General features: G+C 51.0%; 101 protein-coding genes and 1 pseudogene. 50 read left to right on the top strand and 52 right to left on the bottom strand.

The genetic code is table 11. The annotated features are described in order from the left end of the window. Nucleotides 1-92: 92 nt before the first annotated feature. Nucleotides 93-335, bottom strand: a complete 243-nt coding sequence (locus tag D5398_RS07785; protein ID WP_120507099.1) for a DinI family protein — start codon at nt 333-335, stop codon at nt 93-95. 194 nt (nt 336-529) lie between these two features. Here D5398_RS07785 and D5398_RS07780 point away from each other — a divergent pair, with 194 nt between their 5' ends. Genes D5398_RS07780 through D5398_RS07765 form a run of 4 tightly spaced genes read left to right on the top strand, consistent with a single transcriptional unit; the run spans nt 530 to nt 4,070 of the window. Next, nucleotides 530-895 (top strand): copper resistance protein, encoded by a 366-nt coding sequence (locus tag D5398_RS07780; protein ID WP_120507098.1) that lies wholly within the window; start codon nt 530-532, stop codon nt 893-895. A gap of 52 nt (nt 896-947) precedes the next feature. Further along, nucleotides 948-2,993: a protein-disulfide reductase DsbD family protein gene (locus D5398_RS07775; RefSeq protein ID WP_120507097.1), complete on the top strand. Its 2,046-nt coding sequence runs from the start codon at nt 948-950 to the stop codon at nt 2,991-2,993. After that, nucleotides 2,993-3,577, top strand: coding sequence for a DsbA family protein (locus D5398_RS07770; RefSeq protein ID WP_120507096.1), 585 nt, complete (start codon nt 2,993-2,995; stop codon nt 3,575-3,577). The genes D5398_RS07775 and D5398_RS07770 overlap by 1 nt, the downstream gene beginning before the upstream one ends. Continuing rightward, nucleotides 3,564-4,070 carry a protein disulfide oxidoreductase gene (locus tag D5398_RS07765; protein ID WP_120507095.1) on the top strand — a complete coding sequence of 169 codons (507 nt, stop codon included), beginning with the start codon at nt 3,564-3,566 and terminating at the stop codon, nt 4,068-4,070. Before D5398_RS07770 ends, D5398_RS07765 begins: the two co-directional genes overlap by 14 nt. A 74-nt stretch (nt 4,071-4,144) precedes the next feature. Here D5398_RS07765 and yejM read toward each other — a convergent pair whose 3' ends face one another. Together yejM and D5398_RS07755 are read right to left on the bottom strand one after the other, a co-directional pair. Next, nucleotides 4,145-5,926, bottom strand: coding sequence for an LPS biosynthesis-modulating metalloenzyme YejM (gene yejM, locus D5398_RS07760; protein WP_120507094.1), 1,782 nt, complete (start codon nt 5,924-5,926; stop codon nt 4,145-4,147). A 24-nt stretch (nt 5,927-5,950) separates the two neighbouring features. Beyond that, nucleotides 5,951-6,178: a YejL family protein gene (locus D5398_RS07755; protein ID WP_015696497.1), complete on the bottom strand. Its 228-nt coding sequence runs from the start codon at nt 6,176-6,178 to the stop codon at nt 5,951-5,953. A 221-nt stretch (nt 6,179-6,399) separates the two neighbouring features. On the opposite strand from D5398_RS07755, the gene yejK reads away from it, so the two are divergent. After that, nucleotides 6,400-7,404: a nucleoid-associated protein YejK gene (yejK, locus tag D5398_RS07750; RefSeq protein ID WP_120507093.1), complete on the top strand. Its 1,005-nt coding sequence runs from the start codon at nt 6,400-6,402 to the stop codon at nt 7,402-7,404. 125 nt (nt 7,405-7,529) lie between these two features. Here yejK and rplY read toward each other — a convergent pair whose 3' ends face one another. Together rplY and radD are read right to left on the bottom strand one after the other, a co-directional pair. Beyond that, nucleotides 7,530-7,820 (bottom strand): 50S ribosomal protein L25, encoded by a 291-nt coding sequence (gene rplY, locus D5398_RS07745; protein WP_120507092.1) that lies wholly within the window; start codon nt 7,818-7,820, stop codon nt 7,530-7,532. A 150-nt stretch (nt 7,821-7,970) separates the two neighbouring features. Beyond that, nucleotides 7,971-9,734, bottom strand: coding sequence for a DNA repair helicase RadD (gene radD, locus D5398_RS07740; protein ID WP_120507435.1), 1,764 nt, complete (start codon nt 9,732-9,734; stop codon nt 7,971-7,973). A gap of 319 nt (nt 9,735-10,053) precedes the next feature. Here radD and rsuA point away from each other — a divergent pair, with 319 nt between their 5' ends. Further along, the gene (rsuA, locus tag D5398_RS07735; RefSeq protein WP_120507091.1) at nt 10,054-10,761 is read left to right on the top strand and encodes a 16S rRNA pseudouridine(516) synthase RsuA; all 708 of its coding nucleotides are present in this window, start codon (nt 10,054-10,056) and stop codon (nt 10,759-10,761) included. Between the two features lie 27 nt (nt 10,762-10,788). Then, the gene (locus D5398_RS07730; RefSeq protein ID WP_120507090.1) at nt 10,789-11,994 is read left to right on the top strand and encodes a Bcr/CflA family multidrug efflux MFS transporter; all 1,206 of its coding nucleotides are present in this window, start codon (nt 10,789-10,791) and stop codon (nt 11,992-11,994) included. 41 nt (nt 11,995-12,035) lie between these two features. Here the strand turns inward: D5398_RS07730 and D5398_RS07725 are convergent, their stop codons facing one another. Both D5398_RS07725 and D5398_RS07720 read right to left on the bottom strand, forming a co-directional pair. After that, nucleotides 12,036-13,388: an MFS transporter gene (locus D5398_RS07725; RefSeq protein ID WP_120507089.1), complete on the bottom strand. Its 1,353-nt coding sequence runs from the start codon at nt 13,386-13,388 to the stop codon at nt 12,036-12,038. A gap of 175 nt (nt 13,389-13,563) precedes the next feature. Next, entirely contained in the window at nt 13,564-14,547 is a 984-nt protein-coding gene (locus D5398_RS07720; protein WP_120507088.1) for a LacI family DNA-binding transcriptional regulator, read from the bottom strand. Between the two features lie 205 nt (nt 14,548-14,752). Here D5398_RS07720 and idnO point away from each other — a divergent pair, with 205 nt between their 5' ends. Both idnO and D5398_RS07710 read left to right on the top strand, forming a co-directional pair. Further along, entirely contained in the window at nt 14,753-15,517 is a 765-nt protein-coding gene (gene idnO, locus D5398_RS07715) for a gluconate 5-dehydrogenase (RefSeq protein WP_120507087.1), read from the top strand. A gap of 8 nt (nt 15,518-15,525) precedes the next feature. Next, entirely contained in the window at nt 15,526-16,269 is a 744-nt protein-coding gene (locus D5398_RS07710) for an SDR family oxidoreductase (protein WP_120507086.1), read from the top strand. A gap of 61 nt (nt 16,270-16,330) precedes the next feature. Here D5398_RS07710 and D5398_RS07705 read toward each other — a convergent pair whose 3' ends face one another. From D5398_RS07705 to D5398_RS07695, 3 genes are read right to left on the bottom strand one after another with little or no spacing between them, the layout of a single operon-like run. Then, nucleotides 16,331-17,743, bottom strand: a complete 1,413-nt coding sequence (locus D5398_RS07705) for a cytochrome c (protein ID WP_120507085.1) — start codon at nt 17,741-17,743, stop codon at nt 16,331-16,333. Continuing rightward, nucleotides 17,740-19,395, bottom strand: coding sequence for a GMC family oxidoreductase (locus D5398_RS07700; RefSeq protein ID WP_120507084.1), 1,656 nt, complete (start codon nt 19,393-19,395; stop codon nt 17,740-17,742). The genes D5398_RS07705 and D5398_RS07700 overlap by 4 nt, the downstream gene beginning before the upstream one ends. Further along, nucleotides 19,395-20,012, bottom strand: a complete 618-nt coding sequence (locus D5398_RS07695) for a sorbitol dehydrogenase family protein (protein ID WP_120507083.1) — start codon at nt 20,010-20,012, stop codon at nt 19,395-19,397. The genes D5398_RS07700 and D5398_RS07695 overlap by 1 nt, the downstream gene beginning before the upstream one ends. Before the next feature lie 680 nt (nt 20,013-20,692). Between D5398_RS07695 and D5398_RS07690 the strand changes: the two genes are divergently transcribed. Then, a complete protein-coding gene (locus tag D5398_RS07690) occupies nt 20,693-21,037 on the top strand; it encodes a YejG family protein (protein WP_120131312.1) in 345 nt (114 codons plus the stop codon). Nucleotides 21,038-21,091: 54 nt separating this feature from the next. On the opposite strand, the gene yejF is transcribed toward D5398_RS07690, so the two are convergent. The 8 genes from yejF to D5398_RS07650 all read right to left on the bottom strand — a co-directional run bounded on the left by yejF (nt 21,092) and on the right by D5398_RS07650 (nt 31,376). After that, a complete protein-coding gene (gene yejF / locus D5398_RS07685; protein ID WP_120507082.1) occupies nt 21,092-22,699 on the bottom strand; it encodes a microcin C ABC transporter ATP-binding protein YejF in 1,608 nt (535 codons plus the stop codon). A 1-nt stretch (nt 22,700) separates the two neighbouring features. Continuing rightward, nucleotides 22,701-23,744, bottom strand: coding sequence for an ABC transporter permease (locus D5398_RS07680; protein WP_120507081.1), 1,044 nt, complete (start codon nt 23,742-23,744; stop codon nt 22,701-22,703). Then, entirely contained in the window at nt 23,744-24,838 is a 1,095-nt protein-coding gene (yejB, locus tag D5398_RS07675) for a microcin C ABC transporter permease YejB (protein ID WP_120507080.1), read from the bottom strand. The genes D5398_RS07680 and yejB overlap by 1 nt, the downstream gene beginning before the upstream one ends. 10 nt (nt 24,839-24,848) lie before the next feature. After that, nucleotides 24,849-26,654, bottom strand: a complete 1,806-nt coding sequence (locus D5398_RS07670) for an extracellular solute-binding protein (RefSeq protein ID WP_120507079.1) — start codon at nt 26,652-26,654, stop codon at nt 24,849-24,851. Between the two features lie 220 nt (nt 26,655-26,874). After that, complete coding sequence (locus tag D5398_RS07665; RefSeq protein ID WP_244216727.1) at nt 26,875-28,458, bottom strand: cyclic di-GMP phosphodiesterase; 1,584 nt, start codon at nt 28,456-28,458, stop codon at nt 26,875-26,877. A gap of 166 nt (nt 28,459-28,624) precedes the next feature. Beyond that, nucleotides 28,625-29,200, bottom strand: a complete 576-nt coding sequence (gene mepS, locus D5398_RS07660) for a bifunctional murein DD-endopeptidase/murein LD-carboxypeptidase (RefSeq protein ID WP_120131317.1) — start codon at nt 29,198-29,200, stop codon at nt 28,625-28,627. A 427-nt stretch (nt 29,201-29,627) separates the two neighbouring features. Then, nucleotides 29,628-30,341, bottom strand: a complete 714-nt coding sequence (locus D5398_RS07655) for a phosphatase PAP2 family protein (RefSeq protein WP_120507078.1) — start codon at nt 30,339-30,341, stop codon at nt 29,628-29,630. Between the two features lie 60 nt (nt 30,342-30,401). Further along, nucleotides 30,402-31,376: a CobW family GTP-binding protein gene (locus D5398_RS07650; RefSeq protein WP_120507077.1), complete on the bottom strand. Its 975-nt coding sequence runs from the start codon at nt 31,374-31,376 to the stop codon at nt 30,402-30,404. Nucleotides 31,377-31,466: 90 nt separating this feature from the next. On the opposite strand from D5398_RS07650, the gene D5398_RS07645 reads away from it, so the two are divergent. After that, the gene (locus tag D5398_RS07645; RefSeq protein WP_244216726.1) at nt 31,467-31,898 is read left to right on the top strand and encodes a hypothetical protein; all 432 of its coding nucleotides are present in this window, start codon (nt 31,467-31,469) and stop codon (nt 31,896-31,898) included. Between the two features lie 250 nt (nt 31,899-32,148). After that, entirely contained in the window at nt 32,149-32,880 is a 732-nt protein-coding gene (locus D5398_RS07640) for an FCD domain-containing protein (protein WP_120507076.1), read from the top strand. A gap of 68 nt (nt 32,881-32,948) precedes the next feature. Here the strand turns inward: D5398_RS07640 and D5398_RS07635 are convergent, their stop codons facing one another. Together D5398_RS07635 and yeiP are read right to left on the bottom strand one after the other, a co-directional pair. Then, nucleotides 32,949-34,418, bottom strand: a complete 1,470-nt coding sequence (locus tag D5398_RS07635) for a mannitol dehydrogenase family protein (RefSeq protein WP_120507075.1) — start codon at nt 34,416-34,418, stop codon at nt 32,949-32,951. Nucleotides 34,419-34,697: 279 nt separating this feature from the next. After that, nucleotides 34,698-35,270, bottom strand: coding sequence for an elongation factor P-like protein YeiP (gene yeiP, locus D5398_RS07630; RefSeq protein ID WP_095922781.1), 573 nt, complete (start codon nt 35,268-35,270; stop codon nt 34,698-34,700). 244 nt (nt 35,271-35,514) lie between these two features. Here yeiP and D5398_RS07625 point away from each other — a divergent pair, with 244 nt between their 5' ends. Beyond that, nucleotides 35,515-35,769 (top strand): YkgJ family cysteine cluster protein, encoded by a 255-nt coding sequence (locus D5398_RS07625; protein WP_120507074.1) that lies wholly within the window; start codon nt 35,515-35,517, stop codon nt 35,767-35,769. Here D5398_RS07625 and D5398_RS07620 read toward each other — a convergent pair. Next, nucleotides 35,766-36,980 carry a sugar efflux transporter gene (locus D5398_RS07620; RefSeq protein ID WP_120507073.1) on the bottom strand — a complete coding sequence of 405 codons (1,215 nt, stop codon included), beginning with the start codon at nt 36,978-36,980 and terminating at the stop codon, nt 35,766-35,768. The genes D5398_RS07625 and D5398_RS07620 overlap by 4 nt on opposite strands. Nucleotides 36,981-37,441: 461 nt before the next feature. Here D5398_RS07620 and fruB point away from each other — a divergent pair, with 461 nt between their 5' ends. The 3 genes from fruB to fruA are packed head-to-tail and all read left to right on the top strand — an operon-like array spanning nt 37,442 to nt 41,217. Then, nucleotides 37,442-38,572, top strand: coding sequence for a fused PTS fructose transporter subunit IIA/HPr protein (gene fruB, locus D5398_RS07615; protein WP_120507072.1), 1,131 nt, complete (start codon nt 37,442-37,444; stop codon nt 38,570-38,572). Then, nucleotides 38,569-39,504, top strand: a complete 936-nt coding sequence (fruK, locus tag D5398_RS07610; protein ID WP_120507071.1) for a 1-phosphofructokinase — start codon at nt 38,569-38,571, stop codon at nt 39,502-39,504. The genes fruB and fruK overlap by 4 nt, the downstream gene beginning before the upstream one ends. A 15-nt stretch (nt 39,505-39,519) precedes the next feature. Further along, on the top strand, nt 39,520-41,217 hold the full coding sequence (fruA, locus tag D5398_RS07605; RefSeq protein ID WP_120507070.1) for a PTS fructose transporter subunit IIBC: 1,698 nt from the start codon (nt 39,520-39,522) through the stop codon (nt 41,215-41,217). An 88-nt stretch (nt 41,218-41,305) separates the two neighbouring features. On the opposite strand, the gene nfo is transcribed toward fruA, so the two are convergent. Next, complete coding sequence (nfo, locus tag D5398_RS07600) at nt 41,306-42,172, bottom strand: deoxyribonuclease IV (protein ID WP_120507069.1); 867 nt, start codon at nt 42,170-42,172, stop codon at nt 41,306-41,308. A 90-nt stretch (nt 42,173-42,262) separates the two neighbouring features. Further along, a complete protein-coding gene (locus tag D5398_RS07595; RefSeq protein WP_244216725.1) occupies nt 42,263-43,375 on the bottom strand; it encodes a YeiH family protein in 1,113 nt (370 codons plus the stop codon). Nucleotides 43,376-43,565: 190 nt separating this feature from the next. On the opposite strand from D5398_RS07595, the gene yieE reads away from it, so the two are divergent. The 4 genes from yieE (at nt 43,566) to D5398_RS07575 (ending at nt 48,196) form a co-directional block, all read left to right on the top strand. Continuing rightward, nucleotides 43,566-44,438 carry a DNA-binding transcriptional regulator YeiE gene (gene yieE, locus D5398_RS07590; protein WP_120507068.1) on the top strand — a complete coding sequence of 291 codons (873 nt, stop codon included), beginning with the start codon at nt 43,566-43,568 and terminating at the stop codon, nt 44,436-44,438. Between the two features lie 131 nt (nt 44,439-44,569). Further along, nucleotides 44,570-46,045: an amino acid permease gene (locus tag D5398_RS07585; protein ID WP_120507067.1), complete on the top strand. Its 1,476-nt coding sequence runs from the start codon at nt 44,570-44,572 to the stop codon at nt 46,043-46,045. Nucleotides 46,046-46,280: 235 nt separating this feature from the next. Beyond that, entirely contained in the window at nt 46,281-47,363 is a 1,083-nt protein-coding gene (locus D5398_RS07580) for a FecCD family ABC transporter permease (RefSeq protein WP_120507066.1), read from the top strand. Beyond that, nucleotides 47,363-48,196, top strand: a complete 834-nt coding sequence (locus D5398_RS07575; RefSeq protein WP_120507065.1) for an ABC transporter ATP-binding protein — start codon at nt 47,363-47,365, stop codon at nt 48,194-48,196. Before D5398_RS07580 ends, D5398_RS07575 begins: the two co-directional genes overlap by 1 nt. A gap of 560 nt (nt 48,197-48,756) precedes the next feature. Here the strand turns inward: D5398_RS07575 and D5398_RS07570 are convergent. Both D5398_RS07570 and ompC read right to left on the bottom strand, forming a co-directional pair. Next, nucleotides 48,757-49,563, bottom strand: a complete 807-nt coding sequence (locus D5398_RS07570) for a 5'-nucleotidase, lipoprotein e(P4) family (protein WP_120131330.1) — start codon at nt 49,561-49,563, stop codon at nt 48,757-48,759. A 214-nt stretch (nt 49,564-49,777) separates the two neighbouring features. Continuing rightward, on the bottom strand, nt 49,778-50,887 hold the full coding sequence (gene ompC / locus D5398_RS07565; RefSeq protein ID WP_120507064.1) for a porin OmpC: 1,110 nt from the start codon (nt 50,885-50,887) through the stop codon (nt 49,778-49,780). A 322-nt stretch (nt 50,888-51,209) separates the two neighbouring features. Here ompC and dinG point away from each other — a divergent pair, with 322 nt between their 5' ends. The 4 genes from dinG to D5398_RS07540 all read left to right on the top strand — a co-directional run bounded on the left by dinG (nt 51,210) and on the right by D5398_RS07540 (nt 56,871). Then, nucleotides 51,210-53,384 (top strand): ATP-dependent DNA helicase DinG, encoded by a 2,175-nt coding sequence (gene dinG, locus D5398_RS07555; RefSeq protein ID WP_120507062.1) that lies wholly within the window; start codon nt 51,210-51,212, stop codon nt 53,382-53,384. A 44-nt stretch (nt 53,385-53,428) separates the two neighbouring features. Continuing rightward, a complete protein-coding gene (ybiB, locus tag D5398_RS07550; protein WP_120507061.1) occupies nt 53,429-54,391 on the top strand; it encodes a DNA-binding protein YbiB in 963 nt (320 codons plus the stop codon). Between the two features lie 163 nt (nt 54,392-54,554). Further along, nucleotides 54,555-54,896 carry a zinc ribbon domain-containing protein YjdM gene (locus D5398_RS07545; RefSeq protein WP_120507060.1) on the top strand — a complete coding sequence of 114 codons (342 nt, stop codon included), beginning with the start codon at nt 54,555-54,557 and terminating at the stop codon, nt 54,894-54,896. A gap of 112 nt (nt 54,897-55,008) precedes the next feature. Continuing rightward, complete coding sequence (locus D5398_RS07540) at nt 55,009-56,871, top strand: M3 family metallopeptidase (protein WP_120507059.1); 1,863 nt, start codon at nt 55,009-55,011, stop codon at nt 56,869-56,871. Nucleotides 56,872-56,954: 83 nt separating this feature from the next. Here D5398_RS07540 and D5398_RS07535 read toward each other — a convergent pair whose 3' ends face one another. Beyond that, the gene (locus D5398_RS07535) at nt 56,955-57,584 is read right to left on the bottom strand and encodes a flavin reductase family protein (RefSeq protein ID WP_120507432.1); all 630 of its coding nucleotides are present in this window, start codon (nt 57,582-57,584) and stop codon (nt 56,955-56,957) included. Between the two features lie 206 nt (nt 57,585-57,790). Between D5398_RS07535 and rlmF the strand changes: the two genes are divergently transcribed. Next, complete coding sequence (gene rlmF / locus D5398_RS07530; protein WP_120507058.1) at nt 57,791-58,765, top strand: 23S rRNA (adenine(1618)-N(6))-methyltransferase RlmF; 975 nt, start codon at nt 57,791-57,793, stop codon at nt 58,763-58,765. A gap of 335 nt (nt 58,766-59,100) precedes the next feature. Beyond that, a complete protein-coding gene (locus D5398_RS07520; RefSeq protein ID WP_120507056.1) occupies nt 59,101-60,411 on the top strand; it encodes a methyl-accepting chemotaxis protein in 1,311 nt (436 codons plus the stop codon). A gap of 48 nt (nt 60,412-60,459) precedes the next feature. On the opposite strand, the gene ybiO is transcribed toward D5398_RS07520, so the two are convergent. From ybiO to D5398_RS07490, 5 genes are all read right to left on the bottom strand, one after another. Further along, nucleotides 60,460-62,658 carry a mechanosensitive channel protein gene (ybiO, locus tag D5398_RS07515; protein ID WP_244216724.1) on the bottom strand — a complete coding sequence of 733 codons (2,199 nt, stop codon included), beginning with the start codon at nt 62,656-62,658 and terminating at the stop codon, nt 60,460-60,462. 296 nt (nt 62,659-62,954) lie between these two features. Then, nucleotides 62,955-63,677 (bottom strand): glutamine ABC transporter ATP-binding protein GlnQ, encoded by a 723-nt coding sequence (gene glnQ, locus D5398_RS07510; protein WP_120507054.1) that lies wholly within the window; start codon nt 63,675-63,677, stop codon nt 62,955-62,957. Then, the gene (gene glnP, locus D5398_RS07505; protein ID WP_120131341.1) at nt 63,674-64,333 is read right to left on the bottom strand and encodes a glutamine ABC transporter permease GlnP; all 660 of its coding nucleotides are present in this window, start codon (nt 64,331-64,333) and stop codon (nt 63,674-63,676) included. Before glnP ends, glnQ begins: the two co-directional genes overlap by 4 nt. A gap of 110 nt (nt 64,334-64,443) precedes the next feature. Beyond that, nucleotides 64,444-65,187, bottom strand: coding sequence for a glutamine ABC transporter substrate-binding protein GlnH (gene glnH, locus D5398_RS07500; RefSeq protein ID WP_013574683.1), 744 nt, complete (start codon nt 65,185-65,187; stop codon nt 64,444-64,446). Nucleotides 65,188-65,588: 401 nt separating this feature from the next. Further along, nucleotides 65,589-65,855: a DksA/TraR family C4-type zinc finger protein gene (locus tag D5398_RS07490; protein WP_120507052.1), complete on the bottom strand. Its 267-nt coding sequence runs from the start codon at nt 65,853-65,855 to the stop codon at nt 65,589-65,591. Nucleotides 65,856-66,363: 508 nt separating this feature from the next. Here D5398_RS07490 and D5398_RS07485 point away from each other — a divergent pair. From D5398_RS07485 to D5398_RS07455, 7 genes are all read left to right on the top strand, one after another. Beyond that, nucleotides 66,364-67,350, top strand: a complete 987-nt coding sequence (locus D5398_RS07485; RefSeq protein WP_162940736.1) for a KpsF/GutQ family sugar-phosphate isomerase — start codon at nt 66,364-66,366, stop codon at nt 67,348-67,350. Nucleotides 67,351-67,545: 195 nt separating this feature from the next. Next, the gene (locus tag D5398_RS07480; protein ID WP_208645926.1) at nt 67,546-68,634 is read left to right on the top strand and encodes a capsule biosynthesis protein; all 1,089 of its coding nucleotides are present in this window, start codon (nt 67,546-67,548) and stop codon (nt 68,632-68,634) included. A 54-nt stretch (nt 68,635-68,688) separates the two neighbouring features. Beyond that, complete coding sequence (locus D5398_RS07475) at nt 68,689-70,365, top strand: polysaccharide biosynthesis/export family protein (protein ID WP_120507049.1); 1,677 nt, start codon at nt 68,689-68,691, stop codon at nt 70,363-70,365. Continuing rightward, entirely contained in the window at nt 70,365-72,404 is a 2,040-nt protein-coding gene (locus D5398_RS07470; protein ID WP_120507048.1) for a capsular polysaccharide biosynthesis protein, read from the top strand. The genes D5398_RS07475 and D5398_RS07470 overlap by 1 nt, the downstream gene beginning before the upstream one ends. Before the next feature lie 48 nt (nt 72,405-72,452). Then, complete coding sequence (locus tag D5398_RS07465) at nt 72,453-73,700, top strand: capsule biosynthesis protein (protein ID WP_120507047.1); 1,248 nt, start codon at nt 72,453-72,455, stop codon at nt 73,698-73,700. 42 nt (nt 73,701-73,742) lie between these two features. Next, a complete protein-coding gene (locus D5398_RS07460; RefSeq protein WP_120507046.1) occupies nt 73,743-74,840 on the top strand; it encodes a right-handed parallel beta-helix repeat-containing protein in 1,098 nt (365 codons plus the stop codon). A gap of 26 nt (nt 74,841-74,866) precedes the next feature. Then, nucleotides 74,867-76,561 carry a glycosyltransferase gene (locus D5398_RS07455; protein WP_120507045.1) on the top strand — a complete coding sequence of 565 codons (1,695 nt, stop codon included), beginning with the start codon at nt 74,867-74,869 and terminating at the stop codon, nt 76,559-76,561. A 32-nt stretch (nt 76,562-76,593) separates the two neighbouring features. Here D5398_RS07455 and D5398_RS07450 read toward each other — a convergent pair whose 3' ends face one another. The 12 genes from D5398_RS07450 to rhtA form a co-directional block, all read right to left on the bottom strand. Beyond that, entirely contained in the window at nt 76,594-77,733 is a 1,140-nt protein-coding gene (locus tag D5398_RS07450; protein ID WP_120507044.1) for an alpha/beta hydrolase, read from the bottom strand. A 16-nt stretch (nt 77,734-77,749) separates the two neighbouring features. Beyond that, nucleotides 77,750-78,658, bottom strand: coding sequence for an LbetaH domain-containing protein (locus D5398_RS07445; protein ID WP_120507043.1), 909 nt, complete (start codon nt 78,656-78,658; stop codon nt 77,750-77,752). Between the two features lie 38 nt (nt 78,659-78,696). Continuing rightward, a complete protein-coding gene (locus D5398_RS07440; protein ID WP_120507042.1) occupies nt 78,697-80,976 on the bottom strand; it encodes a capsular polysaccharide export protein, LipB/KpsS family in 2,280 nt (759 codons plus the stop codon). Further along, on the bottom strand, nt 80,977-82,110 hold the full coding sequence (locus tag D5398_RS07435) for a CDP-glycerol glycerophosphotransferase family protein (protein WP_120507041.1): 1,134 nt from the start codon (nt 82,108-82,110) through the stop codon (nt 80,977-80,979). It lies immediately after the preceding gene. Then, nucleotides 82,103-82,498: an FAD synthase family protein gene (locus D5398_RS07430; protein WP_120507040.1), complete on the bottom strand. Its 396-nt coding sequence runs from the start codon at nt 82,496-82,498 to the stop codon at nt 82,103-82,105. Before D5398_RS07430 ends, D5398_RS07435 begins: the two co-directional genes overlap by 8 nt. A 60-nt stretch (nt 82,499-82,558) precedes the next feature. Then, nucleotides 82,559-83,224, bottom strand: coding sequence for an ABC transporter ATP-binding protein (locus tag D5398_RS07425; protein WP_120507039.1), 666 nt, complete (start codon nt 83,222-83,224; stop codon nt 82,559-82,561). After that, entirely contained in the window at nt 83,221-83,997 is a 777-nt protein-coding gene (locus tag D5398_RS07420) for an ABC transporter permease (protein WP_120507038.1), read from the bottom strand. Before D5398_RS07420 ends, D5398_RS07425 begins: the two co-directional genes overlap by 4 nt. A gap of 649 nt (nt 83,998-84,646) precedes the next feature. Further along, a complete protein-coding gene (gene dps / locus D5398_RS07415; protein WP_120131355.1) occupies nt 84,647-85,150 on the bottom strand; it encodes a DNA starvation/stationary phase protection protein Dps in 504 nt (167 codons plus the stop codon). Nucleotides 85,151-85,567: 417 nt separating this feature from the next. Next, nucleotides 85,568-86,245, bottom strand: a complete 678-nt coding sequence (locus D5398_RS07410) for an anti-sigma factor (protein WP_120507037.1) — start codon at nt 86,243-86,245, stop codon at nt 85,568-85,570. Then, nucleotides 86,242-86,823, bottom strand: coding sequence for a sigma-70 family RNA polymerase sigma factor (locus D5398_RS07405; RefSeq protein ID WP_120507036.1), 582 nt, complete (start codon nt 86,821-86,823; stop codon nt 86,242-86,244). The genes D5398_RS07410 and D5398_RS07405 overlap by 4 nt, the downstream gene beginning before the upstream one ends. Before the next feature lie 64 nt (nt 86,824-86,887). Next, a complete protein-coding gene (locus tag D5398_RS07400) occupies nt 86,888-87,451 on the bottom strand; it encodes a fasciclin domain-containing protein (protein WP_120131358.1) in 564 nt (187 codons plus the stop codon). 202 nt (nt 87,452-87,653) lie between these two features. After that, entirely contained in the window at nt 87,654-88,637 is a 984-nt protein-coding gene (gene rhtA / locus D5398_RS07395) for a threonine/homoserine exporter RhtA (protein ID WP_120507035.1), read from the bottom strand. 411 nt (nt 88,638-89,048) lie between these two features. Between rhtA and ompX the strand changes: the two genes are divergently transcribed. Continuing rightward, nucleotides 89,049-89,579 carry an outer membrane protein OmpX gene (gene ompX / locus D5398_RS07390; RefSeq protein ID WP_120507431.1) on the top strand — a complete coding sequence of 177 codons (531 nt, stop codon included), beginning with the start codon at nt 89,049-89,051 and terminating at the stop codon, nt 89,577-89,579. A gap of 108 nt (nt 89,580-89,687) precedes the next feature. On the opposite strand, the gene D5398_RS07385 is transcribed toward ompX, so the two are convergent. From D5398_RS07385 to D5398_RS07375, 3 genes are read right to left on the bottom strand one after another with little or no spacing between them, the layout of a single operon-like run. Beyond that, nucleotides 89,688-90,452: a molybdopterin-dependent oxidoreductase gene (locus tag D5398_RS07385; protein WP_120507034.1), complete on the bottom strand. Its 765-nt coding sequence runs from the start codon at nt 90,450-90,452 to the stop codon at nt 89,688-89,690. Beyond that, a complete protein-coding gene (locus tag D5398_RS07380) occupies nt 90,445-91,086 on the bottom strand; it encodes a cytochrome b/b6 domain-containing protein (protein ID WP_120507033.1) in 642 nt (213 codons plus the stop codon). The genes D5398_RS07385 and D5398_RS07380 overlap by 8 nt, the downstream gene beginning before the upstream one ends. Nucleotides 91,087-91,113: 27 nt before the next feature. Beyond that, on the bottom strand, nt 91,114-91,737 hold the full coding sequence (locus D5398_RS07375) for a hypothetical protein (RefSeq protein ID WP_120507032.1): 624 nt from the start codon (nt 91,735-91,737) through the stop codon (nt 91,114-91,116). 213 nt (nt 91,738-91,950) lie between these two features. On the opposite strand from D5398_RS07375, the gene D5398_RS07370 reads away from it, so the two are divergent. The 5 genes from D5398_RS07370 (at nt 91,951) to D5398_RS07350 (ending at nt 98,136) form a co-directional block, all read left to right on the top strand. Further along, entirely contained in the window at nt 91,951-92,625 is a 675-nt protein-coding gene (locus D5398_RS07370) for a heavy metal response regulator transcription factor (RefSeq protein ID WP_120507031.1), read from the top strand. Then, nucleotides 92,618-94,054 (top strand): heavy metal sensor histidine kinase, encoded by a 1,437-nt coding sequence (locus D5398_RS07365; RefSeq protein WP_244216723.1) that lies wholly within the window; start codon nt 92,618-92,620, stop codon nt 94,052-94,054. Before D5398_RS07370 ends, D5398_RS07365 begins: the two co-directional genes overlap by 8 nt. Nucleotides 94,055-94,287: 233 nt before the next feature. After that, a complete protein-coding gene (gene eptB / locus D5398_RS07360; RefSeq protein ID WP_120507030.1) occupies nt 94,288-95,964 on the top strand; it encodes a kdo(2)-lipid A phosphoethanolamine 7''-transferase in 1,677 nt (558 codons plus the stop codon). 142 nt (nt 95,965-96,106) lie between these two features. After that, nucleotides 96,107-97,216, top strand: a complete 1,110-nt coding sequence (locus D5398_RS07355; RefSeq protein ID WP_120507029.1) for an endonuclease/exonuclease/phosphatase family protein — start codon at nt 96,107-96,109, stop codon at nt 97,214-97,216. Between the two features lie 5 nt (nt 97,217-97,221). Beyond that, nucleotides 97,222-98,136: a LysR substrate-binding domain-containing protein gene (locus D5398_RS07350; protein ID WP_120507028.1), complete on the top strand. Its 915-nt coding sequence runs from the start codon at nt 97,222-97,224 to the stop codon at nt 98,134-98,136. Nucleotides 98,137-98,171: 35 nt separating this feature from the next. On the opposite strand, the gene leuD is transcribed toward D5398_RS07350, so the two are convergent. Both leuD and leuC read right to left on the bottom strand, forming a co-directional pair. Continuing rightward, complete coding sequence (gene leuD, locus D5398_RS07345; protein ID WP_120507027.1) at nt 98,172-98,780, bottom strand: 3-isopropylmalate dehydratase small subunit; 609 nt, start codon at nt 98,778-98,780, stop codon at nt 98,172-98,174. A 10-nt stretch (nt 98,781-98,790) separates the two neighbouring features. After that, nucleotides 98,791-100,197 carry a 3-isopropylmalate dehydratase large subunit gene (gene leuC / locus D5398_RS07340; protein WP_120507026.1) on the bottom strand — a complete coding sequence of 469 codons (1,407 nt, stop codon included), beginning with the start codon at nt 100,195-100,197 and terminating at the stop codon, nt 98,791-98,793. A gap of 170 nt (nt 100,198-100,367) precedes the next feature. Here leuC and D5398_RS07335 point away from each other — a divergent pair, with 170 nt between their 5' ends. Then, on the top strand, nt 100,368-101,243 hold the full coding sequence (locus tag D5398_RS07335) for an alpha/beta fold hydrolase (protein ID WP_120507025.1): 876 nt from the start codon (nt 100,368-100,370) through the stop codon (nt 101,241-101,243). 57 nt (nt 101,244-101,300) lie between these two features. Here D5398_RS07335 and D5398_RS07330 read toward each other — a convergent pair whose 3' ends face one another. Next, nucleotides 101,301-103,355 (bottom strand): choline transporter, encoded by a 2,055-nt coding sequence (locus tag D5398_RS07330; RefSeq protein ID WP_120507024.1) that lies wholly within the window; start codon nt 103,353-103,355, stop codon nt 101,301-101,303. Between the two features lie 236 nt (nt 103,356-103,591). Here D5398_RS07330 and betI point away from each other — a divergent pair, with 236 nt between their 5' ends. The 4 genes from betI (at nt 103,592) to D5398_RS07310 (ending at nt 107,944) form a co-directional block, all read left to right on the top strand. Further along, complete coding sequence (betI, locus tag D5398_RS07325) at nt 103,592-104,173, top strand: transcriptional regulator BetI (protein WP_120507023.1); 582 nt, start codon at nt 103,592-103,594, stop codon at nt 104,171-104,173. A gap of 44 nt (nt 104,174-104,217) precedes the next feature. Continuing rightward, complete coding sequence (betB, locus tag D5398_RS07320) at nt 104,218-105,687, top strand: betaine-aldehyde dehydrogenase (RefSeq protein ID WP_120507022.1); 1,470 nt, start codon at nt 104,218-104,220, stop codon at nt 105,685-105,687. 24 nt (nt 105,688-105,711) lie between these two features. Next, on the top strand, nt 105,712-107,397 hold the full coding sequence (gene betA, locus D5398_RS07315; protein WP_120507021.1) for a choline dehydrogenase: 1,686 nt from the start codon (nt 105,712-105,714) through the stop codon (nt 107,395-107,397). Nucleotides 107,398-107,485: 88 nt separating this feature from the next. Further along, nucleotides 107,486-107,944, top strand: a complete 459-nt coding sequence (locus tag D5398_RS07310; protein ID WP_120507020.1) for a GNAT family N-acetyltransferase — start codon at nt 107,486-107,488, stop codon at nt 107,942-107,944. Between the two features lie 201 nt (nt 107,945-108,145). Here the strand turns inward: D5398_RS07310 and D5398_RS07305 are convergent, their stop codons facing one another. Beyond that, the gene (locus D5398_RS07305) at nt 108,146-109,078 is read right to left on the bottom strand and encodes a LysR family transcriptional regulator (RefSeq protein ID WP_120507019.1); all 933 of its coding nucleotides are present in this window, start codon (nt 109,076-109,078) and stop codon (nt 108,146-108,148) included. A 101-nt stretch (nt 109,079-109,179) separates the two neighbouring features. Here D5398_RS07305 and D5398_RS07300 point away from each other — a divergent pair, with 101 nt between their 5' ends. Both D5398_RS07300 and D5398_RS07295 read left to right on the top strand, forming a co-directional pair. Beyond that, complete coding sequence (locus D5398_RS07300; RefSeq protein WP_120507018.1) at nt 109,180-109,614, top strand: DMT family transporter; 435 nt, start codon at nt 109,180-109,182, stop codon at nt 109,612-109,614. 3 nt (nt 109,615-109,617) lie between these two features. Beyond that, nucleotides 109,618-110,070: a DMT family transporter gene (locus D5398_RS07295; RefSeq protein ID WP_120507017.1), complete on the top strand. Its 453-nt coding sequence runs from the start codon at nt 109,618-109,620 to the stop codon at nt 110,068-110,070. Between the two features lie 36 nt (nt 110,071-110,106). Here the strand turns inward: D5398_RS07295 and D5398_RS07290 are convergent, their stop codons facing one another. Beyond that, complete coding sequence (locus tag D5398_RS07290; RefSeq protein WP_120507016.1) at nt 110,107-110,565, bottom strand: RES family NAD+ phosphorylase; 459 nt, start codon at nt 110,563-110,565, stop codon at nt 110,107-110,109. Further along, complete coding sequence (gene parS / locus D5398_RS07285; RefSeq protein ID WP_120507015.1) at nt 110,562-111,023, bottom strand: type II RES/Xre toxin-antitoxin system antitoxin; 462 nt, start codon at nt 111,021-111,023, stop codon at nt 110,562-110,564. The genes D5398_RS07290 and parS overlap by 4 nt, the downstream gene beginning before the upstream one ends. A 349-nt stretch (nt 111,024-111,372) precedes the next feature. On the opposite strand from parS, the gene D5398_RS07280 reads away from it, so the two are divergent. The 4 genes and pseudogenes from D5398_RS07280 to D5398_RS07265 all read left to right on the top strand — a co-directional run. Next, on the top strand, nt 111,373-112,260 hold the full coding sequence (locus D5398_RS07280; RefSeq protein WP_120131380.1) for a nucleoside-specific channel-forming protein Tsx: 888 nt from the start codon (nt 111,373-111,375) through the stop codon (nt 112,258-112,260). A gap of 186 nt (nt 112,261-112,446) precedes the next feature. Further along, nucleotides 112,447-114,042 carry an ABC-F family ATPase gene (locus D5398_RS07275; RefSeq protein WP_095922705.1) on the top strand — a complete coding sequence of 532 codons (1,596 nt, stop codon included), beginning with the start codon at nt 112,447-112,449 and terminating at the stop codon, nt 114,040-114,042. A 247-nt stretch (nt 114,043-114,289) separates the two neighbouring features. Beyond that, complete coding sequence (locus D5398_RS07270; protein WP_120507014.1) at nt 114,290-114,769, top strand: Hcp family type VI secretion system effector; 480 nt, start codon at nt 114,290-114,292, stop codon at nt 114,767-114,769. Nucleotides 114,770-114,783: 14 nt separating this feature from the next. Beyond that, nucleotides 114,784-115,343, top strand: a pseudogene (locus D5398_RS07265) (hypothetical protein); the annotation flags it as partial.

The following is a 115,343-nucleotide window of genomic DNA, read 5'->3' as shown; positions in this document are numbered from 1 at the left end:
TTCGTATACCTGCACATCTTATATTAAGCCATAGCGATGGATTGTTTATTTCAATTGCTCTTTGTAAGAAAGTGCAACGGTGAAGCCCTATTTTATTCGACGGACAGCCATTCATCCGCTTCTTCAAACATTTCTTCCAGCATTTGGTTTAATTGCGAACGTTCCTGCTTACTGGCACCTTGCGTATTCAGCCCGTTGGCCTGCATCGGTTTTACCTTAACTTCCGCATCCGGGAACATTCGGTGGACACGTTTTACCAGCTCTGCTTCAATTTTTGCACTGGCATTAGGGATGCCGGAGACATTCCGTTTGTCAAAAATCAGTTCAACCCGCATGGTTTTCCTCATTATTATAAAATTTTATTAACTGGCTAAATATACAGTATGCAAGGCGGGCGCTCTAGTGATTTTTCGCCTGCACTCTGGAACGCAGCGCAGATTTGTGAGCGTAAATTCATGTAATTCATGATTCATGCATCTTGTGAATGTCTGGCTGACCGTTAGAATGGCGGCCTGTCTGTGAGGGAAATGTGGATAAACAACGGCGTACAGCACTGATATTTTTTTGCCTGGCCTGTCTGGTCATACTGACGTGTATGACACAGCGTATCGCCGGGCTGAATGCGTTGTCCGCAATCGTGCATCAGGAAACGGCGACAGCGCAGGCGTCATCCACGACCTCAGAAATCGCTAAAATCCCGGCTCCCTGTGAGCTCAGCAGCAAATCGCTGCTTTCTGTTCCTCCTCTCCTTTTAGAATTTGCGTTTCTGGCCCTGAGCCTGCTGCTGGCATTTTTATCACGCGGCAATATGGCGGCGATCCGTCTGCTGGTGCCCGAAGCCGTCCCCGTGCCGCGCCTGCGGGTGCATTTGCGGCTCTGCGTTTTCCGGGAATAAAAACACGCCTGTTTTTCATCAGGATGTGACTTTTTATTTTTGGAGAAAATCTATGCAAAGTTTATTCAGGGTAGCCGCTGGCTGCTTACTGATGCTCTGGCTGCATACCGGATATGCTGCCGACACCGGCTGGCTGCAAAGCCCGCAAAATACTCACGCGAAAGTGCGCTTACAGGCGCAGCCCGCCCATTCTTCTGAGAAAGAAACCCGCTTGCTGCTTTCTGTCAGCCTTGAAAAGGGTTGGAAAACCTACTGGCGGTCGCCGGGTGAAGGCGGCATTGCGCCGTCGGTTGAATGGCAAAAACCGGCCACGGCAGCGCAGACGACATGGTACTGGCCGACGCCCGCACGCTTTGATGTGGCGGGTATCACGACTCAGGGCTATCACGATGAAGTCACGCTGCCAATAACCCTCAGTGGTCATGCTCCGGCCACAATAGCCGGAACGCTGACGCTGCCGGTTTGCAGCAACGTGTGCATTCTCACCGACTATCCTTTTAGTCTGGATCTCAGCTCGTCAGGGGATAACGCAGAATTTGCACGCCAGTTTGCCGTCGCCATGGGCAAGGTGCCGATTGCTGAAGGGCTGGCGGACAGCGTAACGGCGGGCTATCGCGCCGGTGTATTGCAGATTACTGCTCACCGCGGGCAGGGCTGGCAAAATCCGGAAGTCTTTACCGATACGCTGGAAGACACTTCGCTCGGCAAACCCGTGGTGAAAGTGGACGGCCAGCAAGCGCAGTTCACGCTGCCGGTAACGGACGAGTGGGGCGAAAAAGCACAGGATATTAGCGGAAAAACGCTGAGTATCGTGCTGTCGGACAACGGTCTGGCGCAGCAGATAAGCCTGAATGTGAGTCCGCTTCCTGCCGCAGTTCCGGGCAGTATCGCACTCTGGCAGGTGGCGCTGATGGCGCTGGCCGGTGGGTTCATCCTCAATCTTATGCCTTGTGTTCTGCCGGTGCTGGGCATGAAACTCGGCAGCATTTTGCAGGTGGAACAGCGCAACCGGAAAAGTATTCGCATGCAGTTTCTGGCGTCCTCGGTCGGGATCATTACCTCGTTTCTGGCGCTGGCATTGCTGATGACGCTCCTCCGCTACACCAATCAGACGCTGGGCTGGGGCATCCAGTTTCAGAATCCGTGGTTTATAGGTCTGATGGTGCTGGTCACGGCGCTATTCACCGCCAACCTGCTGGGATTGTTTGAAATTAATCTGCCGTCAAAGATGACGACACGTCTGGCGACGCATCAGCGAGCCGGCCTCAGCGGACACTTTGCTGAGGGCGCGTTCGCCACATTGCTGGCAACGCCATGTTCCGCGCCGTTTCTCGGCACTGCGGTGGCATTTGCGCTGGCCGCACCGCTGCCCGTGCTGTGGGGACTGTTCCTGATGCTGGGCATCGGCATGAGCCTGCCATGGCTGATGATTGCCTTGTGGCCGGGGCTTGCGATGTGCCTGCCGCGCCCCGGTCGCTGGATGTTACGGTTACGCCTTTTCCTCGGTGTACTGATGCTGTCGGCGTGTCTGTGGTTGCTGAGCCTGATGGAAAATCATCTGTCAGCGTGGTTTGTCGCCGTGCTGGCGGGCGCGCTGCTGGTGATGTTGTTTGTCTTATCTCTGCGGCGCTATGGTCTGCGTAATTCAGCGTTAACCACCGGTGTTTGTGCCGTTCTGGTGGGTGCAGCCATCGTGATTGCTACGCAGTTTTCCGGTGCTGGCGGGAAGCCGCTGCGCGATGATATTGCCTGGCACCCCTTGTCCGAAGAGGCGATTCAAAATGCGCTGGCGGAAAAAAAGGTGGTCTTTATCGATGTCACCGCCGACTGGTGCGTGACCTGTAAAGCGAATAAATACAACGTCCTGATGAGCGATGAAGTGCAGGAAGCGCTGACAGAGCACGACGTCGTGGCTCTGCGCGGTGACTGGACGTTACCGTCAAAACCTGTCAATGACTTCCTGCAAAAACGCGGCAGCGTCGCCGTGCCGTTTAATCAAATTTATGGTCCGCATACTCTGGCCGGTGAAATCTTATCACCGCTGCTGACGCGCGATGCCGTATTACAGGGGCTGGAACAAGCCCGTGGAGCCCGATAATGAAAACGTTAATGCTGATTATGATGATGGTTATTTCTCCTGCCGTTCTGGCGATGACGCCAGAAGACACGCTGTTTAATAACCCGGCCTCACCGTGGTTTGGGGCAAAAAATCCCCGACTGACGATTGTTTCTTTTACCGATTATAACTGCCCTTACTGCAAGCAGTTTGACCCGATGCTGGAAAAGGTCGCGAAGGAAAATCCTGACATAAAAGTGGTGATCAAATTACTGCCTTTCCGTGGTGCGAGTTCCATTATTGCCGGTCGTGCAGCGATGACCGTGTGGGAACAACATCCGGAAAAGTTTCTGGTTGTGCATCAGCGGCTGATGTCTAAAAAAGGGCAGCATGATGAGGCCAGTGCGCTTGAGGCTGTGAAATATGCCGGGCTGGAACCTATCCGAGTAACGCCAGCCAGTTATCTTGAACTGAAAACCAATGTCGAAATTGCTGAAGTGTTGGGTATTCAGGGAACGCCGGCGACCATTATTGGCGATCAGTTGATCGCCGGAGCTATCTCTTATGAGGATTTGCAAAAAGTCGTGAAGGAACAACTGGCGAAGGCAAAAAATGACCAGGCTTAAGCGCTGGGCCCGCGAAGGGGTGATTTTCGTCGTGCTGATTTTGGTAGTGATGCTGGGGATGGATTTTCTGCGCGCGCCGCAGGCCCCGGCCAGTTTTGGCAGCCAGTCGTTGCAGACCATCAGCAATCAGTCCCTGACGCTTAACGAACAAAGCCAGCAGCGCCCGTTGCTGGTCTACTTCTGGGCAACGTGGTGCGGCGTCTGCAAAATGACCACACCTTCGGTTGCCCGGCTGGCAGAAGAAGGCGGGAACGTTCTGACAGTGGCGTTGCGCTCCGGCGATAACGCAACGCTGGAGCGTTATCTGCAGGGGAAGGGCATTCAGATGCCAGTGGTTAACGATGCACGCGGCGAGTTGTCGGCGCAATGGAATATCGGCGTTACCCCGACGTTTGTCATCATCGATAAAGGGCAGGTCATCTCCACGACAACTGGCTGGACATCTTACCGGGGGATGAAAGCGCGGATGTGGTGGGCGCAAATCCGCAACTGATTTGCCGCCGCCAGAAAACAAAAGGCCTTCACCGTAGTGAAGGCCTTTTTTCATACTGAGTTCACAACAGGAAATCAGTTTGCCAGGAAACGTTTCTCATCGGTCAGCACCTGAAGCAGTAAACCCAGCTCCGGTTTCTGATCTTTAATCCGTTTGCCCTCGGTATCAAAGGCACGGTAATCGCCGTCGCTTTCCAGTTCCAGCGTCTCCTCTGGTGTAGTGATGATCAGCGTTCCGTCATCGCTGGTTGTCACCCAGTTATGGCGGCGCTTGGCAGCAAACAAATCTTCACCCTGCGAATAATCCGCCGGTGATGTCGTGACATGCAACAGACGCTGCATCAGCGTAGTCATCACATCCGCATGATCAGTCAGCTTATTGATATTCTGCGCAGGCGTGCCAGGCCAGTGAATAATCAGCGGAACCTGCAACTGGCGGCGGTTCATCGCATTGCCTGAACCCCAGGTGCCGTTCTCGTTAAATTCGATGCCGTGAGACGCGGTGATCACCACCACGGTTTTATCCAGCTCACCGCGGTCTTTCAACGATTGCAGGATAGCCTGAATCTGATCATCAACGCTTTGAGCGCCCGCCTGATAGCGGTGAACAAAAGTGTTGCCTGTCGGTACGCTGTCACCGTTCTGACGCAATGACGTGCTGATCCCGTTCAGACTGACATACGAGAACCACGGGCCATTACCACGCACGTTCAGCCACTGTTGCCACTGATTCACCGTCTGCTCATCGGACTGCTTAACCGGTGGCGGCAGGGTGAAATCGGTCAGCAACGCCTGACGATACAGCGGGCTGTTAAAGCCGTCAGAGGCAAACAGGCCAAATTCATATCCCTGTTGTTCCAGTGACGTGACCAGTGCAGAAGGTTTACGTGCCGCCAGAATGCCCTGCATATAGCTTGGCGAAATCCCGTAGAACAGACCGAACTGGCCGGTATCATTACGGTTGCCGGAGCTGAAATGCTGGTCAAAACGAATGTTATGTTTGGCGAAATCGCTCAGCGCGGGCATCTCTTTATCCAGCGTGGCGGTATGAACCCCATCCATCACGATCATCAGCAAATTATACTTCGAACCGGTTTTCGCAAAGCTGATGGAATTGAGCGGGTATTCCACCGCCAGCGCTTCCGGATTACCTTGTTCGATCAGGCGTTTCTGGTATTCCTCGGCATTCAGCAGGCCATGTTTCTCAAGGAATTTACGTGCCGTCATCGGATATGAGAGCGGAAGATTCGCGCGCTGCATGGTGATAGGACGATAGAAATTAGCATCCGCCCAGATATACATCAGGTGTGATGCAAAGAAACTGACGATGAACAGCACGACAACCGGCTTAGCGAAATTACGGCGATTCAGGCTGCGCAGTTTCTGCCATGCCCAGGTGCCAAACAGCATTTCCAGCAGGAAAATGACCGGTACAGCGATGAACATCAGCTGCCAGTCGCGCGCCATTTCGCCCTGTCCGGGGTTAACCACCAGTTCCCATACCACCGGATTGATATGCAGATGGAAACGGGTAAAGACCTCGGTATCGACCAGCAGCAGCGTCAGTCCTGCGGTTGCCAGAATAGCTGACAAGAAACGCAGCAGCCGTTGCGACATCACCACAAAGGTCAGCGGGAAGATAATCAGCAAATATGCGGAAAATCCGATAAAGCTGAAATGCCCAAGCCAGCTAACCAGCGCGTAAATACGCCCCTGCAATGAAGAGGGCCAGTCAGAAACAAACAGATAGCGGCTGCCCAGCCCAAGAATGAGCAGGATATTAAACAGGGCGAACCAGTGCCCCCAGCTGATCATCTGGGATACTTTTTCGCGATAGCGCTGACTATTTGTCACCATGAGAGGTATTGGGCAGTTTGTGAATTAATGGGCTTTATCTTCTCTTATCGACGCTTGCAACGCTTTAGCAAAAGACTGGGACAAGGCTTTGCGTTGTGCAGGAGCGACGCTGGTATTAATAAGGTTAGTCACCATGTTGCCCAGAACCATCAAAGAAAGGTCTGTCGGGGCGCGGTGCTTTTCGAGAACGGTCGCCAGCTCGGAAAGGAGCTGTTCAACGTGTTCATCACTGTAACGGGATGATTGTGCCATAGAGTATTGTGCTTCTTGATCTGACAAAGTCCAATATCTTAGCTGATCACAGACCTACTTTCCGCATTTTTATAACTGAGTTCATGTTGGAAGAGTGATCGCATCTATTAATCCTTGTTTCAGCTTTCGTTGCGGTTGCGGCTTTGACGCTTCGGTGTTTGAATACGCCCCGCAGGCAAACCCTTCTTACACGGCTGCAATTCTTACAGGAGAAAGTCCCCATGAGTCTGGATATTGAGCAGATTGCTCTGCACCAGTTGAACAAACGTGACGAGCAAACGCTGGATGTTGTGTTGCGCGATACGCTTCTGACGCCGAATGCGGCCGTTGATGAAATGATGGCTGAGCTGCACCGCGTCTACAGTGCCAAAAGCAAAGCGTATGGTCTGTTCAATGAAGACAGCGAGCTGGCTGTGACGTTGCGCAGTTGCCGTAAAGGGGACGACGATTTTCTGTCATTCAGCCGCGCTGCCACTGGCCGCCTGCGTAATGAACTGGCGAAATACCCGTTTGCGGAAGGCGGTGTGGTGCTGTTTTGTCATTACCGTTTTCTGGCAGTCGAATATTTACTGGTGGCGGTACTTAACAGCCGCAGCAGTATGCGTGTCAACGAGCAGCTTGATGTCAGCAGCATTCATTATCTCGATATCAATCACGCTGATATCGTGGCGCGTATCGATCTGACCGAATGGGAAACCAATCCCGAATCCACCCGCTATCTGACCTTCCTGAAAGGTCGGGTAGGGCGCAAAGTCTCTGACTTCTTTATGGATTTCCTCGGCGCATCCGAAGGTCTGGATACCAAAGCGCAGAACCGGGGCCTGTTGCAGGCGGTTGATGATTTCTGTACCGAAGCGCAGCTCGATAAAAACGAGCGCCAAAATTACCGTCAGCAGGTTTATACCTACTGCAACGAGCAGTTGCAGGCGGGCGAAGAAATCGCGCTGGATGATTTGTCCGAAGAACTGCCGCCGTGGAATGACAAGAAATTTAAAGAATTCACGCAAGAGCAGGGCTATCAGCTGGAAGAAACCTTCCCGGCAGACCGCAGCACCTTGCGTCAGCTGACCAAATTCGCCGGCAGCGGCGGCGGGCTGAGCATTAACTTTGATGCCATGCTGATGGGCGAGCGTATTTTCTGGGATCCGGCCACTGATACCCTGACCATCAAAGGCACGCCACCGAATTTGCGGGATCAGTTACAGCGCAAAGCAGGCAATAAATAACGGCTCCCTCCCCCTTCGCAGGGGGAGGAGCAACTCAGAATAGCGCCCAATAAAAAACACCGCCTGGGCGGTGTTTTTTATTTGTTCTCGCACGGCGTCCCGATGCGCAACAACTCAGTCAGCGATTAAACGCGAACGAAGTCGATGTGAGCCAGTTTTGGCTTGAACGGGTGACGCTGTACAGCCTGAACTTTAACTTTGGTTTCTTTACCGTCGATAACCAGAGTCATTGCTTCAGAGTAGAACTCCGCTTTAGCTTCCAGGTTCTTTACAGAATCGTGGTCCAGTTTGATAGAAACCGGATCAGCTGAGCCACCGTAAACGATAGCTGGGAATTTGTTGGCTATACGCAGGCGGCGGCTCGCACCTTTGCCCTGCTCGTCCTGTGGACGTACTTCTACATTGATAGTGATCATTGTATGTTTCTCGATTAGAACTACTTCTAAAATGTGCCCCGCCACCTGCGACCGAGTGACGAGTTGAGTATTACAGCTTTCACACAAGGCGAAAGCGGGCGGTATGATACCGGAGCAGGGTAGCAGCAGCAATACAAATCGCCGGTTTTCTCACCCGCGCAGCTCATTTGCCCGGCGGTACCGGCCCTCGTAATCGAACATTTTTTCGCGTACCTGCCAGAACTGGCCTTTCATGCGCGCCACCACAAAATCCGGATGACGCAGTAAAACCTGCTGCGCGACGATGTCCGCGGCAGTATTCCATTCCAGTGCTACACCCGGTGCGCGCTGATGCGGGCGCAGGAAGTTATGCAGAAACGCCATGCGCTGGGCGGGGGTCGTCAGGCGAAAACGCTCGGAAACGTCAGCGCCGTCCTCATCGTAATAGGTGATTTTCAGCCATTCGCCTTTATCATCGCGTCCGTTTTCCAGATTCATACCACTGCAGCGCAGTACCAGCGCATCTTTCAGACGTAACGCGGCTTTGAGCATATTGTCGGGATCAACCAGAATTTCCTGGCACTGATGGCAGCGCCGTGCGGCGATATCGTTCTCAGCGCCGCAGTGCGGGCAGCTTTTGAAACGGAAACGGAAATCGCATTGCTCGCGTTCGCCGTCGTCATCTTCCAGCACCCCCTGACAGCGGCGACCAAAATGCTCAATGATTGTGCCGTCTTCGGTAGTTTTCCCCCAGAAGATATTGGCGAAACCACAGGCGGGGCAGAAAACCTGCACCGGTTTGTTATCGCCAGCAGGTTTATGACTGCCAACTTCCGGCGTGAACAGGTCGTGCGGATTGCCAGCATAATCGAGGATCAGACAATCGGTTTTGCCCGGTGCGAGTCGCAGCCCGCGTCCGACAATCTGCTGATACAGGCTGACGGATTCGGTCGGTCTCAGGATGGCGATCAAGTCCACATGCGGCGCATCGAAACCGGTTGTCAGCACCGACACGTTCACAAGATAGCGTAATTGCTGCGCTTTAAACGCCGTGATCAGCCTGTCACGTTCGACGGCGTGCGTTTGTGCGCTGATCAGCGCCGCTTCGCCTTCCGGCAGCAGACCAAAAATTTCACCCGCGTGTTCCACCGTTGAGGCGAAAATCATGACGCCTTTTCGATCCTGCGCGAACTCAATAATCTGGCTGATGATATGCGGGGTGATGCGCTTTTGCTGACGCAGTTCGTCGTTCAGATCCGCTTCACTGAACAGCCCGTTGCTGTTGGCCTGCAACCGGCTGAAATCGTAGCTGACCACCGGCATATCGAGCCGCTCGGGTGGCACCAGAAAGCCATTTTTAATCATGTAGCGCAGCGGCAGTTCATAAATGCAGTCGCGAAACAGGCTTTTCGCATCGCCGCGCACAATGCCCTGATGGTGATACTGATAAATCCAGCCCTTGCCTAAACGGTAGGGCGTGGCGGTCAGCCCAAGCAGGCGCAGACGCGGATTTTGTGCCTTAAGGTGGCCGATAATCTGCTGATACTGGCTGTTGTCATCGTCGGAAATCCGGTGGCATTCATCGACAATCAGCAGGGAAAACTCCCCGCTAAATTCTGCCAGATTAGGCGCAACGGACTGCACGCTGCCAAACACTACTTTGCCGCTGCTTTGTTTCAGATTCAGCCCGGCAGCGAAAATATCCGCCTCCAGCCCGTAAGAAAGGTATTTGCTGTGGTTTTGCGCCACCAGTTCTTTGACGTGCGCCAGAACCAGAACGCGCCCGCGCGCCACTCTTGCCAGCTCGGCAATCACCAGACTTTTTCCGGCACCGGTCGGCAGCACGATCACAGCCGGTTCGTCATGCTGGCGGAAATGACGCAGCGTGGCATCCACGGCGTCCTGCTGATAGGGGCGAAGCGTAAAAGCGGTCACGGCACCATTCACCTGTAGTTTTACTGTTGATAAAGACAGTAGTGAAGTATGCCAAGAAATCAGACCTATGGCGATGAGCAAAAAAATCACCTGCCGTGAATGTGTAGCCTGCTTATTTTCCTTCTTCCTGACCGGTTGCGCGGCTATACTATTCCTCTCAACGCGGCAGCCAGTCTGCCTCCTCTAAGTAATAATAACTCTTTGCAATTATTACGAACCGAACAACCCTGAACCCTGTCAGTTGCGTATCGCGACGGCGGGGTCTTGTGTTTTATCAGTAACGCGATCACTCAGATCGCCATGAAGGCAAGTCTACTCAATGCGTCTGGACAAGTTTCTCTCTCAGCAATTAGGCGTAAGCCGCGCGCTGGTTTTGCGCGAACTGCGTAACAAGCGTGTCACCGTGGACGGTGAAATCGTCAAAACCGGCGCGATGAAAATCAGCCCTGAGCAGCGTGTCGAATTCGACGGCAACGTGCTTAACCAGATCACCGGCCCGCGTTATTTCATGCTCAACAAACCGCAGGGTTATGTGTGCTCTACCGACGATCCCGATCATCCGACCGTGCTGTATTTTCTCGAAGAACCTGTGGCCTACAAGCTGCACGCCGCAGGGCGTCTGGACATCGACACGACCGGTCTGGTGCTGATGACCGACGACGGCCAGTGGTCGCACCGCATCACTTCACCACGCCATCAGTGTGAAAAAACCTATCTGGTGACGCTCGAGCATCCGCTGGCTGACGATACTGCCGCCCAGTTTGAAGCAGGTGTTCAGCTGCATAACGAAGATTCCCTGACTAAGCCTGCGCAACTCGAAAAAATCGAAGATTGTCTGGTGCGTCTGACCATTAGCGAAGGCCGTTATCATCAGGTGAAACGTATGTTTGCCGCCGTGGGTAACCGCGTGGTGGGCCTGCATCGTGAACGTATCGGCGAAATTGTGATGGATGAAGATTTAGAACCGGGTCAGTACCGGCCTTTAACTGAGCAGGAAATTGCCAGCGTTGGCGTTCCCTCGCAATAGTTTTTCCTCTAACTGGAGCAGCTGAAAGTGCAAGAAAAACCGGTATCCCACATCGGACTGATTTTCATCCTGGGATTGATATCGATGCTGATGCCTCTGGCCATCGATATGTATCTGCCAAGTATGCCCGTGATCGCGCAGGAATATGGTGTTCCGGCGGGCAGCGTGCAAATGACGCTCAGCGCCTATGTGTTGGGTTTTGCGATAGGGCAGTTGTTTTACGGCCCGATGGCGGACAGCCTCGGGCGTAAGCCGGTTATTTTCTGGGGCGTGCTGATCTTTGCCGTCGCCGCCGGTGCCTGTGCGCTGGCGCAATCGGTTGAGCAGCTGGTCTGGATGCGTTTCCTGCACGGTCTGGCTGCTGCTGCCGCCAGTGTGGTTATCAATGCGCTGATGCGCGATATGTTCACCAAAGACGAGTTCTCGCGAATGATGTCTTTTGTGGTGCTGGTGATGACGGTCGCGCCGCTGCTGGCCCCGATGCTCGGTGGTCTGCTGATGGCGATTTTTAGCTGGCACGCGATTTTCTGGGCGATGGCGATTGCAGCACTGATCGCCGCCACGCTGGTGGGTGTGTATATCAAAGAGACGCTGCCCAAAGAACGACGGCAGAAGTTTCATTTGCGTACCAGTATCGGCAACTTTGCATCCCTGTTCCGGCATAAGCGCGTGCTGAGTTATATGCTGGCGAGTGGTTTTTCATTCGCAGGCATGTTCTCGTTCCTCAGCGCCGGTCCGTTTGTGTATATCGAACTCAATGGCGTTTCGCCGCAGCACTTCGGCTTTTACTTTGCGCTGAACATTGTGGCGCTGGTGATCCTCACGCTCATCAACAGCCGTAATGTGCGCCGCGTGGGCGCAGTGAAGATGTTCCGCTTCGGGCTGTTTGTGCAGCTGACGATGGGCATGTGGCTGGTGATCGTCTGCACCTTTGGGTTGCCGTTCTGGGCGATGGTGATTGGCGTGGCGGGATATGTCGGCGTGATTGCGATGGTGACATCTAACGCGATGGCGGTGATTATGGACGACTTCCCGCACATGGCCGGTACTGCGGCTTCACTGGCCGGGACGATTCGTTTCGGCACCGGTGCGGCGATTGGTTCTGTGCTTTCACTGTTTACCGCGAAAAGCGCCTGGCCGATGGTAGGTTCAATGGCGTTTTGCATTCTGGCTGCGACGCTGCTGTATCTGTATGCCAGCCGTCCGGCGAAAGTCGCTGTGGAAACCGCATAACTCAGACGGCTCCCTCCCCCGCGAAGGGGAGGGAGTTCAGGTTACACTATCTCCGCTTTCACTCCCTGAACCCGACGCGCGGCTTTGGCGCGGGCATAGTTGTCGGCCATCGCTTTGGCTTTTGCGCCCGGCACCAGCGCCATATCGCACTCTTTCGGCAGTAATGTGGTGACCGCTGCGGCAATCAGTAATGACGCCACCAGTGCATAAATCGCGGTGCTCTGACCGTACAAGCTGACCAGTACGCCGACCAGATAAGGCCCGCAGAACCCCCCCAGATTCCCCAGACCGTTAATCACGCCGCGTGCGCTGCCTGCGACTTCCGGCGTGGTGACTTTGCCCGGAATAGTCCAGAAGGCGCTGGTGGCGGCTTGCAGGAAGAAACCGGCACCGACCAGGAAACCATACGCCGCCATGATGTTATGACCGAATGCCACGGACGCTGCCAGACAGGCTGCGAAACCACACAGCGGCAGGGCGATGAACATACGGCGTTTACCGGTTTTATCAGACAATACGGACATCGCCAGGATCCCCAACATGGTGCCGACGTAAGGGATAATTGCCAGCATACCGACCGAACTCATGTCGCCGCCGGTCAGATTTTTCAGGATGGTTGGCAGCCACAGGGTGTAGCCGTAAATCCCGGTCTGATAGAAAAAGTTAATGATGATCAGTTTGACGATAGACTTGTTACGGAACACCTCTTTCAGCGGCGCGTTACTTACCGGTGCCAGAGCTTTCAGCGCTTCGCGTTCACGGTTCAGTTCTGTTACCAGATAGTCGCGTTCACGCGCTGACAGCCATTTAGCCTCTTCCGGACGGTCGCTGATGGTGAACCACCAGAACAGCATCACCACAAAAGATAATGCCCCTTCGATGATGAACAACCAGCGCCAGTCCAGCGTATCCAGAATCAGACCTGACAACGGCGCAGTGATCATCCCGCCAAGCGGCGCAAACATCAGTACGTAAGCATTGGCGCGGCCGCGTTCTTTATCCGGGAACCAGTTACTGACCATGGTCAGTACCACCGGCAGCATCCCGCCTTCTGCCACACCCAGCGCAAAGCGCAGGAACAGCAGCTGATACTGGTTGGTGATAAAACCGGTCAGAATGGAGATGATTGCCCAGGCCACCAGCGAGCAGGCGATAAATTTCCGTCCGCTGCCGTGGACCGCCAGACTGCCGCCCGGAACCTGCAGGAATAAATATCCGATAAAGAATATACCGGCGGCCAGACCGGCCATTGAAGCGGTAATACCTAATTCGGCATCCATTCCGCCGGGCATGGCGAAACTAATATTAACCCTGTCCATGAAAGAAATAATGCAGGCGATAAGTATTGGCGTTATTACGCGGAGCCAACGGGCCTTAGGAATCTTATTATCCATATTCTTTCCTCTGTGTGCTTGTAACCGGTGATGGCTTAATAAAAGCATTTTGAGGAAAGTATTTCGTGACAGGAGTCACGTTGAATTATGTTAAGAAAAGGTGTTACCACATACGTGATCCTGCACCCGTGTTCGCGTGCAGGATGGAAAGGCGATATTGATACAGAAAGGAGAATTAGATCGTGCCGCCGAGGGAAATCCGGTAATGCAGATCCACACGTTCAATCGTCGGCAGGTTCCTGATTTTTTTGAGCAATATTTCCGCCACTACCTTGCCCATTTCAAAGCGCGGCGTGATCACGCTGGCCAGTAATGGGTTGGTTGCCAGCCCGATATCTAATCCGTGGAAGCCTGAAATCGCCATATCCTGCGGAACACGAATGCCCAGTTTGATACATTCCTGTAACACACCCACCGCAATATCGTCATTGGTGCATAAAATAGCGTTTGTTTGCGGATATAGCTGACGCGCCATTGCCAGCATACCGGCACCGATTGAAACTGATGAGACTTTATTTGGGGTGATATGTACCGGCGTCAGGCCGCGTTCATTCATGGCGCGGCTGTAACCCTGATAACGTTTCTGGTCACGCGCATCTGACATCGAACCGAAATACACCACATGCTCTTTGCCACTGGCGAGCAGGGTGTTGGCCATATCGTAACCGGCCTGCTGATTATCAAAACCGACCGCGATGCGCCCGTGCGGATTATCGAGATCCATCACCTGTGCGACGGGAATTTCAGCCGCATTCAGGTACTTATCGGCTTTCAGCGTGTGTACAGAATCAGTGAGTATCAGCCCTGCCAGCTGATAGCCGAGCAGATTGATAATATGTTCTTCCTCGCGCTCTTTGCTGTAATCGTAATTGACCACCAGTGTCTGAAAGCCCTGCGCGGAAGTGACTGACTCAATACCTGCCAGTAAATCGGAGAAAATCTGGTTGTTGAAAGAAGGGACCAAAATGCCGATACGCGGCGCTTTGGCGGGTCCGCGGGCTTCTTCCAGCGGATATCCGACCTCTTCCATCACCTTCGTAATGCGTTCGCGGGTTTCAGGAGACACCTTTTCCGGCGTGCGCAGAAAACGGCTCACCGTCATCTTCGTGACGTCCGCCAGTTGGGCGATATCCTGTAGTGTCACGCGCTGGTTTCTCATGCGAAATGTTCCTGGTTGGGCCTGCAAAGATACCTTGTTATTGAAACAGAAAGCGCCGGAAATTGTTATCAAAATGATGAGGATCACAGCGGGAGTAACAGGGTTATTTAACATCCCGCGAGGTGATCTGTATCACGGTTTAGCACGAGGTAAACCGGTGTAGTGAAGCTAACTTTTTTAATAAGCATTCAATAAGGCCAACGTCATGACAAATCTCTTTTCACTGGATAATAAAAAGATTCTGATTACCGGCTCGACGCGCGGTCTGGGTTTCCTGCTGGCGAAAGGGCTGGCGCAGCATGGCGCAGAAATTATCGTTAACGGCACGCAACCGGAGTCCACGCAAAAAGCGGCAGAAGCCCTGCGTGCGGAAGGTTTTATCGCCCATGCGGTGTCATTTGATGTCACCAGCAGTCAGGCGGTGAATCAGGCGATTGATCACATTGAAAGCACCATCGGGCCGATTGATGTGCTGGTAAACAACGCCGGTATTCAGCGCCGTCACAAGTTTACGGAATTCCCGGAAAAAGACTGGGATGACGTGATTGCCGTCAATCAGAAATCTGTGTTTCTGGTTTCTCAGGCGGTGGCGCGTTACATGATCCCGCGTGAACGCGGCAAAATCATCAATATCGGGTCGATGCAAAGTGAGCTGGGCCGCGACACTATCACACCTTACGCGGCTTCAAAGGGCGCGGTAAAAATGCTGACCCGCGGCATGTGTGTCGAGCTGGCGCGCTACAATATTCAGGTAAACGGCATTGCGCCGGGTTATTTCAAAACCGATATGACACAGGCGCTGGTGGACAATAAAGAGTTCTCCGAATGGCTCTGCAAACGCACACCGGCCGCACGCTGGGGCAATCCGGAAGAGCTGGTTGGCGGCGCAGTGTATCTGTCATCCAAAGCCTCAGATTTCGTGAATGGCCACCTGTTATTCATTGATGGCGGCATGCTCGCCGCAGTATAGGAGACACGATGAGCAAAATTGCACTCATTACCGGCGGTGGCAGCGGTATCGGCCTGAGCGCGGCGAAAGCCCTGGAAGCGACTGGATTTACCGTGATCCTGACCGGGCGAAACAAAGAAAAGCTGGATCAGGCGGTTACACTGTTTGCGCCGGGACAGGCGGTGGCGCGTCAGCTGGATGTCACCAGCCCGCAATCAGTCGCCGCGCTGTTTCAGGATATTCAGGAAACCTTCGGACGGCTGGATGTGCTGTTCAATAATGCCGGCAATAACGTTAAAGATGTGCCGATCGAAGACCTGCCGGTGGAAGACTGGCTGTCGGTGATCAATACCAACCTGACCGGTGCTTTTTTATGTACTCAGGCAGCGGTGAAGCTGATGAAGCAGCAATCACCCCAGGGCGGACGCATCATTAACAATGGTTCTATTTCAGCGCAGTCGCCGCGCCCGAATTCCGCACCCTACACTGCCAGTAAACATGCCATTACCGGGCTGACCAAATCTACGGCGCTGGATGGACGTGCGTTCAATATCGCCTGCGGACAAATTGACGTCGGCAATGCGGCAACGGATATGGGCAATAAAGCGCTGGCGGGCAGAATGCAGGCTGACGGGCATATTGCCGAAGAACCGGTGATCCCGGTGGAGCGCGTCGGCGAGGCCGTGGCCTTTATGGCCGGGTTGCCGCTCGATACTAACGTGCTGACCATGACCATAATGGCGAGCGCCATGCCGCTGGTGGGCAGAGGATAAGTTGGGTTTCAGAGACAAAAAAACGGCCCTTTGCGGGCCGTTTTGCATTTCTGTTTAAGGATTACGCCGCTTTGGTTTTGCGTTTCCGGCCAAGCCAGAAAATCAGCACCAGCAGAACAATCACGCCGACCACCATCGCCGGAGCCATGAATGGCTGGAGTTTTGCCAGCAATGTGACCGGACCACCGGCGCGTAACACCGCGACATCCTGCGCACTGACCTGAACACCGGCGTTGCCGTAGTTTTTCAGCACGTAGTTCGAGATATCGGCGATCTGCTGATCGTCGAGCTGGCCGACATACGAACCTACGCCGAATTTCGGCATCAGAACGTGATGGTCGCCGACCTGGCGATCCACACCGTACAGAATGGCGGAAATCAGGTTAGAGGCGTTGCCCATGCCCGTTGCAGTGTTGTTGAACAGCGACGGATACGCCTGATTCTTGCTGCCAGAACCGTCCGGCTGGTGACAGCTGGCGCAATAACCGCTGAACAATGCCGCACCGTTATCGATGGTCTTGTTCGCGTTATACGGATGCGCACCGCGTAAACCTTCTTCCACATTCACCGGCTTACCGAAAGTATCCGCCGCCTGCGTATCGCGAGGGTCATGCACCGGCGTACTGTTCTTCAGGTAGAAGGCTATCGCGTTCAGATCCGTGTCAGACATGTACTGCAGGCTGTTTTGCACCGCTTCTGCCATGCCGCCCGCTGCCTGGTTTTTCCCGGCAGTACGGCCAGTTTTCAGATATTCCACCAGCTGAGCCTGCGACCAGTTACCGATACCGCTGACCGGATCAGAACTGATGTTTGGCGCATACCACGGGCCGACCATGCCGCCTGCCAGCGGTTTATCCGTCACAGAACCCATCATCAGGTTACGTGGCGTGTGGCAGGTATCGCAGTGACCGGCACCGTTGACCAGATAGGCGCCACGGTTCCATTGCTCGCTTTTCGACGGATCCGGTTTAAACGGCGTGCTGTCGAGATACATCATGTTCCAGCCCGCCATGGCAATACGCATGTTGAACGGGAACGGCAGGGCGGTTTCAGGATTAGGCTGCTCGACCGGCTTCACCCCTTGCTGGAAATAGACATACAGCGCATGCATGTCGGCATCGCTCATATGGCTGTAAGAGGTATAAGGCATGGCCGGATAAAGATTGGCACCATCAGGACGCACACCTTCACGCACCGCGCGGGTGAACTGTTCTTCGGTGTAATCACCGATACCAAACTGCTTCGACGGGGTGATGTTAGTGGTGTAAATCGTACCCATCGGCGAGTGGATTTCATAGCCACCCGCAAACGGCTTACCACCTTCTGGCGCGGTATGACAGGCCTGACAGTCAGCGGCGGTCGCGACTTCCTGACCCTGATGTATAAGTGCAGCCTGAGTGTCATCTGCCGTGGCGCTGGCGGCAAAGCCCCCGAACGCGGCGCTCAGCAGGCAGGCAGTGAGAAGTTTTTTCATGCAGCACCTGCCAGTTTTTTCGCCATATCGTCTGCCGCTTTCAGGCCGAGTGCAGCCATGGTCAGCGTACTGTTCACCACGCTGGAAGACGGAATAGCACCGCCGCCTGGCAACCACAGATTGGCGTGGTCGTGCGCCCGGCATTCGCCGTTGACCACGGAATCTTTCGGATCACTGCCCATGATGGTGCCGCCCATGATGTGGTTATTGGCATTAAGGCTGGTGGTAATGTTGAATTCTTCGGCCATAAACAGGGAACCGATGTGTTCCAGCTGTTTGTGCGCCGCTTCCGCGCCTTTACGCACGTAATCGCCGACATCGTAATGAATGTCCGGGCACGGCAAACCGTGCGGATCTTTACGGGTGGTGCTCAGCGTCAGGCGGTTATTCGGATCCGGCAACGGTTCCAGACTGATGGATAAGTCCACGCCAAAGATGGAACGGCGGCGAATTTCCTCATCCAGCTCTTTACCGACCAGACCCATCTGCAACGCTTTCGACGTTGCCGGGATCACGCGGCTGATGTTGTTGAGGATCATCTTGTTGGCAGAATAATCTTTGCGGAAATCTCCGTCGCGCGGCCCCACCAGACAGCTGCTCTGCGCCGGACCACGGCCAATCCAAAGCGGCTCTTTGGCGATGAACGTACAGTGGAAACCGGAGTGATCCATCATGTTACGTCCAACGTGATCAGAGGAGTTGGCGATACCGTTCGGGTTCTTTTCGTTCGCCGCCATCAGCAGCAGACGCGGGGTTTCGATGCCGTTACAGGCCAGTGCGAAAACTTTACCGGTGGCTTTATGCGATTTTTTATCGCTGTCCAGCCAGTGAACGGCAGTCACATTGTTGTTTTCATCGGTGTCGATTTTGTAGACCACCGCTTCGGCCAGCACCACGGCGCCTTTGTTCTCGGCGCGTTCAACGTGCGCAATGCCGTTGTACATCGCTCCAATCGGGCAGATCGGCTGGCAGTTGTTGTTACCGCAACAGGTCGGGCGACCGTTCCACGGGCGCGTGCTGCGGCCTTGCGGGATAGGCACTGAACGGTAACCGTGTGGGTTAACGATTTCAGCAAAACGCGTGTCGCCGTAACCGTAAGGCACCTGCTCCATCGGATAGGGTTTGCTGCGCTCGGAAGGGGATTGCAACTGCGGATCATTCGGGCCTGCTACGCCAATCTCTTCTTCAGCGCGGCAATAATATGGTTCGAGTTCATCGTATGAAATGGGCCAGTCGCGGCCCACGCCGTATAACGTTTTCATTTTGAAATCGTTAGGAACGTGACGCCAGCACGAAGCCGCCCAGTGCCAGGTGGTGCCGCCGACGGTGCGCAGATAACCCTGTTTGAAGCTGCCCGCGCTCGGTCCGGTCAGGTGGACATAGTTATTTTCCGGGAAATACAGCGGAGCAGGGGCTTTTTCTGACTGCGGATACAAACCCTGAAAGTCAGAACCGGCGCGGTTTTCGAACGGCATATTGCGCCAGTTTTCCACCGCCTGCGCACGTTCAATACGTAAGCCTGCTTCCAGCACCAGCACGGAATGTCCCTGGCTGACCAGCTGGTCGGCAATCATGCCGCCAACAATGCCGGAACCGACAACAATCACATCAGCAGACGCATCACCGTCTGCGGTAAATTCTGGTTTTTTCATCAGGCTTTACTCACAACATTTGTTTCAGAAGGATGGGTAAAACGATCGGCGTTCATGGATTCCGGCATTGCGGCAGCAGGAGGCGCAGCAGTGAAGTAAAGCGGACCGTTACCGCAGTAAGTCGGCACTATCAGACCGTCACTGACCGGGCGATACATCAGCGCATCTTTATAGGCAATCAAAATGGAATCGGTTCCATGTCCGACCGTACCGGTATACCACGCGGTGACGATGCTGGTGACCAGTTCGCCCAAACCATTTTGCTTTGCCACTTCCTGTAAATCTTTCGCGGCCTGACCCGGTTTCACCAGCGCATGTAACTTGCTCACCTGGGCAGGAAAGTCGGGCTGTGAACGGTAAAAGGCGTTGAAAATCTGAGCCGAAGAACCTTCGCTGATATTTTTATGTTCAGTGATGGCCTGTGATACCAGATAGAACTGACCGAAGATGACCGGCTCCCGTGTAGCGGTTTCTTTTTCCGCCTGGCTGAGCAACGGGAAGCCGAGCAGGGTGGTGGCCACCATCGCGGAGGTGAGGCCTTTCAGCAGTTCGCGACGACTGAAACCGGTTCCATTTTCAGGTGTGTTGTTTCCAATGATTGAAGGATCGTTTTCCATCTCTTTCTCGCTGGGAATGGGTTGTTTTGCCAAACGGCAGTGAATTCGCTTATGTGATTCTTATTATAATTTGCGTAATGCGAGATTTATCAGCGGGTTAGTTTCTGCCGATATCGGTCCCGATAGGGTATACCACTTATAACGGTGCGGATGATAAGCCAAAGAAGAGGGATTTGTGCAAACAAATTGTGCGGATTTATTAACATTAGATCCAGATTTTAACGTATGATGCGGCGCGGCAAAAAAGTGTAACCAACTGGTTCATTTCAGAATGAAATTAACAACTAACTTTGACTGTCACAGGAAGTGATTATCTTCTATTTGCCTGATAAATAGAGAATAAAAAAGGAAGAGGGTTTTAACTGAGATTGTCATTTGTATATTAAATGTAAACAAATAAGCAATTAAAAGTAACGTTAATTGATTAAAATGGTTGTGGATTAAGTCGGAAAAGGTTACAAATAAGCCAAAATGAGATCTGCCTCTCAGATTATTCGGGAGCAGGCATAAAAATGACCTGAGTTTGCGGTTTTGTATCCAGTGACGTTAATTTAATGTTAATTATTTGAGCGCAAGTTGGGCAAAGCGAAGACTGTCGGCTATAACTTAAGCAGTAGGGTTGTAGCGATTTTGTAAAAACATCTGGTATAAGATGTATGAATCATTGTCTGGGGAACCACGTGAATAATATCCAACTTTCGGTAGTACATCGTTTGCCGCAAAGTTATCGCTGGTTGTCGGGTTTTGCCGGTATCAAAGTTGAACCGATTCCGCTGCCTGGTAACGATGAAGATAACAATCTGATTGGTCTGAAACTGCTCAGCCACGAAGGCGAATTCGCCTGGCAGGTGATGCATCAGCTGACAAATGCGCTGGAAGATATTCAGGTTAAAGCAGCGATCGTCGAAATTGACGGTGAACCCTGCTTGTTTGTTCATCGTGAAGATGAAAGTGCCACGCTCTGCTGCCTGAAAAATATTGGCGCCGCGATCGCAGAATCCGTTACTGCACTTTATCCGTTCTGAACCGCCTGAAATTTCACTGTTTCAGGCGATGGCCTTCGACACCTTCATCGTCCCCTAACGGATTGTGTCGAATGCGTCTGACGCTGCCAGCAACTCACGGGTATAAGCCTGCTGCGGCGCAGTAAAAATCTGCTCACAATCTCCCTGTTCTACTACTTCCCCGTTTCGCAATACCATCAGCTGATGGCATAAAGACCGCACTACGTGCAAATCATGGCTGATAAACAGATACGTCAGACCGTGGCGTTGTTGCAGTTCGCTGAGGATAGTCAGAATTTGCGCCTGTACCGATTTATCCAGCGACGACGTAGGTTCATCAAGGATCAGCATTTCCGGCTGTAAAATCAGCGCGCGGGCAATGGCAATACGCTGGCGCTGACCGCCGGAAAACTCCGTGGGATAACGGTGACGTGTCTCCGGAAGTAATCCCACTTCCTGCATGGCGCGGACAACTTCTTTTTCCCGCTCCTGTTCGCTGATTTTCCTGTGAACCAGCAAACCTTCGGCGATGATTTGCCCGACCGTGAAACGGGGATTTAGCGCCGAGAAGGGATCCTGAAATACCACCTGTATCCGGCTGCGAAACGGCAGCATTTTTTTGCGCGAGAAAGTGTGCAGCGGATGGCCGTCAAACCAGATTTCCCCCTGCGATTTCATCAGCCGCAGCAATGCCAGACCTGTGGTGCTTTTACCTGAACCGGATTCGCCTACCACGCCAAGACTCTCGCCGCGACGCAGCTGAAAACTGACCTGATTTACCGCATGTTTGATACCGACGGTTCGGCGCAGCAGTCCGCGTTTCACCGGGAAACCGACATCCAGATTTTTAACGTCGAGCAGAACGGCAGATTCGTCTTTCAATGGTTGCGGGCGACCATGAGGTTCAGCCTGCAATAACTGACGCGTATAAGGATCTTGTGGATCGCTGAACAGCGTGGCGCGGGGTTGCTGTTCCACCACACGACCGTGCCGCATCACCGCCACGGTATCCGCCAGACGCCGCACTATGCGCAGGTTATGCGTGATGAACAGCATCGCCATGCCCATTTCCTGTTTGAGTTCATCGAGCAGCGATAAAATCTGTGCCTGCACGGAAACATCCAGCGCAGTGGTCGGTTCGTCAGCAATCAGGAGTTTCGGGCGAGTCAGCACCGCCATGGCAATCATCACGCGCTGGCGTTCACCGCCGGAAAGCTGATGCGGGAAATCTTTCAGGCGCGATTCTGCCTGGCGAATACCCACGCGATCCAGACAGCGCAGTATTTCGCTGCGGGCCACGTCACCCCGAAGATTACGGTGCAAGATCAGTACTTCTGTGAGCTGTTTTTCAAGGGTATGCAGCGGATTGAGCGAAACCATCGGCTCCTGAAAGATCATCGAAATTTCATTACCGCGGATCTGGCGCAGGGTATTGCTGCTGGCGTGAAGCAGCGATTGCCCGGCAAACACAATATCGCCCTGAGGATAGACAACGGAAGAAGGGAGCAGGCGTAATACCGACAGCGCGGTGACGCTTTTGCCGGAACCGGATTCACCGACCAGCGCCAGAGTTTCGCCGGCATGAATATTGAGCGAAACGTCGCTGACGACTTCCTGTGGCTGATTTCCCTGACGAAAGGCGACGCTGAGATTTTTGATTTGTAAGAGAGGAGTGTCTGTCATCTCAGAGCGCCTCATGATGATGTGCGGACGGATTAAAGGCGTCACGGACGGCTTCACCAATGAAAATCAGTAACGACAGCAATGCGGCCAGCACCACGAAGGCGCTGATGCCCAGCCACGGTGCCTGCAAATTATTTTTACCTTCCATCAGTAACGTGCCGAGCGAAGGCGAACCGAGCGGCAGGCCGAAACCCAGAAAATCCAGCGATGTCAGGGTGGTAATCGAACCACACAGAATAAACGGCAGATAAGTCAGTGTCGCCACCATCGCATTGGGCAGCATATGGCGGCGCATAATGGCGCTGTCACTGACACCCATCGCCTGCGCGGCCCGGATGTAATCAAAATTACGGGTGCGCAGGAATTCGGCCCGCACCACGCTGACCAGCGTCATCCATCCGGACAGCGCGGTGATCAGCAGCAGCCACCAGAAATTCGGCTGCACTACGCTTGCCAGAATGATAATCAGGAACAGCGTCGGTATGCTGGACCACACTTCAATAAAACGCTGGCCGAGCAGGTCAATCAGCCCGCCGTAATAACCCTGTGTGGCTCCGGCCATAATCCCAATCACAGAGGTCAGCACGGTCAGCATAATGCCGAAGAACAGTGAAATGCGCAGTCCGTAGAGAATTTGCGCCAGCACATCGTGACCGTTGCTGTCAGTACCCAGCCAGTTTTGTTCAGACGGTGGCGAAGGGAAGGGCTGCGTAGTGGAAAAGTTAATGGAGTTATAGCTGCTGCGGATAGGTGCCCAAACCGCCCAGCCGTGGTCTTCAATCTGGCGCACAACGAACGGATCCTGATAATCAGCAGGGGTTTCCAGCTCCCCGCCAAAGGTGGTTTCACTGTAGTTGACCAGAAATGGCACGTAGAGATGTCCCTGATAGCGTGCCAGCAGCGGTTTGTCATTGGCAATGACGTTGGATAACAGCACCAGAATCAGCATGACCATGAAAATCCACAGCGACCAGAAGCCGCGGCGGTTCTGGCAGAACCGCGCCCATCGCGCCTGACTGACGTTACCCAGCTTAAAAAGGCTCATTACTGGCGGCCCTCAAAATCGATACGCGGGTCAACCAGCGTGTAAGTGATGTCACTGACAATATTAAGCAGCAAACCAATCAGCGTGAAAACATACAGCGTGCCGAAAATCACCGGGAAATCGCGTTGTACGATGGCGTCGTAACCCAGCAATCCCAGCCCCTGTAAAGAAAACATCACTTCAATCAGCAAGGACCCGGTGAAAAACATGCTGATAAAGGTGGCAGGGAAACCGGCAATCACCAGCAGCATCGCGTTGCGAAAGACATGCCGGTACAAAATCTGTTTCTCGTTTAGCCCCTTGGCGCGCGCGGTCACTACATACTGCTTGCCCACTTCATCCATAAACGAGTTTTTGGTCAGCATGGTTAACGTGGCAAATCCGCCAATCACCGTCGCCAGCACCGGCAATGTGATATGCCAGAGATAATCGGTCACTTTGCCGTACCACGGCAGGGTATCAAAATTCGGGGATGTCAGGCCGCGCAGCGGGAACCAGTCGAGATAACTGCCGCCGGTAAACAGCACAATCAATAAGATAGCGAACAGAAACGAAGGCACGGCATAGCCGACGATAATCACTGAACTGCTCCAGGTATCGAACCGCGAGCCGTTACGTACCGCTTTGCGGATGCCGAGCGGAATCGATACCAGATAGATAATCAGTGTGCTCCACAGGCCGATGGTGACAGAAACAGGCAACGCGTTTTTCACCAGCCCCATCACCGAAGAACCGCGGAACAGGCTGTCGCCAAAATCAAACCGGACATAATCCGACAGCATGTCGAAATACCGCACGTGCAGAGGCTTGTCGAAACCGAAACGGTGGGTAATCTCGGCGATCACTTCCGGATCAAGGCCACGGGCACCGCGATACTGACCTTCGCCAAACTGCGCCAGACCGGGTGATGCTTTGCCATTCCCGCTGCCTCCACCTGCACCGGGTAAACCGCTGGATTGCCCCATTTCAATGGCGGCAATGGCCTGATCAACCGGTCCGCCAGGCGCGATTTGCACAATGAAAAAGTTAATTGTGATGATCGCCCACAGCGTCGGGATCACCAGCAGTAGTCGTCTTAAAAGATAGGCGGCCACAATCTGCTCCTCAGCGGCGTTGCGCAGGTAAACGGGCTGCGCGGTTTACGTCGTACCACCACGTATCGAGTTCCATTCCATTGGACGGGGCGATGGCCGGCATCGAAAATTTATCCCAGTACGCATAGCGTTCGTGGTTGGTGTACCACATCGGGATCATCACCATATTCCAGGTCAGTACGCGATCAAGCGCATGTCCTAGCGCTAACAACGCATCGGGTTTACCCTGATTCGCGGCAATTTCATCGGTCAGTTTATCGATGGCCGGGTCGCTGATACCCGATTTGTTATAAGTGGAATCGAGATATTGAGTATTCCAGTAAATCCGCAAATCGCTGCTCGGATAAGAAGTGGCAGGATAAACCGTCGGGATCATATCGTAATCGCGCTGGCGCATACGGCGCACGAACTGCGAGCTATCCACTTCACGGATCGACATTTTGATGCCCAGACGTTGCAGATTATGCTGGAACGGCAGCACATATTGCGAGTTCCCGCCGCCCGGCAGCAGCAGTTCAAAAGTAAACGGCTTGCCGGTTTTGCTGTTCACCAGCACCTGATCTTTTACTTCCCATCCCGCTTCTTTCAGCAATGCCGTGGCTTTCAGCAGATTGGCGCGATCGTTGCCACTGCCGTCGGAACGGGGTGGCTGATACAGCGAGGTGAAGACTTCCGCAGGCACCTGGCCTTTCAGGGGGCCGAGCCAGGCCAGCTCGGCAGAGTTCGGATAATCTTTTGCCGCGTAATCTGTATTCTGGAAGTAACTGTTCACCCGCTGGTAGGCGCTGAAATAGAGTGCCTTATTCATCCAGTCAAAATCGAATGCCAGAGTAATGGCCTCGCGCACTTTGCGGTCGGCGAATTGCGGGCGATGAAGATTGAAAGCGAGCCAGCGTGTATCCTGCGCTGCCTGATTTTCTTCATCCGCTTTCACAATGAAATTTTTACTGAAATTGCCGCCCTGATACTGCGTTGACCAGTTCTTTGGCGAGGGTTCCATGCGGAAATCAAAGGCACCGGATTTAAAGGCCTCCAGCGCGACATTATCATCCAGATAATAATCGTAGCGGATGGTGTCGAAGTTATAGCGCCCGCGGTTAACCGGTAAATTAGCGGCCCAGTAGTCAGGAACCCGCGAGTAAGTGATGTACTGGCCGAGCTTATAATCACTGATGCGGTATGGCCCGCTGCCTGGCGGTGGCGTGCTAAGGGGTTCGTTGAATTTATGGTTTTCCCAAAACACCTGGGGCAAAACTGGCAGGCCCAGTAGTCCGAGCATCATGTCTTTATCAGGTTTGGGCAAGACCATGCGCACCGTCAGACGCGATATGGCTTTTACTTCCACACCTTTATAAACCACGCGAAATTGCGGTACGCCTTCGGTCATGAACTTTTTGAAGCTGAAAGCCACGTCGCTGGCGGTGATCGGGGTGTTGTCGTTAAAACGGGCGCGCGGGTTAATGTCCACTTCGACCCAGCGGTACTGGCTGTCATAACGGGCAGAATCTGCAATCAGCGGATAATAGCTGCCGATTTCGTCGCTGGAGGTGGTGAACAGGCTATCGTAAAGCGAGCCGCTGCGTGCCGCCGGATTGCCCCGTGAGGCGAAGCGGTTGAAGTTGTCATAGGTGCCGATAGCGGCCAGCGTAATCTGTCCTCCCTTCGGCGCGGCGGGATTGACGTAGTCAAAACTGGTGAAGTTAGAGACATATTTGGGTTCGCCTAAAATGGCAAACGCATAGCTGTCCTGTATGACTTCGGCTTGTGCGCTGAGACTCAGCAGGCACAGCACACCGGCAAACACGCGAGAAAACATCCTGAATCAGCACTCCTGTGAGGGTGAGAGCATCGTGCGGGCATTGCCGCAGATTATTGTTCGGGTTTAATCAATTGATAGCTAAGGCCTTGTAACGCACCAGCCTTAGATTTCATCCCTGATTCCGGCCTTTTTATCACAACCGGATGCAGACGCCTAAAAGAAAAATGGAACAAAAGATGCAAAAAAAGATGAAAAAAACAGTCAGGCCGGCCGGAAGCTAAATGTGGTACGTGGATTCTTTCTCGTTGAAATCGCGGATGAAGTCCAGAAGCACCGGTATACCCAGCGGTTTGCTGTATAAATAGCCCTGCAGGTAAGTAACACCATGATTACGCAAATATTCTGCCTGTTGCTGCGTTTCGACCCCTTCTGCCACTGTTTTCAGCTTCAGCTCTTCTGTGAGTTTAAGCACGGTATCCAGGACGGGGGCGATTAAGGTTTTCTGATCGATAGACATGACAAAACCACGGTCGATTTTAAGATAGTCCAGAGTGAATTTTTCCAGGTAAATCAGCGCGCTGTGGCCGGTACCAAAATCATCAATAGCGATTTCTATTTTGTGGCGACGCAGCCAGTTGAATTCCCGCAGTGCGCCTTCGGTATCAATCATTCCGCGTTCCGTTATTTCAAAAACGACCTGAAAAGCATTCTCCGGCAAGGCTTCGATAAAATTCATGACGTCATCATGAAAGCTGACTTTCTCCATATGGTGCGGAGAAATATTAATGCTGAGCTTTCCCGGTTCTGCAAAAACATGCTGCATTTTATGTGCGTCCTGCGCGACAAGAATCATCATGTGTCGCGTCAGTTCGACGATAAGCCCCTGGTTTTCTGCATAGGCGATAAACACATCCGGCGGGATCCGCCCTTCAATAGGATGTTGCCAGCGCAGCAATGCTTCCACACCGGTGACTTTCAACGTTTTTGAGTCAATCACTGGCTGATACTCAACAAAGAATTCTTTGTTTTTCAGACCGCGCAGGATCTCGCGTTCAACGTTATGGCGGTTAAGCAGGCTGTGATAAATCAGGGCGCATACCATCAGGCTCAGCAGCAGTCCACCGGAGAGGGTAAAGAGAACGCTGTCGCCGGTCAGGGTAGGGGAATAAAGACGGACGGTGAACGGGTAACCCTCAATTCTGGCCTCGGTAAAATGGCTGTGGGGTAATTTACTGACCGGAATCAGCTGATCCTGCGCTGAAATCAATGCTGAGTCACCCACCAGCAAAGCAAATCCCCGGTAACCTGAGCCCGGCTGGGCAAACAGCATATAAGGCGAGAGTGTCAGCTCAAGCGTGGCGATCACGCCATCGTTACTGGCTCCCGGATTGCGCTGCCAGACAATGATCACCGCGCGGTTAGGGACGGCAGGCGTCCCCATTTGCAGGTTGATACTCATTGTTTTGTCGAAATCGATGTCATGGAGGGAGCTGTTGGCGGGAATATTCTGGTTGCCGGAGGCCGAAGAACAAAAAACCATTCCGTCACGCACCAGCTGAAAATCACGCACACCCACGCTGAATGCGGCGTCCCGATTTAATTCACCCGCAATAGAATTACAGGGCTCATCAGTGAGCAGTGCAATTTTGCCCATTGTGTCGGAAAGTTGATGTAAATAGTTAGCCGCATAACGGGCGGTTCGTTGAGCGATTTGCTCCTGTTCACGCAGGGTATTTGTTTTAATAACGGTGAGGGTGACGGCAGTAAACAAAATGAAAAACAGGGCTGAAAAAAGGATACTTCTTTTTAAATACCGGCGCTTGGGTAATACGGTGTGTGTTAACGCCGTTTTTAAACCCATATGTTTTGCCCTTATTCTCGCCGAAGAAATAAAAGTATAACGTAGTCAAAAAAACTACAGACATTAAATACACTTTATTACAGGCATAAAAAAACGCCATCCGAAGATGACGTTTTTTTATTCGCTTGGCATAGGACAACAAGAACTAAATCATAAGCTAACGTGATTAACCGTTAGCTAAAACTCGTCTTGCTTCACGATAACGTGCATTCCAGTAGGACTCTTTCAGATTTGAAATCATCACACCGTTGCTGGTGGACGCATGAACAAACTGATCGTTGCCTAAATAAATGCCGACGTGACGGCCTGTAGAGCCAGCACGGAACAGAACCAGATCACCCGGACGCAGTTTCGTGCGCTGAACTTTCTTGCCCTTTTCTTCCTGTTCATAAGTAGAACGAGGGAGATCCATACCAAATTGTTCGCGGAATGTTACCTGAACGAACGCTGAGCAATCGATACCACGCTTGCTGTCGCCGCCTAACCGATAACGAACGCCTTTCCAGTCAGCGTACTGATCCATAATTTTGGATTTAACGTTGACGCTACGAACCATTGCTTCGAATTCATCCTGAGAGGCTTGCAGTAGAAGACCGTCTTTGTCATTTACTGCACGCATATCAGTTTGTGCGCTTTCTGTGTTCGAAGAATGCATACCACTACACGCAGAGAGAAGAATTGCTGCGCCAATCGCGGGAATCATCCGCGTGATATATCTCAGAAACGGTTGAGACTTGACCATTATTGTTGTTATCCCTTGCTGTCCTTAACGATGAAATCGTTATTAAAATTGCCAAACGAAGCGAGACTACCTGCCGCAATTAGTTGGGACAAACACCAGACTGGTAAAATGTGCGTTAGAGCACGTTTTTTCCTTCAATACGGGTATTTTAGTCACATTTCTATGAGGGCGATTTGGAGAGTACCGTAATGAATAAGGGATTGCGAGAGGTTTTACGGGATTTTTTATAAGAAATTGTGATGTAAGCTGATGTAAGTAATCATGTTAAAAACGATGGGTGATTTATATACGAATTTGGGTTAAAACCGCGCCACAAGCGGGTTCCACATGCAAAATCCAGTAAAGTATATCCGGGAATTGTCTGAAAAAAACGTCAGGCAGATCATAAACATCTGCCTGACCATAATTTAATTATATGAATGCAAAATTATGGGGCCGTTTTAGGAATTTTTTTACCCGGCAATTTTCTCTCAAGCCAGTTGATCAACATATCGCTGGCCGGAGTCATCAGCCACCAGCTTGCACCTACCAGGACGACTGACATCGAACCCACGGCAATATCCGTAAACCAGTGTGCGCCAATCATCACGCGCGGCAGCGAGAAGATGATGGTGATCAGCAGCGCAATAAAGAAGGCTGACTTGCTCAGATAACGCAGCATAAAGCAGGAGAAAATAATCAGCATCATGCCGTGGTCGCCGGGGAAGCTGTCTGCGGAGGCATCTTTCGTCGGGATTCCGGTCAGCTGACTGACACGGTTTACGCCCTGGAAGCTCAGCGAAGGGCTTTTGTGACTGACCGGCAATAAATGGCCGAGCTGATTAAGCACGACGGCGGTCAGCAGCATCACGACGCCAATAATGATGAAGCGGCGGCGGCCTGCGTTGTCCTGTTTCAGGAAATAACTCAGATAGAGCATACCCATTGCCAGCAACGAGATCAGATCAAACGCACGGTTGTTAGTCACTGCGACCAGATGCAGGAACCACGCGTCAGTCGCCAGATGCTGGTTAAAGAAGAAAAATATCGACTTATCAATCGGGAACCAGAAACCGTGATTCGCGGGTAAATAGAAAGACAGAAAGAGGGCAATACCTAAGCCATTGAGGAGCAGGATTGCAGGAATATTTCGGCGCCACATATATGAAGACCTATTCTTAGCAGGGTAACGATTAACGTAATGGGCGTTAACTTAATCCGTTTAACTTAAACGAATCTTCAACAAAGACGATTGTAAGGTATTCCATGGCACTTCTTTTTGCGTAATGAGCTCAATTCTGCTGTCCAAGGGTGCCACCGGCTTAGTTTCGATTCTCAGATCATGACCCTGGCGGTTAATCATCAGCGCCCCTTCTTCAATGCGAATTATTCCCTTCACGCGGTCAACTGGCACGGCGCGTACCCAGTCGAGTATTCCTGCCGTATCAAATACCGTTTCGCCATCAAATATCCAGCCGCAACTGGTGTAACCGCCCGCTTCGTTAAGCGCACGTCTCCAGCGCTGCTTTTCCGGCAGGCTCAGTGCCGCCAGCCCGCGCTTTGATGAATGAGCGTGATGATGTCGGCCTTCCGGTAATTCGGTGTGATTGAGGCGCGGCAAATCCAGCAGGGCAGGGTCAATCTCCCCCTGAGAAGCCACCACCAGCAGGCGTTCACGGCCATTTTCGCTGAACCATTTTCCCAGCGCCTGGCGGTCATTCTCCTGAGCGACATCTGCTTTGTTAGCTATGATCACATCCGCCGCTGCGAGCTGATCGCGGAAATTTTCATTTTCAATGACGCGCTGTTCATTCAGCTGGCGCGGATCGAGCAAACACAAAGTGGCATTGAGTGTCAGCCAGTTGCTGTATACCTCAGAGGTTAATAAAGAAAGGATCTGTTTCGGATGGCCCAGTCCGGTGGGCTCGATCAGTAACCGATCAGGCTTTGCCTGCTGCAATAACATGTTCAGCCCGACCTGCATCGGTAAGCCATTAACGCAGCACATGCATCCGCCGGGGATTTCCTTCAGCACCGCGCCGCTGTCCGCCAGCAGTGCGCCATCGATTCCAATCTCTCCGAACTCATTGACCAGTACGGCCCATTTTTCACCTTCTGGTTTTTGAGCCAGCAGATGGCGCAGTGTGGTGGTTTTACCGCTTCCCAGAAAGCCAGTGATCAGGTTGGTTTTGGTCATGGTTCACATCCTTTCAAAAATTATCTCGTCAATGTGCAGCGGCCCGTAAAGAAAATCCAGTTTCGTGCCGATTAATGACATGGATTGCTTATGCCCGTCATACGCCATCCACAGTTTATTTCATCGTTCGCAGTGCGAATTTGTTTAGATGCATTAATGTTAAATTGCGGTTACTTAAAAATTGCAATCAGTTTTTTTGATGAGGGTATTGCCATGAACAGAGTGAAATGGATGCTGTTTTTGGGAGTGATGGCCTCAGGGATGGCTTCGAATTCTTATGCCGCGTCCAGCGGGACAATTCATTTTTATGGTGCGATCGTCGAGGAGGGATGCAGCTTCGTCAACGGCGGAAACAAAGTGACCAGCAGCTGTGAGCGCGGAGCGACTAAACTCACGCAAGTCCACACGCTGGATCCCAAAAATTCTTCTGCATTCTCATTGCCGTTATCATTGGGGCAAGTGACCACAGAGCACATCAATAATAATCCGCATCTTGCCGTAATGACCGTGAGTTACAACTGAAGCACTTCCTAATCATAATGTTCTCTGACTAATTTATAGCCGGTATTACGTGCTGACTTATTAATGCCGGGTCAAGAGGACAGACAACTTACCCAACTGGCCGGCCCAATTTTGATCGGGCCGTCAGTTTTCTTCTCCCGTCCTTTCCCTTTATGCCGACATGTTATAATTTTCTCTCTTATTTCAGGCATCAGAGCATGTGAACAGTTGTCGGACCAATTGAATGCGTGCCACAGACAGGGGCGAAAATATGCGACTTTATCAGGAGATTGGCGGCCATTTACGCCGCGATATCCATGCCGGGAAATATACGCCCGGCGATCGTCTTCCTCCTGAACGTGATATTGCTGAATCCTATTCCGTCAGCCGCAGCGTGGTGCGCGAAGCGCTGATTATGCTTGAGCTGGAAAAAATCATTGAAGTGCGCAAAGGCTCCGGTGTGTATGTGCTGAAACAGCCTGAAAACACGCCACCGGAACTGGCTGACAGCGGTTACGGCCCGTTCGAATTATTGCAGGCGCGGCAGTTGCTGGAAAGCGAAGTGGCCGCCTTTGCTGCTATGCAGGCGACGAAAACGGATATTTTGCAGATGCGCGATGCCATTGACGCTCAGCGTGATTGCATTGCCCGTGGTGTGACGGATGAAGCCGAAGATCAGCGGTTTCATGCCTTACTGGCGCAGGCATCGCAAAACAGTGTGCTGGTAAAACTGGTTGATGATCTCTGGCAGATCCGCCAGCGCAGTTCGATGTGGGAAGGCATTCATCAGCACGTGGTCGATAAAAGCTATCATCAGATCTGGTTGCAGGACCATCAGACTATCCTGCAGGCGGTGTTGCGACGGGATCCGAAGGCCGCGAAACAGGCGATGTGGCAGCATCTGGAGAACGTGAAAGATATGCTGTTGCAGGTATCGGACGCTGACGATCCGTCTTTTGATGGTTTTTTATTTTCGTCCGTTCCTTCAGAGCTGAATGACTGAGGGCTGCACCAATAAAAACGGCTGCCTGAGCAGCCGCTTATCGTTATTCGTTTACTTTACATCAGGCTTTAACCGACGTATTTGGCGACGGTTTTCTTCGCGCCCACCCTTTGCAGATCGGCATAGGCAGCCTGAATGGCCTGCACGACTTTCTCTTCTTGCGGCAGTTGCTCGCCGAATACGCCGTTCAGCGCCAGCAGCGCTTTCACGCGTTCTTCACCATCCGCGGTAGACGCGACGATTTCTGCCAGCGTATCCGCCATCGGATCTTTAATCTCAATGGGCTGACCCGCATCATCCGTGCCGCCGATATAACGCATCCAGCCCGCAACGCCCAGCGCCAGCAATTCATAAGAACCGCCATTTTTTACATGCCAGCGGATGGAGTCGAGCATGCGCTGTGGCAACTTCATCGTGCCGTCCATGGCGATTTGCCAGGTGCGATGCTTGAGCGCCGGATTGCTGTAACGGGCGATCAGGCTGTCAGCGTAAGCACTGAGATCAACACCCTCGACGCTCAGCGTCGGCGCCTGTTCATGCAACATCAGCTGGTGCGCGGCGGCTTTATAGTTAGCGTCTTCCATACAATCGTTGATGTGCTGATAACCGGCGAGATAGCCCAGATAGGCAAGGAAGGAATGACTGCCGTTCAGCATGCGCAGTTTCATCTGCTCAAACGGCAACACGTCGGACACCATCTGCGCACCGGCTTTTTCCCATTCAGGACGACCTGCTACAAAGTTGTCTTCCACGACCCATTGAATGAACGGTTCACAGGCGATACCGCAAGGGTCGGCCACGCCACCGAGCGCTTCGGTGATTTCTTCCAGCGTGGTTTCAGTGGCTGCCGGAACAATGCGGTCAACCATGGTGCTTGGGAAGGAGACATTATCGGTGACCCATTTGGCCAGTTCTGCGGAGCGTGCCTTCGCCATACCCAGCACGGCGTTTTTGACCACCAGACCGTTTTCAGGAATATTGTCGCAGCACAGAACCGTGAAGCCGGGAAGCCCGCGTTCGTGTCGCAGACGCAGTGCTTCAACTAACACGCCCGGCGCGGTACATGGCACCTGACCACCGGCCAGATCCTGCTGAATTTTCGGGTTTTGCAGATCCAGTTCGCCGGTGCCTGGTTCAATGCAATAACCTTTTTCGGTGATGGTCAGGGAAACAATGGCTACCTGGGGTTCGGTCAACTTTTCCAGCACGGCATCAAGACCGTCAATGCCACCGTGGACGGATTCATGAGCTGAACCAATGATAATAGCCTGATTGCCTTCAGCCCCTTTCTCCAGCACGGTAAACAGATGATTTTGCTGACGCAGACTTTTTATCAATGTTTCATTACCAAAGAGGCTGATTTCGCAAATGCCCCAGTCTCCGCCCTGAAGATTCAGGACACGGTTGGTGAGCAGCGCCTGGTGGGCACGGTGGAATGCGCCAAAGCCGAGATGAACGATGCGGCTCTTCAGTGCATCGCGATCATAAGCAGGCAATGACACTGCTGCGGGCAAAGACGCTGTGGCAATAGTTTTCATGCAATACTCCAGGCAAGTCAGAAATAGATAATTGGTCAGGCCAAATTGGGGCTGTTTACCCGTCAGTTCAATTTTGTGCTGGATAAAGCGACGATTTAAGCCGAAATTAGGGCTTAGAGTGTAAAGTCATATGATAGAAAGGGGAATTGGTAAGTCCGGACCACCACTCATTTTGTGATGCAGATCGAGACTCTGCGCATTAATGGCAAAATCAGGCCATTAAAAAAGGAACGCCGGAGCGTTCCTTTCAATATATTGCGGGATATAGCGAGGCGCTGATTAATCCGCGCGGCCCATATAACGGCGTTCCGCGATATGAATACGGATTTTGTCCCCGGAGCTCAGGTATTCAGGCACCTGAATACTCAGGCCCGTGGCCATGACTGCCGGTTTGGTACGGGAGCTGGCAGACGCACCTTTGATGCCCGGTGCTGTTTCGACGATTTCCAGATCTACCGTCTGTGGCATTTCCAGCGCCAGCAGCTGGCTGTCGAGCGTCAGAACCTGCATGCCCTGTAATCCTTCTTCAGGAATGAACAGCAGTTCGTCTTCGATCTGCGCCTTATTGAAGGTATATGGCGTGAAGTCTTCATCATCCATAAAAATGTATTCGTCACCATCGACGTAAGAGAAGTTCACTTTACGACGGGTCAGGCTGACGGTATCAAGGATATCGTCGCCTTTAAAGCGCTCTTCTACTTTGCCGCCAGTACGTACATCAGCGAAACGCATTTTGTACAGGGTGCTGGCACCACGGGCGCTTGGGCTCTGAACATCAATATCTTTTACCAGCAGCAATTTGCCGTCGTAGTTCACAACGAAGCCGCGTTTAATTTCGTTAGCACGTGCCATATAAATAACCTGTCAGCAGAGAGATAAATAATTTGCGACACGTTACCCGCGCCGCAGATTTCAGGCAAGCAGATAGCGTAAAAAGAGTCGCCAAAACCCGCTTTATTGCGCATTTTTTATGTGTCATTTGCCAGCATGAAAAATGTTCGGGTTACCGTGTTAAAGGATAGTAAATATTTCGCTGGTGGCGCATACCACCGCCTGCTATTGTCGCGCCTCAAAATGAGGCCTGAGGAGGCTGTTGATGGACTGTCGTACCGATTGCGGAGCCTGTTGCATAGCGCCTTCAATTTCCAGCCCGATCCCCGGAATGCCTGATGGCAAACCGGCGAATACCCGTTGCGTGCAACTGGCCGATAATTTCCTGTGCAAGATTTTCACCTCGCCGCTGCGTCCGAAAGTTTGTGCCAGCCTGCAGGCCAGTCGCGAAATGTGTTTTACCCATCGCGACCATGCCCTGACGTATCTGATTAAACTTGAAGCCGATACCGCGCCTTAAACGACGGCTTCCGGTACTTCTTCTGCCGGTTTATCGACGTTTTTCACATTCCAGATACACAACACCGACCCTACTACCATCGCCAGCGCCGCATAAAACACCGCATGGTATGTCCAGAATTGCGCAATCACTCCCGCCAGAGAACCGGCAAGGATCCAGCCAGCACGCGTTGAATTGGTAAACAGCGTGGTCGCCGCACCTGCCTGACCCGGCATCAGATCCTGAAAATACAACATGCCGATCCCGGCCAGAATGCCGATGAAAATCGCGTTCAGCAGCTGTAAGGCAATCAACATTGCCGCGCCGGTGGTAAACAGAATGCATCCATAGAAAATTACACCCGCCAGCACCGCAAAGCGCATCAGGAAACGTTTACCGAGCTGCCTGGCCAGATATCCGGCGATAAGCATCGTGGGAATTTCCAGACACGCCGCACTGCCCATCAGCACGCCCGCCAGTTTTTCCGGCAACCCTAACTCACGCACCACGTACAGCGGCATATTGATGAGATAAATACTGTTGGCAGCCCACATCAGAGAACAGGCGATGAAAAGCATCAACGTATCGCGGCGGTTGCGGCGAGGTGCTTCTAGTGTGGCGGTGGTTTTGATGTGCGCTTTAGGCATGGAGGGCAGGAACATATACACCATCACGCCGCAAAGCAGGAACGCCAGCGTAGCGGCGCAGTACATAAAGGTGAACCCAAAACCCATAGACAGGGCGAAAGCCAGCGGCGGGCCGACGACCCAGGCCAGCGAAACCTGTGCCCGCAAAATAGAGCTGAACATGACAGCTTCACGACCGGTTTTTTCGGAATGCTCGCGTGCCAGAGCGAACATCTGCGGGTTCGCCGTCGAGCCAAAACTCGACAGCAAAACGCCGACAAACAGCAAAATAAAGTAATTGCGGTTGAAGGCGAACAGCACGCACGCCAGTGCACCCAGAATGCAGCAATACAAAATCAGCGTTTTGCGGTCACCGCGTTTATCCGACCAGTTGGCCAGCAACTGACTGACGAAAATGCCGATAACCGCACTACCGGTGAAGAAAATACCGACCATGAACGGGCTGACGTGAACCTGAGACGTCAGGAAAAGACTCAGTGTGGGGGTTTGTAATGCACCGGCGATGCCAGTCAGAAAAGCAATGATCAGAAAAGCGGTCGACGTCATGTCGGGTAAACGGCGGGCTGACGTTGTAGAAATTCGCATTAGCTATGTGAACCAGAAGTAGGGAAGGGGGCGAAATTTGGGCAAATGTTACGTCAGTTTAAAAAAAACAAAAACAGGTTTTGATCATCAAAAATGTAAACCGGAGTGAATTTGCCATACTGAATAATAAAAACGCACGCAGTGTTAAAAATAACCAGCTGTGCTTCTGACATCCCACTAAAGTGTCACTCCAAACAGGGTTCAGCTTACGTCAGCTTTTTGCGTCAGCCTGACTTCAGCATTTGCGTTAAGTTAACAGTGCTCAGGCGTTCCTGAACAGAAAACTGTGCGTAGCATCAAAAAATCGTCACGCCAAATAAGGGAAAGCTTGCTTTAAAAACAGGCCGGATTGAGACTCCCTGAAACGTTTCAGCGTCGTCAGCTTCTTCTATGAAATTTGATGGCGCTCCTTTTTTCTCAGTAAAGCTGAAACGATTCAATTTCAGCAGGAGAGGAGAATTATGTTCCAACTGTCACAGCAAGATATTCATATCGGTGCGGCTGCCAGCGATAAGCAGGAAGCAATTCGCCAGGTTGCAGCAGCACTGACTCAGGCGGGCCGCGTCAGCGAAGGCTATGTAGACGGCATGTTAGCGCGTGAGCTGCAAACCTCTACTTATCTGGGCAACGGCATCGCTATCCCTCACGGCACCACAGATACACGTGATCTGGTGCTTGATACCGGCGTACAGGTTTTCCAGTTCCCGCAGGGTATTGCGTGGGGCGAAGGCCAGACCGCGTATGTGGTTATCGGCATCGCGGCGCGTTCTGATGAACACCTCAGCCTGTTGCGTCAGCTGACGCACGTCTTAAGTGACGACAGCGTGGCAGAGCGTCTGGCGAAAACAGATTCGACTGAAGAACTACGAAGCCTGCTGATGGGCGAAAAAAATGCCGCTGAATTCCTGTTTGATACTCAGCTTATCGCCGTCGATGTGGCCGCTGAAAACCTGATCACCTTACAAGCGCTGAACGCCGGTCGCCTGAAAGAGATGGGTGCAGTCGATAACGCGTTTGTCAGTGATGTGATCAGCCGTAAGCCGCTGAACCTCGGGCAGGGCATCTGGCTGAGCGACAGCACAGAAGGCAACCTGAAAAGTGCAGCCACGGTAAGCCGTGCGCAGCAGGCGTTTGATCTTGAAGGTGAGAAAGTCTCCATGCTGCTGACGATTTCAGTCGCAGATGATCAGCCGCTCAATGTGCTGAATTATCTCAGTGATTTGCTGATAGCGAACAATGCTGAACGCTTGCTGACGGCTGACCCTGTGGGTGTGCTGGCATTGCTGACCAGCGAAGTGGAAGAACAAGCCAACGTGCTGACGGCGGAATATGTTATCCGTAACGAACACGGTCTGCATGCGCGTCCGGGTACGGCTTTGGTGAACGTTATCAAACAGTTCAGCAGCGAAATTACAGTAACGAATCTTGATGGCAGCGGTAAACCTGCCAATGGCCGCAGCCTGATGAAAGTAGTGGCGCTGGGCGTGAAAAAAGGTCATCACCTGCGCTTTACCGCCAGTGGTGAAGATGCAGAACTGGCATTAAAAACTATCGGTGAAGCCATTGCCGAAGGTCTTGGGGAGGGCGCATGAGCCGCAGAGTCGCCACAATTACCTTAAACCCTGCGTACGATCTAGTGGGCTATGTGCCTGAAATCGAACGTGGTGAAGTGAATCTGGTGCAAACCACCGGTTTGCACGCCGCCGGTAAAGGCATCAACGTTGCGAAAGTGCTGAAAGATCTCGGCATCGACGTCACCGTGGGTGGTTTCCTCGGTAAAGAAAATCAGGACGGCTTCCAGTTGCTGTTCAGCGATCTGGGCATCGCCAACCGTTTCCAGGTGGTAAATGGCCGTACCCGCATCAACGTCAAACTGACCGAAAAAGACGGCGAAGTCAGCGACTTCAACTTCTCCGGTTTCAATGTGACCCCTGCCGACTGGGAACGTTTCGTGACGGATTCTCTGTCATGGCTGGGCCAGTTCGATATGGTTGCTGTCAGCGGCAGTCTGCCAGCAGGCGTTGACCCTGACGCCTTCACCGACTGGATGAAACGTCTGCGTGCGCAGTGTCCGTGCATCATCTTTGACAGCAGCCGTGAAGCACTGGTTGCCGGTCTGAAAGCCGCGCCGTGGCTGGTAAAACCAAACCGTCGCGAACTGGAAATCTGGGCTGGCCGTAAATTGCCGGACCTGAGCGATGTGGTAGAAGCCGCTCACGCCTTGCGTGATCAGGGAATTGCCCACGTGGTGATTTCACTGGGTGCCGAAGGTGCCTTGTGGGTTAACGCATCGGGTGCGTGGATTGCCAAACCGCCAGCTTGTGAAGTTGTCAGCACGGTCGGTGCCGGTGATTCCATGGTCGGTGGTCTGATCTACGGCTTGCTGATGCGTGAATCCAGTGAACATACGCTGCGACTGGCAACAGCTGTTGCCGCCCTGGCTGTCAGCCAGAGTAATGTCGGTGTCACCGATCGTCCGCAGCTCGCGGCGATGATGGCCCGTGTTGACCTGAAACCCTTTTAATCCGCAGGAGGCAGAATGAAAACGCTGCTGATGATAGACAGTTCGCTCGGACAGGCTCGCAGCCATCTGGCGAAAAATTTGCTTGCTGCCGCTGCTGCAAAAGCAGGGCATCAGGTCGTTGAACAGGCCGCTGACGCTGACGTCGTCATTGTTGCCGGTGAAACGGTGCCAAACGACGCCACCCTGACCGGCAAAAATATTTATACCGGTAATGTGGCGGATGCCGTGCGTGATCCACAGGCATTTCTGCAACGTGCGCTGACCGAAGCCAAACCTTATGTTGCACCGGTTGCGGCAGCAGTAGCCGCACCGGCAGCTGGCGGCCCGAAACGTATCGTCGCAATCACTGCCTGCCCGACCGGTGTCGCACACACCTTTATGGCGGCTGAAGCCATTGAAAGTGAAGCGAAAAAACGCGGCTGGTGGGTAAAAGTCGAAACCCGCGGTTCCGTGGGCGCAGGCAATGCTATTACCCCTGAAGAAGTTGCAGCGGCCGATCTGGTGATTGTCGCGGCTGACATCGAAGTGGATCTGGCGAAATTTGCCGGTAAGCCGATGTACCGCACTTCTACCGGTCTGGCACTGAAAAAGACGAAGCAGGAACTGGACAAAGCACTGGTCGAAGCTGAGCTGTTCCAGCCTGCGACGCAGGGCGCAGCATCCGGCACCAAGAAGAAAGAAGCGGGCGGCACAGGCCCATACCGTCACCTCCTGACCGGCGTGTCTTACATGCTGCCAATGGTGGTTGCGGGGGGGCTTTGTATCGCACTGTCATTCGTCTTCGGTATCAAAGCTTTTGAAGTCAAAGGCACGCTGGCAGCTGCGCTGATGCAAATCGGTGGCGCTTCAGCCTTCGCGCTGATGGTACCCGTTCTGGCCGGTTTTATTGCTTTCTCCATCGCTGACCGTCCGGGTCTGACGCCGGGCCTTATCGGCGGTATGCTGGCGGTGAGCACCGGTGCTGGTTTCCTCGGCGGTATTATTGCCGGTTTCCTGGCGGGTTATGTGGCGAAAGCCATCAGCGGCAAGCTGAAATTACCGCAAAGTATGGAAGCCCTGAAACCTATCCTGATCATTCCGCTGGTCGCGAGCCTGATTACCGGTCTGGTGATGATTTATGTTGTCGGTACGCCGGTCGCTAAAATCATGGCAGGTCTGACAGCATGGCTGCAATCTCTGGGTACAGCTAATGCGGTTCTGCTGGGCGCAATCCTTGGTGCGATGATGTGTACCGACATGGGTGGCCCGGTGAACAAAGCTGCTTACGCGTTCGGCGTGGCACTGCTGAGTTCTTCCGTCTACGCACCAATGGCCGCCATTATGGCCGCCGGTATGGTTCCGCCGCTGGCGATGGGTCTGGCAACACTGCTGGCGCGTCATAAGTTTGAGCAAAGTGAACGTGAAGGCGGTAAAGCGGCGCTGGTGCTGGGTCTGTGCTTTATCTCTGAAGGTGCGATACCGTTCGCAGCCCGTGACCCGATGCGCGTTCTGCCATGCTGTATCGCAGGTGGCGCACTGACCGGTGCTCTGTCGATGGCATTCCACGCACAACTGATGGCACCACACGGCGGTCTGTTCGTTCTGCTGATCCCGGGCGCAATCACACCCGTTCTCGGATATCTGGTGGCGATCATCGCCGGTACGGTTCTGGCAGGCGGTGCTTATGCGGTTCTGAAACGTTCAGATGCTGCGTTAGCCGCGAAAGCTGCATAACGGTAAGCCGTTAAAAAACAAAAAGGCGCGACATGTGAATGTCGCGCCTTTTTTATTGCTGCGCCCTCCGCGAAGGGTGCGGGCAGGCTTATGCCGCTGCTTCGCCGTTATCGGCTGTCTGCTGGGCTTTCAGCCAGGCAATTTCATCTTTCCAGATATCCGGATTGACCGTTTCGAGGATCATCGGAATGCCGTCGAAACGGGCATCTTTCATCATCCAGCTGAAAACTGTATTGCCGATATTGCCTTCACCGAGGCTGTGATGGCGGTCAACGCGGCTGTTGAATTCGCTTTTCGCGTCGTTCAGGTGCATACCGCGCAGATATTTAAAACCGACTACCTCTTCGAAATGTTTGAAGGTTCTCTCGCATTCTTCCACGGTACGCAGGTCATAACCGGCGGCGAAGGCGTGGCAGGTATCGATGCAGACACCGACGCGGCTTTTATCTTCCACGCCGTCGATAATTTTCGCCAGATGCTCAAAGCGGAAACCGAGGTTGCTGCCCTGACCGGCAGTATTTTCGATAACGGCAGTGACGCCTTTCGTTTTATCCAGAGCAATGTTCAGGGATTCAGAAATCAGTTCTAGGCATTTATCTTCCTCGATTTGCATCAGATGGCTGCCAGGATGGAAGTTCAGCAGCGACAAACCCAGCTGCTCGCAGCGCTGCAATTCATCAAGGAAGGCTTCGCGGGATTTTTCCAGCGCTTCCGTCACCGGATGCCCGAGGTTAATCAGATAGCTGTCGTGCGGTAAAATCTGGTTGCTTGTGTAGCCGTATTTTTCACAAGCCAGTTTGAATTTTTCAATCACATCTTCCGGCAATGGTGCGGCTTTCCACTGACGTTGATTCTTAGTGAAAAGCGCAAAAGCCGTGGCTTCCAGCTCATGTGCGCGCAATACCGCCTGATCGACACCACCGGCTGCACTGACGTGTGCTCCCACAAACTTCATTTTTGCTCCTCAGTCATTCATCGCGTTTATCAACGAATAATAGCGCCTCCGGACAGGAGGCGCAGCATCGGAGTGTTAAAAGCCGCAACATCAGCCAAAAAGATGCTGAACCAGCTGGTTGATACCGGCGCCGCCGACAATCAGCCAGATGAACAGGATTGCCGCCAGCAGCATCGGTTTCAGCCCCGCCTGACGCAGCGCGCTCATATGCGTTGTCAGCCCGAGAGCCGCCATCGCCATCGCCAGTAATACGGTATCGAGCGTAATCAGCGGCGGTATCCAGCTGTGTGGCAGAATATCCAGTGAGTTGAACGCGGCCACCAGAATAAACAGCAGGGCAAACCACGGAATGGTGATGTTGCGCATACCGGCGTTCTGGCCGCCTTGCTGGATTTCACGGCGTGATTTCCAGCCAGAGAGCAGCAGCAGGAACGGAGCCAGCATCATCACGCGGATCATCTTGGCAATTACCGCCGCATTTTCAGCGTCCGGACTGACACCCTGACCGGCTGCCACAACCTGCGCGACTTCATGCACCGTCGAACCGGTATAAATCCCAAACTGTGACGCGGTGAAACTCAGCCAGTGATATTGCTCATTAAGGTGCCACAGCCACGGATACAGAAAGATAGCCGCCGTCCCGAAGATGACCACAGTCGCCACCGCCACGGTGACTTTTTCCGCTTTGGCATCCAGCACCGGTTCGGTCGCCATCACCGCAGCTGCACCACAGATACTGCTGCCCGCGCCAATTAGCATCGACGTATCTCGGTCTAATTTAAATACCCGTTGTCCCAGCCAGCAGGCAAGCGCGAAGGTGGAGCACAACATCATGGCATCGATAAGGATCCCGGTTGCGCCAACATCGGCGATTTGTGCGAACGTCAGGCGCATGCCGTACAGGATAATCCCCAGGCGCAGCAGACGCTGTTTTGCCAGCGTGACACCGCTGTCACACCAGGGCTTTGCGGCCGGATAAACCGTATTCCCGACGACCATCCCGATAACAATCGCCAGCGTCAGTGCGCTGAGGCCGAGGTGGCTCAGCGACGGGAAATTGCTTAACCATACCGCCAGTCCGGTAATAGCACCGGTCAGTGCCAGGCCAGGGAGCAGACGGTAGTATCCGCCATGTTTTTGCAGCGCAGGCTGGTCAACATCATGTTTAAGCGCGTCGCTTTTATGCAGTGAAAACTGAGTCATCGTCCGTTCCTCGTTCAGGAGTGATGACCTAAGGCTACGCCGCGCTTATATAAAAATGAAATAGATTATAACTTTATAACCTATCTGAAAAACTGGTATAAAGAATCCATTCAAAAGAGACCTGCAAGGCAAAGGTCTATACTAAAGAGAACAAGCGTGCAGTCAGGCGCATGAGAACAGCGGGACATTTATGCACATAACATTGCGACAACTTGAAGTTTTCGCCGAGGTGCTGAAAAGCGGTTCGACCACGCAGGCGTCAGTTGTGCTTTCATTATCACAATCTGCTGTCAGTGCGGCGCTGGCCGATATCGAAGGGCAGCTCGGCGTGCAGTTATTTGACCGGGTCGGAAAGCGGCTGGTAATTAATGAGCATGGGCGTTTGCTGTACCCGAAAGCCCTGGCCTTGCTGGAACAGGCCGGGGAAATCGAACGTCTGTTTAATCAGGACAACGGCTCACTGCGCATTGGTGCCAGCAGCACCATTGGCAACTACATGCTCCCGGCGATGATTGCCGGTTACCGGCTGGATTTTCCTGATACGCCGCTGGAGCTGAACGTCGGCAACACTAACGACGTCATCAATACGGTGGCAGATTTTCGTGTCGATCTGGGGCTTATCGAAGGCCCGTGCCAGATGCCGGAGCTGATCACTCAGACCTGGCTGGACGATGAACTGGTGGTGTTCGTTGCGCCCGAAAATCCGCTGGCGGGGCAGGTTGTTTCACTCGAATCGCTGGCGCGGGAACCATGGATTTTGCGTGAGCGCGGTTCCGGTACCCGCGAAGTGCTCGACCATCTGCTGTTACCGCAATTACCCGATTTCAATCTGGTGATGGAACTGGGTAATTCTGAGGCCATCAAGCACGCAGTGCGTCACGGAATTGGTATCAGCTGCCTTTCCCGACGGGTGATTGCGGAGCAACTGGCCAGTGGTTCACTGGTGGAAATTCATCTGCCGGTCGCGCCACTGGTGCGCAAACTTTACCTTATCCACCATCGCCAGAAACACATCTCAGGCGCGTTGTCGCGCTTCTTAACTTACTGCCGTGAAGCTCAATAACGGTCTTTCGCTAATGATCCACGGCCTGTTATGAAGGTGTCTTATAACAGGTCGATCCTGCTATTCAGAGCGGCAGGTTTTGCTACAATCCGCGCTTAAATTTCCACATGACGAGCGGATATAGGGTAAAAATGGCTCAACAACCTACAAAAAATACGCAGGTGGCTCCCACACTGCGTCGCGAGCTGAAGGCACGTCACTTAACGATGATCGCCATCGGCGGTTCAATTGGTACGGGTTTATTCGTCGCATCCGGTGCGACAGTTTCACAGGCAGGGCCGGGTGGCGCGCTGCTCTCCTACGCATTAATCGGCATCATGGTTTACTTCCTGATGACAAGCCTCGGTGAACTGGCGGCGTTCATGCCGGTATCCGGCTCATTCTCCACATACGGTTCCCGCTATGTAGAAGAAGGCTTTGGTTTCGCACTCGGCTGGAACTACTGGTACAACTGGGCAGTCACCATCGCGGTTGACCTGGTTGCCTCACAGCTGGTGATGAACTACTGGTTCCCGGACACGCCGGGCTGGATCTGGAGCGCCTTGTTCCTTGGGCTGATCTTCTTGCTGAATTACATCTCTGTTCGCGGTTTCGGCGAAGCAGAATACTGGTTCTCGCTGATCAAAGTGGTCACCGTCATCATCTTTATCGCCGTGGGCGTGCTGATGATCACCGGCATTATGCGCGGTGGCGAAACGGCTGGCTGGCATAACTGGGCCATCGGTGACGCACCCTTTGCAGGCGGCTTTGCGTCGATGATAGGCGTGGCGATGATAGTCGGCTTCTCCTTCCAGGGTACCGAACTGATTGGCGTCGCAGCCGGTGAATCTGAAAACCCGGCCAAAAACATCCCGCGTGCGGTTCGTCAGGTATTCTGGCGTATCCTGCTGTTCTATATTCTGGCGATTCTGGTGATCAGTCTGATCATTCCTTATACCGATCCGAATCTGCTGCGTAACGAAGTCGGCGATATCTCAGTCAGCCCGTTCACGCTGGTGTTCCGCAATGCCGGTCTGCTGTCAGCGGCGGCGGTGATGAATGCGGTTATTCTGACTGCCGTACTGTCTGCCGGTAACTCAGGGATGTACGCCTCTACCCGTATGCTGTTTACGCTGGCAAGCGAAGGCAAAGCGCCGCGCATGTTCGCCAAACTGTCGAAAGGCGGTGTGCCGCGTAATGCGCTTTATGCCACCACGATTGTGGCAGCATTGTGCTTCCTGAGTTCGATGTTTGGTAATCAGACCGTTTACCTGTGGCTGCTGAACACGTCTGGTATGACCGGTTTTATTGCCTGGCTCGGGATTGCTATCAGCCATTACCGTTTCCGTCGTGGTTATGTCTCACAAGGACGCGACCTCAAGAAACTGCCATATCTGTCTGGTTTCTTCCCGTTCGGTCCGATCTTCGCCTTTGTTTTGTGTCTGATTATTACGCTGGGGCAAAACTATCAGGCGTTTATGAAAGACACAATTGACTGGTATGGCGTGGCCGCGACATACATCGGCCTGCCGCTGTTCCTGATCATCTGGTTCGGCTACAAGCTGACCAAAGGCACTAAAGTAGTGAAATACAGCGAAATGGAATTCCCGGAACATGTCGATAAGTAACCGGCAGGGATATCCAGCTATTTGAAAAGCGGAGCTCAGGCTCCGTTTTTTTATATCTGCAATTCAGTAAAGGAGAGCGGACAACATCATGCTTTGTTACCGCTGCGTTTAATGTCTGAGTCTGATAGGTTTTGCAAAACACATTGATAATTATTATCATTTATTCCCTTTCTTGGGGAATAGCAGAACATCTGTTCCCGCCGTAAGTTTTTAACTTAATGAGATTGAAGCGAAAATGAGTGCAACTACCGAACCCGCGCTGGCGGTGAAAGGCAACGCCCCGGACGGCGTGATGGGGCGATACCAGAATATCGTCCGCCGCCGTCTGTTAATCATGCTGGTCCTGGTGCTGGCGATCGTCGTCTCACTGGTGATTGATTTCATTATGGGGCCGTCGGGGTTGTCGCTCAGTACGCTGTGGAAAACCCTGTTTGATGCGGCAGCAGCCGATCCGGGTACGCGCGTAATTGTCTGGGATATTCGCCTGCCTTACGCGCTGATGGCCGTGACGGTAGGCATGTCGCTGGGTCTTGCCGGTGCAGAAATGCAGACCATCCTTAATAACCCGCTGGCCAGTCCGTTCACGCTGGGTGTGTCTTCTGCTGCGGCGTTTGGTGCGGCGCTGGCGATTGTGCTGGGTATCGGGATCCCGGGCATTCCTGACCAGTGGTTTATCTCAGCCAACGCCTTTATTTTTGCGCTGCTGGCCGCCCTGATGCTCGATGGCATCACCCGCTGGACGCGTGTTGCCAGTTCCGGCGTGGTGCTGTTTGGTATTGCGCTGGTATTTACCTTCAACGCCCTGGTTTCGCTGATGCAGTTTATTGCCACTGAAGACACCCTGCAGGGGCTGGTTTTCTGGACGATGGGCAGTCTGGCGCGCGCCTCGTGGGTGAAACTGGGTGTGATGTTGCTGGCTTTCCTGATTCTGTTGCCGTGGTCGATGATGAGCGCGTGGAAGCTGACGGCGCTGCGTCTGGGTGAAGATCGCGCGGTGAGTTTTGGTATCGACGTGCGCCGCTTGCGCCTCGGCACCTTGCTGCGTATCAGTATTCTTTCCGCACTGGCGGTGGCATTTGTCGGCCCGATTGGTTTCATTGGCCTGGTGGCGCCACACATAGCCCGTCTGATGTTCGGTGAAGATCACCGTTTCTACCTGCCAGCCAGTGCGCTGATTGGAGCGCTGGTGCTTTCGATGGCGTCCGTGGCCTCTAAAAATCTGGTGCCGGGTGTCATTATTCCGGTGGGTATCGTCACCTCGTTGGTCGGCGTGCCGTTCTTCCTGAGTATTATTCTTCGTCACCGGGGGAACGTCTGATGTCAGCAATGCTCGAAACGCGTCCTGAAGATTTACTGAATACGGCCACGCAGGGGCTGCAAATCCGCGATTTTAATGCGGGCTATCCGAAGCGCCATGTGATCCGCCATCTCAATGTGCCGATGCTGCCACGTGGCAAAATTACGGTTTTGCTCGGGCCAAACGGCAGCGGAAAATCGACATTACTGCGTTCACTCGCCGGGCTAAACCGGGCGGAAGGGCAATTGTTGCTCGACGGCCATGACTTAATGCCGATGCCTTTTGCGCGCCGCGCCGAACAGGTCGTGTACCTGCCGCAGACCCTGCCTGCGGGTGTGCATCTGCATGTGCTGGAATCCATTATCGTGGCGCAGCGGGCATCCGGCGGTAAGGGAAAAGCTTCGCAAGGTACCGATAAAGTGATGACGCTGCTGCGTCAGCTGGGTATCGAGCATCTGGCGCTGAGCTATCTCGATCAGCTTTCCGGCGGCCAGAAACAGCTGGTCGGTCTGGCGCAATCGCTGATTCGTCAGCCTTCATTACTGCTGCTCGACGAACCTCTCAGTGCACTGGATCTCAATTATCAGTTCCACGTCATGGATCTGGTTCGTAAGGAAACGCAGAAACGCAATATCGTCACCGTAGTGGTTGTGCATGACATCAATATTGCACTGCGTCACGGCGACCGCGTGCTGATGCTCAAAGACGGCAATCTGATTGCCGATGGCGAACCGGAAGAGGTGATCACGCCGGAAAGTCTGGCGCGGGTTTACGGCGTACGGGGGCGGATTGAGCGTTGCTCGCAGGGGACACCGCAGATACTGATTGACGGGTTAGTGGGGGATATCGGGTAAGCCACCCAGACTGGGCTCAGTTCAAGGTCAATACCAAGACCTTGGGTTGCCACCCAAACTGGCCTTAAGAGGCGCCTATCTCCGCGCCTCTTAAGAATCTCCGGCTCATTTACTGCGCGCTCCGCTGGCTGGCTATGTTTCAGGTATCGCAGCGACAGGCTGGAAAGCTTGCCGCTTTGCGGTTCCTTCACTCGGTCCTGGAGCCTCTGGTCTCCAGGCCGCTCCGTTCAGCAAGCTTTCTGAATCGCCCCCACGATCTTAAATTCAAATACAGACTTTTCATGTTTTAGGAAAGTTGATTGGCGTGCTCAAAAATGGCACCGAATGAATGGTTCGAGACCTATGGCTCGAAACCTGAAATGAGGGAATCGCGCAGCGATGACATTTTGCGCCACTCACCAATGCACCAGAACATGTCCGTCATACTTGCGACAGCGCGCAGTTAAAAAAGCGCGGGAGTCCAGAGGGCGCGTGCTTACGCGTCCTCTGGGCCAGTTTGGGCGGCGAGCCCAAGGTGTTGCCCTCACTGCAAGTGAAGGATTTGTCAGCTTTCTAAAAGCTTACTTCCCGTTCCACGCCTTCAGATTCTGATCCCGCGCATTCAATTTCTGCTCAGGTGTCAGCTTGTTGTAGTCCTTCGCCAGACCACTTTCCCAGTCGCCGTACAGCGGATTTGGCAGCACGATATATTGCGTGCCGAAGTGCTGATGGTTCTGATTCACAAAGGCGCGGCGCTGTTCGTTGCCCTGATGATAGGTCGCGGAACCGAAATCATTCAGGTTGTCGCCGATGTAAATCACCACGTGATAACCCGCGGCTTTAATGGAATCGAAACGGGCCTGTTTGTTCGAAGTGTCTGAACTCAACAGCATGGTTTTTTCATTGGCGCCGGTAAAGCCCAGGCGATTCATGTTGTCGAGCGTCGCTGCGTATTCGCTGGTTTTACGGTTAGAGACGTAGAACATCGTGCCGCCATGCGTGTTGACGTAATTGGCAAATTCGACCGCGCCGGGCACGGCTGTAGCCTGACGGGCTGCCGTCCACTGGGACCAGGTTTTGCTGTCGAATGGCTTATTCGCTTTCACCTGCCACGCGCTGTACGCGCTGTTATCGAGCATGGTTTCATCAAGATCTACGACGACGGCTTTCTTCTGCCCGGCCAGCGGCTGGGCATTATCAAACGCCATTTTCGCCGTGTTAAAAGCCTGATACGCCAGCGCCTGATATTCGCCAGATTGCTGGAACCAGTTCAGCGCCATCACAGACTGATCGTTCAGTTTCTGTTGGGCATCCGGTTTTTGCTGCGCACAGCCGCTGAGGGCCAGCATGATTAAGGCACTGGTGGTGCAAAGCGAAATTTTATTCATTCGTCATCCCTAGTCTTGTTAAGAAAGATTCGCATTCATGAAAATCGTTAAAACTGTAGCAGATTCAGCGGGGTGTGGAAGGGGAAATGGCGTGTTACGCGAGATGTATCGAAAAATAGCAGAAATAAAAAGGCCGGAGGGTGAGTCCGGCCGAAGAATTTCAAGACAGAGAATAATAATGAGGTGGTAAAGCGCTTCTTATTAGAACTGGTTTTTAGAACTGATAGACCAGACCCACGGCAGTGATGTCGTCGTTGTTCAGAGCCAGTTTGTTATCGTCGGACAGTTGGTTGATTTTATAATCAACATACGCAGACATATTTTTGTTGAAATAATAGGTTGCTGCTACGTCAACATATTTAACCAGATCTGCGTCGCCGATATTTTCAATATCTTTCGCTTTAGTTTGTACATAACCCAGTGAAGGGCGCAGGCCATTTTCAAACTGATATTGTGCCACGGCTTCGAAGGTTTGAGTTTTATTTGCAAAACCGCTGCCAGCCGGTGCGCCTGCAATTCCGCCAGGGACGGTAATGGCCAGCATATTACGAGTTTCAGCATACATGGCAGCTAAATAAACGCCGTTTGCGTCATATTTCATGCCGCCAGTCCATGCGTCCGCTTTATCACCTTTGCCGTAAGTGGAATTGCTCTGGGCCGTGGTGCGGTCAGAAGAAGCGTATGCGCCGCCGAAGCTCACGCCGGTATCACCCAGAGCGTAAGTGGTAGACAGTGAATAACCGTCGCCGTTGGCTGTGCTGCTGCCGCGACCGTCGTTTTCATTTTTGCCCTGATACTGAACGGCAACGTTCAGACCATCAACCAGACCGAAGAAACCACGGTTACGGTAAGTGGCTACGCCGTTGGCGCGGCCTGTCATGAAGCGGTCAGCTTTGGTGTAACCGTCGCCGCCGAATTCAGGGAACATATCGGTCCAGGCTTCAACGTCGTACAGTGCGCCGTAGTTACGGCCATAGTCGAAGGAACCGTATTGACCGAATTTCAGACCGGCAAAGCCCAGACGGGTTTTGGTGCCTGTGGTGCTAGGCGTTTTGCTGTCAGATTCAGCATGGTTAGCCATGACGTTATATTCCCACTGGCCGTAGCCGGTGATCAGGTCATTAATTTGGGTCTGGCCTTTAAAACCGAAACGCACATAACTCTGGTCGCCATCATTGCTGGCAGAATCAGAGAAATAATGCAGACCTTTCACTTTACCGTAAAGGTCCAGTTTATTGCCGTCTTTATTATAAACTTCCGCTGCGTGTGCGCCTGATGCAATCAATAAACCAGGAATTAAAAGTGCCAGAATATTACGTTTCATGAATTTTTACCCTGCATTCTTTATTAAAAGCTTTTCAATAAAGCTTTATATGAAGTCTTTTGAAAAGACGCTGTTCATCATTTTTGCTGTGCATTCCGTATGGGCTCGGATTTTTCTCAGCGAGAGTTTTTTACCGTATATTTGTGATCAATTTATGACAGTCAGAAATGAACTTTTTCTTTTTTTACACATCCTCCTTTTTTTCTGCATAAATGTTAGCCACAGGAAATGCCCTTAAACAAGATTTCGGGCTGCGTCAGAAGCCGGTCTGTGGGACAATAGCCGGGACATTCCTGTCTCACCTCCAACAAAAAAGAGATGCATGGCGCTTTCCCCGGCAGTAAAAAATCAGATAAGCCAGTGGTACAAAGCCCTGCAACAGCAAATCCCGGATTTCATTTCCCGCGCTCCGCAACGTCAGATGATTGCAGAGGTGGCGAAGGCATTTTCCGGGGATTCTGCACGGCATCTGGCCATCGAAGCGCCAACCGGCGTCGGGAAAACGCTGTCCTATCTTATTCCCGGCATTGCGGTCAGCCGTGAGGAAGAAAAACCACTGATTGTCAGCACGGCAAACGTGGCGTTGCAGGATCAGATCTTCAGTAAAGACTTACCGCTGCTGAAAAAAATCATTCCTGATTTGAAATTTACCGGCGCTTTTGGTCGCGGGCGTTACGTGTGTCCCCGTAATTTGGCGGCGATGAGCAATGAAAACGCGCAGGGCGATCTGGGATTATTTCTCGGCGATGAACTGGCACCTTCCAGCGGCGAAGAACAGAAACTGTGTAAAACGCTGGAAACCGCGCTTTCACGCTACGAGTGGGATGGTTTACGCGATCACTACCAGAAAACCATCGACGATCCGCTGTGGATTAAAATCAGCACTGACAAAGCCAATTGCCTGAGCCGTAACTGCCATTATTTTCGCGAATGCCCGTATTTTGTGGCGCGTAAAGAGATTGAAAGTGCCGACGTGGTGGTGACTAACCATGCGCTGGTGATGGCGGCGCTGGAATCAGAATCGGTGCTGCCACCGGCGAAAGATCTGCTGCTGGTGCTCGACGAAGGACATCATCTGCCGGAAGTGGCGCGCGACGCGCTGGAAGTCGACGCTGAAATCACGGCTATGTGGAACAATCTGCAACTCGATAATTTTGTACGTCAGATTGAGCAATGTCTGGCGCTGTTTACCCCGAAAAATCCGCCGCCGCTGACCAACGCCGAGCGTCTGCATAATCACTGTGCGGAAATGCGCGAATTACTGCTTTCGATTGAACAGGCAGTGAGCCAGTATTTACCACCGGGTGAGCCGGAAGCTGAATACCGTTTCGAGCTGGGCTTATTGCCGCCGGAACTGACCGAGCAGTGCAGCCGCCTGTTCAAACTCACCGATGGTCTGCGCAGCCTGGCGGAGTACATGGTGAACGATCTCAGCGAGAAAACCGGCAAGCACGATATCATGCGTCTGCACCGGGCGATTTTGCACATGAGCCGCATGCAGGGCTATCTCGAAACCATGAGCAAGCTGTGGCGGCTGGCGGCGCTGGAAAAAGCCTCTAACGCGCCGATCGGCAAATGGGTGACGCGAACTTATTTCGATAACCAGACGCATCTGGTGTTCCACTGCGCGGGGATCCGCGTGAGTGAGCAGCTTGAAAAAATGCTGTGGCGAAAAGTGCCGCATGTGGTGATTACCTCTGCGACGCTGCGCTCGCTGAACAGTTTTTCCCGTTTGCAGGAAATGACCGGCCTGACGGAAAAAGCCGGCGACCATTTTGTGAGCCTGGATTCGCCGTTCAGCCATATCACGCAGGGTAAACTGGTGATCCCGCAAATGACGCTTGAGCCGGTGATGGCCAATGAAGCGGCCCATTTGCAGGAAATGGCTGATTTCTTCCGCGCCGAGCTGGCAAAAGGGCAACACACCGGCCAGCTGGTTCTGTTCGCCAGCAACCGTGCGTTGCAGCAATTTGTCTCCCTGCTGCCGGATCTGCGTCTGATGCTGCTGGTGCAGGGCGATCAGCCCCGTTACCGGCTGGTTGAGGAGCACCGCAAGCGTGTAGCCGCAGGCACCACCAGCGTGCTGATTGGCCTGCAATCGTTCGCCGAAGGTTTAGATCTGAAAGGTGAATTGCTGACGCAGGTGCATATCCACAAAATTGCTTTTCCGCCGATCGACAGCCCGGTGATCCTGACCGAAGGCGAGTGGCTGAAAACGCTGAAACGCTACCCGTTTGAAGTGCAGAGTTTACCGAGTGCGTCTTTCAATCTGATCCAGCAGGTCGGGCGTCTGATCCGCAGTCATGAATGTACCGGCGAAATTGTGATTTATGACAAGCGACTGCTGACCAAAAGCTACGGTTCGCGCCTGCTTGCGGCGTTGCCGGTGTTTCCGATTGAACATCGCGAAATGCCTGCGCCCGGTTCGGTGAAACGCCCTGATATCCTGAAAACAGCGAAGAAAGATCCGGTTCGCCGCCGCGCCCGCCGGCGATAATTATTCCTGAAGAAAAGTCATTACACAGAGAAGGTAACGCTACGATGGATTACACCAAACTCATCAAAGAAGTGGGACGTGGAAAAAATCATGCCCGTGATTTGGACCGTGAGCAGTCGCTTGCGTTGTACCGAGAAATTCTGGCCGGTGAAGTACCTGATTTGCAGCTGGGGGCGCTTCTGATTGCGTTTCGTATTAAAGGCGAAGCGGAAGAAGAGATGCTCGGGTTTTATGCTGCGATGGAAGAGCGCGTCATGCGTTTGCAGGCACCGGAAAATCGTCCGCTGCCTGTGGTGATCCCAACCTATAACGGCGCGCGCAAACAGGCGAATCTCACACCGTTGCTGGCGATTCTGCTTAGCCGTCTTGGTTTGCCGGTCGTGGTGCATGGCGTTGACGAAGATCCGACCCGTATCACCAGCGCGGAGATTTTCCGCGCGTTAGGTATCGAAGCGGCACAAAACCAGCAACAGGCTCAGCAGCAGCTTGATAGCGGAAACGGCCCGGTGTTTGTGCCGATTTCAGTTATGTGTGCGCCAGTCGAAAAGCAGCTGTCATTGCGCTGGCAGATGGGCGTGCGTAACAGCAGCCATACGCTGGCGAAGCTTATCACGCCGTTCATCGGGCAGGATGCGTTGCGCTTATCCAGCGTTTCCCATCCCGAGTATATCCAGCGCGTTTCCTCGTTCTTCCGCCAGATTGACGGTCGCGCTTTGCTGACGCAGGGGACGGAAGGGGAAGTCTATGCACACCCGTCACGTTTCCCGCAGACGCACTTTATTGCCGGTGGCGAACTGCGCGTGCTGGCAGAAAAAGAAGAAATTTTTGCCGCAGATGTGCCAGCTGGCAAAGACGTCGAAACCACCGTGAACTACATTCAGCAATGCCTGAAAGGCGAGCGTGATATCCCGCAGGCGCTCCTCAAACAGATAGCGTGTTGTCTGGTTGCCGCAGAAGTTTGTGGCGATAGGGTTGAGGCCAAAATGATTGTTGATCAGATTTTCTGATTACCTTTTGGTGAACGCGATCCACTCCCTCCCCTGCGAAGGGGAGGGAGTAAAACCCCCATTACCCTGTTCAAAAGTGTGGTTAAGCGTTAAAATAGAGAAAGTATGAAATTTATTTCATGATTTTATTCATTTTTTTCTAAAAATTTTAAGGGGTTTTATAATGGAAACGTTGCCAGCTTGCCCGACCTGTCAGTCCGAATTCACCTGGCAGGACGGTGAAATGCTAAACTGTCCTGAATGTGGACATGTCTGGTCAATGAGCGGTGAAACCGGCGGTGAAGACGATGTGCTGAAAGTCGTCGATGCCAACGGTAATCTGCTGGCGGATGGCGATTCGGTCACTGTCATTAAAGACCTGAAAGTTAAAGGCAGTTCTTCGATGCTGAAAATTGGTACCAAAGTGAAGGGTATCCGTCTGGTCGAAGGCGATCACAACATCGACTGTAAGATTGACGGTTTCGGTCAGATGAAACTCAAATCAGAGTTCGTTAAGAAAAACTGATCTCCGCACATGCCAGCCTGACCTTCAAAAGCGGTTTTGCCATATCGACATAACCGCTTTGCGAACATACACTCAATGTAAAATCTCTTTAACATTCAGCAGAGAAGATTACATGAAACAGGCTCAGGACTATTTTAACGCCCTCAATCGCGATTACCTCAAAGTGCATCAGGACAAAGAAAACCTGTTCTGGCAAAACTACATGGGCACCGGTGATGAAAATGTCTCCGAAGCTTTCTCCGCTGCCGAAACCGCCTACAAACGTTTTATCGCTGAACCTTCCCGCCCGAAAGAATTACGTGATGCCATCGCCCGTGTTGAAAAAGAGATCGCCGGTGACGAGCGTGATGCGCTGCTTCATGGTCTGCGCGGCTGGCTGAATTTCTTCGACTGTAATGTGATTGAAGATCCAAAAGCTCAGGCGCTGATGGATGAAATCATTCAGGCCGAATCCGTGCTGTTTGGTAAGCGTAAGCACTACCGCATGACCCACATCAACAGCAAAGGCGAGCGCGTCAATGCCTCCCTCGGCGAACTGCTGACGAATCAGGCCAATAACGAAAATGAATCCTACCGCCGCAGCTCCCAAAATGCGTTGCGGGACCTGGAAGACTGGTTGCTGCACAACGGCTTGCCTGAACTGATCGGCCTGCGTAACCGTTTTGCCCGCCAGCTCGGTTACCGCAACTATTTCGATTACAAAGTGAATAAAACCGAACGTATGTCGCCGGAACAATTATTCGCTATTCTTGACCGCTTTGAAGAACGAACCCGTGAAAGCAACACGCGCAGCCTCAATGAGCTGGTGGCGCGTGAAGGCGATGCCGCATTACTGCCGTGGAATATCCGTTTCGCCAGCGCCGGTGATGTCACCCGTCAGCTCGATCCTTATTTCCCTTTCGCCGATTCCCTGCGTCGCTGGATAGACAGCTTTAAGCGTCTGAATATCGGTTTTAACGGTGCAGAAATGCAGCTGGATTTGCTGGTTCGCGAAGGCAAATACGAGAACGGTTTTATGCACGGGCCGGTGCCGCCGTTTTATGACAACGGTAAATGGGTGCCTGCGGTGATTAACTTCACCAGTCTGGCAAAACCGGATCAGATTGGCAGCGGTGCAATTGGCCTGAACACGTTGTTCCATGAAGGGGGCCATGCGGCGCATTTCGCCAATATCCGCCAGAATGCGCCGTGCTTCTCGCAGGAATTCCCGCCGACGTCGATGGCGTATGCAGAAACGCAGTCGATGTTCTGTGACAGTTTGCTCGAGGACGCTGACTGGTTGAAGCGTTACGCGAAAAACATTGCCGGGGAGCCGGTGCCGGATGAACTGATCCGTGCCAGTATTGAAGCCCGCCAGCCGATGCGGTCGTTCAATGAACGTCACATTCTGCTGGTGCCGTATTTCGAGTGGCAGCTGTATCAGTGGCCGGATGAAAAACGCACGCCGGAAGCGATGACCGCGCTGGCGCGTGACGTCGAAACGCATATTCTCGGTGTGACCGGCAGCCCGCGTCCGACGCTGGCAATTCCTCATCTGCTTTCTATGGAATCCGCCTGTTCATATCAGGGCTATCTGCTGGCGATGATGGCCGTGGAGCAGACCCGTGCGTTCTTCCTCAAACGCGATGGCTATCTGACTGACAATCCGGCTATTGGTCCGGATCTGGCGAAGCATTACTGGACGCCGGGCAACAGCGTCAGCCACGACGATACCTTGCGCAGTCTGACCGGCGAAGGGTTTAATCCTGACTATCTGGCGCAGGCCTGCAATCAGACCATTGATGCCGCGTGGCAGGATGCGCAGCAGACGATTGAAAAAGCTTCTGCTCGTGTGCAGCCGGAAGCTGATTTCGACCTGAATGTGCATATTCGCGTGGTGGATGGCGTTCTTATCCTGGCGGACAGCGCCGACGGTGATGATGCGATGTGTCAGGATTTCGCGGATTTCGTTGAGCAGAACTACAACAGTAAATAGCTACGGTAAAAGTAATTACGTAAAAAATAAAAGCCACCGGCAGGCATAAACGCACGGTGGCTTTTTTTGTCTGACGCTTCAGGTTAGCGGGCGTCGGGACGTATCAGATCAAAGCGTAAATCTTCAGAAATACCGTAGTAGGCCGAAGGGCCACCGGCGCGCAAGACAGGTTCGGCAAGCGCAGTCTGATAAATGCCGTCAATCAACAGATGCGGCGCGATATGCACGGCGACCACTTCGCCCAGCACCAGCCAGGTATCGATATCACCCCCGGCCGCCGTTTTCAGCTGGATACACTGCGTCAGTTTGCACTCAAAATTCACCGGACTTTCCAGTACGCGATCGGCAGCAACCAGTGTTCCCGGTTGCGCTGTCAGACCCGCAAACCCGAACTCGTCTTCACCGTGTTCCAGCGACGCTGAGCTTTCGTTCATTTTCACTGCCAGCGGTCGGGTAGTCAGGTTCCAGACGAATTCACCGGTTTCGACGATATTCGCCACGCTGTCTTTCCAGCCGCTGCTGGCAAAGCCAATGATCGGCGGGCGGTAATTGAAGCAGTTAAAGAAGCTGTAAGGTGCCAGATTGCGCTGTCCGGCAGCATTGCGGGAGGAAATCCAGCCAATAGGGCGCGGGCCCACGATAGCGTTCAGCGGATCATGTGGCAGGCCGTGGCCTTTGGTCGGTTCGTAATAATAGCGATCATCAGTGCTCATGATTTTCCTCAGCAAATAATTCATAAAGACTATGATTTGTACATTATCCGATTTAATCAGGCGTTGACGGTTTTTATGTGCCCGCTTCATCCTGCATGCATCCGGCAGGCGGCGGCGCTTTGTGGTATCTTGTGCGCCATTCATGATTATCAAACGCCCCATCGCATATTTTATGTGTCGCGCACACCTTTCGGAGAGTCACTCAGGTGGAAAAAAAGAAAGTCTTCCCTCAGGAAAAAAGCGGTCTTCACCCGCGAAATCGTCATCGCAACCGCTATGATTTCCCGGCCCTGATTGCCAGCAGCCCGGAACTGGCACCGTTTGTTGTCGAAAATAAATGGGGCGATTTGTCCGTAGATTTCGCCAATGCTCAGGCAGTCAAAGCCCTGAACCGTGCCCTGCTGCGCGATTGCTATCAGATTGAAAACTGGGATATTCCGGCAGATTATCTGTGCCCGCCAATCCCCGGACGTGCGGATTATATTCACCATCTGGCCGATTTGCTGGCGGGCAGTAACAACGGCAATATTCCGCAGGGTAAAGACATTTCCGTGCTGGATATCGGTGTGGGCGCTAACTGTATTTACCCGATTATCGGTCTGCGTGAATATGGCTGGCGCTTCACAGCCAGCGAGATTGATGCGGTTTCCATGGCTGCGGCCAAGAAAATTGTGGCGACCAATCCGCAGCTGACCAATCAGGTGCGTTTCCGTTTACAGGCTAAACCGCCGCGCATCCTCGACACTATTATCCGTCATGACGAGCGTTATGATGCGGTGCTGTGTAATCCGCCATTCCATGCTTCGGCGGCGGATGCGGCGTCAGGCAGTCAGCGTAAACGTCAGAATCTCGGTCTCGATCGTCGTGCCGGTACTGCGGAACTGAACTTTGGCGGTCAGCACAACGAATTGTGGTGTGAAGGCGGCGAAGAAGCGTTTGTAGTTCGCATGGCTGAAGAGAGCGCAGGTAAAGCGCAGAACTGTTTCTGGTACACGGTGCTGGTTTCTAAAAAAACTACGTTACCGTTACTGTATGACGCCCTGAGTGAAGAAGGCGCGACCGATGTCCGCACTGTCGAAATGGTTCACGGAAACAAGATCAGCCGCTTCGTGGCCTGGACATTCCTGACGCCTTCACAGCAAAAAAGTTGGGCAATCAAACGCTGGTCAGTTCGATCATAGTGTAAATTGCCTTATTGCAGCCTGTTACTCTGACGATGAACAGGCTGCAAAAATAGTCCCGCGCCCCCCTTTCTTTTTCAGTGGAATAAATTATGCTTAATTCACTATAAGAAAGTTGATTAATTAACAGAGTAATGATTTTGCGGGTGACTTTATTTTCCACCGCATTATTTTTGACAATGTACGCACCTGCCAAAAACCCACCCAGGGGTCAGACTAATTTCTCGTGGTTTATTAGTGATGTGGCTAATAACTCGCGGGAATTAGCACGTGTTTATTTCAATTAATTGCGATTGCACATTAATTCACGTTATCAGCCACAGGGTGTCTGTCCTATGCAATTATTTTCTCATCAGTTTACTACGGCATGGCGTGATAAATTCGCTGCTATTCAGCAGGCAGTTCCGATGATCGCCTTCTCGCCAGAAGGCGTGGTGCTTGAGGTCAACGATCTGTTTCTGAGCAGCATGGGGTACAACAGGAATGAGGTGATTGGTCAGCCTCACCGGATTTTTTGTACGCCAGAGTTTGTTGCCAGTGATGCGTATCGTTTGCACTGGGAAGGTTTGCGGCAGGGAAAGTCGGTCAGCGGAAATATTAAACGCGTACAAAAAAACGGAAACTTAATCTGGCTGGAAGCGACCTATGTACCTGTCAAAAACAAACAAGGCAAAGTCACTGAAATAATTAAAATTGCCAGTGATGTCTCCGAAAGAATTAATGAATCTCACGAGCACCAGGGAATTCTTCAGGCGCTGGAACGTTCAATGGCGCTGATTACTTTTACACCCGGCGGTCATGTGATTTCTGCAAACAATAACTTCCTGAAAGTCATGGGTTATTCTCTGCAACAAATTAAAGGCCATCCTCATTCGATGTTTTGTCTTCCGCAATATCGTGATTCTCATGATTACCGCAACCACTGGCAGCGTTTGCGAAACGGCGAGTTTATTCTCGGCCGCTTCGAGCGTATGAATGGCCGTGGTCAGGCAATCTGGCTGGAGGCGAGTTATAACCCGGTCATTGACGACGATGGTAAAGTGGTAAAAATTGTCAAAATCGCTCAGGACATTACCAGCCAGATGGCTCAGCAGCGCCAGCAGGAAAGCATGATGACGCATGTGCATGAGCTTTCACTGACGACGGATAAAACCGCCGCTGAGGGTGTCACCATCGTGCAGAAAGCGGTGGAAGATATGCAGGAAGTGGAAGCGCTGGCGCGGCGTACTTCTGAGATTATCGGGCAGCTGGGACAAACTTCAGAACGCATTGGCGAAATGGTGGATACCATCCGCAGAATTTCCTCCCAGACCAATCTGCTGGCCATTAACGCCACGATTGAAGCGGCCCACGCCGGAGAACAGGGCAGGGGATTCGCCGTGGTCGCCGGGGAAGTCCGCTCGCTTGCCGATCAGTCGCGTAAGGCAGCAGTCGAAATTGACCAGCTGACGCAAAGTATCCGCGACGGCGTGATGGCGGCAATTGATGGCATGGGGAACTGCGTCAACCGTGCCGGTGGCGGCGTAGCGCTGAGCCGTAACGCGGGGGACGTGATCAATCAGGTCAATCTTGGAATGCAGGATCTGGTGCGGATGATGGCGGAGTTTTCCGTTATTACGGGAGATCAGGGGCAGACAAGGCACTAATTATCGTTTCGCTCCCTCCCCCTTCGCAGGGGGAGGAGCAGGCAAAACCTAAGAAACAGAAACTCTTCCCGGATTTTCCGGCGGCAATCCTTCATCTTTATATATCTGTACAGCCTGTCTCGGCATGACCATTCCGGCTTTCTCGAAGTGAATCTTAACCAGTCTGTCCAGCGCGTACTGCACCGTCCATTGCTCCAGCGCTCTGGTGCGTATCAGCACGCGGATGGTGAAGAACTGGTCACCCAATCCCACCACGCCCTGGAAGATCGGCTCACCGAGCAGCAGAGGCCTGATTTTCTCATCCTGCTGCAACTCTTCTACGGCCAGACGCAGCACGTCATTGGCCTTATCGACATCTTCGTCGCGACTGACGTTGTAGCTGGCGCGGTAGACGCCGAACTCGCGCTCGTAGTTGGAAAGCGTGGTGATGGAAGAGTAAGGAACGATGTGGAAAACGCCGTAAATATCACGCAGGCCAATCGAACGGATGGTCATGCTTTCGACCGTGCCGGTGATCCCCATGACGGTGACGTACTCGCCGGTATTCATGCCGTTTTCGAACTGGATGAAAATCCCGGTAATGACATCTTTTACCAGCGTTTGCGCACCGAAGCTGACCGCCAGACCCAGCGCACCGGCACCGGCGAGCAGAGGCGCGATATTCAGACCGATTTGCGAGAGCATGATCATCACGGTGATCGTACAGATAACGATGGCGAGCACGTTGCGAAACAGCGTCAGTAACGTCCGCTCACGGGCGCTTGGTCGCGCGCCGTTAGACAATTCCTGTCCCAGACGGTGTTCAATCATGCTTGCCAGCAGCGTCCAGCCAAATATCGCAAAGCACAAGATAAACAGGATATGAGTCAGGCCGCTGACCACCTTCTCGCCGTTTTCAGTCATGAACCATTTATTGAGATTGAAGATGTGCCATGCATCGAGCAGGAACAGCGTCACGCTCAGCACCACCAGCACGCGGATAATTTTCAGACCTGCCGGAATGTACGAGTTAATGCGTTTTTGCAACAGCGGATAGCGGCGATTCACGTCGTCCGGCAGGGTAATGCGGCGGTTGATCCAGCGGGAAAGCAGGCCGGAAATCAGCGCGCCGAGCGCAATGACCACCAGACTTTTTACCGTAGCGGTCATCATAAACCGCAGGCTGCCGGCAAAATCAAACTGTGACAGGAAAAACAGCACGACGAAATAACTCACCGCCAGCAGATGCCAGACATGCCCGAGGGCGCGCAGGATCACGCTGAAAAACGCCATTGAACGTTCTGCCAGCAGATTGAATTCGCGATGGATAGTGCGTCGGTTATGCAGAATCAGCCAGCTGGCATAAATCGTCAGTCCCAGCATTACCACAAAATTGACCACGGCGGCGGTGGTGTAGTTGATTTGCGTCGCTACGACCGGCACGCCGACCATCAGCGCGTAGCCAATCAGGCCGCTGACCCAGGCCAGACGGGTATTCCAGTAACGGGCGGTCACGTCGGACAGCGGGAAGGGGCGAAGGAAACTAAAGCCGGGCGAAAATATCAGCCGCAATACGGCTTTGAAGAATTCGATCACAGCAAAGGCGCTGAGGAAAAGCGCTTCCTGACGCGCAATCAGTGCGCTGCCACCGTTCATATATTGTGTGAACAGGTTTCCGGCGGCGACGGTCAGCAGCAAAATAATCAGATCGATAGCGAATGCGCCCAGAATACTGGCGGGCAACTGATACCAGTGCGCCTGCTTCAGCCGCGCGTTATTTCCCCAGCGTCCGAGGCGGATATACAGAGGGCCGACCAGTTTGCGGATCAGATGAAACAGCGCAAAAGTCACGGCGACGGTAAGCAGGAAATACCCCAACGCCGCGAAAAAGCGGTCCGCGCTAAAGCTGTGCTGTGGACCGGAATCTATGGTGGCTTTCAGCTTCTGTACACGTTCTTTGAACTGCGCAACGGTACCTTGCGTGGTATCGACCAGCTCGTCGATGAGGGAAAGTTGCTCAGGCTTCGGTTCAGGCTTTTCAGCGACCGGAGCAGACCCCGTCGTTTCGGTTTTGGCCGCTTCACGCAGATGTGCGACCAGTTGCGCGCGGGCTTTATCATCCTGAAGGATATCGGCCAGCGCGGTGTAAGAGGCTTTTTGTTGATCGGCTCCGGCAGGTTGTTCTGCCGCGTGGCTGAAAGCGCTGAACAGGGCCAGCGTGATGAACAGCAAGATGGAATATAAGTGTGTTTGGATGCGGTGAGCCAACGGAGTCCTGTCGTTATGCGGCATTGTTCCTCTCTCAAAAATAGCGGTTAATCGGCGTAGGTTAGCCCTGAGGGTAGGGGAGTACAAATCTGAAACTGGCATCCGGAAAGCTCCCTCTCCTGCGAAGGGGAGGGTTGGGGTGGGGTATTAAGGTCAAAAACTAAAGTTGAAATGTGCTTTAGCAAAGGGAGTGCCTGCTAAACCCCCTCCCAACTTCCCCCTTCGCAGGGGGAGGAGCAAACCAGCCCACCATTATATTCAATGAGCGTTTTGTTTTCGGAGCCAGAAGAGCTGCATCAAGAAACGTGCTGCAGGAATTCGCGCAGACGTTCACTCGGCGGGTTGTTCACCAGATCAGACGGTTTACCGTCTTCGGCGATACGACCTTTATCGATGAAGATCAGACGTGAAGCCACCTTTTCCGCAAAGCCGACTTCGTGCGTCACGATAACCATCGTCATGCCTTCTTCAGCCAGCTGCTTCATAACGGTCAGCACTTCGTGACGCAGTTCCGGATCCAGCGCAGAGGTTGGTTCATCAAACAGCATCAGTTTAGGCTTAACCGCCAGCGCACGGGCAATTGCCACACGCTGCTGCTGTCCGCCGGAAAGCTCAGACGGATAGTGATTAGCGCGCTCGGAAAGACCGACTTTCGCCAGCAGTTCCTTCGCCAGTTTATTGGCTTCATCCTTCGACGCACCACGAACACGGATCGGGCCGAAAGCCACGTTTTCCAGTGCTGTCATGTGCGGGAACAGATAAAACTGCTGGAACACCATGCCCGCTTCCTGGCGGATCAGACGTTCGTCGACTTTCGGATCGTTCACTTTCAGGCCATCAACAATCAGATCACCGGAAGTGATTTCTTCCAGCTTGTTGATGCAACGCAACAGTGTCGATTTACCGGAACCGGATGGCCCGATAATAACCACGACTTCACCCTGAGAAATGTTCAGATCGATGTCGTGGAGCACCTGGGTTTTACCGAAGTGTTTTGAGACGTTCTTGAATTCAATCATATAATTTTCAGTTTGCGTTCTAAGCGGCGCAGAACAAAGCTCAGAGCCAGCGTGATGATCAGATAGATAACAGCAACCGCACTCCAGATTTCCATGGCGCGGAAGTTGCCGGCGATGATTTCCTGGCCCTGACGGGTCAGTTCGGCCACACCGATAACGATAAACAGTGAGGTGTCTTTGATACTGACAATCCACTGGTTACCCAGCGGTGGCAACATGCGGCGTAACGCCAGCGGCATGATGATGTAACGCAGAGTTGCACGGCGCGAAAGACCCAGCGCCAGACCCGCTTCACGGAATCCGTTGTGAATCGACAACACCGCACCACGCGTAATTTCAGCGATATAAGCACCGGAGTTGATGATGATAGTCACCACCGCCGCGCTGAACGGGTCGATGCGCAGATCGGGAACCATCATCGGCAGTGCGAAGTAAATGAACATTACCTGTACGACAATAGGCGTACCGCGAATGAGCTCGATAAAGACCAGTGCGACGTTGCTGCTAAACCAGCCACCAAACGCGCGGGCAAAACCCGCAATCACACCAATAATCAGACCGCCAACCAGACCGAGGATCGAAATCCACAGTGTCATTTTAGCGCCTTCGAGCAGGATAGGCAGAGCGGGCCAAATTACGCTCCAGTCAAACTGCATGGATTATCTCCTGGTAAAACAACAAACTGCGCCTGTGCAGATTCGCATCTGACAGGCGCTTCTTATCAAGTGCTCTTTCTTAAAAAAGGAACGACTTAAATTAAAACTTCTTATTTAGGTTCGGTATCAAACCATTTTTTGTAGATTGCTGCGTAAGTACCATTCTCTTTGATGGTTTTCAACGCGGCGTTGGCTTTCTCGCGCAGGTCACTGCCTTGCGGGAATGCGATTCCGTATTGCTGGCCAGCCAGTGAATCGCCGACCGCTTTAAACTGACCTTTACCGGCAGTTTTGATGAAATACAGGATGTTTGGCGTGTCATGCATTACCGCATCAGCACGGCCAGTGCCCAGTTCCATGTAAGCGCTGTCGATGTTCGGGAACTGACGCAGGTCTTTGGTCTGTACGTTGGCTTTCATGTAATCCACGGAGCTGGTGCCGCTTTTCACTGCAACGGTTTTGCCTTTCAGGTCAGCAACGCTTTTGATGGCGTCGTTATTGCTCTTAACCATCACCATCAGGCCGCTGTTGTAGTAACCGTCAGAGAAGTCGATCGCTTTTTTGCGCTCAGGGGTGATGGTGATACCGGCCAGAGCCAGGTCAATGTTATGAGTTTGCAGGGCAGGAATGATGCCGCCGAAATCCATTGGTTTCAGTTCATAAGAGACTTTCATCTCTTTGGCGACCGCGTCCCAGAGGTCAATGTCGAAGCCGACATACTTGTCGCCTTGTTTGAATTCAAACGGTACAAACGCAGTGTCGGTAGCTACGATCAGTTTTTTGTCTGCTGCGTGGGAGCTAACGGCAAAGGCCAGAGTCAACGCGGCCAGGGAAACTTTTAACAGTGACTTCATCAGTGAATTTCCTTTGTACATATTATGGGAACGGCATTGGGTTACGGCGCTTTAATGCAAAATCTATGCCAAGATTTGTGCATATTAAAATTCAATAAGTTATCGCGCTGCTGAACCGATCAAGCGGCATTCTAATGCACGAAGGCACTGTAGTGGTGCAATCTAACATGTTGAAATGTTCTCTCATGGTGCATGGCTTCATCATTAACCAGATGTTGTATTTTAAACAATCATTAATTAACAACTGTGCTGCTCAAATGATAACTCGCTCTAACTTTATTAGAACCTGGGTAAAACCAGTGCTCAGTTTTGAAGCAAATGTTAAGAAGGGAATGGCCAAATTTAGGCAGGAAGAGTCTGTGGTTGAACCAAAGTGGTGCAACCGGTCATAAGAAAAAATGCTAACGCAACTGGCTGTCTTTACTGCCGCGCCGGTTGTATCCGGCATGATCCTGCTGCTTCTTGTCTATCTCAGCCTGGCACTTAACACAATATTGCACGCCCTGAAGCGCTTCCCGCCGGGCCTGGGGAATAGGCTCACCGCATTCCCTACAATAATGTGCACTTTCGCCATGCCCGAGCGACTGCCGCGCACGTTCTACCGCATCATTGACTGTGGAATCAATCTGGTCCTGCACGGCGCCATCTTGCGCCCAACCGCTTGCCATTATGACCTCCTTGAAACATTTTCTTACGACCAATTCACTATTCGTTAATAATAGCTTGCTTATAGTGCTAATTCGCTATGATTGATTGTGCTAGCTAAGAGCAAATTGTTATAAAACAGGTGGTTGATAATTTTTTTTAAACACGACGAAATAACGAAATGTCATAAATTCCTAGGACAAGTCCGATAGCATTTGTGTTATTTCGTGCCCTATGTTAAAAAATCGCGTGAATTGAATGAATGTGTTTCAGTTATCAATAACCCGTGTGAATCTGTTTCTTTTCTCACGTGTATGTAAGCTTATATTTTACTCGCGAACCTCTGCTTCGGTCAGGTTTTCGCTTTTCTCATTCAATTCCCCCCAGCTGCCAAGCAGCATCGACCGGTCAGACCAGGAAATGGAATTCGTCTCCGCGCATTGACTTGATCGGCTAACCAAAATAAATAACCACTCTATAGTGTAGTCGTTGAGTGAGTTTTATCCCGGACAGGGTATTCAGGGTATAAAAGTGGCAGATAATCAGGTAGTTGCAAGCACGGGATTTGTACCCTTACAGCCCGGTCTGATTGACTCGGTGCGCAGTACGCTTTCTGAGCAGGCTGATGCCTTACACCGACTTTCTTCACAACTCGACAGCGTTCAGTACCAGAAGGCGCTGAAGCTGATTGTGGAGTGTAAAGGCCACGTGATCCTCTCCGGAATGGGAAAGTCAGGGCATGTCGGGCGCAAAATTTCCGCAACGCTGGCCTCAACCGGAACCCCCAGTTTCTTTATTCATCCTGCAGAAGCCTTTCACGGCGATCTGGGGATGATTACGCCGTATGACCTGCTGATCCTGATTTCAGCGAGCGGCGAAACCGACGAAATTCTCAAGCTTATTCCTTCTCTGCGACAGTTTGGTAACCGCATTATTGCGATCACGAACCACTGCGAATCGACGCTGGCTAAACATGCTGATGCGACGCTTGAATTGATGATGGAAAGTGAAAGCTGCCCGAATAATCTGGCTCCGACGACATCGACCACGCTGACCATGGCGATCGGCGATGCGCTGGCCGTGGCGCTTATCCATCAGCGTAAATTCCTGCCGACGGATTTCGCCCGCTACCATCCTGGCGGCTCACTGGGTCGCCGTTTGCTGACCCGCGTTTCAGACGTGATGCAGACGAACGTGCCGACCATTACCGAAGACACCGAATTCCGTCAGGTGATCTCGGCGATCACCTGCGGGTGTCAGGGCATGGTGGCAGTCAATGATGCGCAGAACCAGTTGGCCGGCATCATTACTGATGGCGATTTGCGTCGCTATATGGAAAAGAATGCACAGCTCGACAGCGCGTGTGCCAGAGACATGATGACCCGTTCGCCGCTGACATTAACGGCTGACATGATGATTACGGATGCTGAAATGCTGATGCAAAAGCACCGCGTTTCGGTGTTGCTGGTGACGGACAAAGAAAAGAACGTTGCAGGGTTAGTTCGTATCTTCGACTGACGAAAAAGCAAGACTTAACTATTTGCGCACCGTGAACCTTATGCGAGGGAAATAAGGTTTTCACGGTACTTTTAATAAAGCACGACGATAAAAACGTGCTGTTTGTCATGATGATCATAAATGTTTATTGAAAAATTGAAGTCCGCATGGCCCGGCGAACACATTGCCCGGGTTCGTCGATCTCCTCATCTTAATATGGCCACGCTGAACCGCAATTTAGGTAAAATTGTGATCGGCCTGCCGATGGCGTTGCTGATCATCTATCTGGTGATCTTCAGCCGTCCGCGTTATCTCAGCGAATCTACGGTCGCTATCAAAAGTTCTAACGACATCAGCGGATCCAGCCTGAACGTCGGCCTGCTGCTGGGGGCCGGGAATCCGAGCACCGCTCAGGACGCCATGTATTTAAAAGAATACATCAACTCGCCGGACATGCTGGCGGTGCTGGATAAGCAGCTCGATTTCCATTCCGTTTTCGGTAAAAGCGGTCTGGATTTTCTGTATCACCTGCCGAAAGATTCCAGCAGCGAGCAGTTCCTGAACTACTACCGCGACCGCATTGCCGTCACTTATGACGACAAATCCGGCATGCTGACCATCGGCACTCAGGGCTTTACGCCGGAATTCGCTGAGCTGTTCAACAAAGCGGTTCTCAAAGAATCCGAACGTTTCATTAACGAAATCACGCATAAAATCGCCCGCGATCAGCAGGCGTTTGCTGAAAACGAAATGCGTGAAGCCCGCGCCCGTCTGGACGAAAGCAAAACCCAGTTACTGGCGTATCAGAACCACAACAATATTCTCGATCCGCAGGCTCAGGCGATTGCAGCGACCACGTTAGTCAATACGCTGATGGGGCAAAAAATCCAGATGGAAGCGGAACTGCGCAACCTGCTGACCTATCTGCGTGAAGATGCGCCGCAGGTGATCAGCGCGCAGAACGCCATTACTTCTCTCGGCAAGCAAATCGATCAGGAAAAAAGCAAAATCACCGCACCGGATGGCCATCAGCTGAACAGCATGGCGGTGGATTTCGAAAGCATTAAATCGAAAGTCGAGTTTGATACCGAGCTCTACAAACTGACGCTGACATCGGTTGAGAAAACCCGTGTTGAAGCGGCACGGAAACTGAAAGTGCTTTCGGTGATCAGTTCGCCGCAGCTCCCGCAAGAAACCACGTTCCCGAATATTCCTTATATGATCGCAAGCTGGCTGCTGGTGTGCTGCCTGTTATTCGGAACGATTAAATTATTGCTGGCCGTTATCGATGACCATAAAGATTGATGTGGTTTGTACCGCTATCCCTTTTTGCCTGAAGAATCGCACACAGAGCTTGTTATGAAATTATTGAAGTCCGTATTAATTTTGCTGGCCTGCCAGCTTACCCAGGCAAATGCCGTCGGGATCAACGCCGATCCAAACATGACCGGCGCAGCGCCGCTGCCGACATTTTTAACCGGTCAGACCCAGCAGACCGGTTCTGATACCGGTTTTGATGATTCGCCGCCGCCTCCGGTGCCTGCGGTCATGAGCCGCATGTTCGGTGCGCAGTTATTTACCGGCGGCGCGGCTGCCGATAACGCGGCCAGCATTGGTTTCAACCCGAATTACATCGTCGGCCTTGGTGACCAGGTACAAATCCGACTGTGGGGCGCATTCAATTTTGATGGCGCGCTGACCGTTGACCCGAAAGGCAATATCTTCCTGCCAAACGTCGGCCCGCTAAAAGTGGCCGGTGTGTCTAACAGCCAGCTGAACAGCGTGATCACTACCAAAGTGAAACAGGTTTATCAGGCTAACGTGAACGTTTACGCCTCACTGCTTCAGGCACAGCCGGTCAAAGTGTTTGTCACCGGTTATGTCACCAATCCGGGCTTATACGGCGGCGTGGCGTCTGACTCACTGCTTTCTTATCTGAGTAAAGCCGGTGGCGTGGACACCGAACGCGGCAGCTACGTAGACATCGTGGTGAAACACAATGACCGCGTGCGTTCGCGCATCAACTTGTATGATTTCCTGCTTAACGGCGACCTGCGACTGTCACAGTTCTCTGACGGCGATACCATCGTAGTCGGGCCGCGTCAGCACACGTTCAGCGTGGAAGGTGATGTCTTTAACAGCTACGACTTTGAATTCCGTGACAGCACTATTCCGGTGAGCGAAGCCCTGAGCTGGGCGCGTCCGAAACCGGGCGCGACGCACATGACCATTATCCGCCAGCAGGGCAGCATGAAACGCAGCGAATACTATCCGCTGGGTTCCGCGCCGGGCCGTTCATTACAGGATGGCGACAAACTGATTGTCAGCTCTGACCGTTACGCGGGGACCATCCAGGTGCGTATCGAAGGCGCGCATTCGGGTGAACACGCGGTCGTACTGCCGTATGGCGCCACCATGAGCCAGCTGCTGCCGAAGATCCGCACCAACAGCATGTCGCAGATTAACTCCATCCAGCTGTACCGCCGCTCGGTGGCGCTCCGCCAGAAAGAGATGCTGGATCTGACGTTGCAGAAACTGGAAGAAGCCTCTCTGTCGGCACAATCTTCAACGCAGGAAGAAGGGCGCTTGCGCGCGCAGGAAGCCCAGCTGGTCAGCCGTTTCGTGGCGAAAGCCCGTCAGGTAGTGCCGAAAGGTGAAGTGGTGCTGAGTGAAACGAACCTGAATCAGGTGATCCTCGAAGACGGCGACGTCATCAACATTCCTGAGAAGACCTCGCTGGTGATGATCCACGGCGAAGTGCTGTTCCCGAATGCGGTGAGCTGGCAGAAAGGTCTGAGCCCGGATGATTACATCGAGAAAGTCGGCGGTTACACGCAGAAAGCGGGTAACTCCAAAGTCATCCTGATCAAACAGAACGGCGAAGCGATTAACGCAGAAGACGTGAAATCGCTGCAACCCGGCGATGAACTGATGGTGCTGCCGAAATACGAATCGAAGAACATCGAAGTTACCCGTGGTATCTCGACGATCCTTTATCAGCTGGCGGTTGCCGCGAAAGTGGTTCTGACAATTTAATGATTGGGATTTTTTCGGCGGGCATTCAGCGCATCCCGCATCTGGAAGCCTTTCTGGGTCAGCCGTGCCGCAAGCTTTCTCTGCTGCGGCCGGTGCCGGAAGACATCATGCAGATTGCCGTGTGGGGTTACCGGCCAACCGGCGATAAAGCCGTCGCGCTGGCCAAAAAGTCGGGCCTGCCGGTGTTGCGCCTCGAGGACGGATTTATCCGTTCTCTGGAGTTGGGTGTGACAGGCGCTGCGCCGCTTTCAATGGTGCTGGATACAGAGGGCATGTATTACGACGCCTCGCAGCCGGGCACGCTGGAGCGGCTTATCCACCAGCGGGAAGAGAACCAGTTGCTGCATGATGCCGCGCGTCAGGCCATGCAGATGATCGTTGACGGTGACCTGTCGAAATATAACCAGGCACCTGCGTGCACGCTGACCCGGCCTGAACAGGGCGCGGTTTTAGTGGTCGATCAGACCTTCGCTGATATGGCAGTGGTTTACGGCAATGCCGGAGCTGAACAGTTTGACGACATGCTGCGCTCGGCGATTGCTGAAAACCCACAGTCTGAGATTTGGGTGAAGATCCACCCGGACGTTTTACACGGCAAAAAAGCAGGCTATTTCACGCAGATTGCACAACTGGCGCAACAGGAACCGCGGATCAAACTGCTGGCGGAAAACGTCAGCCCGCAGTCTTTGCTGCGTCTGGTTGAGCACGTGTATGTCGTGACGTCCAACTATGGCTTTGAGGCGCTGATTGCCGGTAAACCGGTCAGCGTGTTCGGACAGCCGTGGTATGCGGGCTGGGGATTAACGGACGATCGTCATGCGCAGTCGGAACCGCTCCGGGCGAGGCGTGGTATAGCCAGTCTGGAAGACCTGTTCAGCGCCGCCTGTTTACGTTACAGCCGGTATATCAATCCGGTCAGCGGTAAGAGTGGCACGTTATTTGATGTACTTAGCTGGCTTTCAATGCAACGACGTCATCACCAGCAGCGGACCGGACGTTTGTGGTCACCGGGGCTGACGCTCTGGAAGCGCAGCATTCTGGCGCCGTTCCTGCGAACCAAAAGTAACAAAGTGAATTTCAGTAAACGCTATGCCGGTGAAACCGCCTGCGTGGTGTGGGGAATTAAAGGCGAAGCGCGCTGGGGGGCTCAGACCGCACAACATCAGATCCCGCAATGGCGCATGGAAGACGGCTTTCTGCGCTCGGCAGGACTGGGTTCTGACCTGCATCCGCCGCTGTCGCTGGTGCTGGATAAATCAGGCATTTATTACGATGCCACGCGCCCGAGTGACCTCGAGCAGTTGCTGAATAACAGTCAGCTGACGGTGTTTCAGCAACAACGTGCTGCGGCGCTGCGCCAGAGACTGGTCGCCAGCAAAGTCAGTAAATATAACCTCGGCGCTGCGTTTATATTGCCTGTGGAAGCGGCGGGCAAGACAGTGATTCTGGTGCCGGGACAGGTGGAAGATGACGCCTCAATTCTGACGGGCACGCTGTCGCTTTGCACCAACAGTGATTTGCTGCGCACGGTGCGGGAGCGTAATCCCGACGCTTACATCATTTATAAGCCGCACCCGGACGTTCTGGTCGGTAACCGGCAGGGGAATATTCCTGCGGAAGATGTCAGCCGCTGGGCCGACAGTCAGGCGCTGGATGCCGACATTATTCAGTGCATTCAGGCTGCCGACGAGCTGCACACCCTGACATCATTGTCAGGTTTTGAAGCCTTATTACATGGCAAGAAAGTGGCGTGTTACGGCATGCCATTTTATGCCGGATGGGGACTGACGCAGGATGAGCATAGCTGTTCACGCCGGCTGCGCAGCCTCACAGTAGACGACGTGGTTTACCAGGCGCTGATTGCGTACCCGTCGTACATCGACCCGCAAAGTCGGGAGCCTATTTTGGCGGAGCAGGCGGTTGAACTTCTCGCTGCGACCCCAAGGGCAGAGATGCAATTCACAAGAATAAAAGCGGGCAGGATAGTCCGTTATTACAGAAAACTGCTCATGCTGATCCGGGTGACATTGAGCACCTGAGAACAGCTTCTTACTAAATGCCCAAGGCGTTGATGGAATCGGACAGAAATGGACAGTAAGGCGCTTACAACATTACTTTCTGGAAAAAAATATTTGCTGTTGCAGGGCCCGATGGGACCTTTCTTCAGCGATTTAGCGCAGTGGCTGGAGTCACTGGGCCGCGAAGCGGTGAACGTCGTTTTCAACGGCGGCGACAGGTTGTATTCGCGAAAGCGTGAATACCGCTTGTACCAGCAGACCCCGGATGAGTTTCCGACCTGGCTAAAAGAAACCTGGCAGGAGTACGACTTCGATACCATCGTGTGTTTCGGGGATTGCCGTCCACTGCATCAGGCCGCTAAACGCTGGGCACAGGCCAAAGGCGTTCGCTTCCTGGCGTTTGAGGAGGGCTATCTGCGCCCGCACTACATCACGCTGGAACAGAACGGCGTAAACGCCTATTCCAGCCTGCCGCGTGATGCCGAGTTTTACCGCAGCCTGCCAAAAATGACCATGCCGGAAATCGAGCAGCTAAAACCTTCGGGCTGGCAGCGCGTCCGTCACGCCATTACCTATTATCTGGCCGGCTGGCGTCACCGCCACGATTTCCCGAAATATCGCCATCACAAATCCTTCTCGCCGTGGTATGAGGCACGTTGCTGGACTCGCGCGGCCTGGCGTAAAAAGGTGTATGCCTTCCGCCAGCGCAACGTTTTGCAGCAGCTCCAGACCGATCTGGATCAGCGTTATTATCTGGCGATTTTGCAGGTCTACAACGACAGCCAGATCCGTAATCACAGCCCGTATGAAGATATCCGTGATTACATCAATGAAGTGATGCACTCGTTCGCCAAAAAAGCGCCGAAGAGTGAGTTCCTGGTCATCAAACATCATCCGATGGACAGGGGACACCGCCTGTACGGACCGCTGATCCGCCAGCTTGGAAAAAAATATGGCGTGACCGACCGGGTGATCTACATCCACGATCTGCCGATGCCGGAACTGCTCACACACGCTAAAGCCGTGGTGACGATTAACAGCACCGCCGGTATCTCTGCGCTTATCCATAACAAGCCGCTGATCGTGATGGGCAAGGCGTTGTATGACATTAAAGGCATTACCTATCAGGGGCATCTGAACCAGTTCTGGACCTCAGGATTCAAACCGGATATGAAGCTTTTCAAACAGTTCCGTCTATACTTGCTGAAGAATACGCAGATTAATGCGGTGTATTATGGTGAGATAAATAAAGAAACAAAGGAATGTGAATATAAATTGAATCGCCAAGGGTTTTACTATAATAAAATAAATATTTAGTAAGTTTATATTTTATTAATGATTTTTAGATGAGTGGATGACATGTTTAATCTAACCTTTAACAAAATTATGCTGTTCTTAGTGTTTTTTCTCGGTTATACAAATGTGGTAAGCGCAAATTCAGACAGTTGTAAGCTTCCTGATATGCAAAACTCTGGGCTAAATGTAACTCTTAATACAAGTTGTATTTATCATGGGGAATTGAAGATTACTAAAAGCGGCACTCATTTAAACTGTCAGGGAGCAACACTCGATGGTGGAAATATTCATCGGGTAGGAATATTAGTCACTGGAAAAGGAAAGAAAATAAGTGATGTGAAGATAATAAATTGCAAAATTATAAATTATCTTAATAGCGGGATTCGCATAACAAATGGCATTAAAGCGCAGGAATTGAGTGAAGAACATGATTTAAACTACTCTCGCTCACCTGAGAAGATAACCTTAACAAACATCAAGATATCTAATAGCGGCAGAGTTGCGGTATTCTTTGATAGTTACACTACAAATTCTATAATAGAAGATTCTGAAATAGATGGATCTGGGGGGCCTGCGATTTATCTTGAGCATTCGTCACAGAAAATAGAAGTTTTGAAAAATTTTATAATTAACAATGCAGATACTAACAATCGTCAAAGCGGGAGTGCTGGCATTCATATTGACTCCTCAGCAAATAATCTCATTAAAGATAATTACTTCTCAGATAATAAAGCAGGAGGTGTTTTTCTCTATAAAAACTGTAGTGAGAAATTTTCAAATGGAAAATCAGTCATTCGCTGGCAACATAGCGATTATAATACAATAATAAATAATATATTTTCCGAAGAAGAAGTTGGAGTTTGGATTGCGGCAAGGCAAAGTAAAAATCTTTCAAAATGGGACTGTGGTGATTCCTCAATGGATGGTAAGAATAAATTCTATGAAGATTTCGCCAATAATAATTTAATTAAGAATAACAAGTTTTGCAATAATAAAATATCAGTTAGAATAGAAGGTGATAATAATGAAATTTTGGGGAATAGCTATAATTCTACACCCGAAACCTTTGTACAATTTCCTGAAAGCATGAGAGAGAAAATAATTGGAAAACCAGTTATCGGAAATAAAGTTGAAAAAAATACCTTTAAAAAATGCGATTAATAAATTTTAAGTAGATAGGGAATGTGATGAATCAAGTGATTATAGTTTTGAATGCTTTATCAGCAAGTGCTGGGGGATTGACCAGAGTCGCGTTAAGTAGATGTGATGCTTTCAATACGAGAGGTATCAAATCATTTGTGGCTTTAACCAACTTTGATTCTAAACTTTTATCTACATTTGAAGCAATGAGGGAAGAGGGAAGAATTTCAGCAACGGTTAATGTTGTTAATTTTTATGCGTACTATGCATATATTTCTGAGTTAGTGATAAAAAATTATTCGAGTGCAGTTGAAGATAAAATAGTTATTAACAACATAGTAAAAACGAAGATTACTAGAAAAGTAAATGTTGTTAAAAATACAGATCTTAAAATAGTACGTTACTATACAAGTAGTGGTCATTTATTTTTACAAGAACTAATTCAAGATAAAAATGAATGCTTATGGATTTCCATTAGCGTTCCTAATGAAATTCCTCTGGAATTCGATTGCAGAGACGAAGCTCATTCTCATTGGTTAGGTGAATTAGGAAATCGAAACTTACCGACGGCTATAATTTCTGATTCACCACCTACCTGCGATACTGTAATGAATGTTCTGGGGAAGGATATATATAAAATCCTGACAATTCATAACAATCATTTTAAATCTCCATATAAACCAGGTGCAGTTTTAAATGATCGTTATGCAAAAGTTTTAAATGGGTTACCAGTCGCAGATGCACTTATTGTGTTAACAGCTAAGCAAAGTGAACATATTAAATTTCAATTTAGAGATAGAGGGAATATTTTTGTAATAGGGAATCCTCTGACTAAATTTAACCCTGTAGAAGATGTTGTTAGAGACAATAAACTTGCTGTTGCAGTATGTCGCTTGCATTCAATGAAGAATCTTGAACAAATTTTAATAAACTTCTCTGAAGTAGTAAAAAATATTTCAGATGCCAAGTTGGAAATTTGGGGTACAGGAGTTGAAGAAGAAATGCTTAGGGAGAAAATAAATCATTTAAATATGAATGATTCAATTTTCCTCAAAGGTTATACAACAGATGCAGCGACTGTTTTCTCCCGTGCTAGTGTCAGCCTAGCGGCATCACATTTCGAAGGATTTGGTGTAAGTTTTGCGGAATCATTATCGCTTGGTACTCCAGTGGTGTCATTTAAAACTCTTTATGGACCAGAAGAGATAATAACAAATGAAGAAGACGGTTTTTTAGTTGATAATAATGAAGAGTTTATTATAAGAGTAAATGAACTATTATCTTCTCCAAGTTTAGTTAAATCTATGGCTGCCAATGGTTCAAGAAATATGGAGAAATTTTCGCACCAGAACATTTCCAATAAATGGTTGGAAATGTTTGAAGCCTTGGAGCAGCGAGGTTCAAAAGAACATTGCGCTGTAGATCCTGCATACGGTGACTTTGTTGAGAGAAAAGTAAATGTTTCGGGTAGTGCCTTTGGATGGCTTTATTTCGCGTCAAATACAAAAATGGATGTTGATGACCTAAAGTCAAAATTCACTTCTGTTAGATTGATCAAAGTTAGACAAGAACGGGGTTTTAAAGGTGAGCAAACTGAACTCTTCGAAGGCGATTATACTGTTGATTCATTACAGTTTGTAGAAGAAAGGCAAGAATATCGATTTAGAGTTAAAAAGAACGATCAAATTTATACAAAAGGAATTGGCAACAACGCTATTAATTTTATTTTTGATTTGAATTAAAAATTACCGACGGTAATAACCGTCGGTAATTTTTAACAATATATTGATCCGAGTTTTTCTAGCCTTTTCTTTGTCTTGTCTTCAGTGGCACCTAGTTGTATTGCCTCATTTATTTTTAAAAACGCTAATTTATAGTTTTTTAATTCATAATGAACATCGGACAGAAATAATAAAGCCACAGTTGATGTTGGGTTCTGCCTGACATGAATTTCTAAATGATATTGTGCTTGAGAGAAATTCTTGAGCTTCATTAATGCCCTAGCTAGTCTATATTGGGCTGCTGGATAATGAGGCGCGACACCAACTGCAATATATAATGGTCCTAAAGCTTCTTCTGCTAAGTTGCGTTCGAGTAGAGCCGTACCAAGCATAAAGTTAATATATTCATGATAAGGCGATAATAGAAGGGCATTTCTGCATAAACAATCTACTTCATCCCAGGATTTTCTGGCATATGCTAAATATGCTTGGTATATGGAATTTGTCAGTTTAATTGAGCAAACGCTATTAACAGATTCAATAATGAATGGTGCATCATTATTCATCCAGTTAGAAATGTATTCTACTAAATTATAGTTTTCATTAATAAATGGAGCACTTCCGTGCCCAATCCCTCTTAATGAAATGCTTTTGACATTTTTTAATGAAAATATTCTGCTTGCTGAATAAAGATCTAATGCATCGCATTCACCACAGATTTGGGTTACATGACAATCAGAATTTTCGATAACAGGTCTGAGATCATCATATAAAATCTTTATGTCTTTTGGAAGTCTTTTGGCACTCCGACTGCCAGTTATTTTTAATTTAGAATCAAAGCCGAAAGCCAAGATTTTTGCATTGAGAAGCGCACCAAATAATATTGCGCCATAACCTCCCATGCTAACACCTACTAAAAAAACCTCTGTTATTGAAAACTCTTTACAAAGAGAGCGGATTTTCTCTACGGTACCATGTATGCTGTCGCCAAATCCAATTATCCCTCGCTGGTACCATTCGTTACTACCATTATTGAAAAAAAGTTTATGGCAATTTAGTGAATTACCAACATTCCAAAAGTCGAACTTACCTTCGGTTTTATCAGTACCAGAAAAAAATATCGCAAGCTTGTTTGAGTTATAGTGGTTTAAATATTTAAAATGAGCACCATCAGAAGAATGTTGAAGATTCATATTTGTCCTTAGGTATTTAACTTAAAGTGAAGTTTAAAGAGTTCCTACCCAAGATACCTGTGTACTCCATATCATTTACAAGAAATTTTATTTTATACCAACCACGATTTGAATCATAAATAGCATCAGATATTGTATATTCGCCAGTTTGAAGATCGCTAGTTGAATCAGTGTTATTAATTGTCAGTTTCTTGAATTTATCAAGTATGTTTTTATCAATATGAGAGTAAGGTGTATTAAACCAAATTATACCTGTTTTAGAGATACTAGCATTATTGGAAATGGAATTTTTAAATAATGTTTCATTACGAAGTTGATAGTGTAATCTTAAATTAAATACATCATTTATCGCTGACTGAATATCAGAAAAATCAATATTTATTAAATCTTCTGGATTGAAGTCCCACCATTGACTTTCTAGCAATTTGCCGATTGTAACCTTATCAAATCGATAGCCTACAATAGTTGAAGGATTTCCTTCAACTATTGCATATGGAGGAATATCCGTTTTTATAAAGGTATTCGGGGATATAATTGCACCAGTGCCAATTGTAACACCCCGAGAGATAGTTGTTTGAGGGCCAACTTTGACATCATTGCCTATTATAGTTTCGGTACTATCATTCCAGCTTATTTTTGGTATTTCGCTATATGAATCTATCTGTCCAAAATGGTGTTTGTTGTATTGGAAGGTGTGCGTACTAAGAAAGTTAGTAGGATATGATGCTAATCCAATATCACAATCATGATCAATAATGCAATAACTTCCGATTGAAGAGAACGGACCAATATTAGATCTTTTACCAAGTACTGTATATTTCCCAATGAATACTTTATCACTGATATGAACATCGTCATTAATACGAACAGGGTCAATTAATGTAGCGCGCTTGGATATTTTTGCAGTTTTTGATACAAGTTCCATCTGAATGCCTGCTTAGTTATAACTATTGCTAGAGAGGGCTAACCCGCTATTTTTGCAGTGCTGTTTACACTAAGATCTATGCTCAACCAACTATCAAGCTTGTCTTTGATGCCTTCAATATCATTACTTTTTGTGGAATATTCATAAATATAATGCTGTAACAGCTTATTAGTTTTATTCGCATCGAAACAGAGTTGAGTATTTAAAATACTGTATAACTCATCGTTGTTTCTTGCCTGAGCAGCTACTGCATATGCGTAATCACAAGAGCCGGTCACGACAACAGGTTTTTTATGAAGTAAGGCTTCAAGACCTACCCCCGAGTTAACTGTAAATACTGTCTGTGCACCTGATATTAAATCGTGAACTGAAGCTGTAGATATTTTAATTTTTTTGTCGAGGCTTAATTGTTCCAGTGTTGATTGAATTGTCTTACTGTTGCAGTAGGGATGTCTTTTGACTATAACTTTAGTGGACGTTCCTTCATAGAATTCAGCTACGGTTCGAACCAGATCGACACCAGAAATATATGCAAGGGATGCAACAACATCGGTAGGTATTTGTAACGCTACAAATACATAATTACCTTCAAACACTTCTCTTTCTTCCTCTTGCTCATATTTTGAAATATTGCCCTGAATATATTGAATGGCTAGATTTGCAGCGTTAGATTCAAGCTGAAGCTGAGTAGAATCTTTTGTTGAGAGTTCGATTGGCAGAAAATGTGTTGCTAAGGATGAATATCCAGCAAAACCTTGATAATCTATGGTGCATCGGCCCGCCAAAGCCGCCTCCTGGATGTGAATATGATGCTGATTATACTCATCGTGGGTATGATAGCTCAGCACCCGGCTACCTGGAATTTTAGGATTGCATTTACGCCAGTTCCACTGGTGGCGGGGTACAAGAACAAAATCCTTATTATCTTTCAAATAAGAATATACAGTTGACAAAAACTCTCTGACAGTTTTATAGCTTGATTTTTCTTGCTCTGGTTCTGCAAAAAATACAGTAGGTATAAATATTTCAATAATCTTATCAAGTGGTATATCTAATTTTGAAATTTCAACAGGTGTGCCTTCTATAAGTCCATATAAACTGGTGTTTTCTTCATTGAAACTAGCTAGCTCAAAAATGTCTCTATTATTGCCAATGTTATTTAATGTCTCATTAAACCAGTGTTGTCTGGCGTCACTAACTGGTTGTATAGTTTTACTTGAACGATGAATTATGTGTTTTGCCTCTTCTAACCAGCGGCATTTCAAAGCAACACGGATCTGCTCAGTAGGATTAATTCCTTTACGACCTTTATCTGCCTCAAGGATCATTCTTGATTTCATTTTTGCTGTAATAATTTCCTTCGACATATCATCAAAATACGGCAGTGAACGATTTATCATTGGCAAAAATTTCATAAAACTTAGTGTTGGGAAGTTTAAGATCTCCTGCAGAGATTTTCGTGCCTCATCAATCAGATTATGATCGATTTCAAAGGATAACTGTCTGACAGTACCATATTCTGGATAACATGATTTTGCAGCACGAATATAAGAATATGCTTTGATAGGTAACGCATCATCACGCAAAATATCGCTTATTCTCATAAGAATTCTACGTTCTGAAGGATATTTAATTTGTGCTTTGATAAGTGTTAAGTAAGCTTCTTGTTGATTTCCTACTTTATTGTAAGATGCCGCAAGGTGCATTTGATTATTCAACGTTGTGCTTAATTCATCGGGCATGCTGTGAATGGTTGAAATCACACCATGATTATCATTAAGCTGACCCAGTACTTTACACAAGATATTATAGTTTGAAGATAATCGTGGAGAGTTTTGTATTCCTGCTCGGGCTTGATTCGCAATAGCATTCAAAAGAGTATGGTCAGAACCGGCAGTTTGAAAAGCTAACTCTAATTTTGATTTTTTTTCTACTAAATTTTTTTCTTTAGCTACTTTTAACGGAATAGATTTATGATTTTTTAATCTGGTTAATGCAGAATGCGTTCCTGCCGATTTAGGAGCCTTAGAAAGAATATCTCTGGCTTGTGTTACCTCACCTTCATCAATCAGCAAGTTGGCTTTTTCCAAATATCCAAAGGAATTAGTTGGATATCTTTTTATTGCTTCGTTAGCATATTTCTCTACAAGAATATTATTGTTACTTTTCTTGGCGAGATTGACTGCTTTTCTTAGATTGTTTAGAGAGATGTTTCGTCTTAAGCTTCGGTTCACTAATTTCAAAGCTGTTCGATGAGCACCTATTTTTGAGCAAAGGAAGATTGCTTTGACGATGAAATAGTTTTTAATTTTTGCCACTTACTTTCCCTCTTTCAATTTTTTATTGGCAATGGCGAGTTGTCTTTTTGTTCTAAGAAGTTCTTTGATTTCGCTTCTTATATATGCCTGAGATTGTGAGGGTATATACTCATTTTTATGCAGTCCATTTAGCACATTGACCGCTATTTCTGTCGCATTTGTAGTATCTAAAAATAATTCTTCACGAAGATTTTTAGACGTCTTTGAATGTAAGTTACTCTCTGTTAATGCAACACTGATAACCAAAAAAAGTTCTTCTGGACTTTTTACTACATATCCTAATTCATCTCTTCTTGAATATTCAAGGCTATATTCGTCAATTTTCTTACCACCCAGTTGCTCATCTAGATTTGTATTAAGTAATACTACTGGTTTCTTGCAGTAAATTGCATCAAAGATGGCACCGCTATAATCTGAAATAACTAAATCGCAAACTGATAATAAAGCTAATAAATCATCATTAGCACCATAATGAATAACTTCACCATCTGTGACTCTTTTTTTACGATCGGATTCAAGTAGTTCAGTGTTGTGATGCATTTTTAATATGACATTGTACTCTTCAGCTAAGGAATAAACAGAATCTAAATATTGGTCAACACTGGATAAGTCACCCCATGTTGGCAAATAAAGAACTGTTTTTTTGCTGGGATCTAAATTACTGCCATGAGTTTTTTTTGCAATACTATGGAATTCCTCTGAGGCCCAAATATCATATCTTGGATTTCCGACAGAAACAGATGGAGCAAACGAGGATATTTTTTGTGTTGCATATGGACCATAAGTCATGCAGACATCGGCCAGTGATCGCCATGCTCCATAATTATGAGGTTCCTTAGCATAGCCATACTGGATCATGGCAATTTTAGTTTTTTCGAACTCTTCAATTCTAAAAAATGGAGTCTGACAAACGATAATATCAAAAACTCCATCTAACGATGGCATTTTTGCACGGTCCCAAATCATTATTGGAATATCTTCACATTCCAGAATTTCACTGCTGAAATCAGAAATGAACTCTTTTCTTTTTTCTATTATGAAGCATGCCCCCTCTAATGCCTGAGCTAATCTTTTAATATGGAGGAATTGAAATGGATTCCATCCGATAAAACCAATTCTAGGTGCATTAACCATATTTTTTAATCTCTGCAATCAATTGTGTAGTAGAGATTCCTTCAGTTCTTGGTAGATAGGTTACTGCGCAAAGACTTTTATATTCGTCAAATCGTCCTTCCCAGTCATTTCCCATTACTAAAATATCAGCATTAAACTTTTTAATATATTCGCCCTTAAGTTCCAGCGATTCCTCAATGAATACTTCATCAACACAGCCCAATGCAGCAATGATATCTCTTCTTTCTTGCTCTGGATAAACTGGATTTCTTTGTTTCTTTGAGAAATTTAATGCATCTGACGAAATGCCAACAACCAAACGATCTCCAAATTCTTTTGCACGTTGCAATATTTTAATATGACCAATATGAAGCACATCAAAAGTACCAAATGTAATAACAGTTTTCATTACTTATACCCTTAACTTTTATAGTATATGATTGTTAACTTGTCGATGATTTCAATACGACTATAAATTTTCGTCTTCTTTATACGCTTGTATTGCATCATCAACAGAATTAAAAAAGATTGCCTTATTATCCCTTCCCAGGAATAGGGCGACATCACAAAACTCTTTCAAGGAGTTTAAGCTATGGGATACCATCAAAAAGTTTGCTTCATCATGGCGTGCTTTAAATAAGTCGGCGCATTTTTTTTTAAAGCGAGCATCGCCAACTGCAGTGACTTCATCAACCAGATAATAGTCAAATTTAAAAGCCATACTCAAGCCAAATCCAAGTCGGGATTTCATACCAGATGAATAAGTTTTGATGGGCATATCAAAGTATTTTCCCAATTCAGCAAACTCTTCAACAAAAGCCACCTTTTCTCTGAGTTCAGCGGCCGTTGAGTACAAACGTGCTACAAATTTAACGTTTTCTCTTCCGGTCAAACTTCCTTGAAATCCCCCAGATAAACCAACAGGCCAGGAAATTGTTTTATTCGTAATCACTTTTCCTGAATCGGCTCTGTCAATACCCCCAATAACACGTAAAAGAGTTGATTTACCTGCGCCATTTCTGCCAACAAGGGCAACGCTTTTATTTGAGGGAATTTCAATTTCTAGATTTTTAAAAACGAAGTGCCTGCCCTTTGGTGTTTTATATGACTTAGTTAAACCTTCAATTTTAATCATGATGTCAACATGGCCTCTTCGCGTGTTCTATACAAAGCCAAACCAATGAACAAAGTAATGAGAGCACAGAACCCAAGATAACTAAGACTAACGCCAGTACTAATATATCCTGGAAAAACAGATTCCCGAGACAATTCCACTGCATGGACAAGCGGATTCCATAATAAATATGGCCAGTATTCTTTTGGGACGTTATGTAAGGGGAACATGATACAGGAGATGAAATAGAGAGGTTTGATTAGTATCGGAAGGAATTTCTCAGTTTCAGGGAAAGTTTTTCCAATCACCATAAAAATAAGTCCGATTCCACTAGAAAAAATAACTAAAAGGATCCAGGAGAATATCAATGTTATGACATCGATGATTTTGAAACTCTCTCCAGATAATCTGACCATTGTCATCATTAGAATATAAACAATTGCATAGATAAGAGTTTCTAAAATTGCTCTTGATATGATTGTATCGATTGGCCTGACAGGGCGATAATTGAAGAGTCCCTGATTTGCTTCTATGGCTCCAATTGATCTTTTGCTGATATTGCTAAAGATAAAATAAGGAATAATGCCGTTTATTAAAAACACAGGGAATGATATATCGGGCATTGTTCTATGCATGAAGTAACCAAATATGGCCAGCATAATCAGCATATGTGCCATCGGCTCCAGTGCTGCCCACAGATACCCTAATCGGTACTTACCAAAACGGGTTTTAATCTCCCTCAAAAACAGCGCTTTTACCGCTGCTTTTTGTACTTCTAAGCCACTACGTGCCATTGGATTTTCCAGTTTTTATACGTTTTTCCACGCTACCGCCCCTGGCTTACAGCAGCCAATGCGCTCGGGAACGGGTCGGAATGTGGGGAGGCGGTTATTGCATGACACATCTGAGATGTGTCTGAAGCGGGGGCGTCACTTGTCCGTAAGTTGGGGATAGAAGATTAATACCGGGGGAACATTCCTGGTAATTATCTCTATTTTTTATCGGGTTAGAGTGAGATACCCTTTTCACAAAAATGCAAAGGTTGCTTAAAAATATTTCAGCAAGTTTCAGGGGTGATCACATCTATGTAAAATTGCTTTGAACTATTAATTTGTATTAAATCATTCACCCTGCCTATTGGTTTAAGAATTCTCTGAATAAAGAAATAAACTGTCTGTTTATCAGTGAGATATTGAAACCGGTCCCATAGGCTAATGTTGCGGATTTAGTTGAATTTGTAACTATTCATCAGAGGTATTATTAAATGCTGATAGATAGTTACAGGTTGAGGTGGGTTTTAAGTCAAATTTTTACAAGCGAGGGGCAGGGCTTTTTTACCGGACACAAAAAAGCCAGCGACTTTCGTCACTGGCCTTTCGCATTAATCACTCAAAGTTTCGCAGCGTGAGCCTGCGGTATCGGGCTAAAGTTGCCCGATATGGACTACTCAATATTCGATTCGATGAACCACAGGAATTTATCCAAGTCACGCGATGCAGCGGTGAAAATATCCGCGGTGTCTTCATCTTCCACTTCGCCGATAGCCTTACGGGTATCGTTGGCGACAACGGCAAAGCGGTCTGCCAGCGCTTTCAGGTGTTCCTGCACAGTATGGATGTTGGTCGGGTAGCTTTTCAGCGGGGTTTTATCGTTAACAACCTGCACGGTACCCAAGGCCACACCACCTAACTGCACCACACGTTCTGCGATGGTGTCCTGGTGATCGATAACCGCTGTGCGGAATCCATCAAGCATTTCGTGCACGGCGATGAAGTTTGCGCCACGCATATTCCAGTGGGCTTGTTTGATAATCAGCGACAGATCAATATATTCGGTCACCAGACGGTTCAGGACCTTGATAGTATTGAGTTTGACGCTTTCATCTAAATCATTGCGTGTATAAATTAGTTCAGAAGATTTCGTTTTGACCAGTTTAGCGGTGCTCATATTCATATCTCCTTGTTTCATTAAAATTAATTGCTACAAAGCTGTTTCTCAACTGCATTCAGTATAGCAATAAATCGAAATTTTGCAGGACAGCTGTTCCTATCGCTTTGATAGTATCTGTCTAATAGACAATTTCGTATTTGAGAAACCACCTTATCACGCTGATTCTTAAGGTGGATAGGAATCGTCCTGAACATGTGTGTTATTAAAGTGTGGATGATCAAATAATATTGATAATAATTTCATTGCATCGGGTTGATATTAATAAATGTAAATTAAAGTGTGTGAATATATATTCCGGTGTCCCGTTTTTATTGAGAGATTTATTTATTCACTGAAAGTAATTACTGGCATAAATTATTATTTTAAAAAGATAACGGCAGGGGATACCTGCCGTTTGGTTTTGTGTCTGGTAGCTTAAAGCGCCAGAGCACCACTGTACAGTACTGCGCCAGTCGGTTGTCCGGTTGGCGAGCCACCGCGAGGTTCCAGACTTATCGCCAGCGTATAACCCGGATCCGGCATCCTTTCAGCCAGCGCCAGCTGCGTCGGTTGCTGCGTATTCAGCAAGCCGAGCGAGCGGGGTTTTCCACCTGGCGGAATGGCCCACAGTTCAAGGCTGCGGTTGTCGGCAATACCCTGCGCTTTCAGCGGTGTCAGCATCAGGCTGCGTGTACTCATATCAACACTTACCACCCATTGCCCGTCCTGCGCACCCGCACTGCTGGCGAGAATAGCCACCGGCGTCGGGGTTTCAGGTTGCACCAGCAGGCGTGGGATCAGTAACAGCGCCGCAAGCCCGGCAGCCAGCGCCCAGCCGAGATAAGCGCGTACCAGTCTTCTTGCCGGAGGAGGTAACCTGGCCGGTTGCAGTGCAAGGTTATGCTGTATACGTTTCCACACCGAAGCAGGCGGGATAACCGGGACAATCTGATTATCCAGCTGAGTGAACGCTTCCTGCCAGCGGGCAACTTCTGCCGCCAGTTCAGGATCATTACGAATTTGCTGTTCGAACTGAATTCTGGCTGCGCCGCGCAAGGTGCCGAGCGCATATTCAGCCGCGAGGGCAGCATGATAATGGCTTCTGCTTTTCATAGTCCTACGCAGCTCTTTAAGTGATCCAGGGCGCGACGGATCCAGCTCTTAATCGTCCCCAGAGGTTGTTGTAGATGTGATGAGACCTCACCGTGTGACAGGCCCTGATAATAAGCAAGGGTCAGACTTTGTCTTTGTTCGACGGGAAGGTGCGCGAGGCAGTCGGCCAGTTGTTTGGCATCGCTGTCCTGTTGCAGCCGTTGCAAGGGTTCATCGTTGTCGCTGGCGTCGTTCTCTCCCTGATTGTCATCCAGTTCATCTAACTGGTTGTCGCTCCCGCGCATCCAGTCGATGGCGCGGTTGCGGACAATGTGGGTGAGCCAGGTCATCGGGGAACTCAGCGCCGGATTATACGAACCGGCGCGGTTCCACGCGGTGATATAGCTGTCATGCAAAACCTCTTCTGCCCAGGCATGCCGACGCAACATTCTCAGCGCGACGGCAAAAAGCCGGGGGGACGTCAGACGGTATAACTGCTCAAATGCCTGTCGATCGCCAACGGCCATGGCGCTCATCAGTTCACGCTGTACTTCCAGCGCTTTCTCTGGTGTTGGCTTTACTAAAAAATTGTCATGCATTCGCCCGTCCTGACTTGCTGAGGTGCTGTTTCATAAAGAAATCATGCCCTCAGTATAGTCGGTATTATTTTGGCATCAGGACGGTATCAATGACGTCGATCACACCGTTCTTCTGCTGGACGTCATAAGTACTGATATTGGCGACATTCCCTTTGCCATCTTTCAGCTGAATATTGTGCGGGCCATTGTTCATGATCCACAGTGGCTGTCCGTTTACGGTTTTCAATTCCGCAGTACCGTTGCCTTTTTTCAGCAGTTTTTCCAGGTCTTTCATTTCATACTTACCGGCCACCACGTGGTAGGTCAGGATGCTGGTCAGCGTGGCTTTGTTCTCAGGTTTCACCAGACTGTCGACAGTGCCTGCCGGTAATTTAGCGAAAGCGGCGTTGGTCGGTGCAAACACGGTGAACGGACCTTTACCCTGTAGTGTATCCACCAGACCGGCGGCTTTTACGGCAGCGACCAGCGTGGTGTGGTCTTTAGAATTCAGGGCGTTTTCTACGATATTTTTAGAAGGATACATTTCAGCGCCACCGACCATGGTGGTGCTCTGGGACATCATTGCAGCCATTGACGCAGTGCTCAGCAGCAGGGAAGCACAGATAGCGGTACGGATTAATGTTTTCATGATGTAGTCCTTTGTCGTTGAGTAGGTAAGGTCTTGCCTCACATCTATACATACGAATGACCCCCCGCTTTTGGATGCAGGAAAAACGATAAAAAATCGAAATAAATAAAAGTATTTTTCAACGCGTTGATAAAAAAGAAAAAGCCACGTCTTATGAACATGGCTTTTTTGACTCTCAGGGGCGGGAGGATTTTAAAAAAGACTACTTGCCGGAAGGATTATTCCCGGGAACATCGACCGTTTCGATTTTGGTTTTACGTTGAATAGTCAGGGTGGAACCTGCCGATGCCGCGATTATCGCTGCCAGTCCCAGCCACTGGGAACCTGTCAGGAACTCACCTAAGAAGATAATTCCGGAAAGTGCGGCCATCGCTGGTTCCATACTCATCAGCGTACCGAAGGTCTTAGCGGGGAGTTTGGTCAGCGCCATCATTTCCAGTGAATAAGGAATGGCCGAAGTGAGCAGGGCGATCAGCAGCCCCAGCGGTAGAATTTCCCAGCTGAATATGGAGGTCTTCGCCTGGATGACACCGATCGGGAAGAATATCAGCGCGGCGATCAGCGAGCCCATTGCGGCTGTGCCGGGCCCGTAGCTGCTGCCGGCACGCTGACCCGCCAGAATGTAGATTGCCCAGCACGCCCCTGCGATAAGCGCAAAACAGGCACCCTTGAGATCCACGCCACCCGCGCTTTGCCCGATCGGCAGCAGGAACAGTAATCCGGCGACGGCCAGCACCACCCAGACGAAATCCACCGGCCTGCGTGAAGAGAACATGGCGACCGCCAGCGGGCCGGTAAATTCCAGTGCAACAGCAATGCCGAGCGGCACGGTGCGCAGCGCCAGATAAAAGGAGTAGTTCATACAGCCCAGTGCCAGACCATACATCAGCAGCGAACGCAAATTACCGCCGCGCATTTTCAGGCGCCACGGACGGAAATAGAGAAGCAACAGAATAGAGCCGATTCCCAGTCGCAGCGCAGTCACTCCCTGCGGCCCGACCACCGGGAACAGCGTTTTGGCTAACGACGCGCCGCCCTGCAAGGAAAGCATGGCAACCAGCAGCAACAGGATCGCCACCAGGGGAGATGATTTTTTAGGTAAAGCCGGAACCGGAGGGCTGTTGTTATTGGTTGCAGGCGGCAGGCTCGTCTGCTTTTGTGTCGGGTTCTGTCCTGAATGCGTCATCCTTTGGGCCTTTTGAGGTGATTCCATGAATACAGAATTTTTTAGATTTATAGTTTTGAAAAGAAAGGTAAAGCACCGTCAGTGTAGAGGGAAAACGGCAGAGAAAAAATCCTGAAAAAAAGTTTTTTTCAGAACGTGTTTTTTTAAAAGAAGTGAAAAAACGCCTGAAAACTGTCCATTTTTTGTCCAGCTCTTTAGGAATTATCTGCTAATCTCAAAAAGTTCAATAAGTTTATCTTATAGATTATGTGACGAAAATCTCAATAAAATGAATGGGATAGTTAGTTCTGGAAACTTCCTGTTACACCATATGATGCTTTGGACATCTTAATTGAGGCAGAGTTTCACACTGATTTTTGTTATATTTTCGAACGTGAAGGTTACTTTGGTTTCTTATTTGAGGTGGTTATGATGAAAAAAATCGCATGTCTTTCCGCATTAGCTTGCGTAGTAGCACTGGGCGCATCAAGCGCATTCGCTGACACCAGCACCGTTACCGCTGGTTATGCTCAGGGTGATATGCAAGGCGTTGCTAACAAAGCAAACGGCTTCAACTTAAAATACCGCTGGGAACAAGATAGCAACCCACTGGGCGTTATCGGTTCTTTCACCTACATCGAAGACAACAGCACCCCGGCTTCTGGTGACTACCGTAAAGGTCAATACTACGGCATCACAGCAGGTCCTGCTTACCGTCTGAATGACTGGGCTTCCATCTACGGTGTTGTAGGTGTTGGTTACGGTAAATTCCAGTACACCGAAAACACTGCTTCAACCGCTGACCGTTCAAAATCTGACAGCAGCGATTACGGCTTCTCTTACGGTGCTGGTATGCAGTTCAACCCAATCAAAAACGTTGCTCTTGACGTTTCCTACGAACAGTCCCGCATCCGCAGTGTTGATGTTGGTACCTGGATCGCAGGCGTGGGTTACAGCTTCTAATTCTTCGCCCTGCGTAACGCTTTGCCGTTACACATCCGCGAAAACAAAAACCGCTCAACTGAGCGGTTTTTTTATGCCTTTTTTATGGCTGTCATATCAGGAAGTTCATCAAATACCGCTGTACCAGTTATATCCCTGATCTTCCCAGTAGCCGCCAGGATTCTCGTTGGTGACGAAAATCGCGCCGATGTGTTTAGCATTTTTGAAGCCGAGCTTGGTGGGCATTCGCAGGCGTAACGGGTAGCCGAAATCCGGAGGTAAAGGCTTACCTCCGAAATCCAGTGCCAGAATGGTTTGCGGATGCAGCGCCGTCGCCATGTCGATGCCCGAATAATAGCGGTCATCGCATTTAAATCCGACGTATTTAGCGGTCAGATCCGCGCCAACGTGCTGTAAAAATGTTTTCAGCGGCACGCCTTTCCACTGGCCGATCGCGCTCCAACCTTCGATACAAATCAGACGGGTGATCTGACTTTCCTGCGGCAGGCGCTGTAACTGTTCCAGCGTCCACGAGGCTTTCTTTTGTACCAGCCCAGAGACTTCCAGCCGGTAATTGGGGATGTCGATCTCCGGCACGTTATATTCAGGATAATAGGCATTGAACCTGAAGGGCGTGGTGATTTGGTCAGCACGGTAGGTTTGCGCCAGTTTTTGCCCGCTGAACAGCCAGCCCTGCACGCGATCGTTCCAGCGTGACATCGCCCAGAGAACTTTATCGACCTCGTCACCGTCCTGCAAATTACAACCGGTCAGCATCGAAACTGCGCCTAACGTGAGGCCTGAACGCAGCAGCATGCGACGTTGTATATTGACCAGTTGCTTACGCTGATCGGGCTCAAGAATGATTTTAGGCCGGCGTGATTGATCACTCATCGGCGCTTTCCTCCGTACTTATTTTTTTGCCGCCGGTCAGCATCGCCACGAAGGTTTTAGGCACCAGCAAAACCATCAGTACGTGAATAATGACGAACAGCATCACGCCGCTCATCGCAAAAAAATGCACATAACGCGCAATATCAAACCCGCCGAACAACCATACCAGTCCGCTGAACTGCACCGGTTTCCAGATAGATAATCCGGAAAGCAGAAGCAATACGCCGAGTACCAGAACCCCGCTGTACATCAGTTTTTGCACCGCGTTGTACTGACCCAGTTTGTGGGGAAGGGTAAAGGTCAGGGCGCGCACTGTATCCCGCCAGACCGAGCGTGGCGAGAAGGGCAGGAAATCCCGTCTGAAGTGACCGCTGAAAATGCTCCACAGGATGTAGAAAAGGGCATTGGCAGCCAGCACCCACATCACGGCCAGATGCCAGGCAATATTGCCGCCCAGCCAGCCGCCAAGCGTGGTGTTTTGTGGAAAGCTGAAAGCGAAAATCGGATCGGCGTTATAAATTCCCCAGCCGCTCATCACCATGCCGATCATGGCCAGCAGATTGATCCAGTGGCAGATGCGCACTGGCCAGGAATAGATCCTGCGTTTTCGTGGCAAAGAGGGCTGAGGTCTCACGGTAAATCTCCTTATTTATCGAACAAATTACATCGGTGGCGCAATGCCGTCTTTACCGGCAGCGATGCCACGGGCAACCAGTGCGCCTTTGTCATCTTTCATAGCGAACAACACGATTTTAGTACCCGGTTTCAGCAGGCTGCGGTCGCCCGGTGCCAGCAGAACAACCGGGACATCGTCAGGTACGACGACAGTTTTCTCGGCATCGTGGTATTTCACGGTCAGCGTGCGGCCATTGCTGTTAACCAGCTTGCCGACGGTGCCGTTGGTCATGGTGTTGATTTTGCCATCAGCGGATTCAAACGGGTTGAAGCCTTCACCGCTGCCGCGCAGGCTTGGCGCGAACACATGAACTTCCAGCGCTTTCAGTGTGCCGTTAGCCTGCGGAACCGCGGCGGTGCCGATGAAACTGTCCGGTTTGATGTCGCTGATCTGCCCTTTGGTAACGGCGTTGATTTTGGTCTGGTCAGTCAACTTTACCTCGAGTTTTTCGCCCTGACGGGTAGTGATTTGTACGGATGAGTCATTAACGGAATCAATGGTTCCGCGCGTCGGTTTAATCACGTTATCAGCGGCAAAAGCCGTTGCCATTGTGCTGCTCATCAGCAGCGAACCCAGCAACAGACCCGCAAGACGTTTAGTGGTATTCATTATTAACTCTCCAGTTTCCGGCGTTATTTCATTTGGTTAGAAGAATCACTGAACCTGACAGTGATGAATAACTTCATTAAGAGTGGACGATAAACCGGGATTGGCTGATGACAAATTGATGACAAAATTGTCATCAAAGGTGTCTGGCGAAACTGATAAACTTCCCTGTGAATCATTCTTTGGGAGAATGGTCTTGTGGCGCTGAGGGCCTGAATGCGGATACTGGTGATTGAAGACGATGTCAGTACAGGCGATTACCTGAAAAAAGGGCTGACCGAAGCCGGTTACAGTGTCGATCTGGCGCGTAACGGTGCCGACGGCCTGTTTCTGGCGCTGGAAGAGGGCTATGACACGGTGATCCTCGACGTCATGCTGCCCGGCCTCGACGGCTGGCAGGTGATGGAAGTTCTGCGCAAGAAAAGCGACGTCCCGGTGCTGTTTCTGACGGCCCGCGATGAAGTGCAGGACCGCATTCACGGGCTGGAACTGGGCGCTGACGATTATCTGATCAAACCGTTCTCCTTTACTGAGCTGGTGCTGCGTATCCGCACGTTGCTCCGCCGTCCTGCCGCCCGCGAGCCGGATATTTATTCCGTCGCTGACCTCAATCTTGACGTAATGCGCCGCCGCGTCACCCGTCAGGATCAGACTATCCCGCTGACCAATAAAGAATTTATGTTGTTACAGCTGCTGATGCGCCGTGAGGGCGAAGTGCTGTCGCGCACCATGATCGCCTCGCAGGTGTGGGATATGAATTTCGACAGCGATACCAACGTAGTGGATGTCGCTATCAAACGTCTGCGCGCCAAAGTTGACCGTGCCTTTGAGCTGAAACTGATCCACACCGTACGCGGCATTGGCTACGTCTGTGAAGTGCGCAATGACTGATTTCACCTCTGTTAAAACACCCGTCCGGGCTATGTCGCTGACGCTGCGCGCCACGTTACTTTTTGCGCTGATCGCCTCGCTGGTGGTCAGTGCCGTAGGCTTTTATCTCTATTATTCGATGGGGAAAGAGCTGGTGCGCCGGGCGGATTATCAGGTCAGCGGGCGCGTGCAATATTTCCATCATCTGCTGGCGGACGAATTTCCGTTGTCGCAGCTGAGCCGTAATCCTGGTCTGTTCGAAAATATGCTCGGTAATGAACGCGACATTCTGACCTTCAGCCTCACCGGTCAGGCCCCGCTTATCAACGTCAATCCTTCCCGTCTGGTCATCCCGCCGGTGGCGCCGGTACCGGATGGTCAGCCGCTAACGCTGCAAACAGTTCACGCGCTGAACGCACCTGATGGAACGCCGGTGCGCTTTGCCCGAGCGGCGGTGAAAATTCAGGACGGGCGTACCGTCGAAATTACCGCCGCCCATTTTATGACTGAAGAATCGCGTCTGTTAGAAACCTTCCGCTGGGAAATTATTGGCGCGGTTTTGTTTGCGTATTTGCTGATCGCGGCACTCGGTTATCTGGTTATCCGTCGCGGATTACGGCCTCTGCGCAATATGGCGCGGGAAGCGACGCAGATCCATCCGGCCAGCTTATCGACACGTCTGAGTACCGACAAAGCGCCGCAGGAATTACAGCAGCTCATCCATTCTTTCAACGAAATGCTGGAACGGCTGGCGGAAGGTTATCAGCGCCTGACGCAGTTTTCCGCTGACCTGGCCCATGAAATCCGTACACCCGTGGGCGCGCTGATGGGGCATTGTCAGGTGGCGCTGTATCAGCCACGCACCGTGGAAGAATATGAAACGCTGCTGGCTAACAACATGGAAGAACTGGAACGCATCTCGCGGATGGTTGAAAACATCCTGTTCCTGGCGCGCGCTTCAGACGCGAGATCGGTTCTCACCATAACCAGTATTGATGTTTCATCGGAAATTACGCGCATTCAGGAATACTTTGAAGGGCTGGCGGAAGAGCGTGAAATGACGCTGCACGGTGCCGGGCGGGGAATATTGCAGGCTGATGCCATTTTATTTCAGCGGGCGCTGAGCAATCTGGTGGCTAATGCAGTGCGCTATGGCCGGGAAGGCAGCGAAATTGTGTTGCGTGCAGAACCTCACAATAAAGGCATGAACATTCACGTGATCAGTCAGGGGGATCCGATACCTGCGGACAAGCTCGGAAAACTCTTCGACCGTTTCTATCGCGCGGATGCATCGCGCAGTGAAGGCGGCAGTTCCAGCGGGCTCGGCTTATCAATTGTTCAGGCCATTATGGCGCTGCATCAGGGCAGTGTGAGTGTAGAAAGTTCAGTCCAGGGAGAAACGCGTTTCACGCTGTTCTTTCCCCAAGCCGATCACAAACTTTCTCAATAATCGCTCAACAGATTTCGTAAAATGAGTCAGAAAAGTATTAAACAGACATTTCTATTGCATTGAAACATAAGCAATTCGTTAATTTTGTAACATTATCACATTGGAAGTCATGAATCACTTTGAACGAATATAGGCGTCCCGGAGTCTGATTTATCCTAAGGAGCAGGTTCCATCCTCCGGTACGAGCGGTCTTCATGACGTAAACAGACTCACAAAAGAGCCATTTATTTCTAATGCAAAAATTACGATCACTTTCGCAACAGAGCATTTCTTTGTTCATTGCACTTTATCTTGGGATTTTACTGAACCTTCCGATTTTCTTCCGCCGTTTCGAGCAACTGCATTATGACAATGCCTTGTCCATTGCTGTTGAAGCGATCGCCTGTTTCGCGCTGGTCTATTTCCTTTGTATGTTGCTGTCGTATACCGGAAAAACGATATTCCGTGTGCTGATGACGGCCATTGTTATTTCCTCTGCTGCTGCCAGCTATTACATGATCCTGTTTAACGTCGATATCGGTTACGGTATTTTGGCGGCGGCGCTGGCGTCGGACTCAATTGATTTATCGAAAGAATCTGTCGGTACGCACTTCATCACCTGGACGATTCTGGTCAGCCTGATCCCGGTACTGCTGCTGTGGCTGAGCAAAATGCCGGGTGCGGCGCTCAAACAAACCACCTTTAAAAAACTGGCGGTAAGAACCGTGCTGCTCGCGGTTTCCGGTCTGATTTGTTATATGCCGCTGCGACTGATGGGTAAAGTGCAGGATCGCCACGACATCGTTAATAACCGCATGATGGCGAGTTATGGCGGCGTAGTTGCCGGTACGTATTCACCTTCGAACTGGCTTTCGGCGCTGGGCCTGTACACTTACAGCAGCTACAGCCAGGCAGAAGACACCAAAAACCTGTTCGATCCGGCCAAACATTTCACCTATACCGCACCGGCAGATGCAAAAGATATGTATGTGGTCTTTGTGATCGGCGAAAGTGCGCGTCGCGACCATATGGGGCTTTACGGCTACGACCGTGACAACACGCCGAATCTCGATAAAGAGAAAAACCTCGTCGCGTTGCAGGGATATTCCTGCGATACCGCCACCAAACTTTCCCTGCGCTGCATGTTTGTGCGTGAGGGCGGCGCGTCAGAAGAACCGCAGCGTACCCTGAAAGAAGCAAACGTGTTTTCCGTGCTGAAAAGCAACGGCTGGAGCTCTGAGCTGTATTCCATGCAAAGCGAAGCGTGGTTCTACAATAAAACCCGCGCTGATGATTACTCACTGCGTGAAAACATTGCTTCGGAAAAGCGTAATGCCGGTAAGCCGGTGGATGACATGCTGCTCATCAACGAAATGAAAGATTCGATGAACAATCATCCGCAGGGTAAGCATCTGATTATTCTGCATACTAAAGGCTCGCATTATCTTTACTCCGACCGTTATCCGCGGTCTTTCGCGAAATATAAGCCGGAATGTATGGGCATCGATGATTCCTGTTCTACCGATGAGATGATCAACGCATACGACAACTCGCTGTTGTATACCGACTATTTCCTGTCGCAGGTCTTTGACCAGCTGCGCGATAAGAACGCGATTGTGTTTTATGCCTCCGATCACGGCGAGTCGATTTCCAAAAGCATGCATTTCCACGGCACACCGCGCGATCATGCGCCGATTGAGCAACGTACTGTGCCGATCATGGTCTGGGCGTCTGACAAATTCCTGTCTAACGATCAGAACAAAGCCAGCTTCGAACAGTTGCAGAAAATGGCCGCTGAAAAGAAACCGGCTTTCCATGAAAAACTGTACGACACCATTCTCGGCTGTATCGGCTACACCTCGCCAAATGGCGGGATTGTCGAGCAACATAACTGGTGTCATGTGCCTGATCAGGCCGCTGCCGCAAAATAATTCCTGCTAAAAATGCCGCCTTTTTCCGATGAACGGAAAGGGCGGCGACTTCCTTCTGGTCGATGCCCCTTTTTTGAGTCACAATCGGTTAACACGCCTTTAAGGTATTCTTTTTGCTTTTTTTTATCAGGGCCGATAACCGATGCAAGCATTTCGAATCACTCTCTGTGTCCTGACGATCATGATGACTTTGCTGACGCTGCTGCCTTTTTCTCGTAATCAGCGCTGGTGGGTTCGTGTCTGGGATTTTCCCCGGTTACAGATGGCGGTGTTATGTCTGCTGTTTCTGGTGACAGAACTCATCATCCTGCCTTATGGCGACCTCACGGAAGGCATTATTATTGTTCTGACCGTGGGTTGTATGGCCTATCAGACCTGGTGGATTTTGCCTTACACCCGGTTGTATCCGGTGCAGGTCAAAAAAACGGTAGCTGAAGGCCATTCGCGTATCAAAATCATGAACAGCAATGTGCTGACCACTAACCGCAAGGCCGGTCCGCTGATTGCACAAATCCGCCAGCATCAGCCGGATATTCTGGTGTTACTGGAAACAGACCAGTGGTGGGAAGATCAAATGGCGGTGCTGGATGCGGATTACCCGCACAGCCTGCGCTGCCCGCTGGATAATCTTTACGGCATGCATGTGTATTCCCGTCTGCCGATGCATGCGGCAAAAATTCAATTTCTTGTGGCAGACGACATCCCGTCGATGCATTTTCGTGCCGAACTGCCTTCCGGCGAACAGGTGGTAATGCACTGCCTGCACCCGATGCCGCCGAGCCCGACCGAAGCCGATGAATCCACCGACCGCGATGGCGAACTGGTGGCGGTTGGTCATACGGCAGCAAAAGCCACCTATCCGACGATTGTGACCGGCGACCTGAATGACGTGGCATGGTCGCGCACCACGCGCCTGTTCATGAAAATCAGCGGCCTGCTCGATCCGCGTCGGGGCCGTGGAATGTACAACACTTTCCACGCCAGCTATCCGTTCCTGCGCTGGCCGCTGGATCACGTTTTTCATAGCAAAGATTTCACTCTGGTCGGTCTTCAGCGTCTCGGTTTTATGGGCTCGGATCATTTCCCGATCCTGGTGGAACTGGCGCTGACACCCAGTGAGGGTAAAGATCAGGAATCGCTGGAAATCGACGGGGAAGATCTCGAGGAGGCGGAGGAAAAGCTGGGCAATGCCGGAGTGAAAAGCACTGACGTACACCGGGCGGAAAACCTCAACGTGCCTGTCTGCGGGTAATCAATATGACAAGTGAACGCGATCGCCTGCCGCTGGCAGAAGATTTACGGGTTTTTCTGGCGGTGGTGAATAAACAAAGTTTTGCCGCTGCGGCAACAGAACTCGGTCAGTCTCCGGCCTACGTCAGTAAACGGATCCAGATCCTCGAAGAGTCGCTGAATGCCCGTTTGTTACACCGTTCAACACGCGGTGTACGCTTAACGGACGAAGGCGAAAGGGCCCGTCGCTGGGCGTTGCAAATTCTGGATAATTTTGATCAGTTTATCGGTGATTTGTCCGACTCACGTACCGAACCGCGCGGCAATGTGCATATTTGCAGCTCATTTGGTTTCGGGCGCTGTCATGTTGCGCCGGCGGTGGCCGAACTGGCGGAACGCTATCCGCTGCTGAATTTGCGGCTGGATTTGTTCGACCGGGTGGTGGATCTGGTGGCAGAAGGTGTTGATCTGGAAATTCTCGTGGGTGACGACATTCCGGAACAGCACATTGGTAAAAGGCTGGCCCGGCATCAGCGTATTTTATGTGCCTCACCGGCGTATCTGGCGGCTCACGGCGTTCCGCAAATACCGGATGATCTGGCGCAACATCAGTGTCTGGTGCTCAAAGAGCGCGACAATCTGTTTGGCATATGGCCGCTCACCGCTGACGGCCATGAGCACCGCGTGCGGGTAAAAGGCGCGCTTTCTTCTAACAGCGGAGAAGTGGTTTTGCAGTGGGCGCTGAAAAATCACGGCATTATTTTACGCTCACAATGGGACGTGCAGCCGTATCTCAAAAGCGGCGAACTGGTTCAGATATTGCCAGACTACAGCCAGCCCGCCAGCGTATGGGCGGTTTATCCGAGGCGTCTGGCGGATTCCGCCAAGCTGCGAGTTTGCGTCGAATTCCTTCAGCAGCGTTTCAGCCAGTTACTGACATAGCGCCGTTTATTCACGGCGCATAAGGCATTACCAGCTCACGCCAGCCACGGATTATTTGCCAGATGAGACTGCTGAAACTGACGAATATCGTCACTGTAACGCAACGTATTACCGACAGCATCCAGCCCGTTGAGTAACGACAGCTTGCTCAGCTCATCAATCATAAAATCAATCACTTTGTCGTTATGCATAACAATCTTTTGCTGCGGCAAATCGACGGTGATTTCGTTGCTGTCCGCGAGCGTCACTTCCTGCGCAACCTGCGCCCATTGTTCAGGGCTCAGCTGTACCGTCAGCACGCCGTTACGCTGACAGTTATCGAAGAAAATCCCCGCAAATGTCGTGCCGATCAGCGCACGGATCCCCAGCTGTTTTAATCCCCACACTGCATGTTCACGGCTGGAGCCGCAGCCGAAGTTCGGCCCGACCAGCAGGAATTTGGCGTTCTGCCATTCAGGCTGATTGAGGATAAAAGCCGGATCCGCAGAACCATCCGCCAGAAAGCGCAAATCGAAAAACACCCCGCGATCCAGGCCGTTGCGGTCGATGCCTTTTAAAAACTGCTTTGGCATGATCACATCGGTGTCGACATTCGCGGCGGGCAACGGCGCAGCCACGCCGGTTAATACGTTAAAAGCCTGCATTATATTCTCCTTACAGTTCCCGGATATCGGTCAGATGACCGGAAATCGCAGCGGCAGCGACCATCGCCGGACTCATCAGATGGGTACGCGCGCCTGCGCCCTGACGGCCTTCGAAATTACGATTAGTACTGGATGCACAGCGGTCGCCCGGCGAAAGCACGTCATCGTTCATCGCCAGACACATCGAGCAGCCGGACTGACGCCATTCAAAACCGGCGCGGGTAAATATCTCTGCCAGACCTTCCTGCTCGGCCTGCGCTCTTACCTGGCTGGAGCCGGGCACGATCATTGCGCGAACGGTCGGTGCGACAGTTTTTCCGCGAACCACTTCAGCAGCAGCGCGTAAGTCTTCGATACGCGCGTTAGTGCAGGATCCGATAAATGCATGACTTATGCTGATGCTGTTCAGCGCCTGACCGGCGTGCAGGCCCATGTATTGCAATGCGCGCTGTAAATCTTTGCGGCGCGAGGCATCGGTTTCTGCCTGTGGATCCGGTACCTGACCACTGATCGCCAGCGCCTGATCCGGACTGGTTCCCCAGCTCACCATCGGCGCGATTTCTGCGGCGCTCAGTGCAACTTCGCGGTCGAAAACAGCGTCCGTATCGCTGTGTAATTCGCGCCAGACATTCACGGCATCCGTCCATTGCTGACCTTTCGGCGCACGCGGCTTGTCTTTCAGGTAATCAAAAACTTTGTCGTCAGGTGCCATAAACGCACCACGGGCTCCGGCTTCCACCGCCATATTACAAATCGTCATACGGCCTTCCACGCTCAGTGCGTCGATACCTTCACCGCAGAATTCAATGGCATAACCGGTGGCACCCGCTGCACCAATTTTTGCCACCAGCGCCATCACCACATCTTTGGCGGTCATGCCTCTGGCGAGCGTGCCGTTAACAGTCACCCGCATCGTTTTCAGACGTTTATAAACCAGCGTTTGGGTCGCCAGCAGATGTTCTATTTCCGAGGTGCCGATACCAAATCCGAACGCGCCTAATGCGCCATAAGTGGTGGTGTGGCTGTCTCCGGCGGCAATCACCATGCCCGGTAAAATAAACCCCTGTTCCGGCGCGACAACGTGTTCGATACCCTGACGGCTGTCGAGAATATCGAACAACTCAATGCCGAATTCTTCGCAGTTTTCCGCCAGATAGGAAACCTGGCGCGCGCCACCGGCGTCCGGCATCTGACGGGTACGCAATGGCGCCGTCGGGTTTACGTGATCGACCACCGCCAGTGAGGTTTCCGGTCGCCATACCCGGCGGCCTGCATCGCGTAATCCGCTGAAGGCCTGCGGGCTGGTATATTCGTTAATCACCTGCCGGTCGATATACAGCAGCACGTGGCCTTTATCGTCGAGCGTGCGCACGGTGTGGCTGTCGATATGTTTTTCGTAAAGCGTTCTTGGCTTCATTGCATTGCCCTGATAAACGAAGTGGATAACGTCAGCCTCGCAAACTCAGGCGTGTCAGGCAACGTGCGGAGTGTGGAGCGTTAAAACACGATCCGTGAAGCAACAATCTCCACTTGTGGCCTTGTTGCCGGTGCCTCAGAGACTAAGATGGGTAAAAAAGGAGAAAACCCATGTTTGAACATTTTACCCAGGGCCGGATGGCCGTTAATGGCACAGAGATTGCCTACCGTATCGCCGGGCAGGGCGAACCGTTGTTATTGCTGCACGGGCACCCGCAAACCCAGGCGATCTGGCATAAAGTCGCGCCTTATCTCACTTCACAATTCACCGTGGTGCTTGCCGATTTACGCGGTTACGGCGACAGCGGCAAGCCCGAACCTGACGCGGAACATTTGCGTTACAGTAAACGCGAAATGGCGCAGGATCAGTTTGAGCTGATGGCGGCACTGGGTTTCAGCCGGTTCAGCGTGGTCGCTCACGACCGCGGTGCCCGTGTGGCGCACCGGCTGGCGCTGGACCATCCGCAGGCCGTCAAAAAAATGGTGCTAATGGATATCGCCCCGACACTTTCCATGTACCGCCAGACCACGGAAACCTTTGCCCGTGCTTACTGGCACTGGTTTTTCCTGATCCGCCCGGCGCCGCTGCCGGAAGCGTTAATCATGGCCGATGCCGATCTCTATCTGCGCAGTGTGATGGGCAGTCGCAGCGCCGGTATGCAGCCCTTCACCGAAGAAGCTTACGCAGATTATTTGCGTTGTCTGCAACTGGATGGAACGGCACGCGGGATTTGCGAGGACTACCGCGCGTCGGCGGGTATAGACCTGCAACACGACGAAGTGGATCTGAATGCAGGCCGCAAAGTGAAGTGCCCGCTTTTAGTTCTCTGGGGAGAGCAGGGCACGGTTGGCAAGTGTTTTGCACCGTTAGCCGAATGGGAAAAAGTGGCGGATGACGTGCAGGGTGAAGCGCTGCCTTGCGGGCATTACATCGCCGAAGAACAACCGGACCTGCTGCTGGAAAAAGTCCTGCCGTTCTTACGCTAAGACTTCTGTTTCAGGCATAAAAAAACCCGCATTGCGCGGGTTTTTTGTGAGCTCAGATTAAACTGGCTGTTCCGGGAAGGTCAGGGTATTCCCCGGCGCTTCGCGGTTGATGTGCAGGAAGTTAAGATGACGCTCGTACTGATCGAGAATGTCATTGATCACCTGATGTTTAGTGAAGTCCATCAGGTCATTACCCTGCGTGCCTTCCAGCAGGAAAGTTTCCAGACGGTAATAGTGTGATTTACCAGCGCGCGCACGATAGGTAAAGGCAGGAACGGCATAACGCACCGGCCAGATCTGATACACAAAGTTCTGCTCTTCACCCAGCGCCACCTGCAATTCCAGTGGCCCGATTTTCTCGTCTTCCTGCGGTTCATGCTCGTTAAACGTCACTTTCGCCCCGCGCAGTTCCAGCTCCTGAGCCACTTCCTGCATCGCAGGGCGGCAGACCGTATCCATCATTTTCTGGGTATGACGCGTACCCGGATAATTCATCACCCGTGACAGACGTTGTTTCCAGTTAAGCGCGGCATCACTGGTGGCAGGCAGCGGAGCCAGGCTCTGCTGGGTGCTGGCACGGCGATAATCTTCCAGCCGCAGCGATTTATACAATCCGGCCATGATGAAGAAAATCACAAAGCTGAACGGCAGCCCCATAATCACCGTGGTGTTTTGCAGCGCGGAAACCCCGTCGGTCATCAGCATTCCCAGCGTCAGCACACCAATGGTGACGGACCAGAAAATCCGCAGCCAGTTCGGCGCATCGTTATTAATATCCGCCAGTTTTGAGGTGAAATTCCCCAGTACCAGCGAGCCGGAATCCGCCGAGGTGACATAAAACAGCAGGCCGGTGATGGTGGCGACGGAAGCACTCAGCGTAAAGCCAGGATACTGCGCCAGCAGGCTGTAAACGCCGCGCTCAGGGTGCGAAATCACTTCGTTGGCGAAATCCAGATTCCCGTGCAGGATCTGATACAGCGCACTGTTACCGAAAATCGACAGCCACAGCAGGGTGAAGACGAACGGTATGATAAGCGTACCCAGTACGAACTGACGGATGGTGCGCCCGCGCGAAATACGCGCCAGGAACAGGCCGACAAACGGCGACCACGCCACCCACCAGGCCCAGAAGAACAGGGTCCAGCTGTTCATCCATTCGGTCGGACGATCAAAGGCAAAAGTGTTGAGCGTCATGCCCATAAAACGGTTGATGTAATCGCCAATGTTGAGTACCAGCGCATTGAGCAGGAATTCGGTGTTACCAAAGAACAGCAGGAACAGAATCAGCCCCAGCGCCAGCAGTACGTTGAGTTCCGACAGAATACGAATGCCTTTGTTCACGCCAGAGGTGACGGACACCGTGGCCATGACCACAGAAAGCAGGATTAATGCTGCCTGAACGGTCAGGTTTTCCGGAATGTGGAACAACACTTTCAGCCCGTAATTGAGCTGTACCACGCCGATGCCGAGCGTCGTGGCGATACCAAATATGGTGCCGACCACGGCGGCAATATCCACGCTGTGGCCGACAGGGCCGTTAATGCGCTTGCCGAAAATCGGGTACAGCGCCGAGCGGATAGTCAGCGGCAGGTTATAGCGGTAGCTAAAATACCCCAGCGCGATGCCCATCAGCGCATACATCGCCCAGCCGGTCAGGCCGTAGTGGAACAGCGTCCAGGTCATCGCCTGCCGCGCAGCTTCCAGCGTCTGGCCATTACCTTCCGGCGGAAGCATATATTGCGTCACCGGTTCTGCGACCGAGAAGAACATCAGATCGATGCCGATCCCGGCAGCAAATAACATCGCCGCCCAGCTCATCATGCTGAATTCGGGTTTGGATTGTTCAGGGCCCAGTTTGATTGAACCGAAGCGCGAGCAGGCTATGAACACTACAAACACGATGTACAGCGTCGCCGCCAGCATGTAATACCAGCCGAATGTGGCGGACACCCAGTTGAGGGTCAGACTGATCCATTTTCCCGATAAATCGGTGAAGAAAATGGTCATTAAAGTGAAGGCTAGAATCAAACCTGCGGAGGTGAAGAACACGACCTTATTCAGCTGGTCGCGAGGTTTTTCGCTCTGTTTGTCTGTCGTATCGGCAATCGCCATCGTTTCCCCTGTATTTCTAATTAATTACTGTATTTCAATAAATTGGCTTCTTACCAACTCCAAAATTCATACAAATTACTAACGTATTGGTAATAAAATATATGCATTTTTAATTGAACGTTCAATCAAAAAAAAGTTAAATAGGAGGCGTAAGAGCGTTAACAAGGTTGTACGAAAGCGTAAAAAAACGGTTTTTTAAGCGCGTTTCAACCCGCTCATTTTCAGGAGCCGGCACCATGCCCAAAGTAGGAATGCAGCCGATCAGACGGCAGCAATTAATTGAGGCAACTCTGGCGGCGGTCAACGAAGTCGGGATGCAGGATGCATCGATTTCGCAGATCGCACGCCGTGCAGGCGTCTCCAACGGCATCATCAGTCACTACTTTCGTGACAAAAATGGGCTGCTGGAAGCGACCATGCGTTATTTGCTCAGTCATCTGGGGGAAGGGGTGCAGTTGCGGTTAGCGCAGCTGACGGATACCGCACCTACGGCGCGACTGCATGCGATTGCAGAAGCCAACTTTGACGACAGTCAGACCAACAGCGCGGCGATGAAAACCTGGCTGGCCTTCTGGGCGAGCAGCATGCATCACCCGCAGTTGTACCGTCTGCAACAGGTCAATAGCCGCCGGCTCTATTCAAATTTATGTTCTGAGTTCAGACGTTTTCTGCCCAAAAGTGAGGCCCGTCTGGCGGCGCAAAGCACCGCTGCACTGATTGACGGCCTGTGGCTGCGCGGCGCACTCAGCGGTAAAGAGTTTAACCGCACCGAGGCGATGCAAATCACCCGCCGCCACATTGAATCGCAGCTCACGTGAGCACAGCAGAAAACCTTCAGACCGCACAGACCGAGGAGAGATTTATGTCCCGCTACGGCACGCAAAAACTTTATATCAACGGACGTTTTCAGGACAGCACCGGTGATGAAACCTTCGATGCTGTCAATCCGGCTAACGGCGAAGTGATTGCCACAGTGCAATCCGCCACGCCCGCTGATGTGGATCTGGCGGTAAAATCTGCCCAGAAAGGTCAGAAAGTCTGGGCGGCGATGACCGCCATGAGCCGCTCACGCATCCTGCGCCGCGCCGTGGATATTCTGCGGGAACGCAACGACGAACTGGCGGCTATAGAAACCGCAGACACCGGTAAACCGCTGTCAGAAACGCTGGCGGTAGATATCGTGACCGGCGCGGATGTGCTGGAATATTACGCCGGACTGATCCCTGCGATTGAAGGCCAGCAAATTCCGCTGCGCGATTCTTCATTCGTATATACCCGCCGTGAGCCGCTGGGTGTGGTGGCCGGTATCGGCGCATGGAACTATCCGATTCAGATTGCGCTGTGGAAATCCGCACCTGCGCTGGCTGCCGGTAACGCGATGGTGTTCAAACCGAGCGAAAATACCTCGCTGACGGCGCTGAAACTGGCGGAAATCTATACCGAAGCGGGCGTTCCCGATGGCGTGTTCAGCGTGGTAACGGGCGCGGCAAGCGTCGGGCAGGCGTTAACCGATCATCCTGATATCGCCAAAGTTTCTTTCACCGGTGGCATAAAAACCGGCAAGAAAGTGATGGCCAGCGCGTCGGCTTCGACCCTGAAAGAAGTGACGATGGAACTGGGCGGCAAATCACCGCTGATCATTTTTGAAGATGCGGATCTTGATAAAGCTGCTGACATCGCGATGATGGCGAACTTCTACAGTTCCGGCCAGGTCTGCACTAACGGCACCCGCGTATTTATCCCTAAAACACGGCATAAAGCGTTTGAAGCCAAAGTGCTGGAGCGCGTGAAACGTATCCGTTTGGGCGACCCGACTGACGAAAGCGTCAATTTCGGCCCGCTCGTCAGCTTTGCACATATGGAATCCGTGTTGCGTTATATCGAAAGCGGCAAACGTGAAGGGGCGACGTTATTGGCCGGCGGCGAACGCGTCACCACGGGTGAATTCGGCAAAGGCGCTTACGTGGCTCCGACGGTCTTTACCGACTGCCGCGATGACATGCTGATTGTGCGCGAAGAAATCTTCGGGCCGGTGATGAGCATTCTGACCTATGAGAGCGAAGAGGAAGTAATCCGCCGCGCCAACGACACCGAATACGGTCTGGCGGCCGGACTGGTGACGCAGGATCTCAACCGTGCACACCGCGTTATTCACAGACTCGAAGCCGGGATTTGCTGGGTCAATACCTGGGGCGAATCCGCGGCAGAAATGCCGGTCGGCGGCTATAAGCATTCCGGCGTTGGCCGTGAAAATGGCGTCACTACGCTTGAGCATTACACCCAAATCAAATCCGTGCAGGTCGAACTGGGCGAATTCAGCTCAGTCTTTTAATCCGCCGCAACAGAGGAGATTTTAATGGATTACGATTACATCATTATCGGTGCCGGTTCTGCCGGCAACGTTCTCGCAACCCGTCTGACCGAAGACAGCAACGTCAGCGTGCTGCTGCTGGAAGCGGGCGGTCCGGATTATCGCCTGGATTTCCGCACACAAATGCCTGCGGCGCTGGCGTTCCCTTTACAGGGCCGTCGTTATAACTGGGCGTATGAAACCGATCCGGAACCGCACATGAATAACCGCCGTATGGAATGCGGACGCGGTAAAGGTCTGGGCGGTTCGTCGCTGATTAACGGCATGTGCTACATCCGCGGTAACGCGATGGATTTCGATAACTGGGCGAAAGCACCGGGTCTGGAAAACTGGAGCTATCTGGACTGCCTGCCGTATTTCCGCAAAGCCGAAACCCGCGATATCGGGCCGAATGATTTTCACGGTGGCGACGGGCCTGTCAGCGTGGCGACACCGAAAAAGGGCAACAATCCGCTGTTCCACGCCATGATTGAGGCCGGTGTGCAGGCAGGGTATCCGCGCACCGACGATCTGAACGGTTATCAGCAGGAAGGTTTTGGCCCGATGGACAGAACCGTGACGCCAAAAGGGCGTCGTGCAAGCACTGCGCGCGGATATCTGGATCAGGCCAAACCACGTGCCAATCTGACCATCGTCCCGCACGCGCTGACCGACCGTATTCTGTTTGAAGGCAAGCGCGCCACGGGCGTCAGCTATTTCCACGGCGACGACTACAATGCCAAAACCGCGAATGCGAAACGTGAAGTGCTGTTATGCAGTGGCGCGATTGCTTCTCCGCAAATTCTGCAACGTTCCGGCGTTGGCGCGGCAGAATTACTGAACCGTCTGGAGATCCCGCTGGTGCACGATTTGCCGGGCGTTGGCGAGAATTTGCAGGACCACCTGGAGATGTACCTGCAATACAGCTGCACCCAGCCGGTCTCTTTATACCCGGCCTTGCAGATGCACAACCAGCCCGCGATTGGCGCGGAGTGGCTGTTTAAAGGCACCGGCGTAGGTGCGAGCAATCAGTTTGAAGCGGGCGGTTTTATCCGCAGCCGTGAAGAATTTGCCTGGCCGAACATTCAGTATCATTTCCTGCCGGTGGCGATTAATTACAACGGCAGCAACGCGGTGAAAGAGCATGGTTTTCAGGCGCACGTGGGGTCAATGCGTTCACCAAGCCGTGGCCGCGTGCAGGTGAAATCGAAAGATCCGCGCCAGCATCCGAGTATTTTGTTTAATTACATGGCGACGGATCAGGACTGGCAGGAGTTCCGCGATGCTATCCGCATCACGCGTGAAATCATGAATCAACCTGCACTGGACGCTTACCGTGGCCGGGAAATCAGTCCGGGTGCAAACGTGCAAACCGACGAAGAGCTGGATGCTTTTATTCGCGAGCACGCCGAAACCGCGTTCCACCCGTCGTGTACCTGCAAAATGGGCACCGATGAGATGGCGGTAGTCGATGGCGAAGGGCGCGTTCACGGGATGAAAAGCCTGCGTGTGGTTGATGCATCCATCATGCCGCAGATCATTACCGGCAACCTGAATGCGACAACCATCATGATTGCAGAAAAAATTGCCGATAAAATTCGCGGGCGAGAGCCGTTACCGCGCAGCACCGCAGAATATTACACCGCAGGCGATGCGGCAGTACGCACGCCACCGCTCAAGAAATCTGCCTGATTAACTGGCTGTAAAACTTGTGTTAAAAAGAGATATTCTCAGGAATATCTCTTTTTTTTGGTTTTCAGAAAAGGCAGGGCACAAATTCATGACGGGATCATCAACGCTTCACTGGCAGGATTATCATCACAGCGAACTGAACACGGCGCAGCTTTACGCCATTCTGGCACTGCGCAGCGAAGTGTTTGTTGTCGAACAAACCTGCGTTTATCAGGATATCGACGGGCAGGATCTGGCCGGTGAAAACCGCCATATCGTCGCCTGGCTGGACGGTCATGTTGCCGCCTACGCCCGCATCCTGCGCCTTGAAGATGAGGTGGCTATCGGCCGGGTAATCGTCGCCCCTTCTGCACGCGGGCTGAAACTGGGGTATCAGCTGATGGAACAGGCGCTGTCTGTCTGCCAGAAACACTGGCCGGACGCACTCGTCGCGATATCCGCGCAGGCACATTTGCAGGGGTTCTATGGACGGCTGGGGTTTGTGGCGTACACCGAGATTTATGATGAAGACGGGATCCCGCATGTGGGGATGGAGTTGCATTTCTGATACTTGCCCAATTTCTCCGGCAATAAGTATCTGAGCGAAATGCATGCTTTAGCATTGTTTTTTTCTTTTATACCCCACCCCAACCGTCCCCTTCGCGGGGAGGGAGCCGATCGAGTCATTCATGGGTTTTGCTTTTACTCCTCCCCCTGCGAAGGGGGAGGCTGGAAAGGGTATTAATGGCAACTCAGAAGACTGACAAGGTTACTTTTCCCAATATGCCGGACTGCCAAATTTCTCCACCAGAAAATCAATCACCGCACGGACTTTGATCGACGGGCGTCGGCTGTTCGGATACAACGCAGAGATGGTCTGTGGTTCCGGCGACGTCGATACCTGATAGCCTTCCAGTACGCTGACCAGCCGGCCATCGCGCAGTGCATCGCCTATCAGCCAGGTGGGGAAGACCACCAGCCCCATGGCATCAATGGCTGCTTGCGTCAGGGTTTCGGCGTTATTGCTGGTTAACGCGCCTCGCAAATTCCACGAGCGCCAGTCATGATTCTTTTCGCGGAAATACCAGCGCTGAGAACCGGCGAATCCTTTAAATACCAGACAGCTATGGTTAAGCAAATCGTCTGGCGTGACGGGTGTTCCAAAACGCGCCAGATAATCCGGGCTGGCGGCGAGGCGAAAATTCTGCTGGCCCAGCGTGCGGGCTTGCAGCGTGGAATCTGTCATCACACCGATGCGGATCAGCAAATCTACGCTGTCCTGTAGCGGGTCGATGAAATCATCTGTTTGCATCAGCTCGATATTCAGTCGCGGATACCGCGCATTCAGTTCATGCAGCCACGGTGCAAGGTGACGCTGACCAAAAACCACCGGGGCGTTTATGCGGATCAGTCCGCCGGGTTCGCTGTCCTGTTCCTGCAAGTCCAGCGCGGCGAGATCAAGCTGTGCCAGTACCTGACGCGCATGTTCTGCCAGCAGTTTGCCTGATTCTGTCGGGCTGACGGCGCGCGTATTGCGATAGAGCAGCTGCGTCTGTAAAGCCTGTTCCAGTTGCGAAATCACGCGGGAAACTGTGGAGGGCGACATTGCTTCCCGGCGCGCGACTTCAGAGAAATTTCCCTGATCCAGTACGGCGACATACAGACGTAAAGCCTGAATATTGATCTGATTAAATCCTTTCATCTGTGCGAATCCTGCAAAGGTATTTTCCTGATTGTGCTGTTTTTCGCATAGTTCTGTCACGCTATAGTCGCCGCTTCTTAAAAAACAAAAGCAGGGTAATGATGAATCTGATGTTAATTCCGTTGGTTATTCTGGCGGGGATGGGGCTTTCACTGGAAGCAGGGCTGATTGGTCCGCTGGGAACGGAAGTCGGGCATTTGTGGGCAACGCTGAGTATTTTCGGTGTCGGTGCAGTGTTGACCGGTTTGCTGGTGCTGTTTTTCAGCCCGCGTAATGCGGCTTCTTTTACTGAGCAACCCGGCTGGAAACTGTTGGGTGGTGTGCTCGGTCCTGTGTATGTCGTGGTTCTGACGCTCGCGACACCGGTGATTGGTATCGGCATGACCATGATTGCGATTTTGTCAGGACAGGTGGCGAAGAGCGTGCTCATCGACCATTACGGCTGGTTTGGTACGCCGCACAAAAAAGTGGGCAGCGATCGTTTGCTGGCGCTGTTATTTATCGTTGCTGCACTTATTCTGATTGCCTGGGGTTAAACCATGACTGAAATGATTATGATTATTCTCGCGATTGTCGCGGGCGCTGCGCTGAGTATGCAGGCGGCGGTGAACGGGCAATTGGGGGAAAAGGTTGGAGTGCTGAAAAGTGCCTTTCTCACCTTCAGCGTCGGGGCGGCGATTACGGCCGTGCTGGTGTTATTCCTGCAAACTCCGCAGCCGGAAACCTTACTGACGGTGCCGAAATGGCAGCTCGCTGGCGCATTATTCGGAGTGCCTTATATCATCATTATGGTGACGGCTGTGCCACGTGTCGGTACGGCAGCGGCAACTGTCGCAGTGATCCTCGGACAGCTAAGCATGGGAATGTTGATCGATAATTTTGGCTGGCTCGATAATCCGCAAATCGCGCTGTCATGGCACCGGCTGGCGGCCATTCCGTGCCTGATCATTGCGCTGGCGCTTATCTACCGCAGTAACAGAAAAGCTGAATAGTTTCTGAAAGAAAAAGACCCGCGGCTGGAGGAGAAGCTATTGCAGGCGCGGGTCAAAAATCATCGGCTCACGTTCGACTGAACTCAGTAAATCGACAAATGCCGGGTGCTGTGGATTCAGCAATACGTTGTATTCCGAAGGCACAATGACCGACGGCACCTTCAGCCCGACATAATCACCTTCCGCGAGCCAGGCATCACCCTGACGTTGTGTGCTGTCAGGCGGTGATGCGCTTCGCCAGTCAGAGGCCAGCTCTGACACTTCCAGTGTATCCAACAGTTCCTCCGGCACTTCTATACTCAGTAACGTATACGAACGCATCAGCATGCTGTTTTGCAGATGAACCAGAATTTCCAGGATGGCCAGAGAAATACTGGTGGTGACATATACCACCGGCCTGCCCGGAGGATTCCAGCGTCCGCCATAGAGTTGCGCACCTGCACCCGACCAGGCTGTTGCCAGATGGCGTGTTTGCACAATACGAAACAGCTTCAACTGAAAACACCGTGCTCAAGACGGCCAATCAGGCGGCTGACTTCCACAGCGCCCGCTTCAGAGGACAGCAGTTCCAGCGGACGTGAACCATCCAGCGCCGGAGCAGGGCGGGTGAACCATTCTAGTGCAGAGACCCGATCCCCTTCGAACAAATCGGTGGCGGCATCAACGATGCGCACCAGTCGCGCTACACGCTCACTCTCTTCACTTTTCAGCAATCCGTTCCCGGCTTTACGACGCGCATAGTTGCGTTCGTTAATCCCCATGATTTCCAGCAACACCATTTTCGGCCATCCCAGCTCAGAATTAAGACGGTTGATACTATCAACCGGAAATCCCTTTTGTATGGCATTAATCAAACTGATTCCGCTGCTTGCGGGAAGTCCCGCAGATTGCCAAAGCGGTGTTGCAGGTTCTTGCAAAAGGCCGGAAGACAGCCCGGAAATTTTAGAATTCATATTGTGTGCCTCCACACCGTTATTTGTCATTACTATAGCATGACAAATAACGAATGTTCATTTTGTGAACGATGTTTTTTATGGCCTCTGATCACGTGAATGAAATCTCCCTGAAATGTATGTGTGATCAGTATCACATTCAGGATGTATCAGGATGAAACAGAAATTGACAAACCTTGACCAAATCTATTTATTAGCTAAGAAAAGTCGACTCTTGTAGGAAGTAACTGGAAATTGCAGGTTTTATGCACTATGTGCGGCAATCAGTTGCGGATCACAGTTTTAGGGTTTGTTTTATGCAACGTCTGAAAGTGGCAAGGCGTTGTCCCACCCCGCTTCTGGTATAAATATGAAAAATAAAATTATTGCAGCAGGCGCTTTGATGGCTTTGTCCTACAGCGCGACCGTGCTCGCTGATGATAGCAAGGGCGAATTTGTTTCTGACTGGTGGCACCAGAGTGTTAACGTTGTAGGAAGCGCCGATACCCGTTTCGGGCCGACGCTGCGTAACGATGTTTACCTTGAATATGAAGCGTTTGCGCACAAAGACTGGTTTGATTTTTACGGCTATATCGATATTCCTAAAACCTTCGGAGCCGGTAACGGTAACGACACCGGTATCTGGGATAAAAACGGTTCTCCGATGTTTATGGAAATCGAACCGCGTTTCTCTATCGATAAGCTGACCGGCACTGATCTGAGCTTTGGTCCGTTTAAAGAATGGTATTTCGCCAACAACTATATCTATGATATGGGTCCGGACAGCGATAACCGTCAGAACACCTGGTACATGGGTCTGGGCACCGATATCGATACCGGCCTGCCGATGAGCCTGTCTCTGAACGTGTATGCAAAATACCAGTGGGAAAACTACAGCGCAGCCAACGAAAACAGCTGGGACGGTTATCGTTTCAAAGTGAAATACTTTGTTCCGCTGACACAGTTGTGGGGCGGCAGCCTGAGCTACATCGGCTTCACCAACTTCGACTGGGGCTCCTCACTGGGTGATGATGATTTCCGTGATCTGAACGGTAAGAAAGCACGTTCAAACAACTCCATCGCATCCAGCCACATCCTGGCGCTGAACTATACGCACTGGCATTACTCGTTCGTGGCGCGTTACTTCCACAACGGCGGCCAGTGGGCTGACGGCGCTGAGCTGAACTTCGGCAACGGTAACTTCGACGTGAAGTCCACCGGCTGGGGTTACTACGGCGTGATCGGTTACAGCTTCTGATATCCGAAGTTGCCACGAAAACCCGGCTTGTGCCGGGTTTTTTGTTTTTATTTCCCCGTGCTGATTGAGCCTGTCAGGGACTTTTTTAGCTATTGCGCGAAAAATGTACACAACGGGAGGCGATCCCATCGCAGCGTTGTGGCATAATGCGCGCCAAATCACATTTCCCAATTAAGAGCGAGCGTTGTGCTAAGTACTTACAACATCACCATGCAATTCGGCAGCAAGCCGTTATTTGAAAACATTAACGTGAAATTTGGCGGCGGTAACCGTTATGGCCTGATTGGCGCGAACGGTTGTGGCAAGTCCACTTTCATGAAGATCCTCGGTGGCGATTTAGTGCCTTCTGGCGGTAACGTCGTTCTTGATCCGAACGAACGTCTGGGTAAATTACGCCAGGATCAGTTCGCCTTCGAACAGTTCAGCGTGCTGGACACCGTGATCATGGGCCACACCGAATTGTGGGAAGTGAAGGAAGAGCGCGACCGTATTTACGCAATGGCGGAAATGAGCGAAGAAGACGGCTACAAAGTGGCTGATCTGGAAGTCGCTTACGGTGAAATGGATGGTTACAGCGCAGAATCCCGCGCCGGTGAACTGCTGCTGGGCGTAGGCATTCCTGTTGAGCAACATTATGGCCCGATGAGCGAAATCGCACCGGGCTTCAAACTGCGTGTGCTTCTGGCACAGGCGTTGTTCTCCGACCCGGAAATCCTGCTGCTCGACGAACCGACGAACAACCTGGATATCGATACTATTCGCTGGCTGGAGCAGGTGCTGAACGAACGTAACAGCACCATGATCATCATCTCGCATGACCGTCACTTCCTGAACATGGTGTGTACGCACATGGCGGATCTGGACTACGGCGAGCTGCGTGTTTATCCGGGTAACTACGACGAATACATGACGGCAGCGACGCAGGCTCGTGAACTTCTCAGCGCCAATAATGCCAAGAAGAAAGCACAGATTGCTGAACTGCAATCGTTCGTCAGCCGCTTCAGCGCTAACGCCTCCAAATCTAAACAGGCGACTTCCCGTGCCCGTCAGATTGACAAAATTCAGCTCGATGAAATCAAAGCATCCAGCCGTCAGAACCCTTACATGCGTTTTGAGCAGGACAAGAAATTGTTCCGTAACGCACTGGAAGTGGAAAAAATCACCAAAGGTTTCGATAACGGTCCGCTGTTTAAAAACCTCGGCCTGATGCTGGAAGTGGGCGAGAAAGTCGCGATTCTGGGCGCCAACGGTATCGGTAAATCAACTCTGTTGAAAACGCTGGTCGGCGAGCACGAGCCGGAAAGCGGTTCAGTGAAATGGTCCGAAAACTCCAAAATCGGCTACTACGCGCAGGATCACGAATATGAATTCGACGATACCCTGAACGTATTTGACTGGATGAGCCAGTGGAAATCCGAGAAAGACGACGAGCAGGCCGTGCGCGGTGTGTTAGGCCGTCTGCTGTTCGGTCAGGACGATATCAAGAAGAAAGTGAAAGTGCTTTCCGGTGGTGAAAAAGGTCGTATGTTATTCGGGAAACTGATGATGCAACGCCCAAACATCCTGATTATGGATGAACCAACCAACCACCTGGATATGGAATCCATCGAATCGCTGAACATGGCGCTGGAAATGTACGAAGGTACGCTGATCTTCGTTTCCCACGACCGTGAGTTCGTCAGCAGCCTGGCAACCCGTATTCTGGAAATGACACCGACCCGCGTCATCGATTTCTCCGGTAACTACGAAGATTACTTACGTAGTCAGGGTATCAATAGCTAATTATTGATACCGCTAAAAAGGCCGCAACAGTTAATGTTGCGGCCTTTTTTTATGTATTAATAATATTTTATAAATGAGTATATATTCCGTTTTATATTTATTAGGTGAATAAATTGAATAACATGGCGGGATGATAAAAATAATAAATCTTGTATTTAAATAAATGCAGGAACAAACTTATGCCGCAAAGTACTCCATTACTTTTTTCATATCAATTATCCATTCGTATAATTCATAGGGGACTAATATGGCAAACTTAACCTATCTCACCGTAAACGGACAGACACAGGGATTGATCTCTGGCGGATGTTCCTCCCTGGATTCAATTGGTAATAAAGCGCAAATAGGGCACATTGACCAGATCATGGTCTATAGCATGAAACACACCTTATCCCGCTCGCAGAACGTTAATCATCACGTCCTAACTATCCTCAAGCCGATAGATAAATCCACGCCCTTGTTGGGAAAAGCCATTTCAGATAATGAAATAATGACCTGTGATTTAGAACTGCACCGTATTAACAAAACCGGTATGGGCGAGTGTTATTTCAAGGTGAAGTTAACCGGTGCCCGTGTGACGAATATCGACTTTATTGTGCCGCACAGCATTCTTGAGAGTGGAGCAGAAGCACAGGAAAGAGTGAGCTTCAGTTATGAAACGATCACCTGGGAACACTGTATTGCAGGTACCAGCGCTTACAGCTTATGGAATGAACGCGTTTATTGATCAGGGTGACGAAAATGACAGAACTCAGAGGTGCGGATTACTGGCGGCGGATGAATGAAGGCCAGCGTATTTTGCGGGGGGAAGATACTTTCAGTTCTTTCCCGAGCATGAACCCGGTGCAACGGGATATGGCTTTCGCAAATGGCACCTTCATTACCGAAAATCGTTACATCATGTTGCTTACGCTGGAGGAAGCGCAGCAAGTCACCGACGAATTACTCGGTGAGGTGGATGGTATTTTTTCCTATAAACTGGCACCCGGTAACATCAAAGATATTCTTGAAGGCACCAGCAGTATCGGCAAAATGATGACTTTCGAGAATTCCGCGGGAGATATCGCGTTTCGTTTTAAGTCGCTGGGTATCAGAGCAATTGAATACACCTTTAAGGGCAAGACGTACATTAAAATAACCGGCTATCCGGGGATGCGTCGTATTCTGACGGGCACCCGATACGCAGCCGACCATCCGCAAATGCTGGAAATGGGTATCGGGACCCGCGGGCTGGGGAGTGCGCTGATTAAAGGCACCCGATTTTGTATTTTTGCCTCACTGGCGTGGCGCGCCATCGAACT

The sequence above is a fragment of the Rahnella bruchi genome (assembly GCF_003614975.1).
Taxonomy (GTDB): domain Bacteria; phylum Pseudomonadota; class Gammaproteobacteria; order Enterobacterales; family Enterobacteriaceae; genus Rahnella; species Rahnella bruchi.
The sequence above is the reverse complement of the archived record's forward strand: the minus strand, read 5'-3'. Positions and strand labels throughout refer to the sequence as shown.

Excerpts from the sequence above, each read along its gene's own strand:
- D5398_RS07785 (WP_120507099.1), bottom strand. The coding sequence starts at position 335 with ATGCGGGTTGAACTGATTTTTGACAAACGGAATGTCTCCGGCATCCCT.
- D5398_RS07775 (WP_120507097.1), top strand. The coding sequence starts at position 948 with ATGCAAAGTTTATTCAGGGTAGCCGCTGGCTGCTTACTGATGCTCTGG.
- D5398_RS07770 (WP_120507096.1), top strand. The coding sequence starts at position 2,993 with ATGAAAACGTTAATGCTGATTATGATGATGGTTATTTCTCCTGCCGTT.
- D5398_RS07765 (WP_120507095.1), top strand. The coding sequence starts at position 3,564 with ATGACCAGGCTTAAGCGCTGGGCCCGCGAAGGGGTGATTTTCGTCGTG.
- yejM (WP_120507094.1), bottom strand. The coding sequence starts at position 5,926 with ATGGTGACAAATAGTCAGCGCTATCGCGAAAAAGTATCCCAGATGATC.
- D5398_RS07755 (WP_015696497.1), bottom strand. The coding sequence starts at position 6,178 with ATGGCACAATCATCCCGTTACAGTGATGAACACGTTGAACAGCTCCTT.
- yejK (WP_120507093.1), top strand. The coding sequence starts at position 6,400 with ATGAGTCTGGATATTGAGCAGATTGCTCTGCACCAGTTGAACAAACGT.
- rplY (WP_120507092.1), bottom strand. The coding sequence starts at position 7,820 with ATGATCACTATCAATGTAGAAGTACGTCCACAGGACGAGCAGGGCAAA.
- rsuA (WP_120507091.1), top strand. The coding sequence starts at position 10,054 with ATGCGTCTGGACAAGTTTCTCTCTCAGCAATTAGGCGTAAGCCGCGCG.
- D5398_RS07725 (WP_120507089.1), bottom strand. The coding sequence starts at position 13,388 with ATGGATAATAAGATTCCTAAGGCCCGTTGGCTCCGCGTAATAACGCCA.
- D5398_RS07720 (WP_120507088.1), bottom strand. The coding sequence starts at position 14,547 with ATGAGAAACCAGCGCGTGACACTACAGGATATCGCCCAACTGGCGGAC.
- idnO (WP_120507087.1), top strand. The coding sequence starts at position 14,753 with ATGACAAATCTCTTTTCACTGGATAATAAAAAGATTCTGATTACCGGC.
- D5398_RS07710 (WP_120507086.1), top strand. The coding sequence starts at position 15,526 with ATGAGCAAAATTGCACTCATTACCGGCGGTGGCAGCGGTATCGGCCTG.
- D5398_RS07705 (WP_120507085.1), bottom strand. The coding sequence starts at position 17,743 with ATGAAAAAACTTCTCACTGCCTGCCTGCTGAGCGCCGCGTTCGGGGGC.
- D5398_RS07700 (WP_120507084.1), bottom strand. The coding sequence starts at position 19,395 with ATGAAAAAACCAGAATTTACCGCAGACGGTGATGCGTCTGCTGATGTG.
- D5398_RS07695 (WP_120507083.1), bottom strand. The coding sequence starts at position 20,012 with ATGGAAAACGATCCTTCAATCATTGGAAACAACACACCTGAAAATGGA.
- yejF (WP_120507082.1), bottom strand. The coding sequence starts at position 22,699 with ATGACAGACACTCCTCTCTTACAAATCAAAAATCTCAGCGTCGCCTTT.
- D5398_RS07680 (WP_120507081.1), bottom strand. The coding sequence starts at position 23,744 with ATGAGCCTTTTTAAGCTGGGTAACGTCAGTCAGGCGCGATGGGCGCGG.
- D5398_RS07670 (WP_120507079.1), bottom strand. The coding sequence starts at position 26,654 with ATGTTTTCTCGCGTGTTTGCCGGTGTGCTGTGCCTGCTGAGTCTCAGC.
- D5398_RS07665 (WP_244216727.1), bottom strand. The coding sequence starts at position 28,458 with ATGGGTTTAAAAACGGCGTTAACACACACCGTATTACCCAAGCGCCGG.
- mepS (WP_120131317.1), bottom strand. The coding sequence starts at position 29,200 with ATGGTCAAGTCTCAACCGTTTCTGAGATATATCACGCGGATGATTCCC.
- D5398_RS07655 (WP_120507078.1), bottom strand. The coding sequence starts at position 30,341 with ATGTGGCGCCGAAATATTCCTGCAATCCTGCTCCTCAATGGCTTAGGT.
- D5398_RS07650 (WP_120507077.1), bottom strand. The coding sequence starts at position 31,376 with ATGACCAAAACCAACCTGATCACTGGCTTTCTGGGAAGCGGTAAAACC.
- D5398_RS07645 (WP_244216726.1), top strand. The coding sequence starts at position 31,467 with ATGCCCGTCATACGCCATCCACAGTTTATTTCATCGTTCGCAGTGCGA.
- D5398_RS07640 (WP_120507076.1), top strand. The coding sequence starts at position 32,149 with ATGCGACTTTATCAGGAGATTGGCGGCCATTTACGCCGCGATATCCAT.
- D5398_RS07635 (WP_120507075.1), bottom strand. The coding sequence starts at position 34,418 with ATGAAAACTATTGCCACAGCGTCTTTGCCCGCAGCAGTGTCATTGCCT.
- yeiP (WP_095922781.1), bottom strand. The coding sequence starts at position 35,270 with ATGGCACGTGCTAACGAAATTAAACGCGGCTTCGTTGTGAACTACGAC.
- D5398_RS07625 (WP_120507074.1), top strand. The coding sequence starts at position 35,515 with ATGGACTGTCGTACCGATTGCGGAGCCTGTTGCATAGCGCCTTCAATT.
- D5398_RS07620 (WP_120507073.1), bottom strand. The coding sequence starts at position 36,980 with ATGCGAATTTCTACAACGTCAGCCCGCCGTTTACCCGACATGACGTCG.
- fruB (WP_120507072.1), top strand. The coding sequence starts at position 37,442 with ATGTTCCAACTGTCACAGCAAGATATTCATATCGGTGCGGCTGCCAGC.
- fruK (WP_120507071.1), top strand. The coding sequence starts at position 38,569 with ATGAGCCGCAGAGTCGCCACAATTACCTTAAACCCTGCGTACGATCTA.
- fruA (WP_120507070.1), top strand. The coding sequence starts at position 39,520 with ATGAAAACGCTGCTGATGATAGACAGTTCGCTCGGACAGGCTCGCAGC.
- nfo (WP_120507069.1), bottom strand. The coding sequence starts at position 42,172 with ATGAAGTTTGTGGGAGCACACGTCAGTGCAGCCGGTGGTGTCGATCAG.
- D5398_RS07595 (WP_244216725.1), bottom strand. The coding sequence starts at position 43,375 with ATGACTCAGTTTTCACTGCATAAAAGCGACGCGCTTAAACATGATGTT.
- yieE (WP_120507068.1), top strand. The coding sequence starts at position 43,566 with ATGCACATAACATTGCGACAACTTGAAGTTTTCGCCGAGGTGCTGAAA.
- D5398_RS07585 (WP_120507067.1), top strand. The coding sequence starts at position 44,570 with ATGGCTCAACAACCTACAAAAAATACGCAGGTGGCTCCCACACTGCGT.
- D5398_RS07580 (WP_120507066.1), top strand. The coding sequence starts at position 46,281 with ATGAGTGCAACTACCGAACCCGCGCTGGCGGTGAAAGGCAACGCCCCG.
- D5398_RS07575 (WP_120507065.1), top strand. The coding sequence starts at position 47,363 with ATGTCAGCAATGCTCGAAACGCGTCCTGAAGATTTACTGAATACGGCC.
- D5398_RS07570 (WP_120131330.1), bottom strand. The coding sequence starts at position 49,563 with ATGAATAAAATTTCGCTTTGCACCACCAGTGCCTTAATCATGCTGGCC.
- ompC (WP_120507064.1), bottom strand. The coding sequence starts at position 50,887 with ATGAAACGTAATATTCTGGCACTTTTAATTCCTGGTTTATTGATTGCA.
- dinG (WP_120507062.1), top strand. The coding sequence starts at position 51,210 with ATGGCGCTTTCCCCGGCAGTAAAAAATCAGATAAGCCAGTGGTACAAA.
- ybiB (WP_120507061.1), top strand. The coding sequence starts at position 53,429 with ATGGATTACACCAAACTCATCAAAGAAGTGGGACGTGGAAAAAATCAT.
- D5398_RS07545 (WP_120507060.1), top strand. The coding sequence starts at position 54,555 with ATGGAAACGTTGCCAGCTTGCCCGACCTGTCAGTCCGAATTCACCTGG.
- D5398_RS07540 (WP_120507059.1), top strand. The coding sequence starts at position 55,009 with ATGAAACAGGCTCAGGACTATTTTAACGCCCTCAATCGCGATTACCTC.
- D5398_RS07535 (WP_120507432.1), bottom strand. The coding sequence starts at position 57,584 with ATGAGCACTGATGATCGCTATTATTACGAACCGACCAAAGGCCACGGC.
- D5398_RS07520 (WP_120507056.1), top strand. The coding sequence starts at position 59,101 with ATGCAATTATTTTCTCATCAGTTTACTACGGCATGGCGTGATAAATTC.
- glnQ (WP_120507054.1), bottom strand. The coding sequence starts at position 63,677 with ATGATTGAATTCAAGAACGTCTCAAAACACTTCGGTAAAACCCAGGTG.
- glnP (WP_120131341.1), bottom strand. The coding sequence starts at position 64,333 with ATGCAGTTTGACTGGAGCGTAATTTGGCCCGCTCTGCCTATCCTGCTC.
- glnH (WP_013574683.1), bottom strand. The coding sequence starts at position 65,187 with ATGAAGTCACTGTTAAAAGTTTCCCTGGCCGCGTTGACTCTGGCCTTT.
- D5398_RS07490 (WP_120507052.1), bottom strand. The coding sequence starts at position 65,855 with ATGGCAAGCGGTTGGGCGCAAGATGGCGCCGTGCAGGACCAGATTGAT.
- D5398_RS07480 (WP_208645926.1), top strand. The coding sequence starts at position 67,546 with ATGGCCACGCTGAACCGCAATTTAGGTAAAATTGTGATCGGCCTGCCG.
- D5398_RS07475 (WP_120507049.1), top strand. The coding sequence starts at position 68,689 with ATGAAATTATTGAAGTCCGTATTAATTTTGCTGGCCTGCCAGCTTACC.
- D5398_RS07470 (WP_120507048.1), top strand. The coding sequence starts at position 70,365 with ATGATTGGGATTTTTTCGGCGGGCATTCAGCGCATCCCGCATCTGGAA.
- D5398_RS07465 (WP_120507047.1), top strand. The coding sequence starts at position 72,453 with ATGGACAGTAAGGCGCTTACAACATTACTTTCTGGAAAAAAATATTTG.
- D5398_RS07460 (WP_120507046.1), top strand. The coding sequence starts at position 73,743 with ATGTTTAATCTAACCTTTAACAAAATTATGCTGTTCTTAGTGTTTTTT.
- D5398_RS07455 (WP_120507045.1), top strand. The coding sequence starts at position 74,867 with ATGAATCAAGTGATTATAGTTTTGAATGCTTTATCAGCAAGTGCTGGG.
- D5398_RS07450 (WP_120507044.1), bottom strand. The coding sequence starts at position 77,733 with ATGAATCTTCAACATTCTTCTGATGGTGCTCATTTTAAATATTTAAAC.
- D5398_RS07445 (WP_120507043.1), bottom strand. The coding sequence starts at position 78,658 with ATGGAACTTGTATCAAAAACTGCAAAAATATCCAAGCGCGCTACATTA.
- D5398_RS07435 (WP_120507041.1), bottom strand. The coding sequence starts at position 82,110 with ATGGTTAATGCACCTAGAATTGGTTTTATCGGATGGAATCCATTTCAA.
- D5398_RS07430 (WP_120507040.1), bottom strand. The coding sequence starts at position 82,498 with ATGAAAACTGTTATTACATTTGGTACTTTTGATGTGCTTCATATTGGT.
- D5398_RS07425 (WP_120507039.1), bottom strand. The coding sequence starts at position 83,224 with ATGATTAAAATTGAAGGTTTAACTAAGTCATATAAAACACCAAAGGGC.
- D5398_RS07420 (WP_120507038.1), bottom strand. The coding sequence starts at position 83,997 with ATGGCACGTAGTGGCTTAGAAGTACAAAAAGCAGCGGTAAAAGCGCTG.
- dps (WP_120131355.1), bottom strand. The coding sequence starts at position 85,150 with ATGAGCACCGCTAAACTGGTCAAAACGAAATCTTCTGAACTAATTTAT.
- D5398_RS07410 (WP_120507037.1), bottom strand. The coding sequence starts at position 86,245 with ATGAAAAGCAGAAGCCATTATCATGCTGCCCTCGCGGCTGAATATGCG.
- D5398_RS07405 (WP_120507036.1), bottom strand. The coding sequence starts at position 86,823 with ATGCATGACAATTTTTTAGTAAAGCCAACACCAGAGAAAGCGCTGGAA.
- D5398_RS07400 (WP_120131358.1), bottom strand. The coding sequence starts at position 87,451 with ATGAAAACATTAATCCGTACCGCTATCTGTGCTTCCCTGCTGCTGAGC.
- rhtA (WP_120507035.1), bottom strand. The coding sequence starts at position 88,637 with ATGACGCATTCAGGACAGAACCCGACACAAAAGCAGACGAGCCTGCCG.
- ompX (WP_120507431.1), top strand. The coding sequence starts at position 89,049 with ATGAAAAAAATCGCATGTCTTTCCGCATTAGCTTGCGTAGTAGCACTG.
- D5398_RS07385 (WP_120507034.1), bottom strand. The coding sequence starts at position 90,452 with ATGAGTGATCAATCACGCCGGCCTAAAATCATTCTTGAGCCCGATCAG.
- D5398_RS07375 (WP_120507032.1), bottom strand. The coding sequence starts at position 91,737 with ATGAATACCACTAAACGTCTTGCGGGTCTGTTGCTGGGTTCGCTGCTG.
- D5398_RS07370 (WP_120507031.1), top strand. The coding sequence starts at position 91,951 with ATGCGGATACTGGTGATTGAAGACGATGTCAGTACAGGCGATTACCTG.
- D5398_RS07365 (WP_244216723.1), top strand. The coding sequence starts at position 92,618 with ATGACTGATTTCACCTCTGTTAAAACACCCGTCCGGGCTATGTCGCTG.
- eptB (WP_120507030.1), top strand. The coding sequence starts at position 94,288 with ATGCAAAAATTACGATCACTTTCGCAACAGAGCATTTCTTTGTTCATT.
- D5398_RS07355 (WP_120507029.1), top strand. The coding sequence starts at position 96,107 with ATGCAAGCATTTCGAATCACTCTCTGTGTCCTGACGATCATGATGACT.
- D5398_RS07350 (WP_120507028.1), top strand. The coding sequence starts at position 97,222 with ATGACAAGTGAACGCGATCGCCTGCCGCTGGCAGAAGATTTACGGGTT.
- leuD (WP_120507027.1), bottom strand. The coding sequence starts at position 98,780 with ATGCAGGCTTTTAACGTATTAACCGGCGTGGCTGCGCCGTTGCCCGCC.
- leuC (WP_120507026.1), bottom strand. The coding sequence starts at position 100,197 with ATGAAGCCAAGAACGCTTTACGAAAAACATATCGACAGCCACACCGTG.
- D5398_RS07335 (WP_120507025.1), top strand. The coding sequence starts at position 100,368 with ATGTTTGAACATTTTACCCAGGGCCGGATGGCCGTTAATGGCACAGAG.
- D5398_RS07330 (WP_120507024.1), bottom strand. The coding sequence starts at position 103,355 with ATGGCGATTGCCGATACGACAGACAAACAGAGCGAAAAACCTCGCGAC.
- betI (WP_120507023.1), top strand. The coding sequence starts at position 103,592 with ATGCCCAAAGTAGGAATGCAGCCGATCAGACGGCAGCAATTAATTGAG.
- betB (WP_120507022.1), top strand. The coding sequence starts at position 104,218 with ATGTCCCGCTACGGCACGCAAAAACTTTATATCAACGGACGTTTTCAG.
- betA (WP_120507021.1), top strand. The coding sequence starts at position 105,712 with ATGGATTACGATTACATCATTATCGGTGCCGGTTCTGCCGGCAACGTT.
- D5398_RS07310 (WP_120507020.1), top strand. The coding sequence starts at position 107,486 with ATGACGGGATCATCAACGCTTCACTGGCAGGATTATCATCACAGCGAA.
- D5398_RS07305 (WP_120507019.1), bottom strand. The coding sequence starts at position 109,078 with ATGAAAGGATTTAATCAGATCAATATTCAGGCTTTACGTCTGTATGTC.
- D5398_RS07300 (WP_120507018.1), top strand. The coding sequence starts at position 109,180 with ATGAATCTGATGTTAATTCCGTTGGTTATTCTGGCGGGGATGGGGCTT.
- D5398_RS07295 (WP_120507017.1), top strand. The coding sequence starts at position 109,618 with ATGACTGAAATGATTATGATTATTCTCGCGATTGTCGCGGGCGCTGCG.
- parS (WP_120507015.1), bottom strand. The coding sequence starts at position 111,023 with ATGAATTCTAAAATTTCCGGGCTGTCTTCCGGCCTTTTGCAAGAACCT.
- D5398_RS07280 (WP_120131380.1), top strand. The coding sequence starts at position 111,373 with ATGAAAAATAAAATTATTGCAGCAGGCGCTTTGATGGCTTTGTCCTAC.
- D5398_RS07270 (WP_120507014.1), top strand. The coding sequence starts at position 114,290 with ATGGCAAACTTAACCTATCTCACCGTAAACGGACAGACACAGGGATTG.